Origin of the sequence: Psychroserpens sp. XS_ASV72 (assembly GCF_041224425.1) — a bacterium.
Classification (GTDB): Bacteria; Bacteroidota; Bacteroidia; order Flavobacteriales; family Flavobacteriaceae; genus Psychroserpens.
Window position 1 is genome coordinate 115,343 of the sequence record NZ_JBGFGL010000071.1, and the last position, 115,343, is coordinate 230,685.

At 36.2% G+C, this 115,343-nt stretch carries 105 protein-coding genes and 1 pseudogene (2 of these 106 running past the window's edge); 53 read left to right on the top strand and 53 right to left on the bottom strand.

Annotated elements, in window-relative coordinates:
* From AB9K26_RS04275 to rlmN, 5 genes are all read left to right on the top strand, one after another.
* Positions 1-1,755: the 3' portion of a DUF3857 domain-containing protein gene (locus AB9K26_RS04275; RefSeq protein WP_369971302.1), read on the top strand. The gene continues 264 nt to the left of window position 1, outside the view; only the last 1,755 of its 2,019 coding nucleotides appear in the window; the start codon falls outside the window, past its left edge; it ends in the stop codon at positions 1,753-1,755.
* A complete protein-coding gene (locus AB9K26_RS04280) occupies positions 1,756-2,082 on the top strand; it encodes a nucleotide pyrophosphohydrolase (RefSeq protein ID WP_369971303.1) in 327 nt (108 codons plus the stop codon).
* Between the two features lie 48 nt (positions 2,083-2,130).
* Positions 2,131-3,354 (top strand): 3-phosphoshikimate 1-carboxyvinyltransferase, encoded by a 1,224-nt coding sequence (locus AB9K26_RS04285; protein ID WP_369971304.1) that lies wholly within the window; start codon positions 2,131-2,133, stop codon positions 3,352-3,354.
* A 69-nt stretch (positions 3,355-3,423) separates the two neighbouring features.
* Positions 3,424-4,473 carry a tRNA preQ1(34) S-adenosylmethionine ribosyltransferase-isomerase QueA gene (gene queA, locus AB9K26_RS04290; protein ID WP_369971305.1) on the top strand — a complete coding sequence of 350 codons (1,050 nt, stop codon included), beginning with the start codon at positions 3,424-3,426 and terminating at the stop codon, positions 4,471-4,473.
* Between the two features lie 93 nt (positions 4,474-4,566).
* Positions 4,567-5,610, top strand: a complete 1,044-nt coding sequence (gene rlmN / locus AB9K26_RS04295; RefSeq protein WP_369971306.1) for a 23S rRNA (adenine(2503)-C(2))-methyltransferase RlmN — start codon at positions 4,567-4,569, stop codon at positions 5,608-5,610.
* A gap of 62 nt (positions 5,611-5,672) precedes the next feature.
* Here rlmN and AB9K26_RS04300 read toward each other — a convergent pair whose 3' ends face one another.
* Positions 5,673-6,494, bottom strand: a complete 822-nt coding sequence (locus tag AB9K26_RS04300) for a T9SS type A sorting domain-containing protein (RefSeq protein ID WP_369971307.1) — start codon at positions 6,492-6,494, stop codon at positions 5,673-5,675.
* A gap of 82 nt (positions 6,495-6,576) precedes the next feature.
* Here AB9K26_RS04300 and AB9K26_RS04305 point away from each other — a divergent pair, with 82 nt between their 5' ends.
* The 7 genes from AB9K26_RS04305 (at position 6,577) to dnaG (ending at position 14,984) form a co-directional block, all read left to right on the top strand.
* Positions 6,577-6,735 carry a hypothetical protein gene (locus tag AB9K26_RS04305; RefSeq protein WP_369971308.1) on the top strand — a complete coding sequence of 53 codons (159 nt, stop codon included), beginning with the start codon at positions 6,577-6,579 and terminating at the stop codon, positions 6,733-6,735.
* A 5-nt stretch (positions 6,736-6,740) separates the two neighbouring features.
* Positions 6,741-9,263 carry an alkaline phosphatase family protein gene (locus tag AB9K26_RS04310; protein WP_369971309.1) on the top strand — a complete coding sequence of 841 codons (2,523 nt, stop codon included), beginning with the start codon at positions 6,741-6,743 and terminating at the stop codon, positions 9,261-9,263.
* A gap of 49 nt (positions 9,264-9,312) precedes the next feature.
* Positions 9,313-10,290, top strand: a complete 978-nt coding sequence (locus tag AB9K26_RS04315; protein WP_369971310.1) for a polyprenyl synthetase family protein — start codon at positions 9,313-9,315, stop codon at positions 10,288-10,290.
* Between the two features lie 72 nt (positions 10,291-10,362).
* Positions 10,363-10,926, top strand: a complete 564-nt coding sequence (locus tag AB9K26_RS04320) for an RNA polymerase sigma factor (RefSeq protein ID WP_369971311.1) — start codon at positions 10,363-10,365, stop codon at positions 10,924-10,926.
* Positions 10,913-11,695, top strand: coding sequence for a hypothetical protein (locus AB9K26_RS04325; protein ID WP_369971312.1), 783 nt, complete (start codon positions 10,913-10,915; stop codon positions 11,693-11,695). Before AB9K26_RS04320 ends, AB9K26_RS04325 begins: the two co-directional genes overlap by 14 nt.
* A 50-nt stretch (positions 11,696-11,745) precedes the next feature.
* Entirely contained in the window at positions 11,746-12,855 is a 1,110-nt protein-coding gene (locus tag AB9K26_RS04330) for a hypothetical protein (protein ID WP_369971313.1), read from the top strand.
* Positions 12,856-13,013: 158 nt separating this feature from the next.
* Positions 13,014-14,984 carry a DNA primase gene (gene dnaG / locus AB9K26_RS04335; protein ID WP_369971314.1) on the top strand — a complete coding sequence of 657 codons (1,971 nt, stop codon included), beginning with the start codon at positions 13,014-13,016 and terminating at the stop codon, positions 14,982-14,984.
* Here dnaG and AB9K26_RS04340 read toward each other — a convergent pair.
* Together AB9K26_RS04340 and nadE are read right to left on the bottom strand one after the other, a co-directional pair.
* Positions 14,981-15,610: a response regulator gene (locus AB9K26_RS04340; protein WP_369971315.1), complete on the bottom strand. Its 630-nt coding sequence runs from the start codon at positions 15,608-15,610 to the stop codon at positions 14,981-14,983. The two genes, dnaG and AB9K26_RS04340, sit on opposite strands and share 4 nt — an antisense overlap.
* 129 nt (positions 15,611-15,739) lie before the next feature.
* Positions 15,740-16,528: an NAD(+) synthase gene (gene nadE, locus AB9K26_RS04345; protein WP_369971316.1), complete on the bottom strand. Its 789-nt coding sequence runs from the start codon at positions 16,526-16,528 to the stop codon at positions 15,740-15,742.
* Positions 16,529-16,632: 104 nt separating this feature from the next.
* Between nadE and gldB the strand changes: the two genes are divergently transcribed.
* Complete coding sequence (gene gldB, locus AB9K26_RS04350; RefSeq protein ID WP_369971317.1) at positions 16,633-17,592, top strand: gliding motility lipoprotein GldB; 960 nt, start codon at positions 16,633-16,635, stop codon at positions 17,590-17,592.
* Positions 17,592-17,930, top strand: a complete 339-nt coding sequence (gene gldC, locus AB9K26_RS04355) for a gliding motility protein GldC (RefSeq protein ID WP_369971318.1) — start codon at positions 17,592-17,594, stop codon at positions 17,928-17,930. Before gldB ends, gldC begins: the two co-directional genes overlap by 1 nt.
* 166 nt (positions 17,931-18,096) lie before the next feature.
* On the opposite strand, the gene AB9K26_RS04360 is transcribed toward gldC, so the two are convergent.
* From AB9K26_RS04360 to AB9K26_RS04375, 4 genes are all read right to left on the bottom strand, one after another.
* Entirely contained in the window at positions 18,097-18,870 is a 774-nt protein-coding gene (locus tag AB9K26_RS04360; protein WP_369971319.1) for a hypothetical protein, read from the bottom strand.
* Between the two features lie 272 nt (positions 18,871-19,142).
* Positions 19,143-19,850, bottom strand: coding sequence for a hypothetical protein (locus AB9K26_RS04365; RefSeq protein ID WP_369971320.1), 708 nt, complete (start codon positions 19,848-19,850; stop codon positions 19,143-19,145).
* Between the two features lie 174 nt (positions 19,851-20,024).
* Positions 20,025-20,729, bottom strand: coding sequence for a hypothetical protein (locus tag AB9K26_RS04370; RefSeq protein WP_369971321.1), 705 nt, complete (start codon positions 20,727-20,729; stop codon positions 20,025-20,027).
* 180 nt (positions 20,730-20,909) lie between these two features.
* A complete protein-coding gene (locus AB9K26_RS04375; RefSeq protein WP_369971322.1) occupies positions 20,910-21,569 on the bottom strand; it encodes a hypothetical protein in 660 nt (219 codons plus the stop codon).
* Between the two features lie 131 nt (positions 21,570-21,700).
* On the opposite strand from AB9K26_RS04375, the gene AB9K26_RS04380 reads away from it, so the two are divergent.
* The 19 genes from AB9K26_RS04380 (at position 21,701) to AB9K26_RS04470 (ending at position 42,458) form a co-directional block, all read left to right on the top strand.
* Positions 21,701-22,315, top strand: a complete 615-nt coding sequence (locus AB9K26_RS04380) for a DUF4230 domain-containing protein (RefSeq protein ID WP_369971323.1) — start codon at positions 21,701-21,703, stop codon at positions 22,313-22,315.
* Positions 22,316-22,385: 70 nt separating this feature from the next.
* Positions 22,386-23,546, top strand: coding sequence for a hypothetical protein (locus AB9K26_RS04385; protein WP_369971324.1), 1,161 nt, complete (start codon positions 22,386-22,388; stop codon positions 23,544-23,546).
* 24 nt (positions 23,547-23,570) lie between these two features.
* Positions 23,571-24,146, top strand: coding sequence for a TetR/AcrR family transcriptional regulator (locus tag AB9K26_RS04390; RefSeq protein WP_369971325.1), 576 nt, complete (start codon positions 23,571-23,573; stop codon positions 24,144-24,146).
* A gap of 79 nt (positions 24,147-24,225) precedes the next feature.
* Positions 24,226-26,796 carry a hypothetical protein gene (locus tag AB9K26_RS04395; protein WP_369971326.1) on the top strand — a complete coding sequence of 857 codons (2,571 nt, stop codon included), beginning with the start codon at positions 24,226-24,228 and terminating at the stop codon, positions 26,794-26,796.
* A gap of 135 nt (positions 26,797-26,931) precedes the next feature.
* The gene (gene paaE, locus AB9K26_RS04400; protein WP_369971327.1) at positions 26,932-28,005 is read left to right on the top strand and encodes a 1,2-phenylacetyl-CoA epoxidase subunit PaaE; all 1,074 of its coding nucleotides are present in this window, start codon (positions 26,932-26,934) and stop codon (positions 28,003-28,005) included.
* Between the two features lie 64 nt (positions 28,006-28,069).
* Positions 28,070-29,026, top strand: a complete 957-nt coding sequence (paaA, locus tag AB9K26_RS04405) for a 1,2-phenylacetyl-CoA epoxidase subunit PaaA (protein ID WP_369971328.1) — start codon at positions 28,070-28,072, stop codon at positions 29,024-29,026.
* A gap of 77 nt (positions 29,027-29,103) precedes the next feature.
* Positions 29,104-29,394 (top strand): 1,2-phenylacetyl-CoA epoxidase subunit PaaB, encoded by a 291-nt coding sequence (gene paaB / locus AB9K26_RS04410; protein ID WP_369971329.1) that lies wholly within the window; start codon positions 29,104-29,106, stop codon positions 29,392-29,394.
* Positions 29,394-30,149, top strand: coding sequence for a 1,2-phenylacetyl-CoA epoxidase subunit PaaC (gene paaC / locus AB9K26_RS04415; RefSeq protein ID WP_369971330.1), 756 nt, complete (start codon positions 29,394-29,396; stop codon positions 30,147-30,149). The genes paaB and paaC overlap by 1 nt, the downstream gene beginning before the upstream one ends.
* Positions 30,150-30,195: 46 nt before the next feature.
* A complete protein-coding gene (paaD, locus tag AB9K26_RS04420; RefSeq protein WP_369971331.1) occupies positions 30,196-30,696 on the top strand; it encodes a 1,2-phenylacetyl-CoA epoxidase subunit PaaD in 501 nt (166 codons plus the stop codon).
* 109 nt (positions 30,697-30,805) lie between these two features.
* Entirely contained in the window at positions 30,806-31,591 is a 786-nt protein-coding gene (locus AB9K26_RS04425; protein WP_369971332.1) for an enoyl-CoA hydratase-related protein, read from the top strand.
* Between the two features lie 52 nt (positions 31,592-31,643).
* Entirely contained in the window at positions 31,644-32,831 is a 1,188-nt protein-coding gene (locus AB9K26_RS04430) for a 3-hydroxyacyl-CoA dehydrogenase NAD-binding domain-containing protein (RefSeq protein ID WP_369971333.1), read from the top strand.
* A 249-nt stretch (positions 32,832-33,080) separates the two neighbouring features.
* Positions 33,081-33,491, top strand: coding sequence for a PaaI family thioesterase (locus tag AB9K26_RS04435; protein ID WP_369971334.1), 411 nt, complete (start codon positions 33,081-33,083; stop codon positions 33,489-33,491).
* A 1-nt stretch (position 33,492) separates the two neighbouring features.
* Positions 33,493-34,704: a 3-oxoadipyl-CoA thiolase gene (pcaF, locus tag AB9K26_RS04440; RefSeq protein ID WP_369971335.1), complete on the top strand. Its 1,212-nt coding sequence runs from the start codon at positions 33,493-33,495 to the stop codon at positions 34,702-34,704.
* A gap of 47 nt (positions 34,705-34,751) precedes the next feature.
* Positions 34,752-37,253 (top strand): phenylacetic acid degradation bifunctional protein PaaZ, encoded by a 2,502-nt coding sequence (paaZ, locus tag AB9K26_RS04445; RefSeq protein ID WP_369971336.1) that lies wholly within the window; start codon positions 34,752-34,754, stop codon positions 37,251-37,253.
* Between the two features lie 55 nt (positions 37,254-37,308).
* Entirely contained in the window at positions 37,309-38,058 is a 750-nt protein-coding gene (locus AB9K26_RS04450) for an enoyl-CoA hydratase/isomerase family protein (RefSeq protein WP_369971337.1), read from the top strand.
* Entirely contained in the window at positions 38,058-38,654 is a 597-nt protein-coding gene (locus AB9K26_RS04455) for a transferase hexapeptide repeat family protein (protein WP_369971338.1), read from the top strand. The genes AB9K26_RS04450 and AB9K26_RS04455 overlap by 1 nt, the downstream gene beginning before the upstream one ends.
* Positions 38,655-38,656: 2 nt before the next feature.
* Entirely contained in the window at positions 38,657-39,979 is a 1,323-nt protein-coding gene (locus AB9K26_RS04460; protein WP_369971339.1) for a dihydrolipoamide acetyltransferase family protein, read from the top strand.
* Positions 39,976-42,048 carry a thiamine pyrophosphate-dependent enzyme gene (locus tag AB9K26_RS04465; protein ID WP_369971340.1) on the top strand — a complete coding sequence of 691 codons (2,073 nt, stop codon included), beginning with the start codon at positions 39,976-39,978 and terminating at the stop codon, positions 42,046-42,048. Before AB9K26_RS04460 ends, AB9K26_RS04465 begins: the two co-directional genes overlap by 4 nt.
* A gap of 44 nt (positions 42,049-42,092) precedes the next feature.
* Positions 42,093-42,458 (top strand): hypothetical protein, encoded by a 366-nt coding sequence (locus tag AB9K26_RS04470; RefSeq protein ID WP_369971341.1) that lies wholly within the window; start codon positions 42,093-42,095, stop codon positions 42,456-42,458.
* A gap of 44 nt (positions 42,459-42,502) precedes the next feature.
* Here AB9K26_RS04470 and AB9K26_RS04475 read toward each other — a convergent pair whose 3' ends face one another.
* The 4 genes from AB9K26_RS04475 to AB9K26_RS04490 all read right to left on the bottom strand — a co-directional run bounded on the left by AB9K26_RS04475 (position 42,503) and on the right by AB9K26_RS04490 (position 47,041).
* Entirely contained in the window at positions 42,503-44,179 is a 1,677-nt protein-coding gene (locus AB9K26_RS04475; RefSeq protein WP_369971342.1) for a SulP family inorganic anion transporter, read from the bottom strand.
* Positions 44,180-44,302: 123 nt separating this feature from the next.
* On the bottom strand, positions 44,303-44,854 hold the full coding sequence (locus tag AB9K26_RS04480) for a DUF4136 domain-containing protein (RefSeq protein WP_369971343.1): 552 nt from the start codon (positions 44,852-44,854) through the stop codon (positions 44,303-44,305).
* 16 nt (positions 44,855-44,870) lie between these two features.
* Positions 44,871-46,880: a urocanate hydratase gene (locus AB9K26_RS04485; protein ID WP_369971344.1), complete on the bottom strand. Its 2,010-nt coding sequence runs from the start codon at positions 46,878-46,880 to the stop codon at positions 44,871-44,873.
* Positions 46,880-47,041, bottom strand: coding sequence for a DUF5522 domain-containing protein (locus tag AB9K26_RS04490; RefSeq protein ID WP_369971345.1), 162 nt, complete (start codon positions 47,039-47,041; stop codon positions 46,880-46,882). The genes AB9K26_RS04485 and AB9K26_RS04490 overlap by 1 nt, the downstream gene beginning before the upstream one ends.
* Positions 47,042-47,090: 49 nt before the next feature.
* On the opposite strand from AB9K26_RS04490, the gene AB9K26_RS04495 reads away from it, so the two are divergent.
* Positions 47,091-47,420: a hypothetical protein gene (locus tag AB9K26_RS04495; RefSeq protein ID WP_369971346.1), complete on the top strand. Its 330-nt coding sequence runs from the start codon at positions 47,091-47,093 to the stop codon at positions 47,418-47,420.
* Here AB9K26_RS04495 and AB9K26_RS04500 read toward each other — a convergent pair.
* The gene (locus AB9K26_RS04500) at positions 47,417-51,823 is read right to left on the bottom strand and encodes a T9SS sorting signal type C domain-containing protein (RefSeq protein ID WP_369971347.1); all 4,407 of its coding nucleotides are present in this window, start codon (positions 51,821-51,823) and stop codon (positions 47,417-47,419) included. The two genes, AB9K26_RS04495 and AB9K26_RS04500, sit on opposite strands and share 4 nt — an antisense overlap.
* Positions 51,824-52,138: 315 nt before the next feature.
* Positions 52,139-55,534: a T9SS sorting signal type C domain-containing protein gene (locus tag AB9K26_RS04505; RefSeq protein ID WP_369971348.1), complete on the bottom strand. Its 3,396-nt coding sequence runs from the start codon at positions 55,532-55,534 to the stop codon at positions 52,139-52,141.
* Positions 55,535-55,706: 172 nt separating this feature from the next.
* Between AB9K26_RS04505 and AB9K26_RS04510 the strand changes: the two genes are divergently transcribed.
* The 3 genes from AB9K26_RS04510 to hemL are packed head-to-tail and all read left to right on the top strand — an operon-like array spanning position 55,707 to position 58,681.
* Entirely contained in the window at positions 55,707-56,585 is an 879-nt protein-coding gene (locus AB9K26_RS04510; protein ID WP_369971349.1) for a 1-aminocyclopropane-1-carboxylate deaminase/D-cysteine desulfhydrase, read from the top strand.
* A 5-nt stretch (positions 56,586-56,590) separates the two neighbouring features.
* Positions 56,591-57,388 (top strand): glucosaminidase domain-containing protein, encoded by a 798-nt coding sequence (locus tag AB9K26_RS04515; protein WP_369971350.1) that lies wholly within the window; start codon positions 56,591-56,593, stop codon positions 57,386-57,388.
* A gap of 3 nt (positions 57,389-57,391) precedes the next feature.
* Positions 57,392-58,681, top strand: a complete 1,290-nt coding sequence (gene hemL, locus AB9K26_RS04520; protein ID WP_369971351.1) for a glutamate-1-semialdehyde 2,1-aminomutase — start codon at positions 57,392-57,394, stop codon at positions 58,679-58,681.
* Positions 58,682-58,730: 49 nt separating this feature from the next.
* Here the strand turns inward: hemL and AB9K26_RS04525 are convergent, their stop codons facing one another.
* From AB9K26_RS04525 to AB9K26_RS04535, 3 genes are all read right to left on the bottom strand, one after another.
* The gene (locus AB9K26_RS04525; protein ID WP_369971352.1) at positions 58,731-59,060 is read right to left on the bottom strand and encodes a hypothetical protein; all 330 of its coding nucleotides are present in this window, start codon (positions 59,058-59,060) and stop codon (positions 58,731-58,733) included.
* A 116-nt stretch (positions 59,061-59,176) separates the two neighbouring features.
* Entirely contained in the window at positions 59,177-59,638 is a 462-nt protein-coding gene (locus AB9K26_RS04530; RefSeq protein WP_369971353.1) for a hypothetical protein, read from the bottom strand.
* Positions 59,639-59,713: 75 nt separating this feature from the next.
* Positions 59,714-61,234 carry a hypothetical protein gene (locus AB9K26_RS04535; protein ID WP_369971354.1) on the bottom strand — a complete coding sequence of 507 codons (1,521 nt, stop codon included), beginning with the start codon at positions 61,232-61,234 and terminating at the stop codon, positions 59,714-59,716.
* A 151-nt stretch (positions 61,235-61,385) separates the two neighbouring features.
* Here AB9K26_RS04535 and yiaA point away from each other — a divergent pair, with 151 nt between their 5' ends.
* The 4 genes from yiaA (at position 61,386) to AB9K26_RS04555 (ending at position 65,539) form a co-directional block, all read left to right on the top strand.
* Positions 61,386-61,871, top strand: coding sequence for an inner membrane protein YiaA (gene yiaA, locus AB9K26_RS04540; protein ID WP_369971355.1), 486 nt, complete (start codon positions 61,386-61,388; stop codon positions 61,869-61,871).
* 107 nt (positions 61,872-61,978) lie between these two features.
* A complete protein-coding gene (locus AB9K26_RS04545) occupies positions 61,979-63,262 on the top strand; it encodes a DUF2157 domain-containing protein (RefSeq protein WP_369971356.1) in 1,284 nt (427 codons plus the stop codon).
* Positions 63,263-63,268: 6 nt separating this feature from the next.
* On the top strand, positions 63,269-63,823 hold the full coding sequence (locus tag AB9K26_RS04550; RefSeq protein ID WP_369971357.1) for a GDYXXLXY domain-containing protein: 555 nt from the start codon (positions 63,269-63,271) through the stop codon (positions 63,821-63,823).
* A gap of 69 nt (positions 63,824-63,892) precedes the next feature.
* Positions 63,893-65,539, top strand: coding sequence for a Zn-dependent hydrolase (locus tag AB9K26_RS04555; RefSeq protein ID WP_369971358.1), 1,647 nt, complete (start codon positions 63,893-63,895; stop codon positions 65,537-65,539).
* Between the two features lie 64 nt (positions 65,540-65,603).
* Here the strand turns inward: AB9K26_RS04555 and AB9K26_RS04560 are convergent, their stop codons facing one another.
* The 8 genes and pseudogenes from AB9K26_RS04560 to kynU all read right to left on the bottom strand — a co-directional run bounded on the left by AB9K26_RS04560 (position 65,604) and on the right by kynU (position 73,247).
* A complete protein-coding gene (locus AB9K26_RS04560) occupies positions 65,604-66,689 on the bottom strand; it encodes an amidohydrolase family protein (RefSeq protein WP_369971359.1) in 1,086 nt (361 codons plus the stop codon).
* Between the two features lie 27 nt (positions 66,690-66,716).
* A complete protein-coding gene (locus AB9K26_RS04565; protein WP_369971360.1) occupies positions 66,717-67,253 on the bottom strand; it encodes a 3-hydroxyanthranilate 3,4-dioxygenase in 537 nt (178 codons plus the stop codon).
* 156 nt (positions 67,254-67,409) lie between these two features.
* Positions 67,410-68,192, bottom strand: a complete 783-nt coding sequence (locus AB9K26_RS04570) for an SDR family oxidoreductase (protein ID WP_369971361.1) — start codon at positions 68,190-68,192, stop codon at positions 67,410-67,412.
* Positions 68,193-68,296: 104 nt separating this feature from the next.
* Positions 68,297-68,613, bottom strand: a pseudogene (locus AB9K26_RS04575) (GIY-YIG nuclease family protein).
* Positions 68,614-68,719: 106 nt separating this feature from the next.
* A complete protein-coding gene (locus AB9K26_RS04580; RefSeq protein ID WP_369971540.1) occupies positions 68,720-70,159 on the bottom strand; it encodes an aldehyde dehydrogenase in 1,440 nt (479 codons plus the stop codon).
* Positions 70,159-70,563, bottom strand: a complete 405-nt coding sequence (locus tag AB9K26_RS04585; protein WP_369971362.1) for a RidA family protein — start codon at positions 70,561-70,563, stop codon at positions 70,159-70,161. The genes AB9K26_RS04580 and AB9K26_RS04585 overlap by 1 nt, the downstream gene beginning before the upstream one ends.
* Before the next feature lie 8 nt (positions 70,564-70,571).
* The gene (locus tag AB9K26_RS04590; RefSeq protein ID WP_369971363.1) at positions 70,572-71,978 is read right to left on the bottom strand and encodes an FAD-dependent oxidoreductase; all 1,407 of its coding nucleotides are present in this window, start codon (positions 71,976-71,978) and stop codon (positions 70,572-70,574) included.
* Positions 71,979-73,247, bottom strand: coding sequence for a kynureninase (gene kynU / locus AB9K26_RS04595; RefSeq protein WP_369971364.1), 1,269 nt, complete (start codon positions 73,245-73,247; stop codon positions 71,979-71,981).
* 126 nt (positions 73,248-73,373) lie between these two features.
* Between kynU and AB9K26_RS04600 the strand changes: the two genes are divergently transcribed.
* Entirely contained in the window at positions 73,374-73,793 is a 420-nt protein-coding gene (locus AB9K26_RS04600) for a (4Fe-4S)-binding protein (protein WP_369971365.1), read from the top strand.
* A gap of 126 nt (positions 73,794-73,919) precedes the next feature.
* Here AB9K26_RS04600 and AB9K26_RS04605 read toward each other — a convergent pair whose 3' ends face one another.
* The 4 genes from AB9K26_RS04605 to AB9K26_RS04620 form a co-directional block, all read right to left on the bottom strand.
* Entirely contained in the window at positions 73,920-74,600 is a 681-nt protein-coding gene (locus AB9K26_RS04605; RefSeq protein ID WP_369971366.1) for a hypothetical protein, read from the bottom strand.
* Positions 74,601-74,602: 2 nt separating this feature from the next.
* On the bottom strand, positions 74,603-75,259 hold the full coding sequence (msrA, locus tag AB9K26_RS04610; protein ID WP_369971367.1) for a peptide-methionine (S)-S-oxide reductase MsrA: 657 nt from the start codon (positions 75,257-75,259) through the stop codon (positions 74,603-74,605).
* 147 nt (positions 75,260-75,406) lie between these two features.
* Positions 75,407-76,186 carry a zinc ribbon domain-containing protein gene (locus AB9K26_RS04615; RefSeq protein ID WP_369971368.1) on the bottom strand — a complete coding sequence of 260 codons (780 nt, stop codon included), beginning with the start codon at positions 76,184-76,186 and terminating at the stop codon, positions 75,407-75,409.
* Between the two features lie 2 nt (positions 76,187-76,188).
* A complete protein-coding gene (locus tag AB9K26_RS04620) occupies positions 76,189-77,283 on the bottom strand; it encodes a Nif3-like dinuclear metal center hexameric protein (RefSeq protein WP_369971541.1) in 1,095 nt (364 codons plus the stop codon).
* A 46-nt stretch (positions 77,284-77,329) separates the two neighbouring features.
* Between AB9K26_RS04620 and lpxK the strand changes: the two genes are divergently transcribed.
* Positions 77,330-78,358 (top strand): tetraacyldisaccharide 4'-kinase, encoded by a 1,029-nt coding sequence (gene lpxK, locus AB9K26_RS04625; RefSeq protein ID WP_369971369.1) that lies wholly within the window; start codon positions 77,330-77,332, stop codon positions 78,356-78,358.
* Positions 78,359-78,367: 9 nt separating this feature from the next.
* Here the strand turns inward: lpxK and AB9K26_RS04630 are convergent, their stop codons facing one another.
* Genes AB9K26_RS04630 through AB9K26_RS04660 form a run of 7 tightly spaced genes read right to left on the bottom strand, consistent with a single transcriptional unit; the run spans position 78,368 to position 85,648 of the window.
* Positions 78,368-80,599, bottom strand: a complete 2,232-nt coding sequence (locus AB9K26_RS04630; RefSeq protein WP_369971370.1) for an ATP-binding protein — start codon at positions 80,597-80,599, stop codon at positions 78,368-78,370.
* Positions 80,600-80,629: 30 nt separating this feature from the next.
* Positions 80,630-81,646 carry a type I glyceraldehyde-3-phosphate dehydrogenase gene (gene gap, locus AB9K26_RS04635; RefSeq protein ID WP_369971371.1) on the bottom strand — a complete coding sequence of 339 codons (1,017 nt, stop codon included), beginning with the start codon at positions 81,644-81,646 and terminating at the stop codon, positions 80,630-80,632.
* Positions 81,646-82,524: a lipoyl synthase gene (gene lipA, locus AB9K26_RS04640; protein ID WP_369971372.1), complete on the bottom strand. Its 879-nt coding sequence runs from the start codon at positions 82,522-82,524 to the stop codon at positions 81,646-81,648. Before lipA ends, gap begins: the two co-directional genes overlap by 1 nt.
* A 49-nt stretch (positions 82,525-82,573) precedes the next feature.
* Positions 82,574-83,785 (bottom strand): Nramp family divalent metal transporter, encoded by a 1,212-nt coding sequence (locus AB9K26_RS04645; protein WP_369971373.1) that lies wholly within the window; start codon positions 83,783-83,785, stop codon positions 82,574-82,576.
* A 4-nt stretch (positions 83,786-83,789) separates the two neighbouring features.
* Positions 83,790-84,338 (bottom strand): RNA polymerase sigma factor, encoded by a 549-nt coding sequence (locus AB9K26_RS04650; protein WP_369971374.1) that lies wholly within the window; start codon positions 84,336-84,338, stop codon positions 83,790-83,792.
* Entirely contained in the window at positions 84,329-85,438 is a 1,110-nt protein-coding gene (locus AB9K26_RS04655; protein WP_369971375.1) for a glycosyltransferase, read from the bottom strand. The genes AB9K26_RS04650 and AB9K26_RS04655 overlap by 10 nt, the downstream gene beginning before the upstream one ends.
* A 6-nt stretch (positions 85,439-85,444) precedes the next feature.
* Positions 85,445-85,648: a membrane or secreted protein gene (locus AB9K26_RS04660; protein ID WP_369971376.1), complete on the bottom strand. Its 204-nt coding sequence runs from the start codon at positions 85,646-85,648 to the stop codon at positions 85,445-85,447.
* 190 nt (positions 85,649-85,838) lie between these two features.
* On the opposite strand from AB9K26_RS04660, the gene aqpZ reads away from it, so the two are divergent.
* On the top strand, positions 85,839-86,525 hold the full coding sequence (gene aqpZ / locus AB9K26_RS04665) for an aquaporin Z (protein WP_369971377.1): 687 nt from the start codon (positions 85,839-85,841) through the stop codon (positions 86,523-86,525).
* Positions 86,526-86,589: 64 nt separating this feature from the next.
* Here aqpZ and AB9K26_RS04670 read toward each other — a convergent pair whose 3' ends face one another.
* The 4 genes from AB9K26_RS04670 to AB9K26_RS04685 all read right to left on the bottom strand — a co-directional run bounded on the left by AB9K26_RS04670 (position 86,590) and on the right by AB9K26_RS04685 (position 90,356).
* On the bottom strand, positions 86,590-87,396 hold the full coding sequence (locus AB9K26_RS04670; RefSeq protein WP_369971378.1) for an anti-sigma factor domain-containing protein: 807 nt from the start codon (positions 87,394-87,396) through the stop codon (positions 86,590-86,592).
* A 4-nt stretch (positions 87,397-87,400) separates the two neighbouring features.
* Positions 87,401-87,940: an RNA polymerase sigma factor gene (locus tag AB9K26_RS04675; RefSeq protein ID WP_369971379.1), complete on the bottom strand. Its 540-nt coding sequence runs from the start codon at positions 87,938-87,940 to the stop codon at positions 87,401-87,403.
* Between the two features lie 212 nt (positions 87,941-88,152).
* On the bottom strand, positions 88,153-89,166 hold the full coding sequence (murB, locus tag AB9K26_RS04680) for a UDP-N-acetylmuramate dehydrogenase (protein ID WP_369971380.1): 1,014 nt from the start codon (positions 89,164-89,166) through the stop codon (positions 88,153-88,155).
* Positions 89,166-90,356, bottom strand: coding sequence for a pyridoxal phosphate-dependent aminotransferase (locus tag AB9K26_RS04685; protein WP_369971381.1), 1,191 nt, complete (start codon positions 90,354-90,356; stop codon positions 89,166-89,168). Before AB9K26_RS04685 ends, murB begins: the two co-directional genes overlap by 1 nt.
* Before the next feature lie 122 nt (positions 90,357-90,478).
* Here AB9K26_RS04685 and AB9K26_RS04690 point away from each other — a divergent pair, with 122 nt between their 5' ends.
* Positions 90,479-91,804, top strand: coding sequence for an aspartyl protease family protein (locus AB9K26_RS04690; RefSeq protein ID WP_369971382.1), 1,326 nt, complete (start codon positions 90,479-90,481; stop codon positions 91,802-91,804).
* A 50-nt stretch (positions 91,805-91,854) separates the two neighbouring features.
* Here AB9K26_RS04690 and AB9K26_RS04695 read toward each other — a convergent pair whose 3' ends face one another.
* Positions 91,855-92,283 (bottom strand): DUF1573 domain-containing protein, encoded by a 429-nt coding sequence (locus AB9K26_RS04695; protein WP_369971383.1) that lies wholly within the window; start codon positions 92,281-92,283, stop codon positions 91,855-91,857.
* Between the two features lie 186 nt (positions 92,284-92,469).
* Between AB9K26_RS04695 and AB9K26_RS04700 the strand changes: the two genes are divergently transcribed.
* On the top strand, positions 92,470-95,100 hold the full coding sequence (locus AB9K26_RS04700; protein ID WP_369971384.1) for a valine--tRNA ligase: 2,631 nt from the start codon (positions 92,470-92,472) through the stop codon (positions 95,098-95,100).
* A 56-nt stretch (positions 95,101-95,156) separates the two neighbouring features.
* Here AB9K26_RS04700 and rodA read toward each other — a convergent pair whose 3' ends face one another.
* The 6 genes from rodA to purH form a co-directional block, all read right to left on the bottom strand.
* Positions 95,157-96,437, bottom strand: coding sequence for a rod shape-determining protein RodA (gene rodA / locus AB9K26_RS04705; protein ID WP_369971385.1), 1,281 nt, complete (start codon positions 96,435-96,437; stop codon positions 95,157-95,159).
* Positions 96,438-96,439: 2 nt separating this feature from the next.
* Entirely contained in the window at positions 96,440-98,389 is a 1,950-nt protein-coding gene (mrdA, locus tag AB9K26_RS04710) for a penicillin-binding protein 2 (RefSeq protein WP_369971386.1), read from the bottom strand.
* On the bottom strand, positions 98,386-98,892 hold the full coding sequence (locus AB9K26_RS04715) for a rod shape-determining protein MreD (protein WP_369971387.1): 507 nt from the start codon (positions 98,890-98,892) through the stop codon (positions 98,386-98,388). Before AB9K26_RS04715 ends, mrdA begins: the two co-directional genes overlap by 4 nt.
* Positions 98,885-99,712 (bottom strand): rod shape-determining protein MreC, encoded by an 828-nt coding sequence (mreC, locus tag AB9K26_RS04720; RefSeq protein WP_369971388.1) that lies wholly within the window; start codon positions 99,710-99,712, stop codon positions 98,885-98,887. Before mreC ends, AB9K26_RS04715 begins: the two co-directional genes overlap by 8 nt.
* A gap of 19 nt (positions 99,713-99,731) precedes the next feature.
* Positions 99,732-100,760 (bottom strand): rod shape-determining protein, encoded by a 1,029-nt coding sequence (locus tag AB9K26_RS04725; protein WP_369971389.1) that lies wholly within the window; start codon positions 100,758-100,760, stop codon positions 99,732-99,734.
* A gap of 65 nt (positions 100,761-100,825) precedes the next feature.
* Positions 100,826-102,355 carry a bifunctional phosphoribosylaminoimidazolecarboxamide formyltransferase/IMP cyclohydrolase gene (gene purH, locus AB9K26_RS04730; protein ID WP_369971390.1) on the bottom strand — a complete coding sequence of 510 codons (1,530 nt, stop codon included), beginning with the start codon at positions 102,353-102,355 and terminating at the stop codon, positions 100,826-100,828.
* 176 nt (positions 102,356-102,531) lie between these two features.
* Between purH and AB9K26_RS04735 the strand changes: the two genes are divergently transcribed.
* Complete coding sequence (locus AB9K26_RS04735; RefSeq protein WP_369971391.1) at positions 102,532-103,782, top strand: ABC transporter permease; 1,251 nt, start codon at positions 102,532-102,534, stop codon at positions 103,780-103,782.
* A gap of 7 nt (positions 103,783-103,789) precedes the next feature.
* Here AB9K26_RS04735 and AB9K26_RS04740 read toward each other — a convergent pair whose 3' ends face one another.
* Positions 103,790-104,257: a GAF domain-containing protein gene (locus AB9K26_RS04740; RefSeq protein WP_369971392.1), complete on the bottom strand. Its 468-nt coding sequence runs from the start codon at positions 104,255-104,257 to the stop codon at positions 103,790-103,792.
* A gap of 86 nt (positions 104,258-104,343) precedes the next feature.
* Here AB9K26_RS04740 and xrtF point away from each other — a divergent pair, with 86 nt between their 5' ends.
* The 6 genes from xrtF (at position 104,344) to AB9K26_RS04770 (ending at position 109,205) form a co-directional block, all read left to right on the top strand.
* Complete coding sequence (gene xrtF, locus AB9K26_RS04745; RefSeq protein ID WP_369971393.1) at positions 104,344-104,895, top strand: exosortase family protein XrtF; 552 nt, start codon at positions 104,344-104,346, stop codon at positions 104,893-104,895.
* A complete protein-coding gene (locus AB9K26_RS04750; protein WP_369971394.1) occupies positions 104,888-105,316 on the top strand; it encodes an exosortase F system-associated protein in 429 nt (142 codons plus the stop codon). The genes xrtF and AB9K26_RS04750 overlap by 8 nt, the downstream gene beginning before the upstream one ends.
* A 63-nt stretch (positions 105,317-105,379) precedes the next feature.
* Complete coding sequence (locus AB9K26_RS04755; RefSeq protein WP_369971395.1) at positions 105,380-105,793, top strand: hypothetical protein; 414 nt, start codon at positions 105,380-105,382, stop codon at positions 105,791-105,793.
* 73 nt (positions 105,794-105,866) lie between these two features.
* Positions 105,867-106,598, top strand: a complete 732-nt coding sequence (locus tag AB9K26_RS04760) for a heavy-metal-associated domain-containing protein (RefSeq protein ID WP_369971396.1) — start codon at positions 105,867-105,869, stop codon at positions 106,596-106,598.
* Complete coding sequence (locus tag AB9K26_RS04765; RefSeq protein ID WP_369971397.1) at positions 106,599-108,839, top strand: TonB-dependent receptor domain-containing protein; 2,241 nt, start codon at positions 106,599-106,601, stop codon at positions 108,837-108,839.
* Positions 108,840-108,851: 12 nt separating this feature from the next.
* A complete protein-coding gene (locus tag AB9K26_RS04770; RefSeq protein ID WP_369971398.1) occupies positions 108,852-109,205 on the top strand; it encodes a heavy-metal-associated domain-containing protein in 354 nt (117 codons plus the stop codon).
* Here the strand turns inward: AB9K26_RS04770 and AB9K26_RS04775 are convergent.
* The 6 genes from AB9K26_RS04775 to AB9K26_RS04800 all read right to left on the bottom strand — a co-directional run.
* A complete protein-coding gene (locus AB9K26_RS04775; protein ID WP_369971399.1) occupies positions 109,202-109,849 on the bottom strand; it encodes a DUF6090 family protein in 648 nt (215 codons plus the stop codon). The two genes, AB9K26_RS04770 and AB9K26_RS04775, sit on opposite strands and share 4 nt — an antisense overlap.
* A gap of 10 nt (positions 109,850-109,859) precedes the next feature.
* On the bottom strand, positions 109,860-112,229 hold the full coding sequence (locus AB9K26_RS04780; protein ID WP_369971400.1) for a hypothetical protein: 2,370 nt from the start codon (positions 112,227-112,229) through the stop codon (positions 109,860-109,862).
* A gap of 181 nt (positions 112,230-112,410) precedes the next feature.
* Complete coding sequence (groL, locus tag AB9K26_RS04785) at positions 112,411-114,042, bottom strand: chaperonin GroEL (RefSeq protein ID WP_369971401.1); 1,632 nt, start codon at positions 114,040-114,042, stop codon at positions 112,411-112,413.
* A gap of 58 nt (positions 114,043-114,100) precedes the next feature.
* Positions 114,101-114,376 (bottom strand): co-chaperone GroES, encoded by a 276-nt coding sequence (gene groES / locus AB9K26_RS04790; protein WP_369971402.1) that lies wholly within the window; start codon positions 114,374-114,376, stop codon positions 114,101-114,103.
* Positions 114,377-114,522: 146 nt separating this feature from the next.
* Positions 114,523-114,879 (bottom strand): preprotein translocase subunit SecG, encoded by a 357-nt coding sequence (gene secG, locus AB9K26_RS04795; protein ID WP_369971403.1) that lies wholly within the window; start codon positions 114,877-114,879, stop codon positions 114,523-114,525.
* A gap of 3 nt (positions 114,880-114,882) precedes the next feature.
* Positions 114,883-115,343: the 3' portion of a hypothetical protein gene (locus AB9K26_RS04800; protein ID WP_369971404.1), read on the bottom strand. Its footprint extends 493 nt past the window's final position; only the last 461 of its 954 coding nucleotides appear in the window; the start codon falls outside the window, past its right edge — the gene reads right to left on this strand; its stop codon occupies positions 114,883-114,885.

The window sequence follows — 115,343 nt, forward strand, 5'->3', positions numbered from 1 at the left end:
AATCTTTATCAAGGTGAGCGTAGTTCAGATTCAGAAGAAGTATTGTCATTAAAGGCGTATACATACAATCTTGAAGGAGGAAAAATAGTAAAGGAAAAGCTCGATAAAGATGGTATTTTTGAAGAAGAGACTAGCCGATACAATAAGCGATATAAGTTTACAATGCCTAACGTAAAGGAAGGCTGTGTTATTGAGTTTGAATACACCATCCAATCCGTCTTTTCAGCTATTGATGATGTAGAAATCCAGCAAATGATTCCTATTAAGCGTATGGAGCTAAAGATAATAACTCCAGAGTACTATAAGTATTCTAGAGTTTTAAACCCAAAAGCAAGCTATGTACCGCCATTTCAGGAAATAAAAGGAAGAGATCAAATCAGATATCAGACAAAATCTTCAGGAAGAAGTAACAGTAATATGACACAATTTACGACAGAGTCAATTGATCTGGAAACAAATATCATTTCAGCTGATCTTGATAATATACCTCCATTGAAAAATGAGAGTTATGTAGATAACTTAAGAAATTATCAAGCTAAGATTATCATGGAGCTCGTTCAGATTGATTTTCCAGGAGAGCAACTTAAGAACCTTTCAACTTCATGGGAAAAAGTAACCAAAACAATTTATAACAGTCAAGAGTTTGGTGAGCAATTACGAAAAGACAGATATTATAAGGATGATATTGATGCTTTGTTGTCTTCAGCACAAACAAACGATCCGATTCAAAAAGCGGGATTGGTTTACAATTTTGTTAAATCTAAAGTAAAATGGAATGATTACTATGGTTACTTTACAGATCAAGGAGTTACCAAAGCTTATAAGGAAGGTGTAGGTAACATTGGCGACATCAACTTAATGTTAACCTCAATGTTGCGTTACGTGGGATTAGATGCTAACCCAGTTTTGATCAGTACTAAAAACAATGGTATTCCTTTAGTGCCAACTCGAAACGGTTTCAATTATGTGGTGTCGGCAGTAAGTTTTGATGGAGGCATTGTACTTCTCGATGCTTCAAGAAAGTTCTGTACGGCAAATATAATGCCTGTCAATACTTTAAACTGGATGGGAAGAATGATTAGAGAAGATGGAAGTTCGGGTTGGATTAACCTCGTTCCAAGCATGTCTTCTAAGGAGTCAGTATCCTTGAATGTGAAACTAAATGAAGACCTTTCAGCGTCAGGTAAAGCTCGTCATCAATACACGAATTATCAAGCTAAAAACATTCGTAATCGTTTCAACAATATGGGAGATGATCAAATAGCGGAAAGTATCGCAAGTGGTAATGGTGAAATTGAAATTTCGGAACTGGAAGTTGAGCATTTATATGATTTGAATGAACCAGTAAATGAATCGTATTCCTACGTTTTAGATAATGCTATGGAGGATATTGGTGGCAATTTGTATGTGAAACCAATGTTGTTTTTAACATCAGAAGAGAATCCTTTTAAAGCAGACACAAGGGTTTATCCAATTGATTTCGTTTACCCGATTTCTGATTCCTACAGAATCAATGTCATGCTTCCTGAAGGCTATGCAATAGAATCTCTTCCTGAAAGCATTAAATACCAATTTAATGGAACCGATGGGGAATTTACTTACTTCGCTAAAGCCAATGGAAATTTTATTCAGTTCATTATTTCGTTTGACCTTAATAAAACTTTAATTTTACCGGAGGAATATGAACAATTCAAAGAGTTTTTTCAGTTAATGATTGAAAAACAGAATGAACAGGTTGTTCTCAAAAAGGTTTAAATGGATTTAAAACACGCACAACTCGATGTTGATCAATGGATAAAAACCCATGGTGTTCGTTATTTCAATGAACTTACCAATATGGCACAACTTACTGAAGAAGTAGGCGAAGTAGCTCGTATCATAGCTCGTCGTTATGGGGAACAAAGTGAAAAGGAAAGTGATAAAGACAAGGACTTGGGAGAAGAGCTTGCCGATGTCGTTTTTGTAGTACTTTGCTTGGCTAATCAAACTGGTATTGATCTTCAAAAAGCCTTTGATAAAAAAATGGATAAGAAGACCAAGAGAGATCATGATAGGCATCATAACAACGAGAAACTAAAGTAGTTAAAAAATTAAACACCTCTTTTCTGCTAGAGGTATAAAAGCCTAAGAATGAACGTGCATCTTCTTAAATCCTCAGTTGTCAATAATTCCCATATAACCATTACAGGTTCAAAAAGTGAATCCAATAGGTTATTGTTACTTCAGGCTTTATTTCCAACCCTGAACATTAAAAACCTCTCCAATTCTGACGATACCAAAGTAATGCAAAGAGCTTTACAAAGTTCAGAAAATGTTATTGATATTCATCACGCTGGAACTGCCATGCGGTTTCTTACGGCTTATTTTGCAACACAAAAAGATAAGAATGTCGTACTAACTGGTTCATCAAGAATGAAGGAGCGTCCCATAGAAATTTTGGTCGATGCGCTAAGAAGCCTTGGAGCAAACATAGACTATTTAGAAACTGAAGGTTGCCCTCCATTAAAAGTTTACGGACAAGAACTTACAAAAGATCAAGTGACTTTAAATGCCAATGTAAGTAGTCAATATATTTCAGCTTTACTACTCATAGCACCAAAACTTAAAAACGGATTGCAGTTGATCCTAAAAGGGCACATAACTTCTTTGCCCTACATCAATATGACCTTGCAATTGTTAAATAGTATTGGTGTGGAAACTAAGTTCGAAGATAACAAGATTACAGTATTTCCCTTGATAGAAAATCCAACTAAAGAAACCCTAATTGTAGAGTCAGATTGGTCTTCAGCATCTTATTTTTTTAGTATCGTGGCTTTAAGTCCGTTGGGCACGACCATAAAACTGTCATCATACAAGCCTCAAAGCTTGCAAGGTGATTCAGTATTGATTGCTATTTATAAAGATTTCGGAGTTTCTACTACTTATGAGGATCATACGCTCATTTTGAAAAAGGATAGTGAGAATCATAAAATAAAAAGTTACGACTTAAATCGAGCTCCAGATATTGCCCAAACAATTGCTATCACTTGCTTTGCCTTAGGAATAGAATGTCATATTACAGGATTGCATACCTTGAAAATTAAGGAAACCGATCGATTGGAAGCTTTGAAAATTGAAATCGAAAAATTAGGTGGTCAACTTTCCATAACAGGAGAATCACTTCATTTAAAAAAAGCAGAAGACATTACATCTAGCGTTGCCATTGAAACTTACAACGATCATAGAATGGCTATGGCTTTTGCACCATTGGCCTTGAAAGTGCCATTACAGATATGTGATGCCGAGGTTGTGAGCAAGTCTTATCCTGGTTTTTGGAACGATTTAGAAGCCCTCGGATTTGCGTTTTCAGAATAAAAACCGCTATTTACTTGACAACCCCTACTTTGAGATTGTATATTTGCAACTTCAAAAAAACAAGTACAAATGAAATTATCACACTTCAATTTTAAATTACCAGAAGAATTATTAGCCGAACACCCTTCAGATATTAGAGACGAGTCGCGATTAATGGTCTTAGATAGAAAAAACCAAACGATTGAGCATAAGCTATTTAAAGACATTATTGATTATTTCGAGGAAGACGATGTCATGATTTTGAATAATACAAAGGTGTTTCCGGCGCGTTTATTCGGAAACAAAGAAAAGACTGGAGCTAGAATCGAAGTGTTTTTGCTGAGAGAGTTAAATGAAGAGCAACGTCTTTGGGATGTTTTGGTAGATCCTGCAAGAAAAATCAGAATCGGAAACAAGCTTTATTTTGGTGATGATGAAATGTTGGTTGCTGAAGTGATTGACAACACAACTTCTAGAGGTCGTACATTACGTTTCTTATATGATGGGTCTTACAGAGAATTCAGAAGAAAATTAACAGAATTGGGTGAGACACCACTTCCAAAGTATATCAAACGTGATGTTGAGCCAGAAGATGAAGAGCGTTATCAAACAATTTTTGCTAAAAAAGAAGGTGCTGTAGCAGCCCCAACAGCTGGTCTTCACTTTTCAAAGCATTTGCTTAAGCGTTTAGAAATAAAAGGTGTTCATCTTCCTGAAGTAACACTACATGTAGGTTTAGGAACCTTCAATCCTGTTGAGGTTGAGGATTTGTCTAAGCATAAAATGGATAGTGAAGAAATTGAGATTCTTCCAGATGCAGCCGATATTATCAACAAGGGTATTGCAAACAAAAGACGTGTGTGTGCAGTTGGAACCACTTCAATGAGAACTATTGAAAGTTCTGTGTCTTCAAGTGGAACATTGAACCCGTATTCGGGATGGACGAACAAGTTTATTTTTCCACCTTATGAATTCAGTATCGCCAATAGTATGATTACTAATTTTCACACCCCAAAATCTACCTTATTGATGATGGTCTCAGCTTTTGCTGGTCATGATTTTGTAAAAGAAGCTTATGATGTGGCTGTAAAGGAAAAATACCGTTTTTATACTTATGGTGATTCAATGTTGATCATATAATTTTTTAGAATATTATCAATGAAAAGCCTTGTCATTTTTGATAAGGCTTTTTTGGTTATGTTAATGAGTTTGCTTTAATTACTTTTGCATCAAATGGAAACGAAAAAAAAAGACATACGTGCCTTATCCAAAGAACAGCTACGGGATTTTTTTATAGCGCAAGGTGATAAAGCTTTTCGAGGGAATCAAGTATATGAATGGTTGTGGAGTAAAAGTGTTCACAGTTTTGAGGACATGACCAATATTTCCATTGAAACCCGAAAAATGCTTGAAGATCATTTCACGATTAATCATATTGAAGTTGATCAATTACAACGAAGTAGTGATGGAACCATTAAAAATGCAGTAAGGCTTCACGATAATTTAATTGTTGAATCTGTTTTAATTCCCGCTAAAAATCGTACAACAGCTTGTGTGTCTAGCCAGGTAGGTTGTAGTTTAGACTGTAAATTTTGTGCCACAGCTCGTTTAAAACGTATGCGCAATTTAAATCCTGATGAAATATACGATCAGGTGGTAGCAATTGATCGCGAGAGTAAACTGTATTACAATAGGCCTTTGACTAATATTGTATTCATGGGTATGGGTGAGCCACTGATGAACTATAATAATGTTCTTAAGGCCATTGATAAGATTACTTCTCCCGAAGGATTGGGTATGTCACCAAAACGTATTGTGGTATCAACTTCTGGTGTCCCTAAAATGATTAAAAAAATGGCCGATGAAAACGTCAAGTTCAAATTAGCTGTATCCTTGCATTCTGCCATAGATGAGGTGCGAACGTCTATTATGCCATTTAACGCTACGTTTCCTCTTAAGGATTTAAGGGAAGCTCTTGAATATTGGTATGCTAAGACTAAAAACCGTATAACTTACGAGTACGTCGTTTGGAAAGGCATTAATGATCAAAGAAAGGATGTGCAAGCCTTGATTGACTTCTGCAAGTTTGCGCCAAGTAAAGTGAATCTCATTGAGTATAATCCCATCGACGATGGTGCCTTTCAACAAGCTGATTCAAAAGCCTTGGATATGTATGTGTCGATGCTTGAAGAAAATCATATTACGGTAACCGTAAGACGTTCACGAGGAAAGGACATTGATGCAGCCTGTGGACAATTGGCTAACAAGTCTTCATAGTAGACCAATAAAAAAAGCCTTAAAGATTAGTTTAAGGCTTTTGTAAAAAATCTATGTATTATTTAAAGTACAATCTTTTTACGAATCACTGCACCAGAATTAGAATCTTTTAATTCTACTACGTAAATTCCGTTAGAAAGTGTATTAGCTTCAATAACATAAGTGTCAGTTTCCACGCTATCACTTAGTACAGATTTTCCTGTAATATCAAGAACTCTGTATTCTGTTGATTGTGGTAAATTGTACAATCCGATACTTTTGTTTAAAGCTACAATCTTTGTATTGTTACTTTCGAATTCGTCAATACTTAAGGCTTGTTGTCCAGCTTCAATAGGATCATTTGGTGTTGTATTGTAAGCATAATCTTTTACAATTATTGAAGCACCACTAGCTGCTACTTGAATTCTAGCCCAACCGAAATGAAGGTTAGCACCAATGTAAAAGTGGAATCCAACATATCCATCCATACCGTCACAGAATTGACTACCAGGATACCCACAACTAGAGTAGTTGAAATCAGCTCTTTGGTCACCAACAGTTGAATTTAAGCCCATAATTGGTGTTCCAGGAGCTAAATTTGAAGGATAAGCATAAGGATATGAAGAAAAGCCTACCATTAAGTTTGAATTGAAAGCAGACGCCATAGAACTTGATGCTGGGAAAATAAAAGCAAAATTGGTTCCATTTGCACCAAATAGATAATCACCTGTACCATCATTGTCGAGGTCAATTGCATAACGCTGGTTAGCGCCATCAACTGTAACATCAGCAATGTCTGTGTACACAATTTGTCCACTGGCATTGGCAGTTCCTAATATGGCAGCTGAAAAAGCCCCATATTTTAAAAGTCTTTTTGAAAGGTTTTCAGGAGTAGTTTTTTTCATATATTTTTGGTGTTTTTAAGGGTTAATTATCAGCTTATTCCAACTAAAGTATAAATTATATGCTGGCAAAACAAATTTATTCATGAAAAAACATTCAGAAAACACTGAAAATAAGCTTACAATCAAGCTTTCTGATATTCCTTTGGAAAGTAGTTTAGGGTTGCTGGCTTATGGAGATATCGCCTTTGAAGCGTGGCGTGAAAAGAAAAAAAAGGCGAACTTAAAAAGCAAGGAAGATTAGATAGAATGGCAAACAAGAATAAATTATTATTGATTGGATGGGATGCGGCAGATTGGAAAGTGATTGGTCCTTTGTTGGCTAAAGGACAAATGCCGACACTTAAGAAAATGATTGATAACGGTGTTTATGGTAATATGAGTACCATGAATCCGCCCTATTCACCTATGCTTTGGTCTAGTGTTGCTACAGGAAAAACGCCCGATAAACATGGTGTTTTAGGGTTTATTGAAGTCTTGGAAAACGAAAGTGGTGTGAGGCCAGTAACAGCACATTCCAGAAAATCGAGAGCGCTTTGGAATATTTTTCATAACCAAGGATTAAAAAGTAATTTAGTGGGATGGTGGCCAAGCTTTCCGGCAGAGCCTATTAATGGCGTGGTCGTTACTGACAAGTTTCAAAAAGTATCCTCAGACCCAACAAAACCTAGACCTATTGAAAAAGGGACTGTGCATCCGCAAGAAGCCTTGAAGGATTTTAAGGATTTAAGAATGTTCCCTCATGAAGTTACCTCAGAGCATATTTTACCATTTATTCCTTTAGCGTCTAAAGTTGATCAGGAAAAGAATAGAGGTTTGGTGCCTACTGCCAAGATTCTTGCCGAAAATGTATCTGTCCATAATGCAGCCACTCGACTTTTAAGGACTTCCGAATGGGATTTTATGGCTATTTATTACGATTTGATCGATCACTTCTGTCATTCCTATATGAAGTTTTATCCGCCAATGCTTAAAGGTGTCAATCCTGAACAGTATGAGATATACAAAGAGGCTGTAATAGGTGCCTATCGTTTTCAGGATATGATGTTAGAGCGCACTTTAGAATTGGTTGATGAGGATACGACGGTTATTGTCATGTCTGATCACGGATTTGAATCTGGCGATAAGCGTTTGGTTAAAATGCCTAAGGTTCAAGCAGCAGCAGCTATTGATCACAGACAGTTTGGTATTTTCGTTGCGACGGGTCCAAACATCAAAAAACAAGAAAAAATTTACGGATTAGGATTGATCGATATTGCTCCAACCATTTTACATCACTATGGGTTTCCTGTTGGAAAGGATATGGATGGAAAAGTTGCTCTTGAGATTTTCAAAGACCAGAAAAAAATCAATTATATAGATAGTTGGGAAGATGTTAAGGGAGATTTTGGTGAACTTACCGAAAAAGAGGATACAGATGCGCTTTCAGATGAGGAAACCATGAAGCAATTGATTGAATTGGGTTATCTTGAAAAGCCTGATGAATCTGTTGAAAAGGCGGTTGTTAAAGCGAAATGTGATTTAAAGCATAATTTGGCAAGGGTCTATTTAGGGAAAAAAGATTACGTTAAAGCGGAAGAAATTCTGTTAAAGCTTACCGATGAAAAAGATCCTATTGATGTCAGTCCATTTTATCTAGATTTAATAACCTTGAGCTTAGAGCAAAATAACTTTGACAACGCTGAGTCATATCTGTTGAAGCTAAAAGAGGTAAAAACAGAAGTTAACTACGCTTTGTTTTTTCCAGAGTCGTCCATTCTCCTTGGGAAGGGAAAGCCTAAAAAAGCTCTTGAAGTACTCGAAAATGCTAAAAATGAAGGCCGACAAAACAATCCGGAAATCTGGTATAAAATAGGAATCGTTAATTTCAGAATGGGACGATTTAAAGAAGCGCAAACTGCTTTTGAAGAGGCTATCAAAATAGAACCAGACAAAGCCAAATACCATGCAGCTATTGCCGAAAATTATCTTGAGCTCAACGAGTATGAAGAGGCTGCAGATTCAGCTTTTACGAGTATAGAGTTGGTTAAATATTATTCAAAAGCCCATTATATTTTGGGAAGAGCCTTAGAAAAACTTGGCGATTTGGAAAACGCAAAACTAGCTTTTGAAACAGCCTCAAGATTAACGCCAAAAACCTATCAAAGACCAAAAATGGCTTTAGAGAATGTGGTTGAAAAATTGTCCTTTGTCGATAAGAAAACCAATTCCTATAAAGAAGACCAAATTGTGATTGTTTCAGGATTACCACGTTCGGGAACATCGTTAATGATGCAAATGCTGCATAGCGGAGGTATTGATGCATTGACTGATGAAAAACGTAAAGCAGACAAGTCCAACCCAAAAGGATATTTCGAATTTGAACCAGTCATGGCAATAAAACGGGATAACTCCTGGTTAAGCCAAGCCAAAAATAAATCCTTGAAAGTTGTTGCACCTTTATTGAAACATCTTGACCACAAGTATCGCTATAAAGTGATTTTCATGAATCGGGATTTAAATGAAGTAGTAAAATCACAACAAGTAATGATTGGTAGAAATCAAGACGTATTACCTGTGGAGTTATTTGAAGCCTTTAATAAGCAACTTAAATTCGTTGAAACCTGGAAAAATAAAGAACCAGGTGTTGAATTGATGTATCTCAATTATAAAGATGTACTTAATAATACAAATGAAGCCTTAGAAAAAATCGAGTCTTTTATAGGAAAACCATTACAGAAATCTGAAATGGCTAAGTGCGTTGATAAATCACTTTATCGTAATAAATCATAGCTCTATAAAAGATTTTATACTGTATTTTTGTGAGGTATAGTAAATTAGTTTGAAAATCACCGAACAAATAAAGCAACCCATAGCCTTCGAAATGGAACTCTTCGAGCAAAAGTTCTTGCTCTCCATGTCAAGTAAGGTCGCGCTGCTTAACAGGATTACGCATTACATTGTTAATCGCAAAGGAAAACAAATGCGACCAATGTTTGTGTTTCTTGTGGCTAAAATGATAAATAACGGACAAGTTAGTGAACGAACTTATAGAGGTGCTTCCGTTATTGAGTTGATTCATACAGCTACTTTGGTTCATGATGATGTCGTTGATGATAGTAACAGACGTCGTGGTTTTTTTTCCATCAATGCACTATGGAAAAATAAAATTGCGGTTCTTATTGGCGATTACCTTTTGTCTAAAGGATTGTTACTTTCCATAGATAACAATGACTTCGATTTACTGAAAATCATTTCCGTAGCCGTTAGGGAAATGAGTGAGGGCGAACTCTTGCAAATTGAAAAAGCACGTGAACTGGATATTACAGAAGCGGTTTACTATGACATCATTCGTCAAAAAACGGCAACTTTGATTGCAGCTTGTTGTAGCCTTGGTGCTGCTTCGGTGAAACCAAATTCAGAAGATGTTGAGACCATGAGGAAATTTGGTGAACTCATAGGCATGGCATTTCAAATCAAAGATGATTTGTTCGATTATGGAGAGGAATCCATTGGGAAACCAACTGGCATCGATATCAAGGAGCGAAAAATGACGCTTCCTTTAATTTATGCCCTTAATAATTGCTCCAAAAAAGAAAAAGCTTGGTTGATCAATTCCATTAAAAACCATAATAAGGATAAGAAACGCGTTAAGGAAGTTATCAAGTTTGTAAAAGAAAACAACGGACTTGATTACGCCGTTAAAAAAATGAAAGCGTTTCAAAATGAAGCATTGGAAATCCTTCAACGCTACCCAGAATCTGAGTTTAAATCGGCTCTACAGCTCATGGTAAACTATGTGATTGATAGAAAAAAATAATTTTTTTTAGGCTTAGGCAACCTTTTGTAATCTATTTACGTCTATACCAATAGAAGACTCTAAATAAAACAGTTGAAAGTTATTCAGTTACATAATAACAATGTGTCGCTTTTAAAGAAGGCAGCAAAAAATGATAGAGAGGCCCAACACGAGCTTTACAAGTCTTTTGCTCCTAAAATGTTGAGTGTTTGCAGGTATTATATTAAAGATATCCAACACGCAGAGTCGGTTATGCTTAATGGTTTTTTTAAGGCGTTTACAAGCTTAAGTTCCTTTAAGCATAAAGGAAGTTTTGAAGGATGGCTCAGGAGAATTATGGTGAGGGAATCCATTTCATTTTTAAGACAGCAAAAAAAGATAGAGTTCCCTGTTGAGGATGTCTACACCGTTCATGAACAAACCAACAACATCAATTCTGAGATTGAGGTAGCGCAAATACAGCAACTCATTGATGAGCTTCCGGAAGGTTACAAAATGGTATTTGTCATGTATGCTGTTGAGGGTTATAAACATTATGAAATTGCTGAGATGCTTAGCATTTCAGAAGGGACTTCAAAATCGCAATTGTTTAAGGCGCGACAAATACTTCAGAAAAAAATTAAAGAAATAAACAAATCAAGTTATGGCACCAATTAAGTTTGAAGAACAACTAAAAGAGAAGCTCGAGAATCGAAGCTTGCAGCCTTCAGATGGCGCTTGGGACACATTGCATAAGCGATTGGACGAACACGATGGTAAAAACAAATCGGTTCGGTTTTGGTGGCTTGGTATTGCTGCAAGCATCATAGGTGTTATTATAGTGGCAACGCAGTTTTTTAAATCTCCCGAATCAAAAAGTAATATGCCAATTATTGTCAATTCGGAAGAATCTATCGAGGCAACTAATGAAAAGTTTGTCGAAGAGTCCATTCCAAAGGAGATAATAGAAGATGATAACAACAATGTAGTGGTTTCAACACCTATTGAGGAAAAGAAAAAAGAAGAACTAATAAAAACCAGTAACAATAGTTCGGTTGTAAAACAACAAACTCCAATAAAGATAATCGATTCGGAACCTGCTGTTGCCTCAATAAATGAAAAAGCAGATGTTGAGATGCCAACCGTTCCTGTCAAAGAATTAGGTTTTGAAGAATTGAAAGTCAAAGAGGTCGTTGCAGAAATCATTGAGCAGCAAAAAGCCAAAGGTAATGTTACCGAGCAGGAAATTGATTCTCTTTTAAAACACGCACAACGCGATATTTTAAAACAGCGAATTTATGACGAAACTACAAAAACGGTCAATGCCAATTCACTGTTACAAGACGTAGAATCAGAACTGGAGGAATCCTTTAGGTCAAAGGTTTTTGAGAAGCTTCAGTTGAGTTTTAAAACCGTTAAAACCGCAGTGGCAGAACGCAATAATTAAAAACGTTTAAAACAATTATTTAACCCATTCATCAATTAAAATCAAACATTATGAACACTATTACTAAAACAGTAGTGCTGATTGGCTTATGTCTTTTCGTAAGTATGGTCAGTGCTCAAGAGGAACAACAAACGGATTCAATTCCTGCCAATAAGACCATAGATTTTACGGTAAAGGCTAAGATTGAACAATTGAAAAAATTAAAGGAAACCATTGCTGAAGAAGAGCGTGAGTTTCTGAAATTGGAAGTAGAATCAATTAATCAACGTTTAGACGAAGGCATCTTAACCATAGAAGAAGCCAATACTTTAAAGAGGGAAGCGGCAGAAAAACGAGCTTTAAATATTGAAAACCGTATTGCTATTGTCGATAATCGAATTGCTCTATTGGAGCGAAATCAAGATGATGGCTTAAATTATAATAGAGAAAATGGTGAAGGGTTTGTCATAAGCATAGGAGATGATGACGACGAAGATTTTACAATCATCAATTTCAAGAAAAAACGGAAACCAAAAAAATATGACAAGCGTACGCAAACCGATTTGGTCTTTGCTTTGGGTGTGAACAATGCCTTAATCGATGGAGAAAAACTTGGCGATACCTATAGCGTTATGGGTTCTGGTTATGTTGAGCTTGGCTTGGCATGGAAAACAAGATTGTTTAAGGAATCTAATGCCGTACGTTTAAAATATGGATTCTCATTTCAATGGAATAAATTCACACCGAAAAATGATCGTTATTTTGTTCAGGATGGAAATACCACAACTTTGGAAGCATTTCCTGGTGAGCTCAAGGAATCTGAGTTTAGGGTAACCAATTTAGTGTTCCCAATTCACTTTGAATTTGGTCCTTCCAAAAAAATCGAACGTAAAAACTATTTTAGGTACACTACAAACAAACAATTCAAATTTGGAGTTGGAGGTTATGCAGGATTCAATATTGGGACACAACAAAAGCTACGATTTAAGGAAGATGGTGATCGTGTCAAACAAAAAATCAAGCGAAACTATAATACTTCAGACTTTATCTATGGACTTAGTGCTTATGTTGGTATTGATGAAATCAGTTTGTATATGAAATACGATTTGAATACGGTGTTTAAAAACCAAGCCGTAGACCAAAATAATATCTCACTTGGATTGCGATTTGATTTCGATTAAGTGTTTAATTCTAAGAAGTCAAAAAAGGTCTTGGTCATTTATGGTCAAGACTTTTTTATTAAAGTATTTTTGTGTCCTAAGTTTTTAAAACAAATACTTTATCTTAAATTTACCAATGCTTTATTTTAAAGCAAAAATGCCTTTTTTGATTGTTCTAAATGATTTCACAAAGTACCATAGATCAAGTTTTTGAAACCTCTCGAGTAGAAGAGGTTATTGGTGATTTTGTACAGCTGAAGAAATCGGGAAGTAACTTTAAAGGCTTGAGTCCGTTTAGTGATGAGCGCACACCAAGTTTTATGGTTTCGCCAGTGAAACAAATATGGAAGGATTTTTCCAGCGGAAAAGGTGGAAATGTAGTGTCGTTCCTGATGGAGCATGAGCATTTCACTTATCCTGAAGCCATTAAATACTTGGCTAAGAAATACAACATTGAGATTGATGAAACCGAACAGACAGATGAACAAAAGGAAGCAGCCAATGCTCGTGAAAGTCTGTATTTGGTCAATGAATTTGCTAATGAGTATTTTCAAAAGATTTTATTCAAAACCGATCAAGGTCAAGCCATCGGATTGAGTTATTTCAAGGAACGAGGCTTTAAGAACGAAACCATTAAGGCGTTTAATTTAGGCTATTCACTTGATGATTGGCAGGCGTTTACTGATGAAGCCTTAGACAAAGGTTACCAATTGGAATTTCTTGAAAAAACGGGATTGACCATTGTTAAGGAAGAAAAAAAATTCGATCGTTTCAAAGGTCGTGTCATGTTTCCTATCTTGAGTATGAGTGGTCGCGTTTTGGGATTTGGAGGCCGTATTCTGAAAACCGATAAAAAAGCTGCCAAATACCTAAACTCTCCTGAAAGTGAGGTGTATCAAAAGAGTAAAATACTCTATGGTCTTTACCATGCCAAAAAAACAATTGCTAAAGAGGATAATTGTTATTTGGTCGAAGGCTACACAGATGTTATTCAGTTTTATCAAACTGGAATTAAAAATGTTGTCGCCTCTTCAGGAACTGCATTAACTCCTGAACAAATCAGATTGATCAACAGATTGACCAAGAACATTACAGTGCTTTTTGATGGTGATGCTGCTGGAATTCGAGCTTCACTAAGAGGAATCGATTTGATTTTGGAACAAGGAATGAATGTTAAGGTATGCACCTTTCCAGAAGGTGAAGATCCTGATAGCTTTGCAAAGCAAAATACCTTGAATGAGTTGACTGCTTATTTGGAATCTAATGCGAAGGATTTCATTCAGTTTAAAGCTTCACTTCTTATCAAGGAATCAAAAAATGATCCGATAAAGAAGGCAGAAACCATTCGAGATATTGTCAATAGCATTTCAAAAATACCTGATCAAATCAAAAAAGAGATTTATATCCAGGAATGTTCCCGAATCATGGATATTAGTGAAGAGGTGCTGTTCAGTACCTTGGCACAAATCAATAAAAAAGAGCGACAAGATCTCAATAAGGCTTATCAAGCACAGCAACAAAAAGCCTTTGATGTTGTGAAGCCTAAAACACAGTCGCGGAAGATTGATCTACAGTATGAATTGGAAAGAAAAATTATTGAAATTCTGCTGTTGTATGGAAACAAAACAGAAGATTTTGAAGATTTGGTTTTAAAAGAGGATGAGGAAGGGTCGCTTCAGTTAGAACCTGTGGTTCATAATGCTAAGGTGTTTGAAAAAGTGTATTTGGATTTACAAGAAGATGAAATGCAGTTTTCAAATCCGAAATTCAAGAGCTTGTATTATTCAATTATTGATACCTTGCATCAAGAGCCTGACTTTTCAACTCGTAATTTTGTAAGTAAGTTAAATCAAGATCTAGCTGAAGAAGTTACGACCATTTTAATGGAAGACGAACGTTACGACCTTCACGATTGGGAACGAAATAACATCATTCCTAAAGAAAAAAATCATGGGATTGCACAATTGGTTAACCAAACCATTTTGACTTTACGTTGTTATTTAATCGATAAGAAAGTGGCAGAATATCAGAATGAGACACTTCGGGAAAACACCAATTCTAAAGCAATCCTCGAAGATGTAAAAGACTATTTGAGTTTAAAAATGTTGCTGTCTAGAAAACTTGGAAAAGTTGTAGGCGCTAAAGCTTAAACCAAATCCATGTGCTTCCCTTGGTTTACTAAATCAATTAAATTAGTGACATTCAATTTTTTGAATAATCGGGCTTTATAGGTACTTACTGTTTTTTCGTTGATTTCAAGTTCTTCTGCTATTTCCTTGTTCTTTTTTCCTGATGATAGGAGTTTTAAGACTTCAACTTCACGTGTCGATAAGCGTTTGTAGATTCTGCTTCGTGTTTTTTTAGTTTCGTCATATTTGAGATGTTTAGCCATTTTTTCGCTGAGATACATTTCACCTTTATGGGCTAAGCGAATGGCTTTTTCAATAACATCTATAGAAGCAGATTTAGAAACATAACCCGAAGCACCTGCCTTTATGGTACTAATGGCATATATCTCTTCAGGATGATAGCTAAACATAATGATGTTAATGCTTTGATGTTCTTTTTTAATGGCTCGTAAGGCAGTAATTCCATTAAGTTCAGGTAATTCAATTTCTGATATGATGACATCAACATCATGCCGTCTCACAAACTCAAAAATCTCAACACCACTTCCAACACTTCCAATAACTTGAATGTCATCGTGGTCCTTGAATAAGAGTTCGAAGCCTTTCCGAACAATAGGATGGCTGTCTACTACTAATACCTTAATCATGATTTAGTTTTTAGTTGGTTTATAAGGCTTGAACTTAGTAAAATTAAGTTCGTAATTGTGGAGACTACTAGTAGTAAAATTAATAAAAAAATCAACAAGTTTTGATTTTTGCACCTATTTATTCAGCATTTACTTTAATTCCTTAGGAATAATGCAAATAGGAATCGGCAGCATCTTGTGTTGATTATTTGTATTGTATCTGGTGAAAATTTCAAATACTTCACGTTGTCTTCCTTCAAAATCCTGAGCAGTTTTTCCTAAATCTTTTTGAGCCATTGCCCATTCCAATTCAGGATAGGAAGCGCCTATTTGATCCTCATCACTTCTTGCATCACCAAACAGTCCATCACTTGGTGCAGCTTTCATAATCGACTCGGGAACCTTTACAAATTCTCCAATGGCATAAACTTCAGATTTCAATAAATCTGCTATCGGACTTAAATCAACACCACCATCACCATACTTAGTGTAAAAACCAACTCCAAAATCTTCTACCTTGTTACCCGTTCCAGCCACTAACATCCCGAGTAAACCTGCATGGTAATACAAGGTTGTCATTCGAAGCCTAGCTCTTGTATTCGCTAAAGCCATATCAACTGTCGTTTGCTTGCCTTCCAAAGAAACTTCGGTTTTGAATTCTTCAAAAACAGGCGTAAGGTCAACTCTTGTATCTTTCACATTCGGGAATCTTGCCTTTAATTGAGCAATATGTTCCTGTGCACGACTTACGTGGCTTTTTGCTTGGTGGATTGGCATTTCAATGCACAAAACTTCCAATCCGGTTTTAGCGCATAAAGTTGAGGTGACAGCAGAATCAATTCCACCAGAAATCCCAACAACAAATCCTTTAACCTTAGCATTGGTTGCATAATCCTTTAACCAATTTACAATGTGTTGAACTACTTTTTCTGTTTGCATTTTTAATGTGTTTTTACACAAAGAACACTACCTTTGCAAAACAAAAATAAAGCAATAGCGTTAGTAATAAAAATTAATATCGCTTAAGTTTTTTGAAGATGAATATGAGATCATTGTTGACCATTTTTGTTATATTTTTTGTTTTCGTGTCCTGTAAAGAGGAAGACGAAATAGAACAGAAAATTTCTAAAATAGAATTAGATGTTTTGGTAGAACGCTTTGATCGTGCCTTTGCCAATGCTACTCCTAAGGATTTGCCTCAGTTAAAGAATGCCTTTCCTTTTTTGTTTTCTGAAAAAGTGCCTGATTCTGTTTGGATCAATAGAATGAATGACACCTTACAAGAGCAGTTGTTATTTGAGGTCGATAAAACTTTTGGAGATTTTTCAAATACGGAAGATGAGCTATTTAGGCTGTTCCAGCATTTGAAATATTATGATCAAATGTTTACGGTTCCAAGAGTAATCACTTTAACTAATGATGTTGAATACAGAACCAGTGTGATTGTTACCGATACGATTGTATTGATTGCCTTAGATAATTACTTAGGAAGTGCACATGAATTCTATGGGAATATTCCAAAGTATAAGACCCAGAACATGAAGCCCTCTCAAATTATACCAGATTTGGCTCAAACATATGCCCAAAAACACATCTTCCAATCCCAGCAAAAAACGTTGTTGGATGATATGGTTTATTTTGGAAAGCAATTGTACTTCATGGATCGAGTGATACCTTTTAGGTCAGATGAAACCAAAATAGGTTATACAGAAGAGCAACTGGAATTTGCTAAAGCTAATGAAGATCAAATTTGGACCTATTTTATTGAAAATGAATATTTGTACAGTACAGATAGAAGTCTTCCAGGTCGCTTTATTGCTGATGCGCCATTCTCTAAATTTTACCTACAATTGGATAGAGAATCACCAGGTCGGCTTGGGCAATATATAGGTTGGCAAATTGTAAGGGCTTATATGGAAAAGAATGAGGTTCCATTGATGGAGATGCTTAAAAAAGATGCTGTAGAAATATTTAACAAATCAAATTATAAACCACCAAAGTAATGGGAAAAAACTATACATCAACAATAGAGTTAACGGTTGAATTAGATGAGAACAGAGTGCCAGAAAAACTGCATTGGACTGCCGAAGATGGAGGGATTTCTAAAGAAGAAGCCAAGGCTATGATGCTTGCCGTTTGGGATAGTAAGGCGCAAGAGACGTTGAGAATAGATTTATGGACCAAAGACATGCCAGTTGATGAAATGAAAGTGTTTTTTCATCAAACTTTAGTAGAAATGAGCAAGACCTTCCACAGAGCTACCCAAGATGAGAAAATGTCGGCAACAATGATGGATTTCTGTGATTATTTTGCTGAAAAGTTAGAACTCAAAAAAAGCTAAAGCATTTATTAACGGTTCAATAAACTTCGCTTTACAATGAACGGAGTTCCATAAGTTAACTTTGTGTTGCTATTAATCAACAATTGAAAAAAACATTAGTCAGACTTTCCAATGGATGAAAGTGACTAATGTTTTATTGTTTATAAGCTATTATCAAAAAGAGATATTAAAGACCAAAATCTGAGTTACTTTCCTCATTGATTGCAACACTTCTTTCTGAGTTTACTGCAACACTGCTTTTAAGAGGTCTAGTATTCGTTGCAAACAGAGGTTCTTCATTGAAAGAAGAAGAATTTTCGGCATACTTATAATAGTCTGGGTTTTTCATTTGCTTATCCATAAATTCTGAAGTATTGTAAACTTCATAAATAGCTAAGGTATTATTTTCACCTATTTTGGATTTTTTCTCCAACTTATGTTTTGAAATTAGTTTAGCAATATCATCTTTGTGTTCCAATCGCATCGATTTGTTAGAGCCAAAATTGGAATTGCTTTCACTTACAACCCAAAAATAAGTAGGTGTTTGAGTTTTGGCAGAATTCATTCTGTTTTGCTTAGGAGTTGCAATCGTATTATTTGTTGTTATTTCCTTACCTGTTAGAGGTGTTATTTTATGGTCCTCTCGTTTATCCATGTACATTACGATCCATTTTCCGTCAACTCTTGCCTGAACTACATATTTACCTTTGGGAATAGAAGTAAGATTAATCTTGGAAACATTACTATTCACATCTACACTTTTAGAATACTTATCGTTAAAAATGTCGACCTGTAATATCTTATCACCAGTACTTTTAAGAATCAGGCTATCTTTTTGGGCGTTAATGCTTTGTTGTAAAAACTGAGCTTTATAATTAATATTTTTCTGGAAAGCTAGTTGTTGGCAGTAAGAAAAAATAGAAATTAAAACAAAACTTAATGTAATATATAAACTTTTCATAATGAGTTGGTTTTATGAGGTCTCGTTTATAATGGTATTACATAAAGTAGATTTGGAAGTGGAGTCCATAACATTGCAAAATTTTGAATCATATTAGCGTATTATGGCACTGTATAATGTATATACGTATGATTTTATAGGACGGTTTTAATTTTTCTTTTTTTTAACGAAGTTTAACGGTCTTTAACAATCGACTTTCCTAAGCTATTGTATAGTTTGATCTTGATTTATGCCTATTGAAACAAAGAATAAGCTATGTGAGAAGTTCGATTTTAAAAGCCCTCTTGATTAGTGTCTACAGAAGTGTAATAAGGTATCGCATTAAAAGCTTCAGACTTTCCTGTTTCATAATACGATGGATTTTTAAGTTGGTTGGGCATAAATTCGGAAGTATTATAAACTTCGTAAATTGTTAATTTGTTGTTTTTTCCAACTGAAGATTTCAATTCCAATTTGTTCTTGTAAATGATTCTAGCAATATCTTCTTTGTATTCCAGTCGCATAGATTTTCGAGAGCCAAAGCTCGAATTACTTTCATAAACGACCCAATAATAGTTTACTTTTTTCGTTTCATTTGGGCTATTGGTTATGGTGTCTGCCTCATTTAATGTATGCGTCAAATATCTGTCTTTAGAATTTTTGGAAGTAAGAGGTGTTTCATCCATTTTTTCCAAGTACATTACAATCCATTTTTTGTCCACTTTGGCTTGAATGACATAATTTCCAATTGGTAAAGTTTTTAGATTGATCTTGGTTTTAGTGTCATTGATCTCTAAGCTTTTTGAATAGAATTCGTTAAAAATATCAATCTGTAAAATGTGATTGTTTTTACTTTCAAGAACCAAGACATCGCCATTGTTTTCAAGGCTTTGCTCTAAGACGCTTGCTCTGTAATTAACGTTTTTGTGGAATTTAATCTGCTGACCATAGCTGAGTATGGAGCATAGCAAGATTGCTACAATGTAGGTTGTTTTTGACATGGTTTTGGGGCATTTGTCAAATCTAATATAAGCAAAAAATAATATATCGGTCTATTTCAGGCTGATTTCAGTCCAATTACATTAAAACCTGTAGAGGTTTTTAAGATAATGTTTCACCTTTATGGCCTTAGGAATTATAGCTTATAATTAAAGTTGAAACAAATACGTAAAGGCTTAAGGCGTGATTTGCTTTTTGGTAGAATAATAAGGTTTTGCATTAAAAACTTTAGAATGCTTTGATTTGTAGTATTTCGGATTCCTGAGCTGTTTCTTCATGAATTTTGCCTTGTTGTAAACCTCATAAACAAGAAGGCTATTGTTTTTGCCAACTTCAGATTTCAGTTCTAATTCAACCCTTGAAATTAACTCTTGCACTTCGTCTTTATATTCCAAACTCATGGATTTACTTGAGCCAAAATTATTATTGCTTTCATAAACCACCCAATAATAGGTTTTTGTGTTTTTATCAATTTTTTTAGCCTTTTTTATTTTTGGGAGCTTAGCTTTTAGTAATGTTGAAAGTTTTACTTCATTGTCGATTAGGCTTTCATCAATATCCAGCCGCTTATCTAAGTACATAACAATTCTTTTCTTGCCCACTCTTGCCTGAACGATAAAGCTGCCTATAGGTAATATGCTAAGGTCAATTTTTGCGGTATTCGAGTTAACATCAATACTTTTTAAATAATCTTCTTTTAAAAAATCAACTTGAATGATGGGTTTTTTACTGCTTACTAAAACTAGGGAGTCATTATTGATGGTCAGATGTTGTTCTAGATATTTAGCTTTGTGATTTACGTTTTTTTGAAAAAAAACACTTTGCCCATATGAAAAAACAGAAAATAGGGTAAGTATTATAACATAAAATTTTGTCTTCATGGCTATCATTTGGGCTATGGTTATTAATCAAATTTAGTTTTTTTAACGATATGAGTCAATATAAAATGTCTTTTTAAAACTGTCTTTTGATTAAAATATAGACCAATTTAATGAAGGTCTAGTTTAGTTTTTGATGAAACCAGTAAGTTTTTTTGATGCTTTTAATTCAGTTTGAATCTCTTAAATAGATTCAAGATGAGTATCAGATTTAAGATACTCATTAGAGTCGTAAAGTGGTTCAGAATCAAAATATTTTGAGTTTTCGACCGATTGGTAATAATTTGAATTTCTTGACTGCATGTTCATGAATTCAGATTTGTCATAAACAGGGTAAACCTGTAAAGTATTGTCTTTTCCAACTTTTGATTTTAACTCCAATTGATTCTTGGTGATAAGCTTTGCAACTCTGTCTTTATGCTCTAATTTCATGGATTTGCGTGATCCAAAATTGGAATTGCTTTCTAAAACCACCCAATAGTAAAGCGATTTTTTATCAGACCTCATAGCAGTAACTGCAGCAGGCTTTTTTTGCAAATACATCACAATCCATTTCTTGTTTACTTGAGCTTGAACGATAAAATTTCCTACAGGAAGTTCCTTGAGGTCAATAGCAGTACTCGAGCTGTTTACCGAAATTTGCCTTGAATAGGTTTCGTTAAAGATGTCAACTTGTGATATGGACGCTGTTTTACTGCTCAGAATGAGACTGTCTTTATCTTTATTGAGTTTTTGTTGTAAAATCCGGGCTTTATAATTTACATTTTTTTGAAAGGTGATTTGCTGACCATTCATTAAAAATGTAGATAGCATTAAGAGTATCGTAAGTAGTTTTTTGTCCATAACGTTTTACTTTTTCAATTTTTAATATTTCGTTCTAGGTTGGGAATATTAAGACACCGTTAGCTTAGAAAGGTCACTTTTTTAATTATTGCTTTGAACCTTAGAAATAATTATAATGTTTAAATTAGCTTATGCGAAAAATTGTATTTGGTGTTGTCATCACGCTAATCATTCTTTTTACATTCAAGTATTGCAGTGACCGTAAGGAAGATAGAATAACGCTTCAAGAACATTCTGCACTAATTGAAAAGCAAATTCAGAATGTTGGAAAACTTGTCGTTACAGAAGGTCATTTCAGTGAGGTCTTTAGTTATCAGAATTCTAAGGCTGTTTTTGGAGATTTGATTGAAGTTGAAAAAAAAGCCTTAGTTGTGGTTAATGCCGAAGTAAGCATTGCTTATGATTTGAGTCAGATAGAATACACTATTGATGAAGCCAGCAAAACACTGCAGATTACGGCAATACCTGAAGCGGAAATCAAGGTGGCTCCAGATTTTGAGTACTATGATATTCAGGCCGATTTCTTGAATCCATTTGAGGCCAAGGACTATAACGAAATTAAAGCCATTGTAAAGAAATCCTTAATGAAAAAAATTGAGGCTTCAGATCTCAAAACCAATGCAAAAAACAGGTTGATTAGTGAACTGTCCAAGTTTTATATCCTAACCAATTCATTAGGTTGGACCTTAGAATACAATCAAACACCTATTGATGAGGTTGATCGTTTTTTTGAGTTGAAACTATAAATACGTCATTTTGCGTATAATTTTGTAGTCATTCTTTTAATATCTTAGTAAAACCAATAAACATTTTAAAATGTCTGTTTCTAAATCAGCACTAATCGCATTAGCGTTTCTCTTTGGTTTAAACTGGTCTTTTTTTGGCCAAAGTGAGCAGTATACCTATTCAAGAGTGGCCAATAAGTTTGAGATATTCAATTCTAAAGGAGAAAATATAAGTAGTGACATAACATACATATCAAATTTTAATTCCTTGTTTTATTATGTGTACGTTCCAAATTCAAAAACACTTTTAAAGCTTAGTTACTTATCAGCAGCTCAAAATAAGACTAGCGTAGCCGAGAAAGTTTTAGAAGGAAAAGAACCCAACTTCATTTATTTTGATGATAAAGGTGATTTTTATATCTACTGCGAAGGACGAGAGTTAGATTTAAAAGATGTTAATTTAACAACGCCTAATACCAAGATTTTTGTAATGTCTCCTAAAGATTCTAATTATTCCTATACGTTCTTGTATAGTCAAGATTATTATGGAATCACAGAGTTAAAACGTTTGCCACCTAATAGTAACAATTTCTATTGGAGTAGAGTGCTTATGAAAGGCGATGTAACCAAGTCAGATTTCGTAGTTTATGCCAATGGAAGTTCGCCAAAATTGGAGAATGTTAGAGTATTGCCTAACGGTCATTTTTTGTTTTCAATCGAAAATCAATACTTTGAGATAAAGAATTTCAAAAGCGGCAAATTAATGGCGATTAATAAGTTGCCTGAAATAACCAAGACTCAATACGATAGTATAATTAATGCTACTGTAAAAAAGGTTGTCACCGAAGTGCCAAAACAACTTGAGCAGATTAATAAACAGCAAAAACTGTTAAAAGAAATCAATAGTTCTAAACCCGTAAGTCCAATAAGTCAGTGTAAGTCTGATACAAATTGCCTTTTGCAGCTTTCAGAAAAAAATTATAATCAAGCTTTGCAGAACGGACAAACCCAAGAGCAGGCTTATGATGCTATGACCAAGGTTTTTGTCGATGCGTATGAAATCAATCCCAAAGACACGTATGAGATGATGATGAATATGAAGAGCGAGCATGTAAATGAAGTTGTGAAGCGATTGCCTAAAGACATTAGATCAAGTATAAGAAGTATGTCTATGCAAACAGTAAAAGAATACGAAAAGACCTATGGGACTAAAGAGATAAAAACAGTGCCATATAAACCCAAGAAGAATTAATTCATTTCCATTATTTTTGGGGAAATGAAATCAGAAACACGTAAAGAAGAAATCATTGCTACCGCAGCCAAGCTTTTTAAGGAAAAAGGTTATAGCGCAGTAACCATGCGTGATTTAGCTTCAGAATTAGGGATAAAAGCTGCAAGTTTATACAATCATATCGCTTCTAAGCAAGATATTTTAAAAGCAATTATCATCTCGATAGCTGAAGCATTTACAAAAGGTATTAAGTTGGTCATTGCTTCAGATATTTCTAGTATAGAAAAACTTAAGCAAGTCGTTGAGTTGCATGTAAATATTACATCTTATAACACCAATGGAATGGCTTCGCTGAACAATGATTGGATGCATTTGGAAGACCAATTGGAATATTATTTGACATTGAGGTCAAATTATGAAAATGAAATACGATGCATCATAGAAAATGGGATAAGTGAAGGTGAAATTGTTGATGAAAACGTAGAGGTCATACTGTTTTCAATGTTATCTACACTGCGTTCACTCTATCTATGGATTCCCAAAAAAGAAGATTTAAATCCGAAACAACTGGCTAAAAGTTTAAGTCAGATATTGATTAAAGGTATCAGCCAGACGAGCTAACCCTTATTTTATTATACGTCATTTGTCGTATGGGATTCAAACAAACTTTATAGTATCTTACTTTTCTAAATAGTAAATTATGAAAAGTAATTTCCTCTCTCTGCTTTTGTGCTTTGTTTTAATTATTGGTCATGCCCAAAATACACCAACGCAACATTCCATTTTAGGGATCGAGAATCATTTAATGAATGAGGATTTTAACCTAAAACGATCAGGTGAAATCTACCCTAAAGATCTATATGAATTCCATACATCTTCTTTGTTTGGAAAACAAAGTATTGAAGAAACGACTTTGAATTTTGATAGCAACGGATTATTAATTTCAAAAACGATAATAAAAAATGATGCATTAGCTATTGAACCATACAAGCATAGCAGCTATACGTACAACAAAGGTAAGTTGGTCAAAGTGAATAATACAGATAAGAACAATAGACCATCTGTTTATTTTCCTGAAATCGTATATGATTATGATTCTAAGGGCAAGTTGATAAAAACTTTATATACTGTACAATTCCTTAATCAAAAGACTGATGTCTACACTTATAACTCCTTAAAAAATACAATTCACAGAATGCGATATGATGGTTCTGAAGACGAATTGAAATACAACGCTGATGGACTCATAATTGAAAAGAAATCGACAAAACCTGATGGAAAGATTTCGTTAAGTACTTATGGCTATCATAATGGATTGATGCTCTCATTTCAATCGGTTTTTGATGTGAATGACGATTCTTTTAAATCCAAGCCCAACATTTATCAATATAATGATCGAAACGATATTATTAAAGAAACTAGAGGATATTTAGGTGATGCGGTATTTAATTATGTTTATGACGAATACCATAATTGGATAGCGCGATATAATATCAAAGAAAAAGATTTGGAAAAAAATATCGTTATTAGAGAAATTAGCTATTCCAATGGTAAGAAAACAGGCTACAGATCTACAACAGATTCTAAATTGTTAGAAGCGATAGCAAAAAACAAAGCATCTCAAAAGCTATCGGAAACCACTATACCAAATGAGGGTGTATTTTGGAAAAAGAAAACCAAAGATGGAACATTCAATGTGTTTGTCGATGGTGTTCAGTTAAAAGGAAAAAAAGGATCGATACGAAATTATAGAATCACTAAGGATGTCCTGGTTTTTGACACGAATTCCCAACGTTTGTACCGACTTCAGGATTATGATGAATCATTAGGAGATACTTATCTTAAGGCGAAAGAGGAAACCTTGACTAACAATTTAGGTTATTGGATAAAGACTGAAGATGGAGGTGCTCTTGTTTTCGATTTGAATGGCGATACAATTCAGTTTGATACTGTGTTTATTTCTAATGAATTTGATCCTCAAGGGAATTTAATTGGCACTAAGTCCAATGGTGAAAAATGGGTGTTTGAAGATTCTAAAAATGTCCCAGAAGGAAAAATATATCCAATCTTAAGGTTTAATGCCAATGCTCATGGAAGCTCTATAAATAAAGCTGCCAAGTTTGATACAAAATTCACATGGAGTAAAAACCAAGATGGTTCAGAATTCAAATTGTTCGATGATGGTCAACAGCTAAAGGAAGGTCTGCATGCCAAATGGGCTGGAAAGGATATTCTCGTCATCGATAAACCCAATAAACGTTTGTATCGTTTTAGGGATTATTCCGAAGTTTCAGCAGAACAGAAACATCCAGCGGAACTTATAGAGATCAATAGTAAAAAGGGTTTTTGGTTTAAGGTAAAGGACAATTCATTCTTTGCTTATAATAACAGTTTCGATGGTATCTCAGGTCAGCTGGAGACCAAATGGGACACTAATAGTATCGATTTATTAGTGACCATAAAAAACACAACCGAATCCTATAAAATGTTGGGTTATAAAAATACTAAAGTAGGTGAGGTGTATCCATTGCTTTATCCAAATGAAATAAGTGCCACTAAAGGAGTTGTTGGAAACTCGGATAGGGTTATAGATATTATTGATAAAACCATGGGTAAATGTACGTCTGGAGATTGCAGCAATGGCTATGGCGTTCGAACCAAAAGTAATGGTACTGTTGTAGAGGCATTTTTTAAGGATGGAAATGCCTATGGTTTTCACCATATCAATTACGAAAATGATAAAATCAGTATTGTTGGAACTTTTCCAAATGGTTATGCAAAACCACCTACAGGGTTACTGATAAGATACACACCAAACGGTTTGGAATTGATTGATATGGATTTGAGAAAAGCTTTGGTTTATGACAGTAAAGACAATAGTTACGGCGTCGTAACATTGGATGCAGATGCCAAACCTATTCACTCGGTTAAGTTGCGCTATACCAATACTGGGAATTGCCTTTTAGGTAATTGTAGTAATGGTGAAGGTTACTATGAATGGAGTAAAGGAAATACCTATTTTGGAGAATGGCAAAATGGAAGACAACATGGTATAGGTGAAGCTGTTTTTAACGGTAATGAATCCTATCATGGCGAATGGCAAGATGGTAAGCGTCATGGTATGGGTGTATACTCATGGAGTCAAAACAAATACTATTTCGGTGAGTGGAAAAATGGAACCATCCACGGTAAAGGTGTGATGTATTATAAGGAAAATGATTACCAAGCTGGTTATTGGGAAAATGGAAAATTCATTAAGAGCATCAATTAACAACTATGAAAAAGTCTATTTTTTACTAAAATAATCACACTTCAATTCTTGGATTTTTAGGATTTGTATTAAATAAATATTTCGTAAATTTGTGAAAAAACTAACAAGCGTTAGTTTTGGTTTTTAAGCTTAGATATGGCAGATTTTCACAAGTTAAAAGTTGCAGATGTTTACAGGGAAACCAATGACACATCTGTAGTTACATTCGAAGTTCCTACAGAACTACAAGGCACTTTTAAATTCAAACAAGGGCAACATCTTACTTTGAAGGCAACAATCAATGATGAAGATGTGCGTCGTTCCTATTCCTTGTGTTCCAGTCCGAATGAAAACCTATGGAAGGTAGCCGTTAAGCAAATTCCAGGTGGTAAGTTTTCGACCTTTGTCAACTCTACTTTGAAAGCCGGAGATTTTCTTGAAGTGATGACACCAAGCGGAACTTTTGGCGTTCCCGTAAATCCTGAGAACGCTAAGAATTATCTGTTTTTTGCTGCAGGAAGTGGCATCACGCCAATTCTTTCGATGATCAAAACACATTTGGCTTCTGAGCCCAACTCAACTTGTAAGTTGTTTTATGTGAATAAGACCGCAAAATCCATTATCTTTAAGGAAGCATTGGAGCAATTGCGAAACACGTATTTCGGACGATTGGAGATTTACTATTTTCTAACCAAGGAACGTCGTGATATTGAATTATTCAATGGCCGATTTGACGATGAGAAGATGAAGGTTTTGACAACGACTTTTATCGATTTGCCAGATACCAATGAAGTTTTTCTTTGCGGACCAGAACAAATGGTGAATTTTGTAAGCCAATACTTGATTCAAGCAGGTTTGCCTAAAGAATTGGTGCACTTTGAATTGTTTGTTACCGGACTTTCAGAAGAGGATATCAAACGTGCTGAACGATTGGCAAAGCAAAATGTTGAAGGTACTGAAGTTATCATCATCGATGGCGGAAAGGAGTTCAGCTTTACCATGACCAAGGAGTTTGATAATATTCTCGATGCTGCCTTAGGTGCTGGAGCCGATTTGCCATTTGCTTGTAAAGGAGGTGTATGCAGTACGTGTAAATGTCAAGTAAAGGAAGGCGATGTCGAAATGAAAATCAATTATGCGCTTGAAGCTGATGAGGTTGATCAAGATTATGTTTTAAGTTGTCAAGCAGTCCCTAAAACCCAAAAAGTGGTGGTGGATTTTGATGTATAAATGACTGTCATTCCGCACTATGATACGGAATCTAAAATAAGTTGAAAAAGAAAAATTTAAGATTATGAGTGAAGATCAAATTAAAAGTTTAGAAAAACAATTTAATGAACGCATTGCTCGTGATGAAAAAATAGAGCCTAAAGATTGGATGCCAGAAAAGTATCGCCAAACACATATTAGGCAAATTTCACAACACGCACATTCGGAAATTGTTGGAATGTTACCTGAAGGCAACTGGATTACACGTGCACCTTCGTTGCGTCGTAAAGTCGCTTTGCTGGCGAAGGTACAGGACGAGGCTGGACATGGTTTATATCTGTATAGTGCTTGCGAAACCTTAGGGGTTTCTAGAGATGAACTCTATGAGCAATTGCACAGTGGAAAAGCGAAATACTCAAGTATTTTCAATTATCCAGCACTCACTTGGGCAGATATGGGAGCGATTGGTTGGTTGGTAGATGGTGCTGCCATCATTAATCAAGTGCCTTTATGTAATACCTCTTTCGGACCTTATGCTAGAGCGATGGTTCGTGTGTGTAAGGAAGAGAGTTTCCACCAAAGACAAGGATTTGAAATCATGTTGAAACTTTGCAATGGAACACCTGAACAAAAGGAAATGGCTCAAGATGCACTTAACCGTTGGTGGTGGCCAAGTTTAATGATGTTAGGGCCAACGGATGATAAATCTGTGCACACAGAACAATCCATGAAATGGAAACTCAAACGTAAAACTAATGATGAATTGCGTCAGCAGTTCATTGATCAAACCGTTCCTCAAGCGGATATTTTGGGAATTACGGTTCCTGATCCAGATTTGAAATGGAATGAAGAACGACAAAGTTACGATTTTGGTGAAATCGATTGGGATGAATTCTGGCAAGTGGTCAAAGGTCATGGACCTATGAATAAAGAACGCATGAAAGCTCGTGTTGGAGCCTGGGAACGTGGTGAATGGGTTCGCGATGCTGCAATGGCTTACGCTGAGAAAAAACAAGATCGTAAAGAAAAACAAGCAGTTTAAATAGTTTAACTTGAGATTTAAGGGTTTCATCAAAGTGTCTCTCAAGTCTCAATACTAAAATCTCAATACTTATAATTATGGCAACGAAAAAAGACTGGCCACTTTGGGAAATATTTGTAAGAAGCAAAAACGGTCTAGAGCACAGGCATTTTGGAAGTCTGCATGCAGCCGATGCCGAAATGGCACTTGAAAATGCACGTGATGTCTACACCAGACGTAATGAAGGAGTAAGTATTTGGGTCGTGGAATCCAAACACATCACGGCATCAAACCCTGAACATAATGGGGAATTGTTTGAACCAGCTCAAGATAAGGTGTATCGCCATCCTACCTTTTATGATGTTCCAGATGATGTAAAACATATGTAATGAAAAACGAAAATTTATATCAATATATACTTGGTATTGCAGATAATAGCCTAATTCTCGGTCAACGATTGGGAGAACTCTGTGGTCATGGACCTAGTTTGGAAACCGATATTGCCTGTACCAATATTTCCTTGGATTTATTCGGACAGGTAAGAAGTTATTTTCAGTATGCAGGAAAGGTTGCGGGTGACGGCAGAACAGAAGACGATATTGCGATGCTTCGGAAAGAACGTGAGTATTTAAACGTATTGTTGGTGGAACAACCTAATACCAATTTTGCTTACACCATCGCACGACAATTTTTGTTTGATGCGTACCATTTGATGTTTTTGGAAGAACTTCAGAAAAGTTCAGACTTAACCTTGTCTGCTATAGCGAACAAATGTATCAAGGAAGTGCGTTATCACGAACGCTTTTCTTCCGATTGGATCAAACGATTGGGTGATGGAACTGAAGAAAGCAAAATAAAAATACAAGAAGCTATCAACGATTTATGGCCTTACACCGATGAATTATTTCATCAAACAGAAGCCGATAAAGTGATGGTTTCCGAAGGCATAGGTGTAGATGTGACAAAACTTAAGGACACCTATTACAATAACGTCTCAAGTGTTTTAGAAGAGGCCACGTTAGAGGTCCCAGAATCCAAATATTTCCAAAAAGGAGGCAAAAAAGGAATTCACACCGAACATCTAGGATATATTTTAGCTGAGCTACAATACATGCAACGCACTTATCCTAACATGGAATGGTAATTCAAAATTTAAATGTACCTCGAGCGCAGTCGAGAGGTCTCAATACATGACAACGACAGAACAACATATCGATGAAAAATTAATCCCAATACTGGAGCAGGTCTCAGATCCTGAGATACCCGTGTTGTCGATTATGGATATGGGTGTTGTACGGTCTGCGGTTGTCTTGGATGGAAAGGTAAAGGTTCAGATTACACCAACATACAGCGGTTGTCCGGCCATGGATGTGATTGGAGACGATATCAAAAGGGCTTTGAAAAATGCAGGTTATGAAGCTGAGGTAGAATTAATTCTGCATCCTGCATGGTCAACCGATTGGATCACGCCTAAGGGTCGTAAAGCCTTAGAAGATTACGGCATCGCAGCACCTTTGGAGCCTGAGGCAGACAAAGCGGTTTTACTGCACGGCAAACGTATTGTAAAATGTACCAATTGTGGGTCAACAAACACACGATTGGTCAGTCAGTTTGGTTCAACAGCCTGTAAAGCACAATTTCAGTGCGAGGATTGTCAGGAACCATTTGACTATTTTAAATGTTTAAAATAAGTATAGCGTTACCCAAGGGTCAGGCTCTCGGCAGTCGCTTTTGGTTTTGAATAACAAAACCAAAGAGCTCCAACAAAGCCTCCATCCTTAACGCCAATTAAAATAAGGTATGAGCAATAATTCAATTCTTTTAAAAATTGAAAACAAGGTAGCGTACATCACGCTTAACCGACCAGAGGTCTTTAATAGCTTTAACCGAGAGATGGCTTTGAGTTTACAGTCCATTTTAGATGATTGTGAAACCAATCCAGACGTGAGGGCAATGGTCTTAACCGGAAGTGGAAAAGCCTTTTGTGCTGGTCAAGACCTAAAGGAAGTCACCTCACCAGAGTTGAATCCTGGATTTAAGAAAATCCTTGAGGAACATTACAATCCTATCATTTCAAGAATCAGAACCATTGAAAAACCCATCATAGCCGCCGTCAATGGTGTTGCCGCTGGAGCAGGAGCTAATATAGCCTTAGCTTGTGACGTGGTCATCGCAGATGAAAAGGCGAGTTTCATTCAAGCCTTCAGTTTAATTGGTTTGATTCCAGATAGTGCAGGAACATTTTTCCTACCAAGATTGATTGGCTTCCAAAAGGCATCTGCCTTGGCAATGTTGGGTGATAAGGTCTCAGCTCAAGAAGCAGAACGTATTGGCATGATTTATAAATATGTGCCTTCAGAAAAATTTAAGGAAGAAATTGATAATGTTGCCGCTAAGATGGCCAATTTACCAACCATGGCTTTGGGACTTATTAAGCGCACCTTTAATAAATCGCTCACAAATAACTTAGAAGAACAGTTAGCACTCGAATCTAAAAACCAAATTACAGCCGCTGGAAGTGATGATTATGCTGAAGGTGTTGCTGCATTTATTGAAAAACGTCAACCAACTTTTAAAGGAAAATAATTGTAGTGTTGTCATCCTGAACTTGTTTCAGGATCTCATCAAATAAAAAAATATGAACGTAGGAATAATAGGATCCGGAACCATGGGAAGTGGCATTGCTCAAGTTGCTGCTACGGCTGATTGCCAAGTAAAACTGTATGATACCAATCAACAGGCATTAGACAAAGCAAAGACTTCACTGGAAAAAATAATGAATCGTTTGGTTGAAAAAGGACGAATCGACACTTCTGAAAAAGAAAGAATTAAGTCTAATATTACTTATGTCGATACCCTAAAAGAATTATCAAATTCAGATTTGACTATCGAAGCCATTATTGAAAACCTAGAGATCAAGAAAAAGGTCTTTTCAGAGTTGGAAACCTACGTATCGAGCAACTGTATCATTGCATCCAACACCTCAAGTTTGTCCATAGCGTCGATTGCTTCTGCCCTTCAAAAACCTGAGCGCTGTATCGGCATTCATTTTTTTAATCCCGCACCTTTGATGAAATTGGTGGAAGTTATTCCAGCCATTCAAACTTCTAAAGCTGTTTTGGAGACTTCCGTGAACACCATTTCCGATTGGAAAAAAACCGTTGCGGTAGCTAAAGACACGCCTGGCTTTATTGTTAATAGAGTGGCGCGTCCATTTTATGGTGAAGCGTTGCGGATATATGAGGAAGGTATTGCCGATTTTGCCACGATTGATTGGAGTTTGAAGACGCTTGGCGGATTTAGAATGGGACCATTTGAACTCATGGATTTTATTGGTAACGATGTTAATTATACCGTTACGGAAACCGTTTTTGAAGCCTTTTATTTCGATCCGAGATACAAGCCTTCATTTACCCAAAAGCGTTTTTCCGAAGCTGGATACCTTGGTAGAAAGTCTGGCAAAGGTTATTATGATTATGACGAGATAGGAAAAATTAAAAATGTCAGTCATCCTGAACTTGATTCAGGATCTCATCAAGAATTGTCAGAACAAATTTTTAATCGTGTTTTGGTTATGTTAATCAACGAGGCTGCCGATGCTTTGTTTTTAAACATAGCTTCTGCAGAAGATATTGACAATGCCATGACCAAAGGTGTTAATTACCCTAAAGGATTATTGGCTTGGGCTGATGAAAAAGGTATCGATTGGTGTGTGAATCAAATGGATGTGCTTTACGATATGTATCGAGAAGACCGTTACCGTTGCAGTCCGTTATTGCGAAAAATGAAGAGGGACAATAAAACATTTTTTAATAGTAAGAGATGATAAATAGGCGGTCTTATTATTAAGTAATATAATCAATGCGAAGCATTGAGAAAAACTTTGAAATGCAGAATATAAAAATCAAATCGTTAAGAATTCAGGAAACCTTGGACTGAATTTAGATTTTATTTTTGGTTTTCAATCGGGTTTTGAGATTGAAAAATTCCTCATTTCAAATTGACTTTTTTGATTCGTTTTTGTGTCAAGACAAAAATGAATAAAGACAAAAAAAAGGTCTTTTAAAAAGAATAAATGAAAGGGATAGAAATACCACATAAAATGCTCAGTCAGGATGCCTTCAGCCAATGGTTGGGTATCGAAATCTTAGAGTGTGAAATTGGACGCTGTAAAGTGGCAATGACGATACGGAAAGAGATGTTGAATAGCATGAACAAAGCACATGGAGGCATTAGTTATGCACTTGCAGATACCGCTTTCGGATTTGCAGCCAATACACATGGCAATTATGCAGTATCCATCGAAACCAGTATCAATCATATTGAGGCTTTGGAAGAAGGTGATTATCTGGTTGCAGAATCGGTTATTGAAAAAGTAAAAACAAAATTAGGTTTCAACGTTGTTGAAGTCAAAAGAAATAATGAGTTAGTAGCCTTATTTAAAGGTGTTGTATACAGAACTCAAAAACCATGGGAAAATAATTAGTATGAAAGACGCATATATCATTGATGGTGTACGTACACCTATTGGTAATTACAAAGGAACATTAGGAGCTGTTAGAACAGATGATCTGGCTGCTTTGGTGATTGCTGAATTGGTAAATCGAAATCCAAATATTCCAAAAGAAGCCTATGACGATGTTATTTTAGGATGTGCTAATCAAGCTGGAGAAGACAACCGAAACGTAGCAAGAATGGCTGGTCTTTTGGCAGGTTTACCTTATACAGTTCCTGGTGAAACGGTTAATCGTTTGTGCAGTTCGGGATTGTCGGCAATTATTCATGCTAATCGTGCTATTAAATCTGGTGATGGCGACGTGTTTATTTCTGGAGGTGTTGAAAATATGACACGTGGACCTTATGTGATTTCAAAATCGTCTAGTGCTTTCGGAAACGATTCCAAGATGTATGACTCAAGTTTTGGATGGCGATTCATAAATCCGAAAATGCATGAAATGTATGGTACAGACGGAATGGGAAACACGGCTGAAAATCTTGTGGATAAATATGCGATTTCAAGACTAGATCAAGATAAATTTGCGCACTGGAGTCAAATGAAGGCAACCAAAGCACAAGAAAATGGACGTTTGGCAAAAGAAATCGTAACTGTCGAAATTCCGCAGCGAAAAAAAGATCCTATTCAGTTTTCAAAAGACGAGTTTATTAAGCCAAACACGAATTTAGAGATTTTAGCAAAATTGCGTCCAGCATTCCGGTCCAATGGTAGTGTCACCGCAGGAAATTCCTCTGGATTAAACGATGGCGCTGCAGCAACAATCATTGCATCAGGAGAAGCTGTAGAAAAATATAATTTGAAACCTTTGGCGAAAATAGTCAGTTCTGCTGTTGTGGGTGTCGAGCCAAGAATTATGGGTATTGGTCCTGTTGAAGCTTCCATTAAAGCTCTTACAAAAGCAGGCTTGTCTATGGATGATATAGATATCATCGAGCTCAATGAAGCTTTTGCAGCTCAAGCTTTGGCATGTGTAAGAGAATGGGGACTCGAAGATGACGATCCGAGATTGAATCCAAATGGTGGAGCGATTGCCATAGGGCACCCTTTAGGTGTTACCGGAACGAGAATTGCCTATTCTGCCGCTTTGGAACTTCAAGAACAAAATAAAAAGTACGCGCTGGTTACCATGTGTATTGGAGTTGGTCAAGGGTATGCAGCAGTTATTGAAAATGTGAATTATTAAAAAGTTGTTATTCCTACTCCGTACGGAATCTTTATAAACTTTCAAATATGAAAAAAATACAACATTACGTTCAAGGACAATGGACAACTGGCACTGAAGAGGGTACTCCAGTACTAGACGCAATCACTGGTGAAGCATTTACAAGTGTTGCCATTGAAGGACTTGACATTCCTGAAATTCTAAACTACGGAAGAACCAAAGGAGGTGAGCAGCTTCGCAAAATGACCTTTCAAGAGCGTGGAAATATGCTCAAGAAACTGGCCTTATACTTGACAAAGCGTAAGGATGCCTTTTACGAGTTGAGCTACAGAACTGGTGCTACTAAAATCGATAGCTGGATTGATATAGAAGGTGGATTTGGGAATTTATTCGCCAATGCATCGCTTCGAAAACTATTCCCTAATCAGCCGTACCACGTGGAAGGTGATCCTATCGATTTATCTCGTGGTGGACGCTTTATGGCGCATCATATCATGGTGCCTAAGCAAGGTGTAGCAATTCATATCAATGCTTTTAACTTTCCGGTTTGGGGCATGTTGGAAAAATGTGCAGTCAATTGGATGGCTGGTGTGCCTGCGGTGGTATTACCTGCACCATCCTCATCCTATTTAGCCGAAGCGGTAGCACGAACGATTATCGAATCTAAAATTTTACCGGAAGGTGCCTTACAAATCATCAATGGTACCGTCAAAACTATTTTGGATACCGTAGAATCTCAAGATGTGGTCACGTTTACGGGATCTGCTTCCACAGGAAGATTGTTGAAAACACACCCACGTTTAATAGAAGAATCAGTTCCATTTACTACTGAAGCAGATTCTCTGAATGCTTCTATTTTAGGACCAGATGCAGTTCCTGGCACTCCAGAGTTTGAACTTTTTATTAAGGAAGTTAGAAAGGAAATGACCGTTAAGGCAGGTCAAAAATGTACCGCAATTAGAAGAGCGATTGTTCCTGAAAATTTAATTGAAGATGTACAGATTGCTCTTGGAAATGCCTTGGATAAAGTATCGATCGGTGACCCAAGACTTAAGGAAGTTCGAATGGGCTCACTCATCAGTAAACAGCAAGTTGAAGCGGTTAAAAATTCAGTCAATGACTTGGCAAAAGAAGCTAAACTGGTTTATGGAAATCTCGATAAAATCGAAACGATTGGAGCCGATGCCAAAAAAGGTGCGTTTATCAGTCCGATTTTACTTCGAGCAGATCATCCATTCGACAATACTATAATTCATGAACGTGAAGCTTTTGGTCCAGTAAGTACCTTAATGCCATACAAAAGCATAGAGGAAGCTGTGGCTTTGGCTAAAATGGGTAAAGGATCTTTAGTGTCGTCTATAGTAACCAATGACGATAACATTGCGAAAGACTATGTCATCAATGCCGCTAGTCACCATGGTCGAATTTTAGTGCTCAATAGAGAAAGTGCTAAAGAAAGTACTGGTCATGGTTCACCGTTGCCTTATTTGGTTCATGGTGGTCCAGGTCGTGCTGGTGGCGGAGAAGAAATGGGAGGTATGCGAGGTATCAAACATTATTTACAACGTACTGCTATTCAGGGTTCCCCAACTTCCATCACTGAAATCACTGGAATCTATCAGCAAAACGCGAAGTATAAAGAGGCTGAGCAACATCCGTTTAAATACCATTGGGAAGACATTCAAACGGGAATGTCGATGAAAACCCATAACCGTACCATAACAGATTCAGATATCATCAACTTTTCGAATCTTACTTGGGATCATTTTTATGCGCATACCGATATTACCTCACTTGATGGAAGTATTTTTGAAAAGCGCACCGCTCATGGCTATTTTATCATTTCAGCTGCTGCTGGATTGTTTGTGTATCCAAATAAAGGACCAGTATCTGCAAATTACGGATTGGAAGAATGTCGTTTCCTTCGTCCATTGTATCATAACGATACCATCTATGTGCGATTAACTTGTAAGCAAAAAGTAGATCGTGATGTGGCTTCAGCAGAACATCCTAGCGGAATTGTAAAATGGTATGCCGAAATTTTCGATGCCAATACCGATGAAAAAGTAGCCTTTGCAACGGTTCTCACCATGGTTCAGAAAAAACAAGAGACTTTTGTTGAAATGACCGAAGAAAAAATCCAAGAATGTCTGGGTAAATTAACGGCTGATGCTAAACCAAAATGGGGAATAATGACACCTCAACACATGATCGAACATCTGGAGTATACGTATAAAATAGCTTCAGGTGAGATACAGGATTTTGAAGTAGCTACACCTGAAAAGATTTTGGAAAAGGTACACGCGAGTTTATACAACTATGACAAGTTTCCAAGGAATACTAATTTTCCACAACTTGAAAAGGATACGTTAGACGATTTGAAGCATCCTGATTTACAAACAGCAATCGAGAAATTTAACGGACAACGTGAAAAGTACCTTGCATTTTTTGAGGAACATCCAGAGGCTAAACTTAAGAATTTAGTCTTTGGTGAATTGAATCGCTACGAGTCCTATTTGTTGGAACGCAAGCATTTAAATCATCATTTTGAACAATTCGGATTATTATAACAGAACATTGTCACCTCTTATATAGAACGAGAGGCTTAATCATACAAATCAATACATGGAACCATACGTAAAACAAACCATAGAAAACCAAGTTGGATATATTGAGTTTTTTCATCCTGCGCATAACTCATTGCCTTCAAATATTTTGGCGGAATTGGCAAGAACGATAAAGAATGCTGGAGAAGATAGCAACATCAAAGTAATCGTTTTAAAAAGTGGAGGAGATCGCACATTCTGTGCTGGTGCAAGTTTTGAAGAACTCATTTCCATTGAAGATGATGAAACTGGAAAAGAATTTTTCTCTGGTTTCGCCAATGTGATCAACGCTATGCGTAAATGTCCGAAGTTTATTATCGGACGTGTACAAGGTAAAACCGTTGGAGGTGGTGTCGGTCTGGCTTCGGCAACCGATTATTGCATGGCAACTAAGTTTGCAGCCATAAAATTAAGTGAATTAAATGTTGGTATTGGTCCTTTTGTGGTTGGTCCTGCGGTTCAACGCAAATTAGGATTAAGTGCCATGTCGCAAATTGCCATTGATGCTAATTCTTTTTTTGATGCGGAATGGGCAAGACAGAAAGGCTTGTACACACAACTATTTGAAACTACTGAAGAACTTGATGAAGGTGTAAAGACCTTTGCAGAAAACCTTTGTAGTTATAATCCGAAAGCCATGACCGAAATGAAAACCATGTTTTGGCGTGGTACAGAAGATTGGGATCAGTTATTGATTCAACGTGCTAAAATAAGTGGACGATTGGTGCTAAGTGAGTTCACCAAAGAAACGTTAAAACGATTTAAATAGTGATTTACGAATTCCAAGGCTACATACCAGTTGTTCATGAAACGAGCTTTGTGCATCCTTTGGCGGCTGTAACAGGTAATGTCATTATAGGGAAACACTGCTACATTGGTCCAGGAGCTGCCATTCGTGGTGATTGGGGACAAATCATTTTGGAAGACGGTGTCAATGTACAAGAGAATTGTACAGTGCATATGTTTCCTGGGAAATCCATCACTTTAAAAGAAAGTGCCCATGTTGGTCATGGTGCCATTATTCATGGGGCAAATTTGGGTAGAAACTGTTTAATCGGAATGAATACAGTCATTATGGACGATGCTGAAATAGGTGATGAATGTATTGTTGGAGCTATGTCATTTGTGAAAGCTGAAACCAAAATTCCAAATCGGAGTTTAGTCGTTGGGAATCCTGCAAAAATTATTAAGGAAGTTAGTGACGACATGATTGCTTGGAAGACCAAAGGCACACAGTTATACCAGCAATTACCAAAAGAATGTCATGATACGTTAAAAGAAGTAGAGCCTTTAAGAGACGTTCCAAAAGATAGAATATTACAAGACGATGTTTATGCCACGCTTCGTGATTTTATGAAAAAATAACCATGTCGAAAGTAGAATTTAAAATGCCCAAGTTGGGTGAGAGTATAACAGAAGCAGCCATTATCACATGGTTCAAAAATGTAGGTGATACGATTGAAGAAGATGAAATGCTTCTAGAAGTTGCTACAGACAAAGTAGATTCGGAAGTGCCTTCAAATGTATCTGGTACGATTGAAAAAATTCTTTTTGAAGCCAATGAAGTCATTAAAATTGGTGAAACCATAGCCATCATTAATGCTGATGGTTCGCAGTCGGGTGCAAAGAAAAAATCCAAACCTCAAGCAGAACAATCAAAACCGATGGAGCCATCTTCAAAAAAAGATATCTCTAAAAAGAAACGTACTGTTATTTCAAATGCAACACAAGTTCCTGCCTCAACAGCATTTACGGTTTCAGATACAGACCGATTTTTTTCACCTTTAGTCATTTCTATAGCCAAACAACACCATATCAGTTTTGAAGAATTGGCTCGGATTCCTGCTACAGGTCATGACGGACGTTTGCGTAAAAGTGATGTGTTTCAGTATATTGAAGAGGGACGACCATACCAATTTGCACAACCAGTAGTTCAGGATCCAACAGCGTATCGCATTCCACAATTGGAATTCGATAAAGGCAAAGGAAAAATTGTAGAAATGGATCGTATGCGCCAGATGATTGCTGATCACATGGTGTATTCCAAACATACTTCGCCACATGTTACAGCTTACGTAGAAGCCGATCTGACCAATATGGTGGCATGGCGAAACAAGCACAAAAAGGCGTTCGAAAAGAAATATGGCGAACGCTTAACGTTTACACCATTGTTTGTTGAGGCGGTTGCAAAAGCCATAAAGGATTTTCCAAATATCAATGCTTCAGTTGATGGAAAACATATCATTGTAAAAGACGATATCAATATTGGAATGGCTACGGCCTTACCAAGTGGGAATCTAATTGTTCCTGTGGTAAGAAATGCCGATACAAAAGATTTGAAGGCTTTAGCAGCCAATGTAAATGAATTGGCTACAAAGGCAAGGGATAACAAGCTACAAGCAGATGACATCAGTGGAAGTACCTTTACCATTTCCAATGTAGGAACTTTTGGTAGCGTCATGGGAACACCAATCATCAATCAGCCCGAAGTTGCCATTCTCGCATTAGGTATCATTAAAAAGCGTCCTGAAGTTATTGAAACAGAAAAAGGTGATGAAATTGCCGTCAGAAGTATGATGTACTTATCGCTGTCTTTTGACCATCGCGTGGTAGATGGATTTCTAGGCGGAAGTTTTGTGCGACGTGTTGCCGACTATTTTGAACAGTTTGATGTAGAAAGAACTATATGAAAAAAGACATATTAAAAAAGGGATTTTCCAATTTATGTACTGCTAAAGCCATGGCAGAGTTGTATGAAGCTAATTTTAAGCAGGTTTCCAAATATGTGCATGCTACCTCAAGAGGACATGAAGCCATTCAAACGGCCTTGGGTATGCAATTGCTACCTCAAGACTATGCCTTTCCCTATTACAGAGACGATGCGATGCTCTTGTCGTTTGGTTTGGAGCCTTATGATGTGATGTTGCAATTGCTGGCTAAAAAAGAGGATCCGTTTTCTGGAGGAAGAACCTATTATTCGCATCCCAGTTTAAAGGATGACGATAAACCAAAAATACCACATCAATCCTCAGCAACTGGAATGCAAGCAATTCCTGCGACAGGAGTGGCTATGGGAATGCAATACTTGGAAAAACAAAACCTTAACAATCCGAATGTAGCTGATAAAGACAATACCTCTAAGTTAAAACCCATAACGGTTTGTTCTTTAGGTGATGCTTCTGTTACTGAAGGCGAAATAGCTGAAGCCTTTCAGATGGCAGCCTTGAAGCAAATGCCAATACTATATTTGGTACAGGACAATGGTTGGGATATTTCAGCTAATGAAGCTGAAACCAGAGCGCAGAATGCTGCGGAATATGCGCAAGGGTTTCACGGATTGGAAGCGGTTTCTATCGATGGTGCTAATTTTATTGAAAGTTATAACGCTTTGGAAAAGGTTATCGCTACTATTAGAAAAGAACGTCGTCCATTTTTGGTGCATGCCAAAGTGCCATTATTAAATCACCATACGTCTGGTGTTCGCATGGAATGGTATCGCGATGATTTGGAAGAAGCCAAGTCGAGAGATCCTTATCCAGTACTCAAACAACAATTATTGGATAATGGGTTTACTCAAAAAGAAGTCAAAGCTATTGAGGATGCTGCAGAGAAAAAAGTCAAATCCGATTTTAAAAAAGCCCTAAAAGCTGAAGACCCAAAGCCTGAGGATTTGTTTACCCATGATTTTGTGCCAACACCAATTACTGAGGAAAAAGGAGAACGCTCACCTAAAGGAGCCGATAAAGTGGTAATGGTCGATTGTGCTTTGTTTGCTGTAGAGGAATTGATGAGAAAACATAAAGAATGTTTGTTGTATGGTCAGGATGTTGGAGGGCGACTTGGTGGTGTGTTCCGTGAAGCTGCAACCTTAGCCCAAAAATTTGGTGACGATCGCGTATTCAATACACCAATTCAAGAAGCTTTTATTGTAGGTTCAACGGTAGGTATGAGCGCAGTTGGTTTAAAACCAATCGTTGAGGTGCAGTTTGCAGATTATATTTGGCCAGGATTAAACCAGCTGTTTACTGAAGTTAGTCGAAGTTGTTATTTGTCCAATGGCAAATGGCCAGTGAGCATGATTTTACGTGTACCAATTGGAGCCTATGGAAGTGGTGGACCTTACCACTCTTCTTCGGTAGAAAGTGTTATCACAAATATTCGTGGGATTAAAATAGCCTATCCAAGCAATGGTGCAGATTTAAAAGGTTTGATGAAAGCGGCTTACTACGATCCAAATCCTGTGGTGATTCTAGAGCATAAAGGTTTGTATTGGTCAAAAGTGCCAGGAACTCAAGGAGCAACTTCTGTAGAGCCAGATGAAGATTATGTGTTACCTTTTGGAAAGGCTTGGGTATTACAGGAAATATGGAAGCAGGAAAATGTTGAAACCCTAACGATTGTGACCTATGGCATGGGAGTCCATTGGGCTTACAATGCTTCAGGTGAATTAGGAATGCGAGATCAGATTGAGATTATTGATTTGAGAACCTTGTATCCATTAGATGAAGATACCATTATGAAGTCTGTTAAGAAAACCGGAAAATGTTTAGTAGTTACAGAGGAACCTTCCAATAACAGTTTTGCTTTAGCGTTAGCTGGAAAAATCCAAGAACAGTGTTTTAAATTTCTCGACGCTCCAGTCATGACTATAGGTAGTGAAAATATGCCAGCGATTCCATTGAATTCAACTTTAGAGCAGACCATGATTCCATCGACAGAAAAAGTAAAAGCTAAAATAGAGGAGTTAATTAATTATTAGCTTTTATTTTGTATATTGAATCCCATAAATAAATTTAAATTATTATGAAAAAAAGTATTCTATTTATAGCAGTAGCAGTGTTTATGTTTTTAGGAAATCAGGCGGTTGATGCGCAAGCCAAAATTAAAAATAACACGCAAACTCAAGTTTCTGAAACTGTACAAGCTACAGCTAAAACCAAAACAACTAAGCTCGTGCGAGCACTAGAATTAAGTAGCAAACAACAAGAGCAGGTATATAATCTCTTTCTTAAATCTGAAGAGAAACTTAGTAAAGCAAGTTCTGAAATAGAAGGGAAGGAACTTAATGCTAAGCAAGCTAAAATGGACAAATATGTTGAAGCTAAAATGAAAGAGATACTGAAAGAGGAGCAGTATAAAAAATATTTAAATCTTGCTAAAGATTTATAATGAGTTATCAAATTAAAAAAAGCGACCAATTTTGGTCGCTTTTTTTATATATCATATTCTGATAAGGGCTTGGTGAATTTTTCTGGATTTGCAGCCAAGTGATATCTTGGATCGTCTATCGCTTCAATAATAACTTCTTTAAATTTTGGATTTGCCTTATACAAAAGAGTTTTGCAGTCTTCACTTAAATGTTTTAGCTTAATTGACTTTCCTTCAGCTTCATACTTGTTTACTAAATTGAAAATAGCCTCAAGAGCAGAATGGTCACTTACCCTTGATTCAACAAAGTCTATCTCAACTTGTTGTGGATCGTTTTTTACATCAAATTTACTATTGAAGTTTTGAATGGATCCAAAGAACAAAGGGCCCCAAATTTCATAAATTTTAGTCCCATCATCCTTATATCGCTTTCGAGCTCTAATCATCAAGGCGTTTTTCCAAGCAAAGACCAATGCCGAAATAATAACACCAGCTATAACAGCGATGGCTAAATCTTTCCAAACGGTAATAGCTGAAACAGCAATTAATACGATAGCGTCAGATAGCGGTATTTTTCTGATAATCCTAAAACTACTCCATGCAAAGGTCCCAATAACGACCATAAACATCACTCCAACAAGTGCAGCAATTGGAATTTGTTCAATTAATGGGGCTCCAAAAAGCACAAAGCACAATAAAGCAATGGCAGCCACAGCGCCAGAAAGTCGACCGCGACCTCCAGAATCTACATTAATGATAGATTGGCCAATCATAGCACATCCACCCATGCCTCCAAAAAGTCCGTTAAGTATATTGGCGCCACCTTGAGCAACACATTCGCGGTTACCGTTTCCACGAGTTTCGGTGATTTCATCAATTAGGTTTAGGGTCATTAATGATTCTATTAAGCCAACAGCAGCTAAGATAAAAGCTGTTGAAAAAATCAAACTCCAATGTCCTGAAAGGGTATCGAACAATCCGAAAATCTGACTTTGAAACGTAGGCAAACCACCTTTTAGTCCTTCGCCACCACCATCTCTAATGAATGATCCTACAGTATTCATTTCAATACCTGTGGAAATAGTGATTCCAGCAACAACGATAATAGCAATCAATGCAGCTGGTATTTTTTTAGTAAGTTTTGGTAAACCGAACATGATTCCCATGGTCAAACCAATAAAGCCTAGCATTTTCCATAAGGTTACATTTGAAAATAGATAGGAAAACCATTCTGAAGTGTTATTCCAAATCGAAATGTCTTTTGGAACAGCGTTAGGGAACATACCGAGTTGCGATATGAAAATAACAATAGCTAAACCATTAACAAATCCCATCATAACCGGATGGGGTATAAGTCGAACAAATTTGCCAAGCTTAAATATACCTGCTGAAATTTGAATGGCACCAACTATAAGTAAAGTTATAAATAGCCATTGCAATCCTAAGTTTTCAATGGGTGTTTCCAAACTTAGTCCAACTGAATTCCCTTTTTGAATCAAATGTACCATTACAACTGCCATAGCACCAGTAGCACCTGAAATCATTCCTGGTCGACCACCAAACAAAGCGGTTACAATTCCCATCATAAATGCGCCATATAGACCTACGAGTGGAGGAACGCCAGCCACAAATGCAAAAGCTACAGCTTCAGGAACTAGTGCTAAAGCCACAGTCAATCCTGATAAGATGTCGTTTTTTGGATTTTGAGTAAAATTTTTTCTAGTTGTTTGACCTAAAATCATAATATCTGTTCTTAGAAGTCGGCAAAGATAGGTTTTTCTAACTAAAGCTTAAAGATAGATTCCATGAACAAAAAAAGCATCAATGAAACATTGATGCTTTAATCTGTTTTATGTGTAAATTTTTTACTGGGTTAAACCTGGAGGATACTTTTCCATGATTTTTGCCACAAAATCTTTAATTTGCTCTTCTTTCTTTTCCATATTTTGGGAAATAACTCCAGTTCCCATGCCTTGCCAAATCAATTGCTTGTTTTTAGTATCGATTATATCAATAAAAAGCGTGCCTTCAGATTGAGTAGATACTACAGGCTGTCGGTTCCAACCCCAACCCCAACCTGGACCAAAGCCTCCCCAGCCCCAGCCACCAATGCCCCAAGCATTGTTGTAAACATTGACACGTTGTTGAGATTTGGTAAAAATACTAATAAGCATATCAGGATTTTCAGATTTTGTAAAGCCTTTAGCAAGTAATTCAGATTCGATGGCTCTGAGGATTCTTCTTTTGTCTAAATCGCTAATTTCTGCTTTGTCAATTCCGGTCTTAAAGAATGCAAAAGTTTTATAAGATTGGAAATTAGCCTCTTTATCATAATCTGTGGCAACTCTAACAGAGCTACATGAGGTCATAAAAAACATTACGACCAAAATAGGTATAACTTTTAATGTGTTTTTCATAGCAGTATTTTTTAAATTATAACGAGTCAAGTAAGTCTTTGTCTACAAAATTTGGAAGGGTCACCTTCAAATTTGGCTCTACTTCCATAGCGCGTTTAATGGCAAATATGGCACCTTCATTTCGCGCCCAATTGCGTCTCGCAATTCCATTATTAACGTCCCAAAACAACATTGATTTTAAACGTTTTTCCGCTTCTTTACTACCATCAAGAACCATACCAAATCCACCATTGATTACTTCGCCCCAACCAACACCACCACCATTGTGGATGCTTACCCAAGTAGCGCCTCTAAAACTATCTCCAATGACATTGTGAATGGCCATATCAGCAGTAAACCTTGAGCCATCATAGATATTACTAGTTTCTCGATAAGGAGAATCTGTTCCTGAAACGTCATGATGATCTCGTCCAAGAATAACAGGTCCAATGCGTCCTTCTTTAATGGCGTTATTGAAAGCTTCAGCAATTTTCATCCGTCCTTCGGCATCTGCATATAAAATTCTGGCTTGAGAACCTACCACTAAATTATTGTCTTGAGCACCTTTAATCCATTGGATGTTATCTGACATTTGTTGCTGAATCTCCTTTGGTGAATGACTTTTGATGTCTTCAAGAACATCACAGGCTATTTGATCTGTTTTTGCCAAATCTTCAGCTTTACCTGAAGCACAAACCCATCTAAAGGGTCCAAAACCATAATCAAAACACATTGGTCCCATGATATCCTGAACATAACTTGGGTATTTGAATTCCCTTCCCAATTCTTGTTTTTCAGACATCACATCAGCACCAGCTCTTGAGGCTTCCAGCAAAAAGGCGTTTCCGTAATCAAAGAAATAGGTGCCTTTTGCTGTATGCTTATTAATGGCAGAAGCATGACGACGTAATGATTCCTGGACTTTAGTCTTGAATAATTGTGGATTTTCAGACATCATTTCGTTGGCGTCCTCAAAAGACATGCCTACAGGATAGTAGCCTCCAGCCCAAGGATTGTGGAGTGAGGTTTGGTCACTTCCCAAGTCAATTTGAATATTTTCCTTATCAAAAGTTTCCCATACGTCGACAACATTTCCCAAATAGGCAATAGATACCGTTTCTTTATTTGCTTTGGCTTGTTTGACACGTTTTACGAGTTCATCCAAATCTGTAATTTTTTCATCAATCCATTTTTGGTCCAAACGAACTTGAGTGATTTTAGGATTTACTTCTGCACAAACAGTGATACAACCAGCAATGTTTCCAGCTTTGGGTTGTGCCCCAGACATGCCTCCTAAACCAGATGTCACAAATAGATGGCCTTGAGGCTCTTTGTTGATTTTTCTAAAACCGTTTAAAACGGTAATGGTTGTTCCATGTACGATGCCTTGCGGACCAATATACATATAGCTTCCTGCGGTCATTTGCCCATATTGAGTTACTCCTAAGGCATTGAATTTTTCCCAGTCATCTGGTTTTGAATAATTAGGAATCATCATTCCATTGGTGACCACAACTCGTGGTGCTTCTTTATGGCTAGGAAATAATCCTAAAGGATGTCCAGAATACATGACAAGTGTTTGCTCATCAGTCATTTCTGAAAGATATTTCATGGTTAATCGATACTGCGCCCAATTAGAAAATACAGCACCATTGCCACCATAGGTGATCAACTCATGAGGATGTTGCGCTACAGCATAATCTAGATTATTTTGAATCATCAACATGATAGCTGCAGCTTGCTTAGACTTGGCTGGATACTCTTCAATTGGTCGAGCATACATTTTATAATCTGGACGGAATCTGTACATGTAAATACGACCATAGGTTTCGAGCTCTTCATTAAACTCATGAATTAAATCAGCATGAAGTGACGGATCAAAATAGCGCAGTGCATTTTGTAATGCTAAAGCCTTCTCTTGTTTAGTAAGGATATCTTTGCGCTTGGGAGCATGGTTGATTGAAGGATCATAAGCCTTTGGCTCTGGTAAGGTTTTAGGGATACCTTCTTTGATTTGATTTTGAAACGATACAGTAGTGATTTCCATTACTTTTGTTTTAAAGAATTTTTATCGAAACCATAAGGACAATGTCTGCAGCCGCTTTCACAGCAATAGCCTCTTTTTAAAAGATATTGTTCAGTAAAACAGCGATAGCCTTCTGGAGTTATATAGTAATCGCCTTCTTCTAAAGGGATGATTTTTTTCATACCTTACAAAGATAAGGCAAATTGGATTGATTTTTGAATGTCATAAATCATGATTCGTGTTTTCAAACATATTGTGCCAAAAGGTTATAGAGGCATTACTATTTTTCCATTTATTTTTTTGAAACAGTCTGTTTCAAAGAAAGATTTGGTATTGATTAATCATGAAAAAATTCACCTTCAACAACAGATAGAACTTTTGATTCTGCCATTTTATATATGGTATGTATTAGAATTTTTATATTTCTATTTGAAGAGTTTCAATTGGAATAAAGCCTATCAGCAAATCTCTTTTGAAAGAGAAGCTTATTCCAATGAAAAAGACCTTAACTATTTAAAGTCAAGGTCTTTATGGTCTTTTTTGAAATATGTAAAACCTTAATGCTTGAGAACTACTTTTTGAACTTTTGAGACACCGTTTGTTAAAGTAGCTTTTACAATATAGGCACCATCCGAAAGGTTGTGGTTTTGAATAACAAAATCAGTAGTGTTGATATTTGATTTGTCAAACAAGGTTCTTCCTAAGAGGTCATACACTATAACCGATGAAATTTGCCCTCTTCCAGAATTTACCTTTATGTAGTTTCCTTTAGGTGCTTTGATTGATAAGGCATTCAGTTCTAATTCAGTAATGCTCAAAGTGTCATCTGTATATCTTAAGATAAATCTAGTATCATAATCAACAGCTTCAGAAACTGAAAATGAGTATGGAGAGGTTCTTAAGTTATGAATGGTATTCGTATAAGTATCTTCAAGATAAATGCTTTGCTCATCGTTTAAAAATAAACCATCAACATTATCAATAGCAATAGTGTATTGTCCAGCGCTTGGAAGGACGGTTCCAAGAGGTACTTGGTCTTGATTATCAAAAGGCAATGTTCTACCTTGAATGATCATTCGTTGGTCTTCAATTTTTGAATAAAAACTCAGTGAATTCATTTCCCTGACATAAGCGTCATAAAGTCTATCTTTTCCTTGTGTGGCATTTTCAATATATCCAACAAGTATGCTTGAGGAACCTCCATCATCGTCAAGTAGATTTAACCAAATTCGATGGCGTTCCAACTCATTGCTTTCTTCTGAAGATTCAGATGTTCTATAAAACGCAGTATTGCTATGGGTTCTGTCCCTCATACTGTTATTGAAAGTGACACTGCCAGATTCGTTATCGTTTAGTGCCAATACAAAGAATCCTTGACCAGAAGCAATTTTTCCACCAAACGATTCATCAGTATACGTATTGGTTCCAGAGAAATTATACGTAGTGTAATCGCTCACATCATAAGTGAATTCAAAATCGTCATAGAATGAATCACCATTAGCACCAATTTGAGTGCCATGCGTCCAAATATGAACGGCACCTTCAATAATGGTGTTGTTAGGATGGGTCAAAAAGCTTTGCGCATCTAGAGCTGAAGGATAAGGATTCCCTAATAAATTCCAGTTGTCATCAAAAGGTGTAACAGTTAAAACATCATTTCCATAAGGGTTATATGTATAATTGCTATAAGCAAAACTATTGTCTCCACTACTAATTGGTTGCGTATAAACACCATTGTTGGCAACACCATTAAACGTTGCTGTAGCTGTTGAAATTGTTGTGGTGTGGTTTGTTGGACCTCTAACAATATAACCTTTACCTTCAGTCATTATACCAGAACTTGGGTTCCAGGTTCCAAAACAGATAGGCATTCCACCTGTAGGCAACACACCAGGAGCAAAAGTTCCAGTTGGAACAGTTGGAATCCATTCGTAAATATAGTTTGTTGGTGTAAAGCCGCCATATACGCTAGAAACATTAAAGCCTTGTACAGGACTGGACCAATAAACGTAGTCTGTATTTCTAATACTAGTGTCTCTATAAAGCGTAATATTTCCAGTGTTAGGAGCTGTAGGTGTATTGGCTGTTGAACTGTCATAAACCTGAATCAAACTTGCACCATCCTGAATGATGAGCTGACCAGTTCCTTGAATATCTATAAAGTCTTGAATGGTTAAGGAAGAGGCAAATCCATCTGTATTGGCATCTGCATTTAAGGTTAATGTGGCACCTGTTTCAATAACCATATACAAACCATCACCATTGGCATTGTCATATAAGATAGGATCATTTGCTGTTGCTGGAATAATTACACAATCTGCTGAAGTTGGTACAGCAAGATCAGACCAGTTTGATGGCTCCATCCAGTTGCTTGATGTTAAGCCAGTCCAAACTTTTCCGCCTGAAACCGTAACTGTCGTCGCATCACTAACCACTAATGTTGAACTGTCACATAACGCATAAGTTACTTCAGCAGTATATGTCGTTGTTGAAGCCGGACTCACATTTATTGAGGTTTGACCATCATAAGATGGATTGTGTACACCATTTTCAAGCCATTCCAAAGTAGCAATTGATGCACCACCTGAAGGTGTAAAGCGCCAAGCTTCATTTGTTGCTGTCCAGTTGTCATCCAAACTATTTCGACATTGCGCCACAACCGCTTGAGTTGCTCCAGGATTTTGTACTCCAACAATGGCATTTCCACCATTCCAAGGTGCACCACCATCAATAACTTTTTCTTCGATATAAACCTCAATAATGTTGGTGTCTTCATATAAAACCAACATAGAGGTGTGGTATCTGCTATTGTCATAAAACATAGGAACATTATCCCAAATCACCACTAGTACATTGCAACCTCCAACTGAAGAAGTCCCAAATCGAATACTACCACCAACTCCTGGGTCGATATCGTGGTAAGCAGCATATATGGTGTTAGGGAACAGTGCTTGATCTGTACTAGGTAAATCTTCATCAAAACTATAACCACATGCGGTATTGGCATAAGTGAAGTTAAAGGAAACCATGCTATTGGCGCCAACTACAAAGTCGTTGATGTTATTGCCAAAAAAGCAAAAGTCAATAGGCATTACATAAGACAAATCAGACCATCTATCATCGTCAGATAAAGCGACGTTACTAGTTGCAGCAGCAGATAAGCTTGCAAAATATGTAGCATCGTAAGGAATCAAATCAACATCGTAATCTGAAGTATCTCCTAAATCTAAAAAGTCAGCAGTCAAGGTTTCAGAAGCAGAACCCGAACCACAAGACCCAATCGTACTACTGTCTGGTGTAACATCAACAAAAGGACAAGCTTGAGTCGCTATTGGTGCAGGCAACATACATGGTTCTTTAATACAGATATCAAAAGTTGTAGTTTCCGGAGCAGAATAATATGTGAACACCTGAACAAAATAAGTATCACCAATGGTTAAACCAGTAACTGTACTGGCGTTAGCATCAGAACAACTAATGTTATCTCCAACAGCCACCGAACAGTCAGGAGCCGTAAACCCTCCATAAACTGCATGATACATGTCAGTATCACTACCTGCAACATTAGACAATTGAATAGAATGTGTCGTATCGGTAGCTACAAAGCTATACCAAACATCATTATCTGGTGTTCCGAAGCAAGAATCAATACCAGAGTCGGTTGCATTTTCTACATATCCTGAAGTGCTTACACAAGCCATATCTGGAGTTAAAGCCACTGCATTACAAGGCTCATCATTTGGTGGAGGTGGAGGAGGCTCAACTACACAAATATCGAAAGTTGTGGTTTCTGGACCTGAAAAATAAGTAAATACTTGAATGAAATACGTATCTCCAATGGTTAAACCAGATACAGTACTTGTATTAGGATCTGAACAACTCACATTATCACCAACTGCTACAGAGCAATCAGGAGCTGTAAATCCACCATACACTGCATGGTACAAATCGAAATCACTACCAGCAATGTTTGTAATTTGAATATTGTGCGAAGTAGTGGTTGCAACAAAGCTATACCAAACATCGTTGTCTGGAGTTCCAAAACAGGCATCGATTCCTGAATCTGTTGCATTTTCAATAGTACCAGACACACTTGTACATGACGTTCCTGTAGTTAAAGGATCTGCATTACAAGGTTCGTCATTTGAAGGTGGAGGTGCAGGTTCAGTGACACAAATATCAAACGTCCCGTTGTTATTGTTTCCATATTCCCAAACTCTAATGTAAATGGTTGAACCAGGTGTTAAACCTGTTCTTGTTATTGAAGACATGGCTCCATTAGTACTATCATCATCGTCACACTCAATCAATGATAACGAACCACAGGTTCCAGAATAAATGGCCATACCACTATCTGTCATAACACCAGAATCCGTGTCAATTGTTATATTTCCACTTGCTGGTACTGTTGCTGTAAACCAAACATCACCACCACTGTAGCTGGCACAACCAGGCGCTGGTACACCTGTAGAAGCTGTAGCGTTGGCATTTGTATAAGTTGTAAATGAACAAGTCGCATTAACCGTTAATGTTTGTGCACTACAAGGATCGTCATTTGCAGGCGGCATTGGTCCAGAACAAGAAGTACAGGTTATCTCAGTCACACAACAGGTTGTTGCAGTACCACAAGCAGCATTGGTATTAAAATGTACATAATGATCTCCAGAAACAGTAGCTGTGAAAGAATAAGGCTCATTTCCACTTCCAACAACAGGACCATTGTAGGCTCCACTTCTCACTGTAATATAACCACCACAGTCACTCGTGATTTCATAAGTTTCACCAGCGACCACACTTGTAATTGGAGCATACTCTTCTTGATAATTACAAAAGCTAATGTTAACAGGGTTGTTATCTGTAGGTGCTACGGCTCCACCCCAAGCAATAGTATTAGTACATTGACCAAAACTGTAAATATTGATGAGAAAAACAAAAGTTAGTAAAGCGAGTAATTTTTTTGTCATATTCTAAAATTTTATCATGACTAGCACAGCATTCATTCATTAGTCTTGAGCGGTAAAAATTTTAGATAGTTTGGGGTAAATATTTGAGTGTCAATGTACTCAATATTTATATAAATTTAATAAAAATTTAGATAATTATCGGTTTTTTTGTTAAAGGACTTTTTTATTGGATGAAAGTCAATTTTTTTGTTGCGAATAATCGATTGTTTTAGATAAAACTTAAAACTATTCTCAGTTTGGATTTCAATTCCTATTATAGATGAAAAAAGCCTCGATGGTCGTCGAGGCTTTTTTTGGTGTTTAAATATTTTAAGCCTAACGTTTCAGGATTACTTTTTGGGTTTTTGCGATGCCGTTGTTCAGCGTCGCTTTTACAATATAAGAACCACTTGATAAGTTAGGGTTTTGAACGGTGAATTCTGAAGCACCAATACCTGTTTGGTTGTACATGGTTCTTCCTAATAGGTCATAAACGACAACAGAATCAATAGTATTGCTGCTAGATGTTACCTTAATGTAATTACCTTTTGGTGCAATGATAGAAAGGCCATTCAATTCAAATTCATTGATACTTAAGGTATCATCAGTATATCTTAATATGAAACGATCTCCATAATCGATAGCATCGTCTACCGTAAAGGTATATGGTGACGCTTTTAGATTGTGAATGACATTGGTATAAGTATCTTCCAAATAAATGTTTTGATCATTGTTCAAGAACAAGCCATCAACTCCACTAATTGCAATGGTGTATTGACCAGGATCAGGAAGAACCGTTCCTAAAGGAATTTGATCAGCTTCGTTAAAAGGCAACGACCTTCCTTGGATGATCATACGCTCGTCATCAATTTTAGAGTAAATGCTCAAATTATTTACTTCTCTTAAGTAAGCATCGTAAAGACGGTCTTTCTCTTGAGTAGCACCTTCAATGTAACCAACCATGATACTCGAAGCATTTTCGCTGTCATCAATTAAATTCAACCAGATTCTATGACGTTCAATAGCATTAGTGTCTTGAGTATTAGGATCACTGTTTCTATAGAAAACCGTATTGCTATGCGTGCGATCTCTCATGCTATTGTTAAAAGTCACGCTTCCAGACTCGTTATCGTTAAGCGCCAGAACAAAAAATCCTTGTCCAGAAGCTATTTTACCACCAAATGTTTCGTCAGCATACGTATTGGTTCCAGAGAAATTATAAGTGGTATAATCGTTCACATCATAAGTTAATAGGAAGTCATCATAGAAAGACTCACCATTAGCACCAATTTGAGTGCCATGTGTCCAAATATGAACCGCACCTTCAATAATTGAGTTGTCAGGATGCGTTAAAAAGCTTTGTGCATCAAGCGCTGAAGGATAAGGGTTTCCTAAAAGGTTCCAGTTATCATCAAATGGTGTCACTGTGAGAATGTCTCCATAAGGATTGTATGTGTAATTGCTATAGGCAAAACTATTATCACCACTCGAAATAGGTTGTGTAATTTCACCGTTATTTGGCACACCAGTAAAGGTCGAAGTAGCTGTTGAAACCGTTGTTGTGTGGTTGGTTGGACCTCTAACGATATAACCTTTTCCTTGAGTCATCGTACCAGAGCTAAGTCCACTCCATGTTCCGTAGCATATTGGCATACCTCCAGTTGGTAAAACACCAGGCGCAAAAGTCCCAGTGGCAACCGTTGGAATCCATTCATAAATGTAGTTTGTTGGTGTGAAACCAGCATAAACATTAGAGACATCGAATCCTTGTACAGGACTAGACCAATACACGTAGTCGGTACGTCTGATATCAGTATCTCTACTAAGAGTGATGTTTCCAGTATTAACACCAGAATCAAGAACTTGTATCAAACTAGCACCATCTTGTACGGTAAGTGTACCAGTACCTTGAACGTCAATTTTATCTTGCAAGGTCAATGAAGATCCGAAACCACTGGTATCGGTATCACCAACTAATGTCAAAGACGCTCCAGTTTTAACCGTTATATCGTAACCATCTGCATTGATGTTATCACCAATTATTGGATCGTTAGCTGTAGCTTCAATACAAACACATTGCTCGTCGGTTGGAGCCGTCCCTTGCGTCCAGTTTGAACCTGTATTCCAGTTTGTATTCGTTGCACCTGTCCAAGTCTTACCAATAACAAAGTCTGCTTGTTGTCTTACACCAGGATTTAAAGGACATTCAGCCCAGAACGAATAGATGCCTGGTGTATTGGTGTCTGGTAATCCAGAGCCTGCAACACCTACAGGGTTAAATCCGTCACCTGATCCAATCGCTGTTCCTCCAGCAGCGACTGTAAACCAGTCAGGAGCAGGTGTTGAAACAGGAAAGCTTACGTTCCAAGTATATGCGCCTGAGACAGTAGTCGAGGAAAAACCAAATACTGTAGTAATGAGAATGTAATTAACACCTGTAGTAAGATTTACTGTCATCTGAGGCAATAAACCAACACCTGAATCATCATCTCGAATTACAAATCCAGCTCCACAGACACCTGGTGTAAAACCAGTTTCAACAATATAGCCCATACCATCAAAGCCTCCTGAGGTCATTTCAAAAATATAAGTACCAGTTTCGGTAACTGTAAATGGTGTTGTTGTATAATTTGAAGTATTAGCTGAAAATAAACAAGTAGTATTATTTGCTGCTGATTCAGGTCTTGGAGCAACAGGATCAGTTGCTGCATTAAGACTGCCACTTATTGTGTTGCCTAAACTCGTAGTTCCTACAACTGCACCACATGTAAGTCCGATGTCAGAGGTAAGTTCTCTAGGAGTTTCACCAGGGCAATTCATATTGACGCCATTGGTTCCAGCAGGAACAGGAGTAGTAAGACAAATGTCAAAAGCACCTTCACCATCAAAAAAGTCCCAAACACGAATATAAAGAATTTCACCTGGAGTTCTACCTGTAAGAGTAATTGATGAGTCAATAGGGAAAGCACCATCGTCATCATCACATTCAATCAAAGAAAGTGATCCGCAAGTCCCTGAGTAAACAGCTATACCAGTATCTATAACTGTGTTGTTAGTTTCAATAGTTAATTCTCCTGTGGAATTCACTTCGTAAGTAAACCATACGTCACCAGTTGAATAACTAGCACATCCAGGCAGAGGAAGTTCACCAGAATCGGTTGCAGCAACGTTGGTAAATGTTTCTAATAGACAATTAACATTTGAATATAATTCAATAGCTCCAGAACAATCATTGTTCTCTGGAGGTGCAGCAGGAGATGTAATTTCTAAAATAAATTCCGCATAATTTGGTGCCGCATGATCATCAATAAAAATGTAATAGGTGCCAGGTGTCAAGGTATAAGTTGCCGTGCCACCAATGGCACTAGCAGTGTAAATACCTCCAACACAGTTACCTGCCGTATTAGGACAGCCTGAAAAAATACCTAGGGCTTTTAGGTTTGTACCGTAGGAATTTAGGAGATTAAATGTATAATCGCCACCAATAACAACATCAATGATATATACTCCATCTTCACCACTACCAAACCAAGTTGGTATTGGAGCGCAGGTGTAGGCACCTGAGTTGTATGCATTGCCTAAGCCTTGTGTGGTTTGTTGCCCAGTGGATATAGTTGCTCCAGGCACCAAAGTTAATGGTACTGGACTTGTACAATCAGGTCCTGGGGCTTGACTAAACGTAGTTTGACCTATAAATAAACATAAAAGAAAAACCTGTAATTTTCTAATCATAATCTTAACAATTTAGAGCATAAACAAAGACACCCTTGTTGGGATATCTTTAACGTAGGAAAATAATCAGACAGAAATTTGGGGTATTTTGTCTTTATAAGATATTCAAAAATATATAATTTTAACAGAAAAATAAAGATTTCTTTACATATTTGATGAAATGTATAGTTTTATGGGTAAAAACCGCCTTCAGCTTGAAAACCATTTGTTTATATTGCCAGATTATTTAAACCATCCCTTTATTTCAGGCAATAAACTGAGAAAATTAAAATACAATGTTTTAGAAGCCAAAAAACAGAAAAAAGAGACCCTGTTGACTTTCGGTGGTGCCTATTCAAATCATATTGCTGCAGTGGCTTATGCTGGAAAAGAATACGGGTTTAAAACCGTAGGTGTTATTAGAGGTGAGGAATTAGCTGATTCTATCAGTCAAAATCCAACGTTGACTTTTGCTCAAAACTGCGGAATGGAATTCAAATTTGTGAGCAGAGAGCAGTATCGTAACAAAAATAATCCGCTTTTTTTAAATCAGTTAAAAGAGGCGTTTCATAATATTTATGTGCTTCCTGAAGGCGGCACAAATGCGCTTGCGGTTAAAGGTTGTGAAGAGATTCTTGAAGAAGCCGATGCAAAGTTCGATTATATCTGTTGTCCTGTGGGAACAGGCGGAACAATTTCAGGACTTATCAATTCAAGTTTTAAACATCAGAAAATTATTGGTTTTCCGGCGTTAAAAGGTGATTTTTTAAATAAAGAAATCACTAAATTTGCAGCTAAAACAAATTGGGAGCTCAATCTTGATTATCACTTTGGTGGTTATGCAAAAGTAACCGATGCACTAATCGCTTTTATCAATACATTTAAGTTGCAATACAACATACCTCTAGACCCTATTTACACTGGAAAAATGATGTTTGGTATTTGCGATATGATTCAAAAAGGTTATTTTGATGAAAACGCTAAAATTTTAGCTGTTCATACAGGTGGTTTGCAAGGTATAGCTGGAATGAATACAGTTTTGAAGCAACAAAACAAGCCCTTAATCGTTTAATGTTTATGAAAAAATTTTGTGTTGTTTTATTGATGTCGCTTGTCGTAGTTTCCTGCGGATCGAAACGGAAAATAGTTACCAAGAAAAAAGATAGTAGACCTAAAATTGAGCAGGTCTCGACGCCAACAGAAACTCCTACAGAAACCATTGGTCTGCCGCCAAAGACTTCTTCACCTCAGATGAATTCCACAGAAGCTTATATTGCTTATTACAGTGCTATTGCCCAAGAGGAAATGCGCAAGTATAAAATTCCTGCCAGTATTACTTTGGCACAAGGCATCCTTGAGTCTGGTTCTGGAAAAGGAAGATTGGCAGTCGAAGCTAATAATCATTTTGGAATCAAATGCCATGGATGGACAGGTGAGAAAATCTATCACGATGATGATGCGTCTCAAGAATGTTTTAGAAAATACACTTACGCTAAATCTTCTTTTGAAGATCACTCCTTGTTTTTAACTTCACGCAGTCGTTATTCAAAACTGTTTCAATTGCGTGAAGATGATTACAAAAGTTGGGCAAAAGGCCTTCGAGCCGCAGGTTATGCCACAGATAGGAGATACCCTGAAAAATTGATTAGCTTGATAGAACGCTATAAGCTTTACAGGTATGATGACGAAGTGTTGGGTAATTATACTCCTAAAAACGTATCCACATCAGAAACTGCTTTAACCCATATTGTAGTTAAAGGAGACACTTTGTATTCCTTGTCAAGAAAATACAACCTAACGGTTGAGCAGTTAAAATCACTTAACAATTTAAAAACGAACGATTTGTCTATTGGACAGGTCTTGAAACTCAATTGATGTATGTTATATAAACGAAGTAGCGCATTATTTAAAGAAGCTAATCAGGTTATTCCAGGAGGTGTCAACTCTCCCGTAAGAGCCTTTAAGGCTGTTGGTGGAACGCCAATTTTCGCTAAATCTGCAAAAGGTGCCTTTATCTATGATGAAGACGGAAATCGTTTTATAGATTATATCAATTCCTGGGGACCAATGCTCTTGGGTCATGCTTACAAGCCAGTAGTTGATGCAGTTGTAGAAAAGGCTAAGTTGGGAACTTCTTTTGGAATGCCAACTGAAATTGAAACTAAGATTGCCGAATTGGCAGTTTCTATGGTGCCTAACATTGACCAGATACGTTTTGTGAACTCTGGAACAGAAGCTTGCATGAGTGCCGTTCGATTGGCGAGAGGTTATACGAAAAAAGAGAAAATCATCAAATTCGCTGGCTGTTACCATGGTCATAGTGATGCATTTTTGATACAGGCTGGAAGTGGTGCTGTTACGTTTGGAAGCCCTAACAGTCCTGGTGTGACACAAGGTACGGCAAAAGACACCTTATTGGCGCGATATAATGATATTGAACATGTAAATTCCATTCTTGAAGCTAACAAAGGAGAAGTGGCTTGTATTATTTTGGAACCTGTAGCTGGTAATATGGGTTGCATACCGCCAAAACAAACATTTTTACAAGATTTGAGAGAAGCTTGTAATCAACATGGTGTATTGCTCGTATTTGATGAGGTCATGACAGGCTTCAGACTGGCAAAAGGTGGTTGCCAGGAACTATACAATGTAGATGCTGATGTGGTTTGCTTCGGAAAGGTAATTGGAGGAGGTTTGCCAGTTGGTGCTTTTGCCGCTAGAGCAGAAATCATGAATCATTTGGCACCTAATGGAAGTGTCTACCAAGCGGGAACCTTAAGTGGTAATCCTTTGGCAATGGCAGCTGGATTAGCAATGCTAACAGCTATTAATGATGATGATCAGCTTTTCAAACGTTTGGAGGAAAAAACAGCGTATTTACATAAAGGCATCAAAAATGTTTTAGATAAGCATTCAATAACACATACCATAAATCGTGTTGGATCAATGATATCTGTTCATTTTGCTGAAGACGAAGTAGTAGATTTTCAGAGTGCTGCAAAAGGGAATAATGAAACTTTTAAGGCCTTTTTCCACGGAATGCTTGACGAAGGCATTTACATTGCGCCAAGTGCTTTTGAAACTTGGTTTATTACCGATGCACTTACTTACGAAGATTTAGACAAAACGATTGCTGCGGTTGATACGGTTGCAAACCAGTTGACATAAAAAAAGCCTATTTAATTAAAATAGGCTTGAGTCAATTAACATGAAAACGTTAATAGGTTCTGTAGAGCTGAAGATACCTTTCAAATTGTTCTTCAGTCATGATTTCTTTAAGCTTGTTGTCTAAAACCGTGTTGATTTTTTCCAGTCTTTTCTGGTTTTTATCTAGGTTGTTGCTGATTTTGCTGTAAGCTTCCTCAAATTCTTTATACGCTTGATAAACCTCTTCTAATTGAAGATTGTTTATTTTGATATTTTTTTTGATTTCTTTCGCTTTCTCAGATGCAGCTGCATTCATTTCAATGGTATTCTGAGCGTTAAGGCTTTGGGTGTTAAAAGCTAAAGCGAATACAAATAAGAAAAGGGTAACTATTTTTTTCATTTTCAAATTGTTTTAAGTGCAATTAAGTGCCTAAATTAATCATTTTTATTTGAAATCAACAAAAAAAGCACTGATTAAAAAACCAATGCTTTTAAAACTAAACTAATCAATCTCAACTAACGTCCTCTTTTTTCGTCACCTTTATGACGCTTTTGAATTTTCTTTTTGTGTTTTGTAGTCTGAGCCTTTTCCCATTTTTCAAATTGATTGTTATTTAAAATGGATTTCATTTGCTTCTTCATGGCAATTTCGCGGTCAAGTCTTTCATTCATCATGGCATAACGCTCTTCCTTAGTTGGTTTTTCTTTATTGTCTTTTTTTGCCGCTTTTCGAGCTTCTCTTTTTTCTTGCATAAACTGCGCTTCTTCTAAAAACAGAGCCTTGATCTTTTTTTGTTGTGCTTCGGTAAGATCGAGATGTAAGGTCATTTGTTTCGTTTTTAAGGTTGCAGCTTCTTCAGGTGAAAAATCTTTTAGCATAGCCTCTTTTTTGTGAGGTCCTTGTCTGTGTTCTTTGTGCTCTTGCGCTAAAGCTGGTAATGTCATTACTGCGATAGCCATTAAAATTATTTTTTTCATTTGTGTCTTGTTTTTTAATTATTAGATACCCATTTGACCAATGACGTTAAACTTGGTTTAATGAACATACGTTTTTTAACCTTGATTTAACGTTTTTTGTGTTTTATCAATCAATTCCATTGTAGTGGTATAAAGTGATTTCTTTTCCATTTTACTTTTTAGCCAAGCGTAAAAACTCATTACAAAGATATCTTCTTTGTTTGCACCTATCCAAGTAAAGGATGATTGTACTTTGTCTTTAAAGGCTTGGGAAGTAACTTTTTCAGGGTGTTTGTAATAATAGGTAAGTAAATTCAAATACGTTAATACACGTTCTTGGTGAATTTGTTTTAAATAGCTACTGTAATTTCTTTTAAAGCTTTGTAAGCGCGACTCCAGTAGGTTGACGTCTCCCAATTCAATGCGTAGGATGATTTCAACAAGATTCTTTTTGATGGTCCATTCCTTTCCAGCCTTTTCAGTATAGTATTTATCGGTGTGATAAAATTTTGAGAATAGCTTAGAGGCCTTTTTTAAATTTTCGTCCTGAATATAGAACATGGCCAAGCTTAGATGGATGTCTAAAACTGCTTCCAAATCCTCATGTTTTTTGGTGATGATGGTTTCCAATGTGGCTATGGCCTTAGATTTTTCGCCTTTAAAATTGAAATTTAATGCAAGCAGTAAATGGTATTTAAGAACAAAACTATTGTAGTATTTTCGACGTTGTTGTTGCATGAGTTCATGCATGGCTTCTAAGTATTCCAATGATTCGTCAAACTTCTTGTTTCTAAACAAGGTGTTCGAAATCATGTATAGGATTTCCAAATGGTAGTACAATTGATTGTTGTTGGTTTTTTTGGATTGGATTTTCTGGTAGGTTTCAATCAAAAAAGGTTCAATTTGCAAATAATCTTTAGTGACAAAAGCTGAAATACTTACAATGGCCATTAATTGGTATAGTGATTTGAAAGACAATGAATCGTCAACATCAATATCATGTTCTGATAAGGCTGTATTCAAAATGGTTTGAAAATCGACAATTTCACCTTTGTAAGTCATATTGCTTAAGGTTTGTCTTACCTTGGCATATACCATATTCAATTCCTCTTCTAGTTGGTGCTGTTTTTGGTTGCTTTTGAATTTAGCTATCAAGGCGTCTATGTTTATGGTGGCATTGAGATACGCATATTGAATTTTGGTGTGGTAGATTTCGTTCAATAAGGCAAATAGCGAATGCTCTTGAGCAAGCACTTCGGCCTTATCTAAAATGGCATAACCGACTTTCGTTTGTTTTTTAATGAGAAAACTTCGAGATGTCAAGATGTATTTAATGATTTGCATATCTATTGAGTTTTCTTCTTCTAAACTCGTGTTGGCAATGAAATCAATTAAGGATTGGTAGAGTCGCTTTCGTAAGGCATGATATGCCGATTTGTTATCATTTCTATAAATGGCTTTGCAAATCGCTTTTGAATCGAGCTGGTCTTCCACCAATAGCTTGAACAATTCTATATTTTTGGTATCGTTGCGCTTGTTCTTTTTTTCCAAATACTGAATAAAACGTTGCTGTTCTTCTGAAGAAAGGCTTGAGGTAATAGTGCTTAAATCAGTCATTTAATCGTCATTATTATTTTAATTAACATCTAAAAATAATATTAAAATAGGTAAAATTATAATAATATATCGTCAGTTTTAATTTTAATTAGATTTTACCACTTTAATATTCTAAAGCACTTTTGTATCGTAATCATTAAAACTATGTATTATGAATTATCAAACCACAGTTTCCTTAAAGGAAGAAGACAAAAAACAGAAAAAAGAAACCAAGGTGTACGATCAAAAACCGACTCCAGCTTTTATTGGAGCCTCTTGGTCAGCCTTGTTCATTGGAATGATTTCTTACTGTATTGGTCTATGGAATGCCAATATGATGCTTAACGAAAAAGGATATTATTTTACCATTCTGCTCTTCGGATTGTTTTCTGTAATCTCTGTTCAAAAATCGGTAAGAGACCGACTCGAAGGTCTTCAGGTGACCGATATTTACTACAGTATTAGTTGGTTTACATCTGTAACAGCTATTTTACTTTTGGTGATCGGACTTTGGAATGCCAATTTGGAATTGAGTGAGAAAGGATTTTATGGCATGTCATTTACACTAAGTCTGTTTGCCGCAATTGCGGTTCAAAAAAATACGCGAGATCTAGCTTATATCAATAATAAATGTAAAGCTGAAGACGACCAAGACTAGTATTTGTTTGAGATACTGATGGCTTGAAGCAAGTGCATAACTTTTTTATAGTACTTGCTTTATGTCTTCTCATAATTCTTAACTTTTATCATTAAAATATCTTTATTATGAATTCACGGCTTATTAAGGAATTGCCAGAATTGGTAGCAAATAATGTGATTTCACATGATGTGGCTGCTAAGATTGAAGACTACTACAGTACTAAGCAAACAGAGACTCCTAATAGATTGTTTGCCATTTTTGGGGTTTTAGGATCGCTTTTGGTAGGCTTGGGTATCATATTGATTTTAGCCCATAACTGGGATCATTTTAACCGCATGACCAAAACCATTTTGGCTTTCATTCCTCTATTGATTGGTCAAGTTATTGTTGGTTTTTCCATCTTAAAAGAGAAAAGCCAGGCTTGGAAGGAAGCCTCAGGAACTTTTTTGTTTTTTGCAGTTGGTTCTAGTATTGCATTGGTGAGTCAGATTTACAATATTCCAGGTAATCTAAGTACTTATATCTTAACATGGATTGCCATTTGTTTACCTGTTATGTATTTGCTGAAATCCAATATGTTGGCCATTTTGCATTTGGTCTTTTCAACGTATTATGCTTTCGAAGTTGGTTATGGCCATTTTAGTATAGACGAAACACCTTGGCTGTACTTGTTATTGATAGCATTGGCTTTACCACATTATTTAGAGTTACTTAAGCATAAGGCTAGCCATAACATAACCTCGATTTTCAATTGGTTGTACCCTTTGAGTTTTACGATTGTGCTTGGCGCTTTTGTAAATGACTTATCTGAACTAGGGTTTTTAATGTATTTGTTACTCTTTAGTTTGTTTTACAATATTGGAAAGCTACCATATTTTGATGACCAGAAACTTCGTAGGAATGGCTATCTCATCTTTGGGTCGCTAGGAATTATCATTTTGATGCTCATCATGAGTTTTGACGATTTCTGGTTTGTTGAGCAATTGTTGTTCAATGCTCAGGAAAGTTATGTGTCTTTTGTTTTGGCAATCGCCAATGTCATGCTTTTGATTTGGTCTTACAATCGTCAATGGATTAAGTCTTTCAATTTGTTTCAATATGTATTCATTGTGTTTTTAATCATGTATCTGTTTCAACTCAACTTACCTACGATTGGGACACTCATTGTTAATGTATTGATTTTCGTTTTAGGACTTACAACAGTTAAAATCGGCGTGGATAAGTTCCATTTCGGAATTTTGAATTACGGACTTTGTATTGTGACAGCTCTCGTAATCTGTCGATTTTTTGATACCAACATCAGTTTTGTGGTTCGTGGATTGTTGTTTGTTGGAGTGGGAGTTGGGTTTTTCTTAACCAACTATATCATGCTTCAGAAACAAAAACGAAATAAAGAACAATTAAAATAAGTCATTATGAAAACCAAACATATATTCATTCTTTTTGTCATAGTCGCTCTGGTTCAGATTGGAATTCCAGCGCAAATGATATGGAACCGAGAGTCAATTCTCGATACTGGAAAAGCCTTCAAGTTTAAAACCCAACCTGTAGATCCTTCAGATCCTTTTAAGGGAAAATATATATACCTCAATTATGAGATGAATAGTTTTCCATCAAGTCAAGAAACATGGAAACGAGGTGAGGATATCTATGTGTCGATTTCCGAAGATAGTCTTGGTTTTGCAAAAGCTATTGCGATTACTAAAAAGGCACCAAAGCAACAAGCGTATGTGAAGGCAACTGTAGATTGGAGTGTCAATAATAAAAAGGAAATTCGTTTTTCGTTACCATTTACTGAGTTTTATATGGAAGAGAATAAGGCTTACGATGCCGAAATAGCCCATCGAAATGCGCAACGGGATTCACTGCCAAATAATACATATGCCTTGGTGTATGTAAAGGAAGGTGAGGCGGTTTTGGCAAACGTATTCATAAACGATATTCCTATTGCCGAATTTGTTGAGCAATAATTAAAATTTGGCTAACTTTGGGTCAATCTGAAACTTTCGCTAAGGCGATATAAAATCAAAAATTTAAACATGAAAAATACGGTACTAATTGCATTGTTGGCAATTTTTGTAATCTCTTGTAAAGATGAAGGAAAGAAAGATGTCGAGGTTGCTGAAGACACAAATGAAATGACTTCTATGGAAAAAAACCTTAGTAAATATGTAAGTTTTAAACTTACCACAGATGTTAGCAAGTTGACAGAAAAGGAACGTGAAATGATTCCACTTTTGATTCAAGCTGCAGATATGATGAACGATTTGTTCTGGTATGAGGCTTATGGTGATAAAGAAGCTTTGTTGAACTCTATTTCTGATGAGGATACCAAAACATTTGTAAAAATCAATTATGGTCCATGGGATCGACTTGATGGTAACGCACCTTTTGTTGAAGGTGTTGGTGAAAAACCAGCTGGCGCAAATTTCTATCCTACAGATATGACGAAAGAAGAATTTGAAGCTGCAGATATCGAAAACAAATCAAGTATCTACAATTTCGTTCGTCGTGATGAGAATGGTAAGTTGTATTCCATTCCTTATCACAAACAATTTAAAGCTGAAGTAGAAAAAGTTTCAGATTTACTTAAACAAGCCTCAGAGCTGGCAGAAGATGAAGGATTGAAAACGTATTTAGAATTAAGATCCCAAGCGCTTCTAGATGATAATTACCAACCTAGTGATTTGGCTTGGATGGATATGAAGACCAATACTTTGGATATTGTTATTGGTCCAATCGAAACCTATGAAGACCAATTGTTTGGAAACAAAGCAGCTCATGAAGGATATGTTTTGGTTAAAGATCAAGAATGGAGTCAGCGCTTGGCAAAGTTTAGCGCTTACTTACCAGAACTGCAAGAAGGCTTACCTGTTGATGCAGCCTATAAAAAAGAAACGCCTGGAACCGACAGTGATTTAAATGCTTACGATGTTGTGTATTATGCTGGCGATTGTAACTCTGGTAGTAAAACCATAGCGATCAACTTACCAAATGATGAGGAAGTGCAATTGCAAAAAGGAACCCGTCGTTTACAGCTTAAAAATGCAATGCGTGCTAAATTTGACAAAATTTTAGTGCCAATTTCAGAAAAGTTGATTGATGAAAGTCAGCGCCAACATATCACATTCGATGCGTTTTTTGCCAATACCATGTTTCATGAAGTAGCTCATGGTTTAGGAATCAAAAATACGATTAATGATAAAGGAACCGTTCGAACTGCGCTTAAAGAACATGCCAGTGCTCTTGAGGAAGGTAAGGCTGATATTTTAGGTTTATATATGATTCAGCAATTGCATTCTAAAGGCGAATTGGATGAAGATCTTAAAAATAATATGGTAACCTTTATGGCTGGTATCTTTAGATCAGTACGTTTTGGAGCGTCTTCAGCACATGGAAAAGCCAATATGATCCGATTTAATTTCTTCAAGGAAAAAGGAGCATTCTCAAGAAATGAAGATGGGACTTACAAAGTCAATTTTGATAAGATGGAAACTGCGATGGAAGACTTATCAAATTTAATACTAACACTTCAGGGTAATGGAGATTACGATGGTGTGGCTAAATTGGTACAAGAGAAAGGATTGATTTCTTCCGAATTGCAAGCTGACCTAGACCGATTAAGTGAAGCTAACATTCCTGTAGATGTGATTTTTGAACAGGGTGTTGATGTTTTAGGTCTTTAAATTATAGACAAACATACATCATAAAGAACCTTTCTTGTTCGTAATGAGCGGGAAAGGTTTTTTGTTAGGATAAAATGCGTTTTCTGAATTTATCTTTAGCGTCATCATCATCACCAAAAAGCCATTGTATGACGTTGTCTTCCCACATGGCTTCACGTTCTGTTTCGCTAATGATGTTTCGTTCAATGGCTAGATCCAAGATTTTTCCAGGATAGGAGCTTTGTTTCATGTTCTCCATTTCACCTAAGGGATAAGGATCGTCCAATCCCATAAGGACTTGTTTTGAGCCTTGATTTTTGATTAGTAAGTCCAAACTTCCAGTATCATGAACCAAGGTGTCAAAGAAGATATTTTTATGACCAACAGCTTTTCTCGGATGTGTTTTGCCTTCGAACAAATCAGGTCTGCCATCAAATCCTTGAATACGACGACCTAAATTAATTTGCGCTAATTGTCCACCATGCGCAAAACAGATACGCATATTTGGATAGCGATCATAATACCCATTCAAGGTCAAAAAGTGATAGGCATCAGCACATTGTGCCAACATCCAAATCAAATGGAAACGCCAAGAAGTGTTTTCAAGTTTAATGAATTTTTCTCCATCATAAGGGTGAATTTCAACAGCGAGATTGTATTTGTTGGCCAGTTCAAAAATAGGCTCGTTCTCTTCATCAAAAATACAACGCCAAGTCCCAATCGTGTCCATGTAATGCGTTGGTAAACACAATAGTTGCATGCCCAATTCTTCAACACAACGTTCAATTTCCCAGCAAGCACCTCTTACAAATCCTGGATGAACCACAAATCCACAGGTAAACTTACTCGGATTTTCTTTCTGTATTCTTGCATTGAAATCATTTTGAAAACGCAAGGCTTGTTTCATTTCTTCTAAACGTAAGCCATTACCATACAATTGGGACAGGTTCAAAACCACAGCATGGTCAATTTTGAAATGTTCCATCCAAGCCAACTTTTCATTTAAAAAGAAACTCGAATCTGTGATAGGACGATTCCAATCCTTTTGAAGCATGAATTTCCGGTCTTTATCCACCCAGAAAATGCCCTTGTCTTTCATGAACTCAGGAATTTCCTCAGGATAAGGAAGTAAGTGGGAATGCCCATTAATTCTCAACTTGCGTTTTTCCATAAGAAAGAGGTTAGTTTAGATTTACGCTTAATCTTCGAGTAAAGCTTTTTTTGGAGGCAGCATAATCTCACCACAATTAGGACAAGTGCGCTTCAGTTCATCACCATAGTATTTGTCAAAAATACCAGGCATATCGGTTTCAATATTGTCTAAGGTAAAATCTTCCTCGTATAATTTGGTAGTGCAATTTTCACAAAACCAAAGTAGGGCATCCTTAACGCCTTCATCACGCGGATATTCAATGACCAATCCAACAGTATTGGCACCACGTTGAGGTGAATGTGGCACTTTTGGAGGCAATAAGAAGATCTCGCCTTCCTTGATGTGAATATCCTTAGGTGTTCCATTGTCAATGACTTTAAGAACAATATCGCCTTCAATTTGATAGAAAAATTCAGGCGTTTCGTTGTAATGATAATCTTTTCTACTATTTGGGCCACCAACAACCATAACGATGAAGTCACCATCTTTCCAAACCACTTTATTACCTACTGGTGGCTTTAAAAGATGTCTGTTTTCTTCAATCCAGGCTTTAAAATTAATAGGAGGAAATAATCTGCTCATCATGTTGTGTTTTTGGGCGTTTCGCTCTTTAGCTAAAGCCAAAGACCGTCAGGCTTTCGGTAGTCGCTCTTTGCTAGGAGCTCCAACAATACCTCAATCCTTAACGCAAATTCATCAATTCAATAAAATTAAGAATAAAAAATCGAATTTGTAAGCTTAAAGTGACTTAGTTCTTCCACCATCAACAGGTAAATTAATCCCATTGATATAACTGGCACGTTCACTGGCTAAAAAGGTAATGGCATCAGCCAATTCCTCGGGTTTCGCAAAACGTTTAGCAGGCACAATGCTTTTCATGGCATCGGCAGCTTCGGTTTCGGTTTTTCCAGTTTTAACCGACTTGTTTTTTATGATTTCCGATAGGCGATCAGTGCCAGTAGCTCCAGGTAATACATTATTGACTGTTATGCCAAATGGTCCTAATTCATTAGCCAAGGTCTTGCTCCAATTGGCAACAGCACCGCGAATGGTATTGCTCACACCTAAACCATCCAAAGGTTGTTTTACCGAAGTGGAAATCACATTGATAATACGCCCAAATTCTTCGCTTTTCATAAACGGAACAACTGCCTGAGCGAGTACATGATTACATTTTAAATGTTGTGTAAAGGCACTTTCAAATTCAGAAAGTTCAGCTTCAAAAACGGGTCCGCCTTTGGGTCCACCAGTATTATTGACCAAAATGTGAAAGCCATGATGGTTTTTGATATAATTGTTGACCTTATCTTTTAGGGCTTCCGGGTTAGAGAAATCCGCAACAATGTAATCGTGGGCTCTATGCTGTGGTAATTCCGATAAGACCGCTTTCAGTTTGTCTTCGTTTCTAGCGATAAGCGTCACAATTGTGCCTTCTTGAGCTAAAGCTATGGCTGTTGCTTTTCCAATTCCTGCTGTGCTTCCGCAAACTAAAGCATATTTGTTGTTGAGTTGTAAATCCATGTTTATTTTCCACTTGTATGGGAATCTTTTTAAGGTTGTTAATTATTTTTTCTATGAACCATCACAATTGACGGTTGTCAGGTCGAGCGCAGTCGAGACCTCATTTAGTTGTCAGGTTTGTATTTGTAATGTGTTGCATTTCTACATTCAGATAGTATTTGCAATATATTGTACTTGCCTTCAGCTAAAGCAATCTTCTTTTTTGCACTCCATTTTTTAATTTTTTTTCAAAAAGTATAGCTTGTTCAATATCGTTAAACTCTTGGTGAAATATTAATTCCACAGGTCTTCTTTTATAAGTAAAGCAATTTTTGTTTAATCCTTTTTGATGTTCTTCAAACCGTTTTGAAACATTATTCGTGACACCAGTATAAGTTAAGTCATCAGAACATTTTAATATATAAACAAAATACGTTTTCATAATTTACCTCTCGACTGCGCTCGAGGTGACATTTTGATTAATTTACAAATTCATGTAGGTCGATCTTTCCTTTAGAGTGCAGTCGAGAAGCGTGACCTTAGTTTTTTTAATATTTAATACATACATTTTTAGGTTCGGTAAAAAATCGGAGTGCTTCAAAGCCACCTTCCCGTCCAACGCCTGACGCTTTAACACCTCCAAACGGTGTTCGTAAATCACGCATCATCCAAGTATTGACCCAAACAATACCTGCTTGTAATTGCTGACTCATGTGCATGGTGCGTTTTAAATTGTTGGTCCATAAGGTTGCTGATAGGCCATACTTTACTTTATTAGCCATCAGCAATACGTCATCTTCAGTATCAAAAGGCATCATGGTGACTACTGGTCCGAAGATTTCCTCTTGATTGACACGGCATTCATCTGTGCTGACTTCAATGACTGTAGGTTCCAGATAATAGCCGTTTTCATATCCTTCAACTACAACCTCATTGCCACCACATAAAACCGTTCCGCTTTCCTCTTTAGCGATGTTGATATAATCTTTTACTTTTTCAAGATGCGGTTTGGAAACCAAAGCACCAATATTGGTATGAGCTTCTGAAGGATGTCCAACGTTAAGCTGCTTTACTTTTGCTACAAAATCTACTTTAAATTGTTCATAAATTGTGCGCTCCACAAAAATCCGACTTCCACAAAGGCAAATCTGACCTTGATTGGCAAAAGACGAACGAACCGTTGTATTGAGCATATCCTCATAATCACAATCGGCAAAAATGATGTTTGGGTTTTTTCCACCGAGTTCCAAAGATAATTTTTTAAACATTGGTGCTGCGGTTTTGGCAATATGTGCGCCAGTTGCTGTTCCTCCTGTAAAACTTATGGCTTTAATATCTGGATGCTCAATAATAGCTTGTCCTGTTGAAACTCCCAAACCATGAACAATATTTAAAACACCTTTTGGCAATCCTGCTTCATTACAAATATCTCCAAGAAGATAAGCTGTTACAGGTGTGACTTCACTAGGTTTGGCAACAACGCAATTTCCAGCCGCAAGTGCAGGCGCGATTTTCCATGTGAATAGGTAGAGTGGAAGGTTCCAAGGAGAAATGCACCCCACGACACCAATCGGTTGACGTAAAGTGTAATTTATGGCTTGCTGACCTACACTTTCATGGCTTTCACTGGAAAATTGCGTGATGGCATTTCCAAAGAAACGAAAGTTACTTGCTGCTCTTGGAATATCGACACTTTTAGCCAAGCTAACAGGCTTCCCGTTATCCTTGCTTTCGGCTTCGGCAAAACGTTGTAGGTTATCTTCGAGTAATTCTGAAATTTTAATGAGTATCCGACTGCGTTCTTCCAAAGAGGTTTGTGACCATTGTTTAAAGGCTGATTTGGCACTTTGATAGGCTTGTTCTACATCTTTAGATGATGAATTTGGGATTTGTCCATACACTTCACCATTGGCTGGATTAAAATTGTCGAGCCATTGATCATCTATCGGGTTTTGAAAGTTGCCGTTAATGTAATTCTGAATGTTCATCATTGTTTTTTATAAGCCATAACCTTTATTTCTATAACCAAATCAGGATGTGGTAATTGATGTACCGCAACAGTTGTTCGTGTTGGCCCAGTTTCTTTATCAAAAAACTCTGCATACGCTTTGTTGTAATCAGCAAAATCGTTCATATTGACTAAAAAGGACGTGACGTCAACAACATCTTTCAGGCTTGATCCAACCGATTGCAGGTTTTTGTCAATATTTTTTAAAACCTCCTGTGTTTGTGTGTATGCGTTGAGACGTTTTGTTCCCATTTCATCAATAATGTCAACACCAGCTATGGAATTGTCTGGTCGTCTAGAACTTGTGCCAGAAACGAAGATAAAATCACCAACTTGTTTTATATGAGGATAAGCACCTCTTGGAGTTACGGTTTTGTTGCTCATAATTAATTTTATAATCCAGCTATTCTGTCGTCTTCAAGAATAGCTTCGGTTTGTGTTTTTACTTTATTTAGAATGTCTTCCAAAATAGCTTTGTCTTCAAGATTTTTGGTAGTTATCAAGCCATCAGCTAACATATTTAAAATAGCCTTGTCTTGGGCACGACCTCTAAGCATAGCTTGTCTGTAGCCAATATGTTCATTGAAGGTCACCAAGCTGTATTTTGAAGAATAGTCTTTTGGAAACTCTTTTTCTAGAGCCATTTCAATCTTACGCTTCTCCTTAAAAATCGGATTGGCAACATGGTCTCGCATTTCGTAAAAATTATCAATAGCCAAATCGGCAATAGCATCCGTATCTTTCTTTCTTGATTTTTCGTATTCAGCAAAAATACGTTCCCAATCGCCTTCATAGGCATCCAAAAACGTATCGAACTCAACCACATCTTCAAACGAGGCATTCATACCTTGTCCGTAAAACGGAACGATAGCATGAGCCGAATCTCCCATGAGTAGTGTGTTGCCTTTATAATGCCAAGGCGAACATTTTACAGTTCCCAAAGGTGCTGTTGGATTATCAAAGAAGTCATCGACTAGATTTGGCATCAAGGCTAAGGCATCAGGAAATTCTTTTTTAAAGAAAGCAGTCACCATTTCTGGCGTGGTCAAATTATTAAAGTTGTATGCACCTTGATCATAAGCTAGAAATAAGGTGACCGTAAAACTACCATCCAAATTTGGTAAGGCAATGAGCATGAATTCTCCTCTAGGCCAAATATGCAAGGCATTCTTATAGGTTTTGTATCCACCATCTTCTGTTGGGAGAATCGCTAATTCCTTATAACCATGTGTGAGGTAATCTTGCGAAAAACTAAATAGGAATTTTTTCTCTAGATAGTAACTTTTTCTTAGAGCTGAACCTGCGCCATCGGTTGCAATGATAACATCGGCATCTTCTACAAACTCTTTTTTGGTTTCGTAATCCTTAAATCGTGCTGTAGTTTTTTCAAAGTCAACTGATACACATTTTTTGTTGAAATGAATTTTTACATTGTCATGGGCTTCAGCTTCATCTAAAAGCAAAGCGTTGAGTCCGCCTCTGGAGATTGAATTGATGTATTCATGGTCGCGACCACTGTAATTGGACAAAAACGTGTTGCCTTCCTCATCGTGGATCATTCTACCATTCATCGGAATACAAAGTGCTTTGACTTTATCTTCAATACCAACAAGTTTCATTCCTTTGTTACCACGATCGGAAAATGCCAAGTTGATGGAGCGACCTGCAGAAATATCTGTTGTTCGTAAATCTGGTCGCATTTCGTAAACAGTTACATTATAACCACGTTGACCTAATCTTAAAGCGAGAAGACTTCCGCAAAGACCAGCGCCAATTATAAGAATGTTTTGTTGTTTCATTTAGTTTAAAATAGTTTTTAAGCGATTCACAAATTGAAAGACATCCATATAGGAATTATAAAGAGGAACGGGAGCGCATCTAATCACGTCAGGTTCTCTCCAATCGGTTATGATTCCTGCTTCAAAAAGTTTGGTATGTAAGGATTTGTCTGCATTTTTCACTTGAATGGATAGCTGACAACCACGCTGTTCAGGATCTTTTGGTGTAATGATTTTAATATGGTCATTGTTGAGCTCATTCAATAAAAACTCAAAATAGCCTGTCAGTTGCTTTGATTTTTTGCAAAGGTTGTCAAAGCCAGCAGTTTTAAAAACATCTAAGGATGCTCTTATAGCAGCCATCGAAAGGATAGGCGGATTGCTCAATTGCCAACCTTCAGCGCCAGGAAGTTGATCAAACTCATCACGCATTTTGAAACGGGTTTCTTTGTTGTGTGACCACCAACCTGTAAAGCGGTTCAAGTCTTTTCGATGGGCATGACGTTCATGTACAAAAGCTCCTGAAAGGCTTCCGGGACCAGAATTCAAATATTTATACGTACACCAAACGGCAAAATCAGCTCCAGAATCATGTAGGTTTAATTGTACATTTCCTGCGCCATGTGCACAGTCGAAACCTACAGTGCAACCATAGGAATGACCTAACTCTGTAATGCGCTTTAAATCGAAAAACTGACCTGTGTAATAGTTGACGCCACCAATCATAATCAGGGCAATTTCATCTCCTTGTTCTTTGAGTATGGCTTCTAAATCTTCATAGTTGGCAAGTTCTTCGCCATCACGAGCTTTCCATAGAATGAGTCCTTCCTTATCATCAAAACCATGATGTCGTAATTGGGATTCTACAGCGTATTTATCACTTGGAAAGGCATCAGCTTCAATCAAGATTTTATAGCGCTTTGCTGTAGGTTGATAAAAACTAACCATCATAAAATGAAGGTTGGCTGTTAATGAGTTCATCACCACAACTTCAAGTGGTTTGGCACCAACAATCTCTGCCATGGTATTGGTTAGAAATTCGTGATAATGTAGCCAAGGATGACGCCCTTCTGTATGCCCTTCAACGCCTAATGTTGCCCAGTCCTCAAGTTCTTCATCTATATATTCCTTTGTGATTTTAGGTTGCAATCCTAAGGAATTTCCAGTCATATAAATCAATTCATTTCCTTGATTGTCTTTAGGAATGTGGAACTGTGAACGAAAGTGTTTTAATGGATCATTTTGATCGAGCTGCTGAGCAAAATCAAGACCAGATGTATAGTTAGGCAAGGTTATTTTGTTTTGATGATACCTAACAAAAATAAGAATATTTGATGGAGAATGTGGCAGTATAGACAGTCAAATTTCAGGAAAATACATTTTGAATTTTAGTATCTTTATTGAAAACCAAACATTATGGGAAAGACAAAAGAGTATACTAACGATGAAGTGACAATAGTATGGAAACCCGAAATCTGTATTCATTCTGGAATCTGTGTAAAAGGGTTGGGTGAAGTTTTCAAGCCTAAGGAGAAACCATGGATTAAAATTGATGCAGCATCTACTGAAGCATTGATTAAACAGGTTAAGGCATGTCCATCAGGAGCCTTGAGTTATTATATGAATGATGAGAACGACAAAACTTCTGAGCTATTGGAAACCAAAGTGGAAGTGCTGGAAAACGGTCCTCTTTTGGTTTATGGCACTTTAAAAGTTACTCATAAAGACGGAAAGGAAGAAACAAAAAATAAGACCACTGCCTTTTGTAGGTGTGGTGTTTCGAAAAACAAACCGTATTGTGACGGAAGTCATGTTGATGCTGAGTTTTCAGGTTAGTGACATAATTAAAAAGCGTCTCTACATTGGAGTGTAGACACGCTTTAAATTTATATAGACGCGCTTAGCGGAATTGTCTTTATAATATATACGGCATAATTATAATCTTGGATGTTTTCTTCACAGTTAATTAACGTTTATATTGGTAAACCGCAAATTGAAATCACTTTCCTCCATTTTGTGTTCTTGGGCTAAGCGTAAGCCGCCAAAATTTTTATAGTTTTCAAAGGTTGTGCTCATGGTAGGTTCTTGAGAATTCCCTTGTCTAAAAACCCATTCTCTAATTATAAAATTGTCGTCATAAAAAATATCATAGGCATCGCCAGGAGTATAACCACCTTCACTGCCATAAGTGAGCGTGATTTTATTGAGTTCCGATTTTGAAATTGGAGCAGTTTCTGTTTTAGGTTCGGAAATCGTTGTGCCTTCATCCCATACCAACTGAAACGGAATCAATAACCAAAATTTATCGTTAATGAATGCTTGGTCTGCGTTTGGAGGGACACTATCCATTTGACTTCTGTTGTATTTGACATACTGTTCGCCAGCCTGCATAATAACGCTGTCTTTTTTTGGAAACCATGTCCATGCTCTACCATTTCCTTGTTGTCCGTTGCGATCGACTTGAAATGTAAACTCAATGCGATTGACATTGTTCCAATGCTCAAGACCATGTGCTTTGGCAATCTTTTCTGCAACAGACAGTTGTGTGGTTTGAACAGAAATAGGCTTACGTTCTTTTTTTTCAGAATTACAAGAACTTACACAGATGAATAGTGTAAAAAGGATGGTTAAATGTTTGATCATGTTTAATGGTTTTCTTTAAGGACTTCAGGCATTTTCGCCTTGAAACGATTTAATCTTGGAATGGATACATTTCTTATGTAGCCGTCATTTGGATGCAATCGCTCATAATTTTGATGGTAATCTTCAGCAACCCAAAATTTTTGAAATGGATACACTTCAGCAGCAATTTCCGCATTGAGCTTTTTGGCTAAAGCAGCTTTTTTTTGTTCTATGATATTCTTTTGGGCTTCATTTTGATAAAAAATGATGGAACGATACTGTGATCCATTATCTGGACCTTGACCATTGACCTGTGTTGGATTTTGAGAAGCGAAATACACGTCCACTAAAGTGGCAAAACTAACGACGTTCGGGTCATAAATAACTTCAACAGCTTCAGCATGACCTGTAAGTCCGGTATTGCTTAATTTATAAGTTGGGTTATCTGTATGGCCTCCAGAATAACCACTAATGGCTTCTTCGACGCCTTTCACACTTTCATAAACAGCTTCGACACACCAAAAGCAGCCACTTGCAAAATAGGCTTTGGCTTTGCCATTCTCCATTGGAACTTCAACGGGATCAGCATTAATAACTTGTTGTTGGGCTTTGTTGTTTTGTGCCGAATTTTGGCAACTAAAGCAGACGATAATTGCTAAGGTAGTAAGTAATGATTTCATAAAGTTTTCTTTTTCAATAGGTCGAGAAAAGATAAGAATACTTAAAAAGAATTTTCTAAAAGTTTTATTAAATATGGACTGAAGCCTAATGAAAACAAAAAAGCCTCTTCAATTTTGAAGAGGCTTTTATTAAATGTTGGATGTTATTTATAGTTTTGAAAATAACTTATCCATTTTCTCTTTTTCTTCTTCAGCTAATTCTGCATCCACTAAGATTCTTCCACTGTGTTCGTCAGTGATCACTTTTTTGCGAGAAGCAATCTCAACTTGAATTTGTGGTGGAATGGTGAAGAATGAACCTCCTGAAGCACCTCTTTCAATAGGCACAACTGCCAAACCATTCTTGACATTATTTCTGATACGCAAATAGGCCTTAACCAAACGCTCGTCTAATTTCTTTTGGAAATCATCTGACTTTTTCAATAAAGCGTCCTCTTCTTTTTGTGTTTCAGCTAAAATTTCATCTAATTCACCTCTTTTATGCTTTAAATGTGACTGACGGTCTTTTAGTTTGTCTTTAGTTTCAGAAATGACTTCTTTCTTTTGTTCAATCTGTACTTTAAATTCCTTGATGTGTTTTTCAGCTAATTGGATTTCCAATTCTTGAAACTCAATTTCTTTTGTCAAAGAATTGTACTCTCTGTTATTTCTAACATTTTTTTGCTGCTCAGTATATTTTTTGATCAAAGCTTTAGCTTCTTCAATAAGGTTTTTCTTCCCTTTAATTTGATCGTCAATAAGCTCTAAACTGGTGTTTAATTTGTCAAGTCTGGTATTTAAACCTTCTACTTCATCTTCTAAATCTTGAACCTCTAAAGGTAATTCACCTCTAAGATTTCTAATTTCATCTACTCTTGAATCGATTAATTGTAAATCGTATAACGCTCTTAATCTCTCTTCAACAGACGCTTCAGCTTTTTTTGCCATAATTATGAATACTTTACCGGATTTGTATTTGTCGTTGATAAAACGACTGCAAAATTAGTAATTTTTTTTGACAGATAGTCCACTAAAAAGTTTTTTGTGAATTGCTCGCTTTCATAGTGTCCGATATCCGCTAAAATGATTTGACCTTCAGCCGAAAAAAAATCATGGTATTTTAAGTCGGAAGTCACAAATATATCTGCTCCTGAAGCCTTTGCAGCGCCAATGGCAAAACTTCCAGAACCTCCTAAAACTGCGATGGTTTTGACTTGGGTTTTGGTTATTTCTGAATGTCTTATGCATGATACATTCATGGTAGTTTTTAAGAATTTCAGAAAATCGTTGCTGTTTTGTGGTACTTCCAACTCACCAACCATTCCCATACCAATGGTTTGATTGTAATTATCAAGAGTAGCGACTTCAAAAGCCACTTCTTCATAAGGATGCGCTTTAAAGAGTGCATTGAGTACTTTATTTTCAACATGTGTGTTGAAGGTCACCGAAACCTGAGTTTCTGGTTCACTATGAAGTTTGCCTTTTTCTCCAAGCGTCGGATTGGAGTTTTCGTTTCCTTTGTAGGTTCCAATCCCTTCAGAATTGAAACTACAGTTGTCATAGTTGCCAATATTTCCTGCTCCAGCTTGAAATAAAGCCTTTCTCAACGTTTCAGTATTTTCGTTAGGAACATAAGTGGTCAATTTTTTTATGGTTCCCTTCTTTGGAAGTAAAATACGTTTGCTTTTGAGTCCTATGGTATTACAGATGATATCATTTACACCGAGTAGCGCATTATCTAAAGCCGTATGGATAGCAAAAATGGCTATGTCATTTTTGATGGCTTTCAAAACGGTTCGTTCCACATAGGTTTTTCCCGTTAGTTTTTTCAAGCCTTTAAAAATAATAGGATGGAAGCTTACGATGAGGTTGCAATTTTTTTCAATGGCTTCGTCAACAACAGATTCTAAGGTGTCCAATGTCACCAAGATACCAGATACATTCGAATTCTTATCGCCAACCAGAAGTCCGACATTGTCAAAATCTTCAGCATATTCCAAAGGCGCTAAAGCTTCTAGGTGTTTGATAACATCATTTACAATCATAATCGTGAATTTGTTTTCCAAATATAAAATTTTATAGTCACTTGATATGTTTATCTTAGCAATTGATTTGTCATTTATGAAGCTACTGCGATACGTATTGTTTCCTTTTGTGCCATTGTATTATTTGATAACATGGTTGCGTAATAGATTATATGATTTGGGCTGGAAAACTTCAGAGTCTTACAATATTCCAGTTATATGTGTTGGAAACTTGAGTGTAGGTGGCACAGGAAAAACACCAACGGTAGAGTATTTGGTTCAGTTATTAAAAACTGATTATAAAGTAGCAATCTTAAGTCGTGGTTATAAGCGCAACACAAAGGGATTTGTGATGGCTGATGAAAATGCTTCAGCCTCTTCGATTGGAGATGAACCTTTTCAGTATTATCGAAAATTTAAAGATGTCACCATCGCTGTTGATGCCAACAGGAGAAATGGCATTGCAAAACTCATCGCTGAAGTAAAACCAGATGTCATTATTTTGGATGATGCCTTTCAACATAGAAAAGTAAAGGCAAAATTAAATGTGCTGTTAACAGCTTATGACAATCTGTATTGCAATGACATGGTACTTCCAACGGGAAATCTTAGAGAACCCAAATCAGGAGCAAAGCGAGCTCATTTAATTATGGTCACAAAATGTCCGGATGCTATAAGTGAAAAGGAAAAAAATCAAATTATAAAGCAGCTCAGGCCATTGGAGGGCCAAGAGGTATTTTTTAGCTCTATAGCATATTCTGATGTTGTTTTTGGTGTGTCTAAAACAAAAGACATTGAAGAATTAAAGAAAACGCCATTTACATTGGTCACAGGCATTGCAAATCCAAAACCTTTACTCAGGTATTTAAAGAATTTAGGATTACAGTTTGATCATTTGCAATTTAAAGACCATCATGAATTTTCAGATTCAGATATCAAAAATCTAAAATCGAAATCTATGATCGTTACGACCGAGAAAGACTATGTGCGTTTAGTAGGTAACTTTGAAGATGACAGCAAATTATATTATTTGCCTATTCAATTTAAAGTCGATAGGGCAAAGCAATTTGAAGATCAAATCAAATCGTTTTTGTAAGTGTAAATTTTATACCGAAGGCGTTGTTTTTTCGTTTTCAGAAAGCACTTCATAAAGTTTCTTTTCGAAATCTTCTTGCTTGAATGGTTTTGAAATGATATCGTCAAAACCAGCTTCGTCAAACTCGTGCATTTTGTCTTCCAACGTTACGGCTGTCAATGCAAAAATTGTCAGTTCTTTATCAAAAGTTCTGATAATTTTAGTAGCTTCAAGTCCGCTAATTCCTGGCATGTGGATGTCCATAAGAACGACATCATACGAATTTTCACGAACCTTTTCTACTGCTGCCTCACCATTGTCTACGATTTCACACTCCAAGCCCATCTTATTCAAGATTTTCTTGGTAATCATTTGGTTGATCTTATTATCCTCGACAATTAAGATCTTAATGTTGCTAATATCCAATTTGCTAATGTTTTTAGAGTAATCCTCTTTTACAATTTTAACTTCTTCTGGAGCGTAGGTTAATGGGATTTCAAAAAAGAACGTAGTTCCTTTGCCGAGTTCACTTTTTACGTAGATTTTTCCTTTTAAAATGTCAATAAGACCTTTTACAATGGAGAGACCGAGACCAGTTCCGCCATATTTTCTATTGATTTGGATCGAGCCTTGGGAGAAGCTCTCAAACATGTTTTCTTGTTTTTCTTTTGAGATACCAATACCATTGTCTTCAATTTCAAATCGAACCATATGGTCATTGCCATTTTGTGAGATACCATAAACTCTTACCCAAATGTCACCATCCTTGGTAAACTTGATGGAATTACCAATCAAGTTGATTAATATCTGGGAGATTTTAAGATTGTCGCCAATAAAATTATGAGGTAACTCTTTTTGATAGTCAAAGTGCATCTGAACGTTATTGTCCAATGCTGAATTGTTAAGGGCTGAAACAACATTTTCAACCTTCATCTTTAAGTTGAAGAGAACAGGATCTAATTCTACTTTATTCGCTTCAATTTTATTGATCTGAAGAATATCATTAATAAAGGTTAACAGATAATCGCCAGAAAATTTTAAAGATTTTAGGTGCGGAATCTGATGTTCTTTAGGGTTTTCATCTAACAACATGTTGGTCAATCCAGTGACAGCATACAAAGGAGTTCTCAGCTCATGGGTAACTGTAGATAAAAAGTTGGCTTTGGTTTTAGATGCCTGTTCAGCTTTACGCATGGCTTCAACGAGATCTTCATTTTTTTCATGAAGCATGTTGTTGGATTTCAAACGAATGTTATTGTTCTTATATAACGCTAAGGTTAATAACGATAGAATGGTAATTAAGGCAATACTTAATATGGTGGTGATTTTTGCTAAACTACTTTCAGATTCTTGTTCTTCAATAATCGTTTTCAGCTTTTCATAATCAGCTTCATTGTAAGCATTGATATACTCCACCCGTTTTTCAGGAATTAGGTTCTCACGTTTGATATTCAAAATTGAATCTGAGAGTTTTACATGCTTTGCCAAATATTCATGAGCCAATTTGTAATCGGACTTGTTTTCATAAATGTTGCTCAAAGTCAAGTAAGCTTCGTTGGTGTTTTCTATAAATCCGTTATTATTGGCTATGTCTAGTCCTTCTTGAGTCATTTCAATAGCCAACTGATCATTTCCTAACTGATCGCTAGTCTTTCCATTATAGATTAAAGCATTGGATAGAATATTGGTTTGATCATATTTTTTTGAAAGAACAATAGTTTGTTCCAATAAAGCTTTGGCTGTTTTATATTCACCTAGCTCATAGTTCACCTTTGCTTCGTTTAAAGTAACTTCTGGAATGTAACGTTCAAGTCCCTCTTCTTCAAATTTTGTTTTTGCAGAGTTGAAATAATCTAAAGCAGTTTGATACTCTTTTTTACTTGCATGCAATAAACCTCTGATGCTGTATGTTTTGGCTAGGTTGCCATAGTCATTGATTTCACGCTGTATTTCTGCAGCTTTAGTCAGTGAAACTAAGGCGTTTTCTAATTCGTTAACGGTATACTGAAGCTTTGCGATTTTGGTGTAGATTTCACCTTCACTTTCTCTATTGTTGATTTTAACAGCTATCTCAAGAGCTTTCTCTAGATTGTCTTTGCTGTTGAAATAATCACCTCTTTCGTTGTCAAAGTCAGATTGCGTAATGAGGTTTTCAATACGCATTTTTAAGACGTCAACATCTTCTTCTAAACTGTCCTGTGCAAAAACAGTTGAAGATAAAGTGATTAAAACGGCTAGTATATAATACTTAATTTGGGACATATTTTGTCACTTTATATTGGACAAATATAATTATTTATTCGATAAACGTAACGATTTTATCGATAAATTGCAAATTAAATCTAAAATTCTTGAACTGTAGCCTGTTTCATTATCATACCAACCCACTATTTTTACCATGTTTCCTATAACTGAAGTCATTTGCGAATCAAATATGCAAGAATGTGTGTTTCCTACAATATCGATAGAAACAATCGGGTCTTCGGTATATTGAAGTATGCCTTTTAAGTAGGTTTCCGAGGCGGTTTTGAAAGCTTGGTTAATCTCCTTTATACTGACTTCTTTCTTCACATTAAATGTAATATCAGTTAAAGAACCATTTGCAACAGGAACACGAATGCCACAACCACCAATCACATCTGAAAGATCAGGGAATATTTTTGTCAAGGCTTTTGCAGCACCTGTTGTTGTAGGTACTATGGATTGTCCTGCAGCTCTAGCTCTTCGCAAATCTTTATGTGGTTGGTCATGTAGACTTTGATCTGTTGTATACGAATGGACGGTTGTAATGTAGGCTTGTTTGATACCACATAATTGGTGGATGACAGACATCATAGGTGCAGCATTGTTAGTGGTACAGGAAGCATTGGAAATGATGGTTTCATCGCCAACAATATCTTTATCATTAACACCAAGAACTACAGTTTTGATATCATCTTCAATAGGTGGAACTGATAAGATAACTTGATTGGCACCATTACTGAGATGGAATTCTAAATCTTTTTTCGTTTTGAATTTTCCAGTAGATTCAATTACAATATTCACATCAAAAGGTTTCCAATCAATCGATTTGGGATGATTGTCATTCAAAAGAGGAATGGAAATATCGTCAACAATGATCTGTTCTTCTGAATAAGAAATAACATGAGATGAAACACCGTGGATACTATCGTACTTTAATAAATGACTCAAAGTTCTAGCATCAGCCAAATCGTTTATAGCAACCACTTGCATGTCATTGCGCTCAAGAATTAGTCTGAAGACACGTCTGCCAATCCGACCAAATCCATTAATGGCAACCCTTATCATTAATTGATGTGTTTTTGAGCTTTATACGAAGATCTCACCAAAGCACTACTTTCAACATGTCTAAATCCTAAATCTAGGCCTATAGCTTCATATTCATTGAATTGTTCAGGTGTAATGAAGGCTTTAACTGGTAGATGTTTTTTACTTGGTTGTAAATATTGACCAATGGTGACCACATCAACATCATTGTCTTTTAAATCATGAAGGGTAGCAATAACTTCCTCTCGAGTTTCTCCTAAACCTAACATGATTCCCGATTTGGTTCGTCTTTGTCCTTGCTCTTTCAAATACTTAAGAACCTGCATGCTTCTATCGTATTTGGCTTGAATGCGAACTTCTCTGGTCAAGCGACGAACTGTTTCTATGTTGTGGGAAACAACTTCAGGAGCAACCTCGATAATACGGTCAATATGTTTTTCAATTCCTTGAAAATCTGGAATTAAGGTCTCAAGAGTGGTCTCAGGATTCATTCTACGAACCGCTTTGACGGTCTCACTCCACATGATGCTTCCCATGTCTTTTAGGTCATCTCTATCGACGCTAGTTAATACTGCATGCTTGATTCCCATGATTTTGATGGAACGTGCCACCTTTTCTGGCTCATCCCAGTCAACGGTTTCTGGTCTTCCAGTTTTAACGCCACAAAAACCACAAGAACGTGTGCAAATATTTCCTAAAATCATAAATGTAGCAGTTCCTTCTCCCCAACATTCACCCATATTCGGACAACTACCAGAGGTACAAATGGTATTCAATTTGTATTTATCAACCAAGCCACGTAATTCAGTGTATTTTTTACCAGTTGGTAACTTAACACGAAGCCACTTTGGTTTTGGTTGACGTTCAGTAGTAGATTTTATTGCAGTATCTGTATTCATTCCATAACTATTTCGCTAGCAAAGATACGAAGTATTCTTTAATCAAGACTTAATATACGAGATACCAAATACTGAAAGCAATCAAGAAAATAATGCCTAAAACACTCAGTATATGCAATCCTTTTGAAGGACGCCATTCCCGAGGTGTATGCTTACTTGAAATAAGAATGTAATTTATTATGGCATAAAAAGGTGCCGTTAAAAAGGAAAGAATCGTTGCTATTTGAATTAGAAATCCCATTTCAGAAGCAAAGCAAAAAAAGATGATACTACTGCCAATTGTTAATAATAAAATCCAAAACAAATAGGCGTTTTTAATAGGCTTTTTTAAAAGTAATTCACTTGTTTTTGCCATAGCTCTTGGTGAGGCATCCAAAGTGGTTAATGTGGTGCTGAACATGGTCGTAAATGCGGCAATGCCAATAAAGACATAAGCCCATGGACCAAGGCTTTTGGTGTACATACTAAGTAACTGATTTGCAAAAAGCGAAGCAGAACCACTAAAGGTTTCATTGCTATGGAACATGACCAAAGCTCCTAAGCCCATAAATGCCAGACCTAAAACAATAGCACCAAAAAATCCTACATTAAAATCAAATAAAGCTGTCTTGGGTGAAAAGGTGTTTACGGTTTTTTGTTTTTCAATAGCCCATAGTGAATGCCAAATGGAAATATCCAAAGGTGCAGGCATCCATCCCATAAAGGCAATCAAAAATGTAATTTCAACCGAATTTTTTGGTAAAACTTGTATTAAGGAAAGAGTTGGGGAATCATTAAAAAATGCAAATCCAACTGCAGCAATGGTGCTTATGGTTAATGTAATAATGATAAACTTCATTAGTCTGTCCAAAAAGTTATACTTACCAATCAATAATAAAGCTAAGCAAACCAATAGCACGATGACTGTCCAAATTTCAATGCTTACAAAATCGCCAAAAAGGCAAGATGCCAAACCAGCACTCACAATGGTGACAGCTGTTTGAATGGTAAACATTGTCGCGAAAGTGAGTAAAAAATAGACTATTAAAACCCCTTTGCCTAGTTTTTGGTAGCCTTCAAGTAAAGATTCTCCAGTGGCTGTGGCATATCGCGGTCCGAATTGAAAGAAAGGATATTTAAAGAGATTGACTAGTATTAAAGCCCAAATCAAACCCAATCCAAAATCGGCACCAGCTCTTGTAGATTGTACCAAATGCGATACGCCAATTGCTGCTCCAGCAAACAAGAGTCCTGGCCCTAATGTTTTTAGAGAGACTTTCACGTTTTTAAGTTTCCTTAATGATTTCTGATAACAGTTTTTTTGCTCTTAGAAGTTTTACTTTAACATTATTGATGGGCTCATCAAGTTTTTCTGAAATCTCCTTGTAAGTCATTTCTTGAAAATACCGCAAATTGATCACTTCTTGATAATGAGGTTTGAGTTTCTTGATGTCGCGAAGGAGCTTATCGAGATTCTGCTTTTTAATCAATTTGTCTTCTGGTGAAGGTGACTCGTCAATGACACTGTAATATTCGCTGTCTTCATCAGTAGGAGAGGAATGGCTAATGGTAGATTTCTGTTTCCGCAATAAATCGATATGAATGTTTTTGGAAATGGTGATCAGCCATGTACTAAATTCATATTTGTCGTTGTAGGAATGAATTTTGTCAAAAGCTTTGGAAAATGTCTGAATGGTAATGTCTTCAGCATCATTTTCATTTTGAGTGCGTTTCAACTGAAACCCATAAACCATATTCCAGTAGGTGTCTAGCAAAAAGTTGAATGCTATCTGATCATTTTCCTTGGCGTTTTCAATGGCTTCTCTTACTTCCAATATTGTGGTTTTGAAATGGTATTTTTTATAAAGATAAAGAATTGAAAGGCAATTAAAACAATTTCAATGATTGGGCTCAAAAACGGAAGATCTTTTTCATCTAGTTTTTTTGAAGCGATAAAAAAGGTTATAAGTTGAATAACAAAACGTAAAACGACTAGAGCCACTACTATCTTCCATTTAAAAACAGTTGAGAGCAAAACGATTGCAAGTAACCAAAATAAAAATTGTGATATGTAGAAAATGCCTAAAGTATACTTGTCTTTAGTTTTGTAGTATTTAGCGGTACTGATATGTCGTCGCTTTTGGGCTACCCAATCCTTAAAAGTCGTTTTCGGATTGGATTCTGTGAAACTCTCTTTGGAAATACATATAGCCGTATTTGAAGTGTTAGCAGCCTGATTGATAAATAAATCGTCATCGCCAGATTTGACATTCATGTGGCTCATAAAACCATTGGCTTCAAAAAACAATTCTTTTCTATAAGCAAGGTTTCTTCCAACAGCCATATAAGGATTTCCGAGTTTTGCCAATGAAACGTATTGAATTGCGGTCAAAAAAGTTTCGAAACGGATAAGAGCGTTCAAAAAAGAGCCTTTAATTTTTTTGTAGGATCCATAACCCAAAACAATAGATTTGCTATTGCTGAAATGTGCACTCATTTCAGAAATCCAATACTTTGAAAGTGGTCTGCAATCGCCATCAGTAAAAAGTAAGAAGTCATGACTGGCTGCTTTTATGCCAAGGGTTAAGGCATATTTTTTATTTCCCCAGAACGTTTCGATGGGTTTAACGTTGACAATTTTAATGTGGTCGAACTTTTCTTTGAATGATTCCATTACTGTTAAGGTGTCATCCTTAGAGCCATCATTAATGAGTACAATTTCAAAGTTGGGATACGCTTGGGATATAATAGAAGGGAGAAATAGCTTCAAGTTCTCAGCTTCGTTTTTTGCACAAATCAAAACTGAAATGGCTATTTTTTTGGGTTTAGGATTTGTATTGTAAGATTTAGTAAACCCTATTAAAAATGTACTGTAGAAAACAACTTGAATGCTAACAATGACAATGAATGCATAGAAAACAAGTTCCAATATCATTTAATATTAAGAATGTTGAGGTTCATTGCAAGAGTCGAATTGATCTGGTGTTTTACCACAAAAACCACAAGCTTGGCCTTCTTTGTTTAGCATAGGGTTTTGGCTGGCACAAGTACCTGCGAATTCACCATCTTTTTTTGCCCAAATCTTAATGGCTATTCCAGCAATTCCAAGACCTAAAAGGATAAATGTGATTAAGATAAGCTTCATAAAATTCTCAATATAAAATTCTTTGCAAAGATACAATAATTATAATGGAGAGCGAAACGTATTTTAGATATTAAAAATGGAGTTTTTGTTGAAACGTACTGTAATTGAATAAGTTGTGACTTTTTAACATTTTTAGCGTCTTAAGAATAATTGTCTTAATTTTTTATTCACTAACAAATACATATCGCTTATGAAAACTTTATTTGCAGAATTTTTTGGAACATTTTGGTTGGTTTTTGGAGGTTGTGGTAGTGCTATTTTTGCTGCTGCATTTCCTGAATTAGGAATTGGTTTTGTTGGAGTAGCCTTAGCATTTGGTCTAACAGTATTGACCATGGCTTATGCTGTTGGTCACATCTCGGGAGCTCATTTTAATCCGGCAGTAACCTTAGGGTTATGGGCAGGTGGAAAATTCCCAGCAAAATCGCTATTGGGTTATATCGTTGCCCAGCTTTCCGGAGCTATAGCTGCTGCTGGTGTATTATATCTTATAATTTCTGGAAAATCAGATTTTGTTGATATTGGTAGCTTTGCAGCCAATGGTTATGGCGAATTATCACCAGGAGGTTATAGTATGGTTTCAGTTTTAGTGACTGAATTTGTATTGACGATGTTCTTTCTGTTGATTATTTTAGGAAGTACTTATGTGAAAGCTCCACAGGGTTTTGCTGGTATTGCTATCGGATTGGCATTGACATTGATACACTTAATAAGTATACCAATTTCGAATACTTCAGTTAATCCTGCGCGTTCCACAAGTCAGGCAATTTTTGCTGGAGCGGAGTTTAGCGCTCAATTATGGTTGTTTTGGTTAGCACCAATTGCAGGAGCAGTTGTGGCAGGAGTGCTACACAAGGCTTTATTTAGCAAAGGTTAGAAAAAAGAAAAGCCGCTTTAATTATATTTAAAGCGACTTTTCTCATTTAATAATAAATGCGCTATTAATTATTTCGTTTGTTATTCAAGTCGATTTGTGCAATGGCACTATCGGCTGAAGTAGTATTCAATCGTTCTTTAGGTCCAATGGTAATACTTAATGCTAAAGCATCCTTAACATAAGGTACTGATTGTAACTTTCTTTGCGAAGCATCTAAAATTCCAAGGTTTACCATTCTGTCTTGCATCTCAGCCCAAAGTTGATAAGTTTGATCTTCAGGTAATTGTGGTAATGACACAACATCAATCATTGAGGTTTCCTCAATAGGATTGATATAGGCTACTGTTTTTAAATCCTTTGCACGATCATTTCCTCTGAATACGTATTTTTCAGTTTCAGGATTGTTCAATTTCATGAACTGACGCATCAAGTTATCTAATTTTTGGTTGTTTTTATCAATGTCGTCACGCAAGTCGAATATTTCATCAACAACCACTTGGTTTTCTCTTTTAAGAGCTTTGTTTTGTTCATTTTTCATGTAAAAACCACCAGCAAATAAAAGTGTCGCTATACTAGCTGCAATACTAAACCATGAAAATTTTCTAGAAGATGTGTTTAGTTTAACTACTGGTGTTTGTGTTTTATCGTCAATATCTTCTAAAATATTATCAAGGATAGACACAGGAGCTTCAACAGCTTGAGCTTTAGCTATAATTTCTAAGTTTTCCTGAAGTTTAATATACTCTTGCTCAACTTCAGGATATTTAGCTATAAATTGTTCTACTTGCAGGCTTTCTGAAGCAGAAATTTCATCTAGAACGTACTTTTCAAGTAGTCCAGATGCAAAAAAATTATGTAGTTTTTTATCCATAATACTAATATGTTTCAGGATCGTAGATTTTTTTTAATTCTCGTAATCCTATTTTCAATCTGGATTTAATGGTACCTAAAGGAATGTCAAGTTCATCACTAGCTTCCTGCTGTGTCATGCCTTCAAAAAATAAGGCATTTAACACAATTTGGTACTTTTCATCCAATGCGCCAACATGGGTTTTTAAATCTAATACATCTTGATTTAAACTTGCTGTTGGTAGTATATATACGTTTGAATTGTCAATTTGGACTTCTTTCTCGAATCTATTATTGAAACTTCTTAATTTATCTATTGCAGTATTCTTTGCTATTCGATACAACCACGTGAAAAGTTTTGCCTTTTTTGAATCATACTTTTTTGCGTTTTTCCAGACTTTAACAAAAGTTTCTTGAAGTGCATCTTGAGCGATTTCTTCATTAATAGTGACTTTCAAAATGACACCATAGAGGCTATCTGCATAAAATTCATAGAGAAGATTAATAGCCCTTTTATCGCCTTTTTCAAGTAAGGTTATAATTTGTTGTTCAATTGCGTTGCTCAAAAAGTAAAATTGTTAAAATTGAATTTGTAATGATCCAAAAACTGCCTTTGTCCGTATATACTTAAAAGTAGGTAAAGTTAATAATACATTAACAACAAAATTAAAATTAAAATCTGTAGAAACTAAATTTTCTTTCTTGAGAAATTGATTAATAGCTTTTTCATAAGTTTTTACGGAAAGAATCGAAGCCTCATTATGTGAGGCTTTTTCTTTTAAATTATATTCACTTCTGCTTCAATTGAAATATTGAAAATACGCAAGATTGTGGTTTGAATCAGTTGAGATAAATCTAAAATATCTTTTCCTGTAGCACCTCCATAATTCACCAAGACCAATGCTTGTTTTTTATGAACTCCGTAATTTTTAAAGGTTTTGCCTTTAAAGCCAGCGGTCTCTATAAGCCAACCAGCAGGAACCTTGACTTCAGTTTCTGATACTTTATAATGTGGAACATCAGGAAAATTCGTTTGTAGCTTTTCAAAAGCTGCTTTTGTTAGTATTGGATTTTTAAAGAAACTTCCACTATTTCCAATTTTTTTTGGGTCTGGAAGTTTGCTTTGCCTAATGTTTATGACAGCTTTTGATATATCTTGAATGGTTGGATTTGAAACGTGTAATCTGTCTAACTCAGATTTAATAGCGCCATATTCTGTTTTTAATGGGTGATTTGTCTTGGTTAAACTAAAAGTGACATTTAGAATAATGTATTTTCCTTTGGCTTCTTGTTTGAAAATGGAATTTCGATAATCAAATCTACAATCTTCCTTGTCAAAAGATTCAATGTTTAAGGTTTCTAAATTCAAGGCTTCACAAGAATGGAAGCAATCTTTCAATTCAACACCATAGGCACCAATATTTTGAATCGGACTCGTACCAACATTACCTGGAATCAATGAGAGGTTTTCTAAACCTCCATAGTCGTTTTTTAAAGTCCATAGTACGAATTCATGCCAATTTTCACCAGCATTTGCTTGAACTAAAACACGGTCATCGAAACTTTCAATTATGTGTATCCCTTTTAGATTGACATGTATCACCAAAGCATCGATATCCTTTGTAAGAAGCATATTGCTTCCGCCGCCTAGAATAAATTTGTTAGGATAATCGCTTGATGAATAAATATGTTTTAAATCCTCAACTGAAGAAATGGAAACAAATTGTTTGGCTTTCACATCAATACCAAAGGTATTGTAGGGTTGTAACGATATATTATTTTGGATTTGCACTAGTCCTTATAAACTTTTAAAGCTTCTTTTAAGATGGCAATCGATTTTTTAAGGCTATCTATATTTAAGACATACGCAATTCGAATTTGGTTAAGTCCAACTCCAGGTGTACTATAAAATCCAGCAGCTGGAGCAACCATCACAGTTTCACCATTAAGATCAAATGACTCTAATAGCCATTTAGCAAAATCGTCAGAATTTTTCACTGGTAGCTCTGCTATGCAGTAAAACGCACCTTTTGGTTCTGCAACTTTAACACCTTCAATATTTTTGAGTCCTTCAATCAACACATTTCTACGCTCTACATATTCATCAATCACTTCATCAAAATAACTTTGAGGTGTTTCCAAGGCGGCTTCACTAGCAATTTGAGCTAATGTTGGCGGACTTAAACGTGCTTGGGCAAATTTAAGGGCTGTTTTAATCACCTCCTTATTTCTTGAGACTAAACAACCTATTCTTGCACCACACATGCTATATCTCTTGGATACCGAATCAACTACGATGGCATAGTCTTCAAGGCCTTTTTCCTGAAGAATGGAATAATGCTCAATGCCATCATAGGCAAACTCGCGATAAACTTCATCAGCAATTAAGAATAAATCGTGTTTTTTAACAATGGAAGCTAGTTTTTCAATTTCCTCTTTAGAGTATAAATAACCCGTTGGATTACCTGGGTTACAAATTAATATACCCTTGGTCTTAGGTGTAATCAATTTTTCAAACTCTTCAATTGGAGGAAGTGCAAAATTGTTTTCAATTTTAGAAATTACAGGAACTACGGTTACTCCAGAAGCTGTAGAAAATCCGTTGTAGTTGGCATAAAATGGCTCAGGTATGATGACTTCGTCACCTACATCTGTGATGCTTCCAAAGGCAAAAAGTAAAGCCTCACTACCTCCTGTTGTTACAATAATGTCATTAGGATCTACTTCAATGTCATTCTGTTTGTAGTAGTTAGCCAGTTTTGCTCTAAACCCTTCTGAACCTTCCGAACGTGTGTAAGCAAGAATATCTAAAGAATGAATTTTTACTGCATCTAAAGCTATTTGTGGTGTTTTGATGTCTGGCTGACCAATATTTAAGTGATATACTGTTTTTCCTTCTTTGTATGCCTGTTCAGCATAGGGTACTAATTTTCGTATTGGTGATTCTGGCATGAGTAGCCCTTTATTCGAAATTTTTGGCATAACAAATTGATTTGAACGTCAAATTTCTGAAAATTATCTTAAAGTTTATTTAAAAATCACAGTTAAAAAACCGATTTACTGTTAAGATTTGTAATTTCCATTAATCTTCACCATTGTGGTTAATGTTAAAGAAACTTACATGTCTTATATTCTTTGTTTTTGTGATGGGTTACTCTTTTTCACAAAACAATTTCAGTTTACCAAATCAGGATAAAGACAAAATCAAGTTTGAGCTTATTGGTAATCTTATCGTTTTACCTGTTGAATTAAATGGTGTAGAACTCTCCTTTGTGTTGGATTCAGGAGTGAGCAAACCCATTCTGTTTAACCTAGCCAATCTGGATTCTCTTCAGATCAATAAAGTAGAAACAATAAAACTCAGGGGCTTGGGTGGAGGAGAGCCTGTTGAAGCTATAAAATCAAGAAACAATTTTTTAAAAGTAGGTAATGCCCTTAATATCAATCAAGATATTTATGTGGTTTTTGATAGTGCACTGAATTTTACGCCTCGTTTAGGAACTCCAATTCATGGCATTATTGGCTTTGATTTGTTGAAAGATTTTGTGGTTGAAATCAATTATGCAGCAAAATTTATCGTATTACATAGACCTTCAAGTTACTCTTACAAGAAATGTAGAAAATGTGAAACTTTTAATTTGAGTTTTTATAATAACAAGCCTTACATGGTTGGTGAAGTTATGATTGATACATCTTATGTGCCAATAAAACTTCTCATCGATACTGGTAGTAGTGATGCGCTTTGGATTTTTGAAAATAAGAATAAAGGACTTATGCCAGATGATAACAAGTATTTTGAGGACTTTCTTGGAAAAGGCTTAAGCGGCAATATATATGGTAAGCGATCTAAAGTTAGAAAGTTTAAGCTCAAAAGCTATGAATTAGATCATGTTAATACGGCTTTTCCAGATTCATCAGGAATTAGTTTTGCCATGAAAAATACGGATCGTGATGGGAGTCTTTCAGGAGAAATGTTGAAACGTTTCAATGTTATTATGGATTATAGGAATTGTAAGATCACCTTAAAAAAGAATAGGCATTTTAAGGATACGTTTTCCTATAATAAAGGTGGTATTGTTTTAGAACAAAATGGTGTGATTGTGGTTAAAGAGGCCAAGAAAAAATCGGAACAGACGCTTGGGATGGATAACGATTTTAATACCAGTATAGATTTGATATCACAGTATAAGCTTGATGTAAAGCCTGCCTATACCATTGTTCAAATAAGGGAAGGTTCTCCAGCAGAAAGAGTAGGTTTGAAAATAGGTGACATCGTTTTAAGTGTCAACGGTAAGGAAACTCATACCATGAAGTTACAGAATGTAATTTCATTTTTTAAGTCTAAAACAGGTAAATTGGTCAATTTAAGGATTGATCGAGATGGCAAAATAATGCTTTTTGAATTTAAGCTTGAAGATGTATTTAAATAAAAAAGCTCTCAATATTGAGAGCTTTTGTATTTTCTAGTACTTATGAAAGCCTATTGCTCCATAACACTTTTAGATTTCTTTTCTAACGGACTTTCCTTTGATGGGTCAACAACTTTACCCTTAATCATAAGTGCTACCGTTTCATTGCCTTGAGCATTTGAAGTAACCGTAATTGTTTTTCTGAAAGGATTAACACGTTTAGTGTCATATTTCACAACAATTTCACCTGTTTCACCTGGTAATATAGGCTTTTCAGGTTTTTTTGGAACCGTGCATCCGCAAGTTGACTTCACTTTTGAAATTACCAAAGGGGCATCACCAGTGTTTGTAAATTCAAAAACACGCTCACCATCTGCACCTTTTTCAATTGTGCCGTAATCAATAACGTCGGTTTTAAATTCTATTTTAGCTACTTTTTCTTGAGCAGTCAAACCTAAGCTGAGTAGGCCAACAAATAGAATTGCTACTAAATTTTTCATCATTTAAATTTTAAATTGATACTATCAAAACTAGTCACTTTTTACCATTCTGCAAAATTAATTAGTTGTATTACATTAATATTAACACGCAGGTTAAATAATTCGAATGATTAACACCAGTTTAATTTCGCAAAAAAAGAATAATAAGTACTTTTGTCTTTCATTAAGCAAAAACAATACCAAAATATGAGTATACCAACGAAATATTCGCCTTCTGAAGTAGAAGATAAGTGGTATCAATATTGGATGGATCAAAACTATTTCCATTCTACACCAGATGAGAGAGAGCCTTATGCCATAGTTATTCCGCCTCCAAATGTGACGGGTGTTTTACATATGGGACATATGCTAAACAATACCATTCAAGATGTACTCATAAGACGTGCGCGATTGCAAGGTAAAAATGCATGTTGGGTTCCTGGTACAGATCATGCTTCCATTGCTACTGAAGCCAAAGTTGTTGCTAAACTCAAGGCTCAAGGAATCGATAAGAATGATCTTTCTAGAGAAGAGTTCTTAAAGCATGCTTGGGATTGGACTCACGAATATGGCGGTGTGATCTTAGAACAGCTTAAAAAGTTAGGATGCTCATGCGATTGGAACAGAACGAAGTTTACGATGGATGATGACATGAGTGAGGCTGTTATCAAAGTATTTGTGGATTTATATAACAAAGGCCTGATTTATCGTGGTTACCGCATGGTGAACTGGGATCCAGAAGCCAAAACAACCCTTTCTGATGAAGAGGTTGAATATCAGGAAAAGCAGGGCAAACTTTATTATATAAATTATAAAATTGAAGGAGAAAATTCTGCTTTAACAATTGCTACAACAAGACCCGAAACGCTTTTAGGTGACACGGCAATATGCATTAATCCGAATGATGAGCGTCATGCTAACCTTAAAGGAAAAAAGGCAATTGTCCCAATTTGTAACAGGGTTATTCCTATTATTGAAGATGACTATGTTGATTTAGAATTTGGTACAGGATGTCTTAAGGTCACACCTGCTCATGATGAAAATGATAAGGTTTTAGGTGATAAGCATAACTTGGAAGTGGTCGATATCTTTAACGACGATGCCACACTTAACCATCATGGTCTACACTATGAAGGTCAAGATCGATTTGAGGTTCGTAAGGCCATAGTAAAAGAATTAGATTCTTTAGGAGCCTTAGTTAAAGTTGAAGATCATACCAATCGTGTTGGGATTTCAGAACGTACAAAAGCCATCATTGAACCACGTTTGTCTGATCAGTGGTTTTTGAAAATGGAAGATTTGGCAAAACCAGCTATTAAAGCAGTTTTAGAAGATGAAGATGTCAAGTTGTTTCCAAAGCGTTTCAATAATACCTATCGTCATTGGATGGAAAATATTCGCGACTGGAACATCTCTAGACAATTACTTTGGGGACAACAAATCCCTGCGTTCTATTATGATGAAGGAAAAGAAGATTTTGTTGTTGCTGAAACCGCAGATAAAGCGCTTGAGCTTGCCAAAGACAAATCAGGGAATCCAAATTTGGTAGTAAATGATTTGCGTCAAGATGCTGATGTTTTAGACACATGGTTCTCGTCTTGGTTGTGGCCAATATCTGTTTTCGATGGTATAAGAAACCCAGAGAATAAGGAGATTCAGTATTATTATCCAACCAACGATTTGGTAACTGGGCCAGACATACTTTTTTTCTGGGTTGCTAGAATGATCATTGCTGGATACGAATATAAAGATGAGAAGCCATTTGAGAATGTCTATCTCACAGGTTTGGTTCGTGATAAACAACGTCGTAAAATGTCTAAATCTTTAGGGAATTCACCAGATGCCTTAAAATTGATTAGCGATTATGGAGCTGATGGTGTTCGTGTTGGATTGTTGTTGAGTTCTGCCGCTGGAAATGATTTGATGTTCGACGAAGCCTTGTGTAATCAAGGCCGAGGTTTTGCCAATAAAATTTGGAGTGCTTTCAATTTAACGACACTTTGGGAAGTTGAAGATATTGAACAACCAGAATCTAGTAAGATTGCTTTAGAATGGTACGCTTCTAAGTTTCAAGCTGCTTTGTTAGAAATTGAAGACCATTACAGTAAGTATCGTTTAAGTGATGTTTTGATGACGATTTACAAATTGATTTACGATGATTTTTGCGGATGGCTCTTGGAAATGGTAAAACCTGCTTATCAAAAACCTATAGACAAAATCACATACGATAAGGTTATTGCATTATTTGAAGACAATCTGAAAATAGTCCATCCTTTCATGCCTTTTATCACTGAGGAAATTTGGCAACATTTAAAAACAAGAACTGCTAAGGAAGCTTTGATTGTTGCTAATTATCCTAAGATTGAAACGTTTGATTCAGAATTAATTTCTGATTTTGAAACTGTAAAGGAAGTGGTTTCTGGTATTAGAACCATTAGAAAAGACAAGAACATTCCATTTAAGGATGCAATAGCTTTAAAGGTTTTAAATAATGAAAACCTTGATAAAAAATATAATTCGGTGATTTCCAAAATGGGAAATTTGTCTGATGTTTCAACTGTAGCTGAAAGTGTTGAAGGTGCTTTGAGTTTCAGGGTTATGTCCAATGAGTATTTTATTCCTATGGAAGGTAACATTGATGTTGATGCCGAGATCAAGAAATTGACAGAGGAATTGAATTATACGCAAGGCTTTCTAAAATCAGTTCAAGGAAAATTGGGCAATGAACGCTTTGTCAACAATGCGCCAGAACCAGTTGTTGCTGCTGAACGTAAAAAAGAAGCCGATGCCTTAGCTAAGATTGAGACTTTAAAATCAAGTTTGGCAAGCCTTCAGTAGAATTTAATTTACTTAATTCATATATTAAAAGAAGCTCAGAAGGGCTTCTTTTTTATTTACCACTCATTAATCTTATTGCTGTCCAGTTTCACAAAAATGAACAATAAAATGGTAAAACCCCAAAGTCCGGAACCACCATAACTAAAAAAGGGCAAAGGGATACCAACTGTAGGAATCAAACCCATAACCATTCCAGTGTTGATAGTAAAATGGATAAATAGAATCGAGGCCACACCATAACCATACACGCGGCTAAACTGTGACTTTTGGGATTCTGCTAGGTAGAGAACCCGAATAATTAAGGCAACAAAGAGTATGACGACAAATGCACTGCCAAGAAATCCCCATTCTTCACCAACTGTACTAAAAATATAATCTGTTTCTTGTTCTGGAACAAACTTTCCAGTGGTTCTAGTCCCTTCCATAAAGCCTTTTCCTGAAAAACCACCAGAACTAATAGCTTTTTCAGACTGGATGAGGTTATAGGCTTCTTCCTTTTTCATCTTTTCAAGTTTGATAGGATCTTTTTCCAATCGTAACCATAAACTGATTCTATTTTGCTGATGCGTTTTTAAACCATGTTCATAAAATAATTTGACACCATAGGAAAATATGATACAAACCAGAAAAACAATAAAGGACTGAATTAAGGAGGCACGCTTTTTCCGCCTGAAGAAATAAATTATAGAAATTATTGCAGCACATGTAATGATAGTAATTAAAACCCCAAACTTTAGGCTTAATACGGCAAGTACAATGGTAGATAATAAAATGGCTAAATAGATTTGTTGAAGACCTTCCCGATAAAAAACAAAGAAGAATGCTGCATACACAAGTGTGCTTCCAGCATCATTTTGGAGTAAGATCAATATAGCAGGTAAAACGATAATTAAAACAGCTCTCAACTGATCCTTGAGCGTATTCATATCAGTTTGGAGATCACTCATGTATTTTGCAACGGCCAATGCTGTAGCAAATTTAGCAAACTCACTAGGTTGTATGGTCATACTTCCAACACCATACCATGAACGTGCTCCGTTTACATCTTTACCAAAAATGAATAAACCAACTAATGATAACATCGCTAGGATATAGATTATACTGGCAAAACGTTCATAAAATTTAGCTTCCAGAGAAAGAATCAAAACTATCAAAACCACACATAATCCCATGAAAACCAAATGCTTTCCATAAAGTTGACTCATATCAAAATAGTTTTGAATATCACCTTCATGTGAAGCCGACATGATATTTAACCATCCAAAACTAACAAGAAGTAAGTATAAAATAATCGTTACCCAATCAAACTTAAAGCTTGTTCTACTGTCTCTACTCATAACTATTGGTTGGATGCGTTTGGGTGGATTGAAATAGAATTGTCTAAATCATTGTCAGATCGGTTCACTTTATCAATCACTTGAAGTGTGGTTTCTCCATTAATCTTAAAAGGTTCTCCACTGTATGGCTTTGCATATTCATTTTCTAGACTATGGGTCAATATCCAATCTTCCATATCAGTTCTGGTTATGTGGCCTTTAATGTATTTTTCTATCATTAAACTCGCCATACGACCTGCAAAACGACTTCCCCAATAACCGTTTTCAACAAAAACAGCTATGGCAATTTTTGGATCATCCTTAGGTGCAAAGGCTACAAAAATAGAATGGTCTGTGAGCTGTGTTTTCTTTCCATCTATTTTTATAAAGTTTTCAGCAGTTCCGGTTTTTCCGCAAATATCTATTCCTGGAATCCTTAAGGTCGATGCCGTTCCTTTATTATATACATCAAACATGCCTTCAATAACGGGTTCGAAATATGGTTTATCGATGGTGGTATATTTAGGTTCAGTGTATTTACTTGGAATCGTATCGTCCTCTATAGATTTAATAATATGAGGTGTATAATAGTAGCCACGATTACCAATAGCTGCTGCCATATTAGCTAATTGAATTGGAGTAGCTTCAACTTCACCTTGCCCAATAGCATTGGAAACGATGTAGGTAGATCCCCAACGATTATCACCATAAGCTCGATCGTAATAGTCGCCATCAGGTATACGTCCAGGTCGACCAACAGAAAGATCATTGTTTAAGAAACCACCTAAACCAAAACTTTTGGCGTGATTTGCCCAAATATTCATTCCTTCTCCTGGATCGTCATATTTATCGATGATTTTTCTATACATAGTCACAAAATAGGCATTACAGGATTGCGCAATACCATTATTCATGTCTACCGGACTTTTATGATGGTGGCAACCGGTTAATCGCCTACTGCCATAATAATAACCCATTCTACAGCTCACTTTATCATTTGGTTCAGCAACACCTTCCTGTAATGCAATTAAAGCATTTATAACCTTAAATGGTGATCCAGGTGGATATTGGGCAAGTAAACCTCTATCGAATAAAGGTTTGGCAATCGTATCGTAGTGTAGTTTGTTGTAATTTTCAGATCGCTTTCTGCCAACCAATAAATTTGGATTATAACTTGGACCTGTAACTAAGGTTAAGATTTCTCCAGTGCTAGGTTCAATAGCGACAATACCACCACGCTTATTGGTCATTAATAACTCGCCATACTTTTGTAGCTCTGAGTCGATAGTTATGGTTATGTCTTTGCCAGGTTGCGGTAAGGTGTCGAATTTACCGTCTTTATACGGACCAATATTTTTGTTGAACCTGTCTTTCTGAAAAAATTTGATACCCTTCACACCTCTCAAAACATCTTCATAGGATAATTCAATGCCTTGCTTTCCGATGAGGTCTCCCATTTTATAATAAGGATCATTTTCTATGTTTTTTCGATTGACCTCTCCAATACTGCCTAATACATTCGCACCAATTGAAGTTTGGTAATCTCTTAGAGAACGTTTTTGGATATAAAACCCTTCAAACTTTCTCATTTTTTCTTGAAGAACTGCATAATCTTGCTTGGAAAGTTGTGGTACAAATACAGAAGGTAACCTTGGGGAATAATTATAAGCTCGGTTGTATTTTTTCTCAAAATCAGATTTGGTTATTTTCAGCAATTGACAAAACTCCAAAGTATCTAAAGCCTCCACTTCACGAGGAATCACCATAACATCATAAGACGGTTGATTAGCCACTAGGAGCTTTCCGTTGCGGTCGTATACATAACCGCGTTTTGGGTAATTATAAACCGTTCTAATAGCAATATCGTCGAATAAGCTATAGGCTTCCTTTTTATACACTTGTAAATAAAACAAGCGTGCAATAAAAAGAAGTCCAACTAAAATAACAGTTATAAAAAGTAAAAGTTTTCTCATGATTTTCTATTGCTGAAAAGCACTGAAAATAATATACAAAGTATCAGTGTAAAAACACTTGAAAATAACGTCTTTTTTAAGACTAAAAGTATGCTTGAAATGTTAAAAATTTCCAGTAGAAAAAGAATCAGATGGTGACTCAGTATCAATATTAAAAAATAGATGATACGATTACCGAATTCTGTGTTTTTGAATTTAATACTTTGGTGTTCATACAACATTCCAAAAGCAAATTTTAGAACAGGAGGTCTCATAAAAGCAATCGTCACACAGGCAGCTGCATGAACACCTCCAGAATTGGAAAAAATATCAACAAATAAACCCAACATGAAACTTAGAAAAATAAAAAGGCTTCGGTTGGAGTTAACCGGAAACAATAAAACAAACAATACATAAGGATAAGGATTGATCCAACCCAAAAAGTTGATATTGTTAAAGATTAAAGCTTGGGCCAAAATCAGCACAAAAAAACGAATGATGCTATTGGTTGTCAAACTATTCATCTGTAGGGTTTTCCAATTGTTGTATTTCGTTAGCGTCTGTATTTTCAACAATGTAAACGTGGGACAAATTAGTCATATCGTTGAATAGCTTCACTTCAACCGTATAGGTATCACCACTTATATCCAAAACAAAAGATTCAATGGTTCCAATAGGAATGCCTTGAGGGAAAATTGAGGATTGGCCACCAGTGACTATCGTGTCGCCTTCTTTTACAGGAGCAAATTTTGAGATATCAATAAGCTGAACCATATCTGATGATGCACCATTCCATATTAGAGAACCAATATGGTTTGAGGCGTTTAATTGAGCGTTGATTCTACTTTTCGTATTTAAAATTGAAAGCACACGAGCATATCCATTAGACGTGTTATCGATAATTCCAACAATTCCCTTAGAAGTTATAACAGCCAAGTCCTCCTTTACACCATGTTTTTCGCCTTTGTTAAGTGTGATATAGTTTTTTGATAAATCATAATTGTTATTGATGACCTTTGCCGTTTGAATTTTGAACCGACCACCATAGAAAGAAGAGTCGATATTTGCAACATTGCTTAAAGAGGAATCGGCTTGATTTAAAAGTAAAGATCGAAGCTTATTGTTTTCCTCAACTAAAATTTGGTTTTGGGTTTTTAGATCAAAGTAATCGGAAACATTACTGGCACTTTCATAAATTCCACCGGTTAAGAAATTAGCTGAATTGATAAACTTGCTCTTATGGTAGGAATGGGATTGAATGGTTAAAGCCAAAGAAATACCAAACAACAGCAGAAACAAAAGGAAGGTTTTGTTTCTAATAATAAAATTAATTATTTGTTGCATGCGAAGACGGTATTCTCAGTTATTTAATCAATACACCTTTAAATTTTTGTAAGTTTTTAAGTGTAATTCCTGTGCCTCTTACAACAGCTCTTAGAGGATCTTCAGCAATATAAACAGGTAAATCTGTTTTTTGCGACAGACGCTTATCCAGTCCTCTTAACATCGATCCACCACCAGCTAAGTAAATTCCTGTGTTGTAGATGTCAGCTGCTAATTCAGGAGGTGTTTGTGAAAGGGTTTCCATCACAGAATCTTCAATTCTCAAAATGGATTTATCTAAGGCTTTAGCAATTTCACGATAAGATATCTGAACTTGTTTAGGTTTTCCTGTCAATAAATCACGTCCTTGAACACTCATGTCTTCTGGTGGAAGATCTAAATCTTCCGTAGCAGCTCCAATTTGGATTTTGATTTTTTCAGCAGTGCGATCACCAACGTATAGGTTGTGTTGGGTTCGCATATAGTAAATGATGTCATTCGTAAATACATCACCAGCCACCTTTACCGATTTGTCACACACAATTCCACCTAAGGCAATAACAGCAATTTCGGTTGTTCCACCACCAATATCAACAATCATGTTTCCTTTAGGTTGCATGATGTCTATACCGATACCGATAGCAGCAGCCATAGGTTCGTGTATCAGGTAAACTTCCTTTCCATTAACACGTTCGCAGGATTCCTTTACCGCTCGCATTTCCACTTCAGTAATACCAGAAGGAATACAAACAACCATACGCAAGGCAGGCGTGAATAATTTCTTTTTTAATGCAGGAATGTTTTTGATGAACATACTGATCATCTGCTCTGAAGCATCAAAATCAGCAATCACACCATCTTTCAAAGGTCGGATGGTCTTGATATTTTCATGTGTCTTTCCTTGCATCATGTTGGCTTCTTTACCAACAGCAATAATTTTACCGGAAACTCTATCTCTTGCCACTATGGACGGATTGTCAACCACCACCTTGTCATTATGGATGATCAATGTGTTTGCAGTCCCAAGGTCAATGGCTATTTCTTCAGTCAGGAAGTCAAAAAATCCCATGCGCTATTCTAATATTTTGAGGTCGTTACTATAATCAATTTTCGACGTTTTGTAAATGTAGTAAATTAATGCTTAAAATGACGTGTTCCAGTCATTACCATAGCTAAATTATTTTCGTTACAATAATCAATACTCAATTGGTCCTTAATGGAGCCTCCAGGTTGGATGACAGCGGTAATACCAGCTTTATCAGCAATCTCAACACAATCTGGAAACGGGAAAAAGGCATCACTTGCCATGACAGCACCTTTCAAATCAAAATTAAAGGACTTGGCTTTATGAATAGCTTGGTTTAAGGCATCCACACGACTGGTTTGACCAGTTCCACTGGCACAAAGTTGTTTGTTTTTAGCTAAGACGATGGTATTCGATTTGGTATGTTTACAGATTTTAGAGGCAAATATCAAATCATCAAACTCCGATTGTGTCGGTTTATTGTTGGTTACTTCAGATAAATCTTCAATAGCATCTGTTTTGTTGTCACGATCTTGAACCAAAACACCATTTAAACAGGTTCTAACAGTTGTTTGAGGAAATTCAACATCATGCAATATCAAGAGTATTCTGTTCTTTTTTCCTTTAAGAATTTCCAATGCCTCTTCGGAAAAAGAAGGCGCAATGACCACTTCACAAAACAAGGAATGAATTTCTTCTGCTGTAGCCTCGTCAATTTCTGTATTGGCAATTAAAATTCCACCAAATGCTGAAACAGGATCACCTGCCAAGGCATCAACATAAGCTTGATGAATACTATCACGTTGCGCAAATCCGCAGGCATTATTGTGTTTTAAAATGGCAAATGTTGGAGCTTCATTTTTAAATTCCTGCATCAAATTCACAGCGGCATCCACATCCAATAAATTGTTATAGCTCAATTCCTTTCCGTGGAGTTTGGTAAACATCTCATCAAAGTTTCCGAAGAAGAAACCACGTTGATGCGGATTTTCACCATAGCGTAAAACCTTTCCGTTTGTCTCACTGATTTTTAAAGCAGCAATATCATGGTCTTTATTGAAATAATTGAAAATAGCAGAATCATAATGCGAAGACACATTAAAGGCTTTGGCAGCAAATTGCTTACGATCTTCTTCTGATGTCTCTCCATTTTTGGTTTGAAGAAGTGTTAAGAATTCTGAATAATCTTCAACTGAGGACACACAAACCACATCTGCATAATTTTTAGCGGCAGCTCGAATAAGTGAAATACCACCAATATCTATTTTTTCGATAATGTCCTGATGCGAAGCACCAGAAGCTACTGTTTTTTCAAACGGATATAAGTCAACAATCACCAAATCAATTTGAGGAATATCAAAATCGCTTAACTCAGCAACATCACTATCATTGTTTTGACGGTTTAAAATTCCACCAAAAACTTTTGGGTGTAAAGTTTTAACGCGACCACCGAGAATGGATGGGTAAGAAGTGACTTCCTCCACAGGAACCACATCAATACCTAAGTCCTTAATAAATTTTTCAGTGCCACCAGTAGAATAAATAGTAACATTTTGTTTATGAAGCTCTTGTACAATAGGTTCTAACCCGTCTTTACTGAATACAGAAATTAAAGCCGATTTAATCGTTTTATTGCTCATTGTTGTTGTGTTGTTGAAATTTTAGTTGTGTAAAAATGACGTTAAAAAAATAAAGCCCAAAAATACATATTATCAAGGGTTATTGATAGTAAAAAAAGGAGTTTATTTAAGTTTTTTGTAACAATAAATTGTTGAAAACGTCCTATCTTTAATATTTAGAAAATTGAATTCATTTTATGCTTCTTTATCTAAGGTTATTCAAAGAAAGTTTGTCGTTTGCCATAAACGCACTTCGGAACAACAAACTCAGAACATTTCTATCACTATTGGGAATAACCATAGGTATTTTTTCAATCATAGCGGTTTTGGCTGCAGTAGATTCCTTAGATAAAAGTATTAAGGATCAATTGAGTGGTTTGGATAAAAACACCATGTACCTCACCAAATTTTCGTTTGGACCAACTTCTGTACCAAGATGGCAGCGCGATAACTTTCCTCAGGTAGAGCATGATGATTTTGAATTTGTCAGGAGAAATATACCTGATGTTGATGCCATTGCTTATGTGATCTTCGGAAGCTCAGAAAATATACGATATGAGGGCAAAACTGTTTCAGGTGTTAATATTACACCTGTATCGAACGGCATCTATGAAATTGAAAATTTTAAGGTTGAAAAAGGACGTTTTTACACCGAATCTGAATCGTATTCAGGTGCTCCTGTTATCGTCTTGGGAAGTGCCACGGCAACCAATCTGTTTGATAATGCCAATCCGATTGGGAAGACGGTTAGAGCCTATGGAAGAAAACTGAAAGTTATTGGAGTTCTAAAAAAAGTAGGAAGTGGTTTAGGTGATTCTCCTGATGAACGTGCTTATGTACCAGCAAATTTTGTAAGACGATTCAATAATGGTGGTGCTAATGGTTTACCTGGAGCAGTCATCATAAAGCCAGAGAAGGATATTGATATCGCAGCTTTTGAATCTGTTTTAAAACAAAAGTATCGAGCGTATCGTGGCTTAAAAGCCGATGAGCCCGATAATTTCTTTGTCAATAAACTCTCTGGTTTAACCGATTTTGTTGATGGAATCATCAGTTTTATGAATGGTATTGGTTGGTTGATTAGCGGATTTTCACTTTTGGTTGGTGGCTTCGGAATTGCCAACATCATGTTTGTGAGCGTAAAGGAACGAACCAATCTTATTGGGATTCAAAAATCATTAGGCGCCAAAAACAAGTTCATTTTATTTCAGTTTTTGTTCGAAGCCATCATTCTATCGTTAATGGGAGGTGTCATCGGGATTGTTTTGGTATGGATTGTCTCCATGATTGCTTCCAACATGGCTGGAGATTTTGATTTTGTCCTATCGCTCTACAATATATTCCTCGGATTTGCACTTTCAACGTTTATCGGACTTATCTCTGGAGTGATTCCTGCAATTTCTGCATCACGATTGGATCCTGTGGAAGCGATCCGTACAGGAATGTAAATCAACTTTAGCTATTGTTCGATATTCTTTTAGAGATTTCTTGACAGACAAACTCCAAAAAACGCTCATCAGCTTCTGTAAAAGGATCTGCTGTGTTTGAATCAATATCTATCTGGCCAATATTTTCTCCGTTCACAAAAATTGGAATGACAATTTCAGCTTTTACCGTAACGCTACAGGCTATGTAATTGTCTTGAGCAGATACATCTGGCACCACAAAATTTTGGTTTGAAACGGCTACTTGTCCGCAAATCCCTTTGCCAAAAGGAATTATGGTGTGATCGGTAGGTTCGCCAACATAAGGACCTAACTTCAATTCGTTTTTATCGCCATTTTTAAAATAGAAGCCAACCCAATTATAATAGGATATGTGATGTTCAAGTAATTTGCAGACCTCAAACAATTGTGCCTCAAAACTTAAGTTTTGGTTGCTTAGGATGTCTTTTACTTGAGGTTTTAGGGCGTCAAATGTCATTTGTAAAAAAATTTTGGTAAAAGTATTTAAAAAGTGACATTTCTATTGTCATTTTGTATAATTTTAACTGAATAAAATGCACACGTTTGAAGTCACTTTTTCAGAAATATAAATCTGTCGTTACATTTATCTTTACCTTTCTTGCAGTTTATTTTGTTTTGACTTTTGCCTATAAATTTTATTTGGATTGGTCTGATGGTTCAAAATTTTATCCCGATTATTTTACGAATTTGGTGGCACGACAAAGCGAGTCTTTAATACAAACTTTTGGTTACGAATCGAGAATTTCACCACATCCTGAGGAACCTTCCATGAAATTGATTGTCAATGGAAAATTTGTAGCACGAGTTGTGGAAGGCTGTAACTCCATAAGTGTTATTATTTTATTTGTGTCCTTTATTGCTGCTTTTGCTGGACGATTTAAGCCTACGTTTATTTATTTGCTATCAGGAAGTGTTCTGATTTATGTGGTTAACTTGGTACGAATAGTAATTCTTTCTATCGGATTGTACCATTACCCATGGAGACGAGAAATTTTGCATACAGTTATTTTTCCTCTGATCATTTATGGAATGGTCTTTTTGCTTTGGATGTTTTGGGTGAACCGTTTTGCTAAATTAAAAACAAAACATGTCTAAACCAGTGAAATACATATTGCTATTAGTGCTAATTGGTTTATTGGTTTTAATTCGCGTTTTTGAAGACGAACTATTTTACGATCCTTACTTATTGTTTTTTAAAAGTGATTATTTGCACATCGATTCACCAAGGCGTGAGGTTTTGAAACTAACCTTGTTCACGACTTTACGATATGTCTTGAATTCAGCAATTTCTCTAGGAATTATTTATGTGTTTTTTAGGGATAAATCCATTATTCGCTTCTCGGTAGTCATTTATGCTATAGCCTATGTGATTTTAATTGCGGCATTTCTGTATTTTGTCATTCATCCTAGGCAAGAGGATTACTATCTATTTTTTAATTTAAGACGATTTTTGATACAGCCGATTTTGTTGCTATTACTTCTGCCCGCATTTTATTATTACAAGATAAAGCAGTAGTGTTAAGGCTTTTCTAAAAGCTTACAATACCCTTAATTTTTTTGTACTTTTGTACTTGAAATTATGCTTAAGCAAATTACATATAAGATGTTTTCGGCCTTCATGGCAATAATGGTCTTGTTTTTAACAGTGTCTTTTACTGTAGAAAAACACTACTGTGGAGGTGTTTTAATTGATTCAGCTGTTTTTACAAAAGCAAAAAAGTGTGGCATGGAAATGTCAACTTCGAAAGCTTCAACAGCAACAATGAAACATTGCTGTAAGGACACAAAAGAAGTTGTTAAGGGACAGGACCAACTTAAAACATCAAAAGTTGATAATCTTTCATTTGAACAGCAACTTTTCGTTGCATCTTATTTTTACACTTACCTAAAACCTTTCGAGCAGTTACCTAAGCTCGTGATACCTTTCAAAGACTATAAACCACCCAATATTACGAGGGAAATTTATGTTCTTGATGAGGTATTCCTTATTTAATGTTTAGTATTCAAAACGTTTGATTGAGATTTTAAATCTCGAATTTATTGAATCACTAATACATTTTATAATCATGATACATACATATACAATCTCAGGTATGACCTGTGGCAACTGTGTGGCGACAGTTGAAAAGGCTTTGTTGGATGTTGATCAAATTGATGATGCTGATGCCAATTTGGAATCGTCTTCAGTTACCATTCATACGAATGCTGATATTTCATTGGAAAAACTTCAAAAAGCATTGCCATCCAAATACAAAATATCTAAAACAGATACCAAAAATGTTTTTGCAAACAATACCACTTCAAAGGAAGCTGAACAAAGTGAATGGAAACAATTGTTTCCGTTATTCTTAATCTTTGCTTATTTGTTTGCTGCTTCAATTTTATTGAATAAAAATCTATGGAGTGTTCAAAATTTTATGCTGGATTTTATGGGTTTATTTTACATTGTCTTTAGCTTTTTTAAGTTTTTAGACTATAAAGGATTTCCACAATCTTTTAGAATGTACGATCCTTTGGCGAAAGCAATTCCATTTTACGGATGGCTGTATCCTTTTTTGGAACTAGCATTGGGATTACTGTTTTTGATGCGCCTTGAAATCCCATTGGCATTGATTGCAACTCTGATCATTCTAGGAATTACAACAGTTGGTGTTGCACGAACATTGTTGAAAAAAAATGCCATACAGTGTGCTTGCCTAGGAACGGCCTTAAAACTTCCTATGACCAAAGCGACTTTAATCGAGAACAGCATTATGATCGTCATGGCGATTGTCATGTTACTTAAAACCTATAATTAGATGAGAACTATAGTTATAATATTGTTGATGGTTCCATTCCTGGTTGGTTCTCAAGAGCAGCTATCAGGAGAGATCTTGGAGCTTACTAATGATAATAAAGAACAGCCGCTTTTTGGAGCTAATGTATTTTGGCTCAATACCACAGTTGGAGCGGTTACGGATTTGGATGGAAAGTTTAGCATTCCATATCAAAAGACCTACAAAAAATTGGTGATTAGTTATGTTGGGTATCAAACCGATACCTTAACAATCGATTCGCCAAAATATATCAAGCATATTCTAAAGCCCAATAGCCAACTCGATGAAGTGACTGTAGTAACAAGAAAACAATCTACAGCTAAATCGTATTTCAAGTCCGCTAATGTGATTACGGTTAATAGCGATGAGTTGTTAAAAGCAGCATGTTGTAATTTGTCTGAGAGCTTTGAAACCAATCCTTCGATTGATGTAAATTTTTCGGATGCTGTAACAGGAACACGGCAAATTAAAATGTTGGGTTTAACCAGTAAGTATATTTTGATTACTACTGAAAACATTCCTTCAATAAGAGGTGCTTCTCAAGCATTCGGATTGAGTTTTATTCCCGGAACATGGGTTGAAAGCATCCAAATTACGAAAGGTGCTGGAAGCGTAACCAATGGGTTTGAAAGTATTGCTGGACAAATCAATGCAGAGTTGCAAAAACCAACGAAGGACGATCGCGTTTTTGTAAATCTGTATACAGCTACCAATCAACGTTACGAACTGAATACGCATCTCAATACCAGAGTGACTGAGAAGTGGAGTACAGGCTTATATATTCATGGCAATACACGCCAAATGAAAAACGACGTCAATAATGATGGTTTTTTGGATATGCCTTTGAGTGATCAGGTCAATGTATTGAATAGATGGCAATATACCAACCCTGAAAAGGGATTGGTAAGCTTCATAAATCTCAGGTATTTAAGTGATGCCAAACAATCAGGTCAAGTCGATTTTGATCCAGATCGCGACAAGTTTACCACTAATTTTTGGGGCAGTGAAATCGAAACAAAGCGTTTCGAACTAACCACAAAGTTTGGTTACGTGAACCCTGAAATTCCATGGCAAAGCTTAGGTGTGCAATTGGCTTATAGTACGCATAATCAAAAATCATACTTTGGATTAAATAGATATGATATCAACCATAATAGTGTCTATTCAAACGTGATTTATAATTCTATTATAAGCGATTCCAGACATAAAATCAAAACGGGTTTGAGTTTTACCTACGATCATTATGATGAGCTGGCTATCAATACAGAATTTGAACGTAGTGAACGCTCTTTCGGTGGTTTTTTCGAATACTCCTATGACAATTTGGATAAACTGTCTTTAACAGCTGGAGTTCGTTTTGACACCCATAATTTGTTGGGTGAATTTATAACTCCAAGATTACATATACGATATACACCTTGGGAGAAATCGGCTTGGCGTTTTTCTGTTGGAAGAGGGATTCGCAGTGCCAATATTTTTGCTGAAAACCAGAATATGTTTGCAACGTCAAGGCAGATTAATATCTTGGATACTAATGGAAGTATCTATGGCTTAGACCCAGAAATTGCATGGAATTATGGTGTTTCCTTCTTGCAAGGGTTTAATCTTTTTAGTCGTAAGGCAGATGTAACAATCGATTTTTATCGAACCGATTTTCAGAATCAAGTGGTTGTGGATTGGGAAAATCCGCAAGAAGTTAATTTCTACAACTTGAAAGGTGATAGCTTTGCCAATAGTTTACAGGTAGAATTCAATTATAATGTATTTGAACGTTTTGACATCAGAACCGCTTATAAGTATTACGATGTGCAAACCGATTATCTTATAGGAAAACGCTCTAAACCTTTGATTCCTAAACATCGACTTTTCGCTAATGCTTCTTATGAAACAAAAGCAGAAGAGAGCTCTGGTTCTCAATGGAAATTTGATGCCACCTACAACTGGTTAAGCGAGCAGCGATTTACTTCAACAGCTACAAATCCGATAGCATACAGATTACCAAATCAATCACCAACCATTGGTACTTTGAATGCTCAGGTAACTAAAGTGTTTTCAGAAAAATTTGAAGTATATTTAGGTGGTGAAAACATTACAAACGTAAGACAAGAGAATCCTGTTTTAGGAGCAGACAACCCTTTTGGGCCAAATTTTGATACCACCTTTGTATATGGTCCGATTTTTGGAAGTATGTATTACGCAGGATTACGATATCGATTAAACTAAAAATAAACAAGGATGAAAAATTTAATATTAGTATTGACCTTTTTATTAACTACAGTAAGCTTTGCCCAAAATAAAAATGCTAAGGCTTCCATTGAAGTGGATGGCGTTTGCTTAATGTGTAAAGAACGCATTGAAAAAGCAGCCATAAGAACCAAAGGTGTAAAATCTGCCATTTGGAATGTGAAAACACACGAGTTAAAATTGATTTATGACGAACGAAAAACAAATTTAGATACCATTCAGAAGCACATTATTGCTGTTGGTCACGATACCAAAGACATGAAAGCGACTGATGAAGCCTATAATAGTGTACATGCTTGTTGTAAGTATCGTGATATTGACGTCCAAAAGGACCACAAAAATTAGTAGGTACTCAAAGTAGATAACATACCATTACAGTTTTCAATGCCACGTTCCGTGGCATTTTTTTTGATTATTAATGCGCCATAAATACTTTGCAAAATATTCTTTAACAAGGTTTCATCTTGAAAAGCAAATTGGCCTTGTCGCATGAGGTCATAATTGACATGGTTGATGAGATAATCTCCCAAATATTCACGATGGATGATTTCAAGTCTTTCATAATCCTTTAAGATGGATTTGTAACTTGAGTAGTGCGATTCAATAGCAGATTTGATTTTAAAATCATCAATGAGTTTATAGTCGCCTGAATTGACCATCGTTTGATAGGTAATGTCCTTTGGAAAAAAAGAAGATAAACCAAATACAGAAAACAGCTCTTGAGTACGTTTTATTTTTTCTGGGTTTTCAGTATTCAGAAGCGGCATGAAACCATTGAGTGTTTGAATTTTAGCTCCAATTGCATTTGCGTTTTCCTGAAGGGTTTTCTTATCGGCTTCAATGTCTTGCTTGATGTTGCTTAAATATTGTGTCTTAAGTGTTTCATTGGTCTTCAATTCAGAACATTTGTTCATGCTGAATGCAATGGTAATACCTATGATTACAATTAGAATTTCTCCAAGCGTGTATTGCCAGTTGATCTTTTTCATAAGCTATTAATTATTCTAACGTTAGGGTTTTGATTTCAGATATTAGAGTGCCATCATCTGCAATTCCTTCGATATATAATTTGATCACCTTTGTTTCAGTTTTTGGAAGCAGAATTTTTGATGACACATTTTGAGGTAGCTCTAATTTAGGTATCCAGCTAATGACGCCATATTCTTTAAAAAAACTATTATTATAAGAATTGTAGAGTGGTGTATAAAACGTTTTGGGAGAAGTAAATCCAATAGTAGGTTCACTAACGGTGTAGTTAGCACTTACTTTACTGGCTTCCTTGATATCAAAAACTGAATTTTCTTTCATGTAAATCCGTATCACACCACCTGAGCCACCACTCATGCTTTGACCAAGCCCTCTTTTGTCAATATAAATTTTTTCAATGTTAGCCGAAGGCAATTCATATAAAACATTGAAACTTTGCAGTTGCACATCATCAAGATAGATGGTTGGTTCAGGATATTGCTCGCCACTAATACTGTTTGGAATTCGTGACTGTATGACAACTTGTCCAAAAGTTTGCGACACTTTATAACCATGGGTTCTTAGATAGGAAATGACATCTGGATAGGTAAGACCAGCATTTTCATCAAATATTTTTGTGCTTTTCTTGAATGAGCGTTCAAAAGATTGGAAACCTACTACAGGTGTTTTTTTCTTAGAGGAAGAAACCACTACTACTTCATCAAGATCAACGGTTGAGTTTTGTGTCCAGTTTTCTAAAATAGGTTTACCATAGGTTTTCTGAAATTTGTATACATCAACGGTTTTACTGCTCAAGCTATCAATAGAATTAAATACCTTATAAGTTACATTTAGAGTTGGTTTTAAAAACTGCATCTTTTTATTCACATAGGAGAACTTTAAATTTTCATTATCTGCAACTTTGAAATTTGGAATTTTAAAGCCTTTATTTTTATCGAGAGGAATAAACTGTGCTGAATAATATTGGGTTGAATACATGTACAGACTATCAGCATCGGCATAATTGCCATTGATGCCTCCGGCTAAGGTAATTCCTTGTTCAAAATCATAAACTTCGGTTGGAGGGTTTTTGAAAATATCATTCCATTCGTATCGACTCCAACCTTGGGTAAGTAAGAGGAGATCTAGATCTTCACTTTTTTCAGCATTAGGTTTATAAAAATAATATTGAGGGGTTTCAATATAGCCTTTTACATAAGGTCTTAAATAAAATGCTGAAATAATGTTATGATTGGGTTGATAGCTAATGGTAGTTTCGGGTAGGACTGAAATACTAAGATTGAAATTTTCCTTCTTGTAATGATACATTGATAGCGCAAGGCTATCATTAATGCTAGGTAATTGGGATAGGAAAACCGATTCGCTTTTTAAAGAACTGCTATTGAAAAACAAGCGTTCATTAATAGGTCTGTTTTCAGAATCTATAAGTGTAATCGTGTTGACGCCTTCGAACAAGACCTCTTTGTTAAGTGCGAGTGATTTCCTGGTTGATTGACCAAAAGATAATGGTAAAAGTTTCATGTCACCATCTTTGTGAATAGCAATTTTAAAGGATTTGTTTTTAATGTTTTTCAAGGTTTCGTTGTTGGTATAAAACGACATGACGATTTCATTTTTATCACTATTGTTAATGAGCATGCTTATACCTTCCAATTCCGCTTTTGGAAGCTGTTTTGTAATGGTTTCTCCATTTTTAAAAGTGATTTCAGCAGTGTAAGCTTTATTGGGTTCAGGTCGAAAAATGAATTTCCCCATTCCAAAGGTATTGGATTCAAAAGTCAGCAATTCAAAATTTTCACTGTCTAACACTTTACCTTTTACAACAACACCTTGTCCGAGATGATCAATTGCCTTAAAGCCTATGTGGTTTTTGGTGTCAGCGATACAGTGACCACCTTCCGGTAAAAATTGAAAATCATAGGAAATCGCTTCTTTTTGAGGCTCAGCATAGTTTTTGTCAACTATGAGTATCTTTTGAACAAAAGCATCATTTTCCTTAAAATTCTGCATCCAATTGGTGGAAGCTTTCACATAGTAAGTTCCTGAAGTATATGTGGAATCAATCTTGAAACTTCCATGAGCTCGTCCGTTTTCGGCTAAGAATAGTTGTTTTTTTATTTGTTTTCCTTCAGAATTATAAATGCCGACATATATATTAGTGGTTTCTTTGAATACCTTGTGCTGTCTTCGATCGTAGGTATAGGTTTTAAACCAAATTTCCTCACCAGAAATGAACGTTGTTTTGTTTAGGTGAACAAACATTGTTTCTCTTGGAAGGTTGAAATACTCAGGATATGCGGTTTCTATTTTAGGATTAGATTGGCTAAGAACATTTAAAGGGAGACTTAGAAAAAATATAAGATAGAACAATTGATATTTCATGTTTTAAGCTATTATGACTTAAAGTTACTATTAAATTTGAATTCTGATTTAAATCAAGACCATGAATTGTTTCAAAAAAGAAAAGCCTTTGATTTCTATCAAAGGCTTTTTTATTTCTCTGAACTCATTTCTTATGGTATTTATCCGTAAGAGTGAGTAACTCATCTGTGACGATTCGCCACTACATCATGCCTGGCATTCCGCCTCCCATAGGTGGCATTCCTGCAGGTTCGTCTTCTTTAATATCTACTAAAGCACATTCTGTAGTTAAGATCATTCCTGCTACAGAAGCCGCATTTTCCAATGCGATACGTGTTACTTTCTTAGGGTCGATGATTCCAGCTTTAAGCATATCGACATACGTCTCAGATTTGGCATCAAAACCGAAGTCTTTCTTGCCTTCCAATACTTTATTGATAACTACTGAACCTTCACCACCAGCATTTTCAACGATGGTTCTTAAAGGTGCTTCAATAGCACGTGCTACAATTTGAATACCAGTTGTTTCATCAAGATTATCGGTTGTTAGCTTTTCAAGAACTTTAATAGCTCTTACAAAGGCAACACCACCACCAGCAACGATACCTTCTTCAACAGCTGCTCTAGTCGCATGAAGGGCATCATCAACACGGTCTTTCTTTTCTTTCATTTCTACTTCAGAAGCAGCACCTACATATAATACAGCAACACCACCAGCTAATTTTGCTAAACGTTCCTGTAGTTTTTCCTTATCGTAATCGCTTGTTGTAGTTTCAATTTGTGCTTTGATTTGGTTGACACGTGCTTTGATGTCAGCGTTTTTACCATGACCATTCACAATCGTTGTGTTGTCTTTATCAATAGTAACGGTTTCAGCAGTACCTAACATGCTTAAGTCAGCATTTTCCAAAGAGAATCCACGTTCTTCAGAAATTACCGTTCCACCAGTTAAGATGGCAATGTCTTCCAACATGGCTTTTCTACGATCACCAAAACCAGGAGCTTTTACTGCAGCAATTTTCAATCCGCCTCTTAACTTGTTAACCACTAAAGTTGCTAAAGCTTGGCCTTCTACATCTTCTGCTACAATCAATAAAGGTCTTCCAGATTGTGCAACAGGTTCTAAGATTGGAAGGATTTCCTGTAGATTGGTAATTTTTTTATCGAACAACAAAATGTACGGATTCTCTAAATCTGCAATCATTTTATCAGAATCGGTTACGAAGTAAGGAGAGAGGTAACCTCTGTCAAATTGCATCCCTTCCACAACGTCAACATACGTATCTGTTCCTTTGGCTTCTTCTACTGTGATGACACCTTCTTTTCCAACTTTTCCAAAAGCTTGGGAAATCAATTCGCCAATGGTATCATCGTTATTTGCAGAAATAGAAGCCACTTGCTTAATCATTTCAGAAGAGTTGCCCACTTTTTTAGATTGCTTATCTAAATTTTCAGTAATCGCTTCAACAGCTTTGTCAATACCACGTTTTAAATCCATTGGATTCGCACCTGCAGCAACGTTTTTCAAGCCTTCCTTAACGATTGCTTGAGCCAATACAGTTGCAGTAGTTGTACCATCTCCAGCTAAATCATTAGTTTTGGAAGCCACTTCCTTAACCATTTGAGCTCCCATATTTTCAAGCTCATTTTCCAATTCGATTTCTTTAGCAACAGAAACACCATCTTTAGTGACTTGAGGTGCACCAAATGATTTTCCAATGATAACGTTTCTACCTTTTGGTCCCAATGTTACTTTTACTGCATTTGCCAATGCATCCACACCACGTTTCAATCCGTCACGTGCTTCAATATCAAATTTTATATCTTTTGCCATAATTTTATAGTTTTTAAATTAAAAATGCCAATAACCTTAGGTTAGTGGCTTGTGATTATTATACAATTGCTAAAATGTCGCTTTCACGCATCATGAGGTAATCTTTACCTTCAAGTTTTAATTCTGTTCCAGAATATTTACCATAAAGAACCATGTCACCTTTTTTTACTGTCATAGGTTCGTCCTTAGTTCCTTTACCAACAGCGACAACTTTACCTTTTTGTGGTTTTTCTTTGGCGTTGTCTGGAATGATAATTCCTGAAGCTGTTTTAGTTTCAGCTTCAACAGGTTCGATAAGAACTCTGTCTGCTAATGGTTGAATGTTTAAGCTCATATTTTAGTTGTTTTGATTTAAGTTATATAATTATTTAAACGCTTTGAAATATGCTAAAAATGTGCCAGTCATTCTAAACTGACAAACTTTCAGAAATAAAAAATGCCAACTGTTGAGTTGGCATTTCGTATATTGTTTTTTAGAGCTTAATTCCCTAAAGAATCAGCTGGAGTTGCAGTATCATCTGCTGTACTATCTGGAGTAGTTACTGGAGTGGATGTTTCTGTACCATCTCCATCAATAACTTTTGATTCTTGATCTCCACCAGCACCTGGAATGGCAAAGTTAGATGCCAATATCAATGCTAAAAGTAATGTTGCTAATGCCCAAGTACTCTTGTCTAGGAAGTCGGTTGTTTTCTTAACACCTCCTAATTGCTGAGAGCCTCCACCACCAAAAGTAGATGATAATCCGCCACCTTTTGGGTTTTGTACCATAATGACAACGACTAGTAAAAAAGCAACTAGTATGATTAAGACTAAAAATATAGTAAACGTACTCATTTCTTATGTGTTATTTTCTTGTAATTTTTTGACTGCTTTAATTTGGTCTGCAAAGAAACCACTTTTTTCTGGATATTTCAAACTTAAAATTTTATAAGATTGAATCGCCTTTTCATAATTTTTTTGTTCGAGGTAAATACGTGCTAAAGTTTCTGTCATCAAGCCATCATGTTTGACTGTGTCCTCAATTTTCAAATCAATTTTTGGCGTGTCTTTGGAAGGAACAATCTTCGGATTGCTTTCCAGAAACTTGTCAATGAGCTCGAACTTTTTCGAAATACTGTCATCAGAATGATTCGCTTCAGCTTCTTCATTAGTATTTTGAATTACAGGTTCGGTTTCTTCTCTATTGATGGGTTTGAAGCTGGTTATTTTGAGCCATTCAGTAAAGGAATGGGTTTCAGATTTATCAAACTCTAGAGGTTTTCCTAACTGCAAGGTGTCTTCAGGTGTTTCTTCAATAT

What these genes read in the sequence shown, in the direction of transcription:
- AB9K26_RS04585 (WP_369971362.1), bottom strand. Translation starts at nt 70,563, where the DNA reads ATGAGCAACAAAACCGTAACTCCAAGAGGTGCTTATCCTCATATAAAA.
- pcaF (WP_369971335.1), top strand. Translation starts at nt 33,493, where the DNA reads ATGAAAGACGCATATATCATTGATGGTGTACGTACACCTATTGGTAAT.
- AB9K26_RS04285 (WP_369971304.1), top strand. Translation starts at nt 2,131, where the DNA reads ATGAACGTGCATCTTCTTAAATCCTCAGTTGTCAATAATTCCCATATA.
- AB9K26_RS04370 (WP_369971321.1), bottom strand. Translation starts at nt 20,729, where the DNA reads ATGAAGACAAAATTTTATGTTATAATACTTACCCTATTTTCTGTTTTT.
- paaZ (WP_369971336.1), top strand. Translation starts at nt 34,752, where the DNA reads ATGAAAAAAATACAACATTACGTTCAAGGACAATGGACAACTGGCACT.
- AB9K26_RS04450 (WP_369971337.1), top strand. Translation starts at nt 37,309, where the DNA reads ATGGAACCATACGTAAAACAAACCATAGAAAACCAAGTTGGATATATT.
- paaE (WP_369971327.1), top strand. Translation starts at nt 26,932, where the DNA reads ATGGCAGATTTTCACAAGTTAAAAGTTGCAGATGTTTACAGGGAAACC.
- lipA (WP_369971372.1), bottom strand. Translation starts at nt 82,524, where the DNA reads ATGAATACAGATACTGCAATAAAATCTACTACTGAACGTCAACCAAAA.
- AB9K26_RS04525 (WP_369971352.1), bottom strand. Translation starts at nt 59,060, where the DNA reads ATGAAAAAAATAGTTACCCTTTTCTTATTTGTATTCGCTTTAGCTTTT.
- AB9K26_RS04385 (WP_369971324.1), top strand. Translation starts at nt 22,386, where the DNA reads ATGTCTGTTTCTAAATCAGCACTAATCGCATTAGCGTTTCTCTTTGGT.
- AB9K26_RS04555 (WP_369971358.1), top strand. Translation starts at nt 63,893, where the DNA reads ATGAAAAATACGGTACTAATTGCATTGTTGGCAATTTTTGTAATCTCT.
- AB9K26_RS04770 (WP_369971398.1), top strand. Translation starts at nt 108,852, where the DNA reads ATGAAAAATTTAATATTAGTATTGACCTTTTTATTAACTACAGTAAGC.
- AB9K26_RS04310 (WP_369971309.1), top strand. Translation starts at nt 6,741, where the DNA reads ATGGCAAACAAGAATAAATTATTATTGATTGGATGGGATGCGGCAGAT.
- AB9K26_RS04600 (WP_369971365.1), top strand. Translation starts at nt 73,374, where the DNA reads ATGGGAAAGACAAAAGAGTATACTAACGATGAAGTGACAATAGTATGG.
- AB9K26_RS04685 (WP_369971381.1), bottom strand. Translation starts at nt 90,356, where the DNA reads ATGCCAAAAATTTCGAATAAAGGGCTACTCATGCCAGAATCACCAATA.
- AB9K26_RS04325 (WP_369971312.1), top strand. Translation starts at nt 10,913, where the DNA reads ATGGCACCAATTAAGTTTGAAGAACAACTAAAAGAGAAGCTCGAGAAT.
- AB9K26_RS04615 (WP_369971368.1), bottom strand. Translation starts at nt 76,186, where the DNA reads ATGGCAAAAAAAGCTGAAGCGTCTGTTGAAGAGAGATTAAGAGCGTTA.
- AB9K26_RS04470 (WP_369971341.1), top strand. Translation starts at nt 42,093, where the DNA reads ATGAAAAAAAGTATTCTATTTATAGCAGTAGCAGTGTTTATGTTTTTA.
- AB9K26_RS04620 (WP_369971541.1), bottom strand. Translation starts at nt 77,283, where the DNA reads ATGATTGTAAATGATGTTATCAAACACCTAGAAGCTTTAGCGCCTTTG.
- AB9K26_RS04300 (WP_369971307.1), bottom strand. Translation starts at nt 6,494, where the DNA reads ATGAAAAAAACTACTCCTGAAAACCTTTCAAAAAGACTTTTAAAATAT.
- AB9K26_RS04750 (WP_369971394.1), top strand. Translation starts at nt 104,888, where the DNA reads ATGTCTAAACCAGTGAAATACATATTGCTATTAGTGCTAATTGGTTTA.
- hemL (WP_369971351.1), top strand. Translation starts at nt 57,392, where the DNA reads ATGTTATATAAACGAAGTAGCGCATTATTTAAAGAAGCTAATCAGGTT.
- aqpZ (WP_369971377.1), top strand. Translation starts at nt 85,839, where the DNA reads ATGAAAACTTTATTTGCAGAATTTTTTGGAACATTTTGGTTGGTTTTT.
- AB9K26_RS04390 (WP_369971325.1), top strand. Translation starts at nt 23,571, where the DNA reads ATGAAATCAGAAACACGTAAAGAAGAAATCATTGCTACCGCAGCCAAG.
- msrA (WP_369971367.1), bottom strand. Translation starts at nt 75,259, where the DNA reads ATGAAATCATTACTTACTACCTTAGCAATTATCGTCTGCTTTAGTTGC.
- AB9K26_RS04590 (WP_369971363.1), bottom strand. Translation starts at nt 71,978, where the DNA reads ATGAAACAACAAAACATTCTTATAATTGGCGCTGGTCTTTGCGGAAGT.
- AB9K26_RS04280 (WP_369971303.1), top strand. Translation starts at nt 1,756, where the DNA reads ATGGATTTAAAACACGCACAACTCGATGTTGATCAATGGATAAAAACC.
- AB9K26_RS04545 (WP_369971356.1), top strand. Translation starts at nt 61,979, where the DNA reads ATGAATTCACGGCTTATTAAGGAATTGCCAGAATTGGTAGCAAATAAT.
- AB9K26_RS04755 (WP_369971395.1), top strand. Translation starts at nt 105,380, where the DNA reads ATGCTTAAGCAAATTACATATAAGATGTTTTCGGCCTTCATGGCAATA.
- AB9K26_RS04565 (WP_369971360.1), bottom strand. Translation starts at nt 67,253, where the DNA reads ATGAGCAGATTATTTCCTCCTATTAATTTTAAAGCCTGGATTGAAGAA.
- rlmN (WP_369971306.1), top strand. Translation starts at nt 4,567, where the DNA reads ATGGAAACGAAAAAAAAAGACATACGTGCCTTATCCAAAGAACAGCTA.
- AB9K26_RS04655 (WP_369971375.1), bottom strand. Translation starts at nt 85,438, where the DNA reads ATGATATTGGAACTTGTTTTCTATGCATTCATTGTCATTGTTAGCATT.
- AB9K26_RS04380 (WP_369971323.1), top strand. Translation starts at nt 21,701, where the DNA reads ATGCGAAAAATTGTATTTGGTGTTGTCATCACGCTAATCATTCTTTTT.
- AB9K26_RS04660 (WP_369971376.1), bottom strand. Translation starts at nt 85,648, where the DNA reads ATGAAGCTTATCTTAATCACATTTATCCTTTTAGGTCTTGGAATTGCT.
- AB9K26_RS04395 (WP_369971326.1), top strand. Translation starts at nt 24,226, where the DNA reads ATGAAAAGTAATTTCCTCTCTCTGCTTTTGTGCTTTGTTTTAATTATT.
- nadE (WP_369971316.1), bottom strand. Translation starts at nt 16,528, where the DNA reads ATGCAAACAGAAAAAGTAGTTCAACACATTGTAAATTGGTTAAAGGAT.
- AB9K26_RS04530 (WP_369971353.1), bottom strand. Translation starts at nt 59,638, where the DNA reads ATGAAAAAAATAATTTTAATGGCTATCGCAGTAATGACATTACCAGCT.
- AB9K26_RS04435 (WP_369971334.1), top strand. Translation starts at nt 33,081, where the DNA reads ATGAAAGGGATAGAAATACCACATAAAATGCTCAGTCAGGATGCCTTC.
- AB9K26_RS04535 (WP_369971354.1), bottom strand. Translation starts at nt 61,234, where the DNA reads ATGACTGATTTAAGCACTATTACCTCAAGCCTTTCTTCAGAAGAACAG.
- rodA (WP_369971385.1), bottom strand. Translation starts at nt 96,437, where the DNA reads ATGAGTAGAGACAGTAGAACAAGCTTTAAGTTTGATTGGGTAACGATT.
- AB9K26_RS04360 (WP_369971319.1), bottom strand. Translation starts at nt 18,870, where the DNA reads ATGAAAAGTTTATATATTACATTAAGTTTTGTTTTAATTTCTATTTTT.
- AB9K26_RS04430 (WP_369971333.1), top strand. Translation starts at nt 31,644, where the DNA reads ATGAACGTAGGAATAATAGGATCCGGAACCATGGGAAGTGGCATTGCT.
- AB9K26_RS04560 (WP_369971359.1), bottom strand. Translation starts at nt 66,689, where the DNA reads ATGGAAAAACGCAAGTTGAGAATTAATGGGCATTCCCACTTACTTCCT.
- AB9K26_RS04340 (WP_369971315.1), bottom strand. Translation starts at nt 15,610, where the DNA reads ATGATTAAGGTATTAGTAGTAGACAGCCATCCTATTGTTCGGAAAGGC.
- AB9K26_RS04490 (WP_369971345.1), bottom strand. Translation starts at nt 47,041, where the DNA reads ATGAAAAAAATCATCCCTTTAGAAGAAGGCGATTACTATATAACTCCA.
- paaD (WP_369971331.1), top strand. Translation starts at nt 30,196, where the DNA reads ATGACAACGACAGAACAACATATCGATGAAAAATTAATCCCAATACTG.
- AB9K26_RS04550 (WP_369971357.1), top strand. Translation starts at nt 63,269, where the DNA reads ATGAAAACCAAACATATATTCATTCTTTTTGTCATAGTCGCTCTGGTT.
- paaB (WP_369971329.1), top strand. Translation starts at nt 29,104, where the DNA reads ATGGCAACGAAAAAAGACTGGCCACTTTGGGAAATATTTGTAAGAAGC.
- paaC (WP_369971330.1), top strand. Translation starts at nt 29,394, where the DNA reads ATGAAAAACGAAAATTTATATCAATATATACTTGGTATTGCAGATAAT.
- AB9K26_RS04690 (WP_369971382.1), top strand. Translation starts at nt 90,479, where the DNA reads ATGTTAAAGAAACTTACATGTCTTATATTCTTTGTTTTTGTGATGGGT.
- AB9K26_RS04780 (WP_369971400.1), bottom strand. Translation starts at nt 112,229, where the DNA reads ATGAAATATCAATTGTTCTATCTTATATTTTTTCTAAGTCTCCCTTTA.
- AB9K26_RS04670 (WP_369971378.1), bottom strand. Translation starts at nt 87,396, where the DNA reads ATGGATAAAAAACTACATAATTTTTTTGCATCTGGACTACTTGAAAAG.
- yiaA (WP_369971355.1), top strand. Translation starts at nt 61,386, where the DNA reads ATGAATTATCAAACCACAGTTTCCTTAAAGGAAGAAGACAAAAAACAG.
- secG (WP_369971403.1), bottom strand. Translation starts at nt 114,879, where the DNA reads ATGAGTACGTTTACTATATTTTTAGTCTTAATCATACTAGTTGCTTTT.
- AB9K26_RS04365 (WP_369971320.1), bottom strand. Translation starts at nt 19,850, where the DNA reads ATGTCAAAAACAACCTACATTGTAGCAATCTTGCTATGCTCCATACTC.
- AB9K26_RS04480 (WP_369971343.1), bottom strand. Translation starts at nt 44,854, where the DNA reads ATGAAAAACACATTAAAAGTTATACCTATTTTGGTCGTAATGTTTTTT.
- AB9K26_RS04775 (WP_369971399.1), bottom strand. Translation starts at nt 109,849, where the DNA reads ATGAAAAAGATCAACTGGCAATACACGCTTGGAGAAATTCTAATTGTA.
- AB9K26_RS04305 (WP_369971308.1), top strand. Translation starts at nt 6,577, where the DNA reads ATGAAAAAACATTCAGAAAACACTGAAAATAAGCTTACAATCAAGCTT.
- AB9K26_RS04460 (WP_369971339.1), top strand. Translation starts at nt 38,657, where the DNA reads ATGTCGAAAGTAGAATTTAAAATGCCCAAGTTGGGTGAGAGTATAACA.
- AB9K26_RS04485 (WP_369971344.1), bottom strand. Translation starts at nt 46,880, where the DNA reads ATGGAAATCACTACTGTATCGTTTCAAAATCAAATCAAAGAAGGTATC.
- AB9K26_RS04580 (WP_369971540.1), bottom strand. Translation starts at nt 70,159, where the DNA reads ATGAACATTCAGAATTACATTAACGGCAACTTTCAAAACCCGATAGAT.
- AB9K26_RS04465 (WP_369971340.1), top strand. Translation starts at nt 39,976, where the DNA reads ATGAAAAAAGACATATTAAAAAAGGGATTTTCCAATTTATGTACTGCT.
- dnaG (WP_369971314.1), top strand. Translation starts at nt 13,014, where the DNA reads ATGATTTCACAAAGTACCATAGATCAAGTTTTTGAAACCTCTCGAGTA.
- AB9K26_RS04500 (WP_369971347.1), bottom strand. Translation starts at nt 51,823, where the DNA reads ATGACAAAAAAATTACTCGCTTTACTAACTTTTGTTTTTCTCATCAAT.
- AB9K26_RS04605 (WP_369971366.1), bottom strand. Translation starts at nt 74,600, where the DNA reads ATGATCAAACATTTAACCATCCTTTTTACACTATTCATCTGTGTAAGT.
- mrdA (WP_369971386.1), bottom strand. Translation starts at nt 98,389, where the DNA reads ATGAGAAAACTTTTACTTTTTATAACTGTTATTTTAGTTGGACTTCTT.
- gap (WP_369971371.1), bottom strand. Translation starts at nt 81,646, where the DNA reads ATGATAAGGGTTGCCATTAATGGATTTGGTCGGATTGGCAGACGTGTC.
- mreC (WP_369971388.1), bottom strand. Translation starts at nt 99,712, where the DNA reads ATGCAACAAATAATTAATTTTATTATTAGAAACAAAACCTTCCTTTTG.
- AB9K26_RS04630 (WP_369971370.1), bottom strand. Translation starts at nt 80,599, where the DNA reads ATGTCCCAAATTAAGTATTATATACTAGCCGTTTTAATCACTTTATCT.
- AB9K26_RS04715 (WP_369971387.1), bottom strand. Translation starts at nt 98,892, where the DNA reads ATGAATAGTTTGACAACCAATAGCATCATTCGTTTTTTTGTGCTGATT.
- AB9K26_RS04570 (WP_369971361.1), bottom strand. Translation starts at nt 68,192, where the DNA reads ATGGATTTACAACTCAACAACAAATATGCTTTAGTTTGCGGAAGCACA.
- AB9K26_RS04425 (WP_369971332.1), top strand. Translation starts at nt 30,806, where the DNA reads ATGAGCAATAATTCAATTCTTTTAAAAATTGAAAACAAGGTAGCGTAC.
- AB9K26_RS04765 (WP_369971397.1), top strand. Translation starts at nt 106,599, where the DNA reads ATGAGAACTATAGTTATAATATTGTTGATGGTTCCATTCCTGGTTGGT.
- lpxK (WP_369971369.1), top strand. Translation starts at nt 77,330, where the DNA reads ATGTTTATCTTAGCAATTGATTTGTCATTTATGAAGCTACTGCGATAC.
- purH (WP_369971390.1), bottom strand. Translation starts at nt 102,355, where the DNA reads ATGAGCAATAAAACGATTAAATCGGCTTTAATTTCTGTATTCAGTAAA.
- AB9K26_RS04725 (WP_369971389.1), bottom strand. Translation starts at nt 100,760, where the DNA reads ATGGGATTTTTTGACTTCCTGACTGAAGAAATAGCCATTGACCTTGGG.
- groES (WP_369971402.1), bottom strand. Translation starts at nt 114,376, where the DNA reads ATGAGCTTAAACATTCAACCATTAGCAGACAGAGTTCTTATCGAACCT.
- AB9K26_RS04515 (WP_369971350.1), top strand. Translation starts at nt 56,591, where the DNA reads ATGAAAAAATTTTGTGTTGTTTTATTGATGTCGCTTGTCGTAGTTTCC.
- paaA (WP_369971328.1), top strand. Translation starts at nt 28,070, where the DNA reads ATGAGTGAAGATCAAATTAAAAGTTTAGAAAAACAATTTAATGAACGC.
- AB9K26_RS04700 (WP_369971384.1), top strand. Translation starts at nt 92,470, where the DNA reads ATGAGTATACCAACGAAATATTCGCCTTCTGAAGTAGAAGATAAGTGG.
- groL (WP_369971401.1), bottom strand. Translation starts at nt 114,042, where the DNA reads ATGGCAAAAGATATAAAATTTGATATTGAAGCACGTGACGGATTGAAA.
- gldC (WP_369971318.1), top strand. Translation starts at nt 17,592, where the DNA reads ATGGGAAAAAACTATACATCAACAATAGAGTTAACGGTTGAATTAGAT.
- AB9K26_RS04375 (WP_369971322.1), bottom strand. Translation starts at nt 21,569, where the DNA reads ATGGACAAAAAACTACTTACGATACTCTTAATGCTATCTACATTTTTA.
- AB9K26_RS04735 (WP_369971391.1), top strand. Translation starts at nt 102,532, where the DNA reads ATGCTTCTTTATCTAAGGTTATTCAAAGAAAGTTTGTCGTTTGCCATA.
- AB9K26_RS04510 (WP_369971349.1), top strand. Translation starts at nt 55,707, where the DNA reads ATGGGTAAAAACCGCCTTCAGCTTGAAAACCATTTGTTTATATTGCCA.
- AB9K26_RS04495 (WP_369971346.1), top strand. Translation starts at nt 47,091, where the DNA reads ATGATTCGTGTTTTCAAACATATTGTGCCAAAAGGTTATAGAGGCATT.
- AB9K26_RS04475 (WP_369971342.1), bottom strand. Translation starts at nt 44,179, where the DNA reads ATGATTTTAGGTCAAACAACTAGAAAAAATTTTACTCAAAATCCAAAA.
- AB9K26_RS04505 (WP_369971348.1), bottom strand. Translation starts at nt 55,534, where the DNA reads ATGATTAGAAAATTACAGGTTTTTCTTTTATGTTTATTTATAGGTCAA.
- AB9K26_RS04760 (WP_369971396.1), top strand. Translation starts at nt 105,867, where the DNA reads ATGATACATACATATACAATCTCAGGTATGACCTGTGGCAACTGTGTG.
- queA (WP_369971305.1), top strand. Translation starts at nt 3,424, where the DNA reads ATGAAATTATCACACTTCAATTTTAAATTACCAGAAGAATTATTAGCC.
- AB9K26_RS04740 (WP_369971392.1), bottom strand. Translation starts at nt 104,257, where the DNA reads ATGACATTTGACGCCCTAAAACCTCAAGTAAAAGACATCCTAAGCAAC.
- AB9K26_RS04330 (WP_369971313.1), top strand. Translation starts at nt 11,746, where the DNA reads ATGAACACTATTACTAAAACAGTAGTGCTGATTGGCTTATGTCTTTTC.
- gldB (WP_369971317.1), top strand. Translation starts at nt 16,633, where the DNA reads ATGAGATCATTGTTGACCATTTTTGTTATATTTTTTGTTTTCGTGTCC.
- AB9K26_RS04695 (WP_369971383.1), bottom strand. Translation starts at nt 92,283, where the DNA reads ATGAAAAATTTAGTAGCAATTCTATTTGTTGGCCTACTCAGCTTAGGT.